111 protein-coding genes and 2 tRNA genes (1 of these 113 cut by a window edge) are annotated in these 111,948 nt (G+C 65.4%); 54 read left to right on the forward strand and 59 right to left on the reverse strand.

All coding sequences use genetic code 11. The annotated features are described in order from the left end of the window. From GGC65_RS14235 to rpmG, 6 genes are all read left to right on the forward strand, one after another. Positions 1-1,252: the 3' portion of an NAD+ synthase gene (locus GGC65_RS14235; protein WP_192647768.1), read on the forward strand. Its footprint begins 437 nt before the window's first position; 1,252 of the gene's 1,689 nt are visible here — the last part of the coding sequence; its start codon lies beyond the left edge, outside the window; it ends in the stop codon at positions 1,250-1,252. A 57-nt stretch (positions 1,253-1,309) separates the two neighbouring features. Continuing rightward, on the forward strand, positions 1,310-1,684 hold the full coding sequence (locus GGC65_RS14240; protein ID WP_192647769.1) for a DoxX family protein: 375 nt from the start codon (positions 1,310-1,312) through the stop codon (positions 1,682-1,684). Positions 1,685-1,688: 4 nt separating this feature from the next. Beyond that, positions 1,689-1,892, forward strand: coding sequence for a hypothetical protein (locus GGC65_RS14245; RefSeq protein WP_192647770.1), 204 nt, complete (start codon positions 1,689-1,691; stop codon positions 1,890-1,892). 33 nt (positions 1,893-1,925) lie between these two features. Next, complete coding sequence (gene gltX / locus GGC65_RS14250; protein WP_192647771.1) at positions 1,926-3,236, forward strand: glutamate--tRNA ligase; 1,311 nt, start codon at positions 1,926-1,928, stop codon at positions 3,234-3,236. A 133-nt stretch (positions 3,237-3,369) separates the two neighbouring features. Continuing rightward, a complete protein-coding gene (locus tag GGC65_RS14255; protein WP_192647772.1) occupies positions 3,370-4,107 on the forward strand; it encodes an energy transducer TonB in 738 nt (245 codons plus the stop codon). 216 nt (positions 4,108-4,323) lie between these two features. Then, positions 4,324-4,491 carry a 50S ribosomal protein L33 gene (rpmG, locus tag GGC65_RS14260; protein ID WP_037515700.1) on the forward strand — a complete coding sequence of 56 codons (168 nt, stop codon included), beginning with the start codon at positions 4,324-4,326 and terminating at the stop codon, positions 4,489-4,491. A gap of 137 nt (positions 4,492-4,628) precedes the next feature. Here rpmG and GGC65_RS14265 read toward each other — a convergent pair whose 3' ends face one another. Both GGC65_RS14265 and GGC65_RS14270 read right to left on the reverse strand, forming a co-directional pair. Then, positions 4,629-4,976, reverse strand: coding sequence for a hypothetical protein (locus GGC65_RS14265; RefSeq protein ID WP_192647773.1), 348 nt, complete (start codon positions 4,974-4,976; stop codon positions 4,629-4,631). 16 nt (positions 4,977-4,992) lie between these two features. Next, complete coding sequence (locus tag GGC65_RS14270) at positions 4,993-5,355, reverse strand: response regulator (protein WP_192647774.1); 363 nt, start codon at positions 5,353-5,355, stop codon at positions 4,993-4,995. Between the two features lie 89 nt (positions 5,356-5,444). Between GGC65_RS14270 and GGC65_RS14275 the strand changes: the two genes are divergently transcribed. From GGC65_RS14275 to GGC65_RS14290, 4 genes are read left to right on the forward strand one after another with little or no spacing between them, the layout of a single operon-like run. Next, the gene (locus GGC65_RS14275) at positions 5,445-5,708 is read left to right on the forward strand and encodes a DUF3572 family protein (protein WP_192647775.1); all 264 of its coding nucleotides are present in this window, start codon (positions 5,445-5,447) and stop codon (positions 5,706-5,708) included. After that, positions 5,705-6,346, forward strand: coding sequence for an HAD family hydrolase (locus GGC65_RS14280; RefSeq protein WP_192647776.1), 642 nt, complete (start codon positions 5,705-5,707; stop codon positions 6,344-6,346). The genes GGC65_RS14275 and GGC65_RS14280 overlap by 4 nt, the downstream gene beginning before the upstream one ends. 15 nt (positions 6,347-6,361) lie before the next feature. After that, a complete protein-coding gene (locus tag GGC65_RS14285) occupies positions 6,362-6,826 on the forward strand; it encodes a RidA family protein (RefSeq protein WP_192647777.1) in 465 nt (154 codons plus the stop codon). Positions 6,827-6,829: 3 nt separating this feature from the next. Continuing rightward, positions 6,830-7,981 (forward strand): GNAT family N-acetyltransferase, encoded by a 1,152-nt coding sequence (locus tag GGC65_RS14290; RefSeq protein ID WP_192647778.1) that lies wholly within the window; start codon positions 6,830-6,832, stop codon positions 7,979-7,981. Here GGC65_RS14290 and GGC65_RS14295 read toward each other — a convergent pair. Both GGC65_RS14295 and panC read right to left on the reverse strand, forming a co-directional pair. Then, complete coding sequence (locus GGC65_RS14295) at positions 7,978-8,292, reverse strand: sel1 repeat family protein (protein ID WP_037515851.1); 315 nt, start codon at positions 8,290-8,292, stop codon at positions 7,978-7,980. The genes GGC65_RS14290 and GGC65_RS14295 overlap by 4 nt on opposite strands. A gap of 139 nt (positions 8,293-8,431) precedes the next feature. Beyond that, complete coding sequence (gene panC / locus GGC65_RS14300; protein WP_192647779.1) at positions 8,432-9,271, reverse strand: pantoate--beta-alanine ligase; 840 nt, start codon at positions 9,269-9,271, stop codon at positions 8,432-8,434. A gap of 86 nt (positions 9,272-9,357) precedes the next feature. On the opposite strand from panC, the gene GGC65_RS14305 reads away from it, so the two are divergent. From GGC65_RS14305 to GGC65_RS14330, 6 genes are all read left to right on the forward strand, one after another. Further along, positions 9,358-10,167, forward strand: a complete 810-nt coding sequence (locus GGC65_RS14305; RefSeq protein WP_192647780.1) for a division plane positioning ATPase MipZ — start codon at positions 9,358-9,360, stop codon at positions 10,165-10,167. A 28-nt stretch (positions 10,168-10,195) separates the two neighbouring features. Then, a complete protein-coding gene (pgmG, locus tag GGC65_RS14310; protein WP_192647781.1) occupies positions 10,196-11,590 on the forward strand; it encodes a phosphoglucomutase/phosphomannomutase PgmG in 1,395 nt (464 codons plus the stop codon). 121 nt (positions 11,591-11,711) lie between these two features. Beyond that, a complete protein-coding gene (gene lptB / locus GGC65_RS14315) occupies positions 11,712-12,527 on the forward strand; it encodes an LPS export ABC transporter ATP-binding protein (protein WP_192647782.1) in 816 nt (271 codons plus the stop codon). A gap of 14 nt (positions 12,528-12,541) precedes the next feature. Then, entirely contained in the window at positions 12,542-14,008 is a 1,467-nt protein-coding gene (gene rpoN, locus GGC65_RS14320; RefSeq protein ID WP_192647783.1) for an RNA polymerase factor sigma-54, read from the forward strand. A gap of 186 nt (positions 14,009-14,194) precedes the next feature. Further along, positions 14,195-14,320: a type B 50S ribosomal protein L36 gene (gene ykgO, locus GGC65_RS14325; protein ID WP_003046794.1), complete on the forward strand. Its 126-nt coding sequence runs from the start codon at positions 14,195-14,197 to the stop codon at positions 14,318-14,320. Positions 14,321-14,417: 97 nt separating this feature from the next. Further along, positions 14,418-15,029 (forward strand): HAD family hydrolase, encoded by a 612-nt coding sequence (locus tag GGC65_RS14330; protein WP_192647784.1) that lies wholly within the window; start codon positions 14,418-14,420, stop codon positions 15,027-15,029. Here GGC65_RS14330 and GGC65_RS14335 read toward each other — a convergent pair. Beyond that, positions 15,014-15,568 carry a hypothetical protein gene (locus tag GGC65_RS14335; protein ID WP_192647785.1) on the reverse strand — a complete coding sequence of 185 codons (555 nt, stop codon included), beginning with the start codon at positions 15,566-15,568 and terminating at the stop codon, positions 15,014-15,016. The two genes, GGC65_RS14330 and GGC65_RS14335, sit on opposite strands and share 16 nt — an antisense overlap. A 38-nt stretch (positions 15,569-15,606) precedes the next feature. Continuing rightward, positions 15,607-17,769 (reverse strand): S9 family peptidase, encoded by a 2,163-nt coding sequence (locus GGC65_RS14340; protein ID WP_225940820.1) that lies wholly within the window; start codon positions 17,767-17,769, stop codon positions 15,607-15,609. A 68-nt stretch (positions 17,770-17,837) separates the two neighbouring features. Between GGC65_RS14340 and GGC65_RS14345 the strand changes: the two genes are divergently transcribed. The 5 genes from GGC65_RS14345 (at position 17,838) to GGC65_RS14365 (ending at position 22,496) form a co-directional block, all read left to right on the forward strand. Continuing rightward, positions 17,838-19,664 carry an aminopeptidase P family protein gene (locus tag GGC65_RS14345; RefSeq protein WP_192647786.1) on the forward strand — a complete coding sequence of 609 codons (1,827 nt, stop codon included), beginning with the start codon at positions 17,838-17,840 and terminating at the stop codon, positions 19,662-19,664. A gap of 7 nt (positions 19,665-19,671) precedes the next feature. After that, a complete protein-coding gene (locus GGC65_RS14350; protein WP_192647787.1) occupies positions 19,672-20,133 on the forward strand; it encodes an acyl-CoA thioesterase in 462 nt (153 codons plus the stop codon). A 297-nt stretch (positions 20,134-20,430) separates the two neighbouring features. Further along, positions 20,431-20,892 (forward strand): hypothetical protein, encoded by a 462-nt coding sequence (locus GGC65_RS14355; protein ID WP_225940821.1) that lies wholly within the window; start codon positions 20,431-20,433, stop codon positions 20,890-20,892. 34 nt (positions 20,893-20,926) lie between these two features. Continuing rightward, positions 20,927-21,871 (forward strand): bifunctional diaminohydroxyphosphoribosylaminopyrimidine deaminase/5-amino-6-(5-phosphoribosylamino)uracil reductase RibD, encoded by a 945-nt coding sequence (ribD, locus tag GGC65_RS14360; RefSeq protein WP_192649540.1) that lies wholly within the window; start codon positions 20,927-20,929, stop codon positions 21,869-21,871. Between the two features lie 7 nt (positions 21,872-21,878). Continuing rightward, a complete protein-coding gene (locus tag GGC65_RS14365) occupies positions 21,879-22,496 on the forward strand; it encodes a riboflavin synthase (protein ID WP_192647789.1) in 618 nt (205 codons plus the stop codon). Here the strand turns inward: GGC65_RS14365 and GGC65_RS14370 are convergent. From GGC65_RS14370 to GGC65_RS14395, 6 genes are read right to left on the reverse strand one after another with little or no spacing between them, the layout of a single operon-like run. After that, on the reverse strand, positions 22,493-22,960 hold the full coding sequence (locus tag GGC65_RS14370) for an MmcB family DNA repair protein (RefSeq protein ID WP_192647790.1): 468 nt from the start codon (positions 22,958-22,960) through the stop codon (positions 22,493-22,495). The two genes, GGC65_RS14365 and GGC65_RS14370, sit on opposite strands and share 4 nt — an antisense overlap. A gap of 17 nt (positions 22,961-22,977) precedes the next feature. Further along, entirely contained in the window at positions 22,978-23,532 is a 555-nt protein-coding gene (gene ssb, locus GGC65_RS14375) for a single-stranded DNA-binding protein (RefSeq protein ID WP_192647791.1), read from the reverse strand. A 34-nt stretch (positions 23,533-23,566) separates the two neighbouring features. Next, positions 23,567-25,426 (reverse strand): ferrous iron transporter B, encoded by a 1,860-nt coding sequence (gene feoB / locus GGC65_RS14380; protein WP_192647792.1) that lies wholly within the window; start codon positions 25,424-25,426, stop codon positions 23,567-23,569. Beyond that, a complete protein-coding gene (locus GGC65_RS14385; protein ID WP_192647793.1) occupies positions 25,423-25,668 on the reverse strand; it encodes a FeoA family protein in 246 nt (81 codons plus the stop codon). Before GGC65_RS14385 ends, feoB begins: the two co-directional genes overlap by 4 nt. 54 nt (positions 25,669-25,722) lie before the next feature. Continuing rightward, positions 25,723-26,388 (reverse strand): COQ9 family protein, encoded by a 666-nt coding sequence (locus tag GGC65_RS14390; protein ID WP_192647794.1) that lies wholly within the window; start codon positions 26,386-26,388, stop codon positions 25,723-25,725. 5 nt (positions 26,389-26,393) lie between these two features. After that, a complete protein-coding gene (locus tag GGC65_RS14395; RefSeq protein WP_225940822.1) occupies positions 26,394-27,305 on the reverse strand; it encodes a DMT family transporter in 912 nt (303 codons plus the stop codon). A gap of 113 nt (positions 27,306-27,418) precedes the next feature. Here GGC65_RS14395 and GGC65_RS14400 point away from each other — a divergent pair, with 113 nt between their 5' ends. Beyond that, a complete protein-coding gene (locus GGC65_RS14400; RefSeq protein WP_192647795.1) occupies positions 27,419-28,504 on the forward strand; it encodes an alkene reductase in 1,086 nt (361 codons plus the stop codon). Between the two features lie 45 nt (positions 28,505-28,549). Here GGC65_RS14400 and GGC65_RS14405 read toward each other — a convergent pair whose 3' ends face one another. From GGC65_RS14405 to GGC65_RS14420, 4 genes are read right to left on the reverse strand one after another with little or no spacing between them, the layout of a single operon-like run. After that, positions 28,550-29,173, reverse strand: a complete 624-nt coding sequence (locus GGC65_RS14405; RefSeq protein WP_192647796.1) for a hypothetical protein — start codon at positions 29,171-29,173, stop codon at positions 28,550-28,552. Continuing rightward, positions 29,166-29,591, reverse strand: coding sequence for a 6,7-dimethyl-8-ribityllumazine synthase (gene ribH / locus GGC65_RS14410; RefSeq protein ID WP_192647797.1), 426 nt, complete (start codon positions 29,589-29,591; stop codon positions 29,166-29,168). Before ribH ends, GGC65_RS14405 begins: the two co-directional genes overlap by 8 nt. Continuing rightward, entirely contained in the window at positions 29,591-30,865 is a 1,275-nt protein-coding gene (gene ribB, locus GGC65_RS14415) for a 3,4-dihydroxy-2-butanone-4-phosphate synthase (RefSeq protein WP_192647798.1), read from the reverse strand. Before ribB ends, ribH begins: the two co-directional genes overlap by 1 nt. A gap of 57 nt (positions 30,866-30,922) precedes the next feature. Then, on the reverse strand, positions 30,923-31,543 hold the full coding sequence (locus GGC65_RS14420; protein WP_192647799.1) for an ankyrin repeat domain-containing protein: 621 nt from the start codon (positions 31,541-31,543) through the stop codon (positions 30,923-30,925). Positions 31,544-31,630: 87 nt separating this feature from the next. On the opposite strand from GGC65_RS14420, the gene GGC65_RS14425 reads away from it, so the two are divergent. The 3 genes from GGC65_RS14425 to GGC65_RS14435 are packed head-to-tail and all read left to right on the forward strand — an operon-like array spanning position 31,631 to position 33,436. Beyond that, positions 31,631-32,275: an SCO family protein gene (locus GGC65_RS14425; protein ID WP_192647800.1), complete on the forward strand. Its 645-nt coding sequence runs from the start codon at positions 31,631-31,633 to the stop codon at positions 32,273-32,275. Continuing rightward, positions 32,263-32,724, forward strand: coding sequence for a YcgN family cysteine cluster protein (locus GGC65_RS14430; protein WP_225940823.1), 462 nt, complete (start codon positions 32,263-32,265; stop codon positions 32,722-32,724). Before GGC65_RS14425 ends, GGC65_RS14430 begins: the two co-directional genes overlap by 13 nt. Next, positions 32,705-33,436 (forward strand): M48 family metallopeptidase, encoded by a 732-nt coding sequence (locus GGC65_RS14435; RefSeq protein WP_225940824.1) that lies wholly within the window; start codon positions 32,705-32,707, stop codon positions 33,434-33,436. Before GGC65_RS14430 ends, GGC65_RS14435 begins: the two co-directional genes overlap by 20 nt. Here GGC65_RS14435 and GGC65_RS14440 read toward each other — a convergent pair whose 3' ends face one another. The 5 genes from GGC65_RS14440 to GGC65_RS14460 all read right to left on the reverse strand — a co-directional run bounded on the left by GGC65_RS14440 (position 33,437) and on the right by GGC65_RS14460 (position 38,723). After that, positions 33,437-35,542 carry a PBP1A family penicillin-binding protein gene (locus tag GGC65_RS14440; protein ID WP_318780234.1) on the reverse strand — a complete coding sequence of 702 codons (2,106 nt, stop codon included), beginning with the start codon at positions 35,540-35,542 and terminating at the stop codon, positions 33,437-33,439. Positions 35,543-35,691: 149 nt separating this feature from the next. Continuing rightward, positions 35,692-35,808 carry a peptide-methionine (R)-S-oxide reductase gene (locus tag GGC65_RS23775; RefSeq protein WP_192649543.1) on the reverse strand — a complete coding sequence of 39 codons (117 nt, stop codon included), beginning with the start codon at positions 35,806-35,808 and terminating at the stop codon, positions 35,692-35,694. Between the two features lie 16 nt (positions 35,809-35,824). Continuing rightward, entirely contained in the window at positions 35,825-36,922 is a 1,098-nt protein-coding gene (locus GGC65_RS14450) for an NAD(P)/FAD-dependent oxidoreductase (RefSeq protein WP_318780170.1), read from the reverse strand. Beyond that, positions 36,919-37,584 carry a methyltransferase domain-containing protein gene (locus tag GGC65_RS14455; RefSeq protein WP_192649544.1) on the reverse strand — a complete coding sequence of 222 codons (666 nt, stop codon included), beginning with the start codon at positions 37,582-37,584 and terminating at the stop codon, positions 36,919-36,921. The genes GGC65_RS14450 and GGC65_RS14455 overlap by 4 nt, the downstream gene beginning before the upstream one ends. A gap of 44 nt (positions 37,585-37,628) precedes the next feature. Continuing rightward, complete coding sequence (locus tag GGC65_RS14460) at positions 37,629-38,723, reverse strand: type III polyketide synthase (RefSeq protein ID WP_192647804.1); 1,095 nt, start codon at positions 38,721-38,723, stop codon at positions 37,629-37,631. An 86-nt stretch (positions 38,724-38,809) separates the two neighbouring features. Between GGC65_RS14460 and GGC65_RS14465 the strand changes: the two genes are divergently transcribed. After that, positions 38,810-39,322, forward strand: coding sequence for a DUF4402 domain-containing protein (locus GGC65_RS14465; protein WP_192647805.1), 513 nt, complete (start codon positions 38,810-38,812; stop codon positions 39,320-39,322). A 21-nt stretch (positions 39,323-39,343) separates the two neighbouring features. Here the strand turns inward: GGC65_RS14465 and GGC65_RS14470 are convergent, their stop codons facing one another. Then, complete coding sequence (locus GGC65_RS14470) at positions 39,344-40,006, reverse strand: YggS family pyridoxal phosphate-dependent enzyme (protein WP_192647806.1); 663 nt, start codon at positions 40,004-40,006, stop codon at positions 39,344-39,346. Between the two features lie 57 nt (positions 40,007-40,063). On the opposite strand from GGC65_RS14470, the gene GGC65_RS14475 reads away from it, so the two are divergent. Next, entirely contained in the window at positions 40,064-40,678 is a 615-nt protein-coding gene (locus GGC65_RS14475) for a thiamine phosphate synthase (protein WP_192647807.1), read from the forward strand. Here GGC65_RS14475 and GGC65_RS14480 read toward each other — a convergent pair. Then, positions 40,651-41,277 (reverse strand): hypothetical protein, encoded by a 627-nt coding sequence (locus GGC65_RS14480; protein ID WP_225940826.1) that lies wholly within the window; start codon positions 41,275-41,277, stop codon positions 40,651-40,653. The two genes, GGC65_RS14475 and GGC65_RS14480, sit on opposite strands and share 28 nt — an antisense overlap. Before the next feature lie 364 nt (positions 41,278-41,641). Between GGC65_RS14480 and GGC65_RS14485 the strand changes: the two genes are divergently transcribed. Genes GGC65_RS14485 through holA form a run of 4 tightly spaced genes read left to right on the forward strand, consistent with a single transcriptional unit; the run spans position 41,642 to position 46,283 of the window. Then, positions 41,642-42,115 (forward strand): DUF3576 domain-containing protein, encoded by a 474-nt coding sequence (locus GGC65_RS14485; protein WP_192647809.1) that lies wholly within the window; start codon positions 41,642-41,644, stop codon positions 42,113-42,115. Positions 42,116-42,169: 54 nt separating this feature from the next. Next, positions 42,170-44,719, forward strand: coding sequence for a leucine--tRNA ligase (leuS, locus tag GGC65_RS14490; protein WP_192647810.1), 2,550 nt, complete (start codon positions 42,170-42,172; stop codon positions 44,717-44,719). Next, positions 44,719-45,255: an LPS assembly lipoprotein LptE gene (lptE, locus tag GGC65_RS14495; protein ID WP_192647811.1), complete on the forward strand. Its 537-nt coding sequence runs from the start codon at positions 44,719-44,721 to the stop codon at positions 45,253-45,255. The genes leuS and lptE overlap by 1 nt, the downstream gene beginning before the upstream one ends. Next, complete coding sequence (holA, locus tag GGC65_RS14500; RefSeq protein ID WP_192647812.1) at positions 45,252-46,283, forward strand: DNA polymerase III subunit delta; 1,032 nt, start codon at positions 45,252-45,254, stop codon at positions 46,281-46,283. The genes lptE and holA overlap by 4 nt, the downstream gene beginning before the upstream one ends. 113 nt (positions 46,284-46,396) lie before the next feature. On the opposite strand, the gene GGC65_RS14505 is transcribed toward holA, so the two are convergent. The 8 genes from GGC65_RS14505 to GGC65_RS14540 all read right to left on the reverse strand — a co-directional run bounded on the left by GGC65_RS14505 (position 46,397) and on the right by GGC65_RS14540 (position 58,182). Beyond that, positions 46,397-49,120 carry a TonB-dependent receptor gene (locus GGC65_RS14505; protein ID WP_192647813.1) on the reverse strand — a complete coding sequence of 908 codons (2,724 nt, stop codon included), beginning with the start codon at positions 49,118-49,120 and terminating at the stop codon, positions 46,397-46,399. A gap of 243 nt (positions 49,121-49,363) precedes the next feature. Further along, positions 49,364-52,168: a TonB-dependent receptor gene (locus GGC65_RS14510; protein WP_192647814.1), complete on the reverse strand. Its 2,805-nt coding sequence runs from the start codon at positions 52,166-52,168 to the stop codon at positions 49,364-49,366. A 152-nt stretch (positions 52,169-52,320) separates the two neighbouring features. After that, positions 52,321-53,043, reverse strand: coding sequence for a ligase-associated DNA damage response endonuclease PdeM (gene pdeM / locus GGC65_RS14515; RefSeq protein ID WP_192647815.1), 723 nt, complete (start codon positions 53,041-53,043; stop codon positions 52,321-52,323). A 40-nt stretch (positions 53,044-53,083) separates the two neighbouring features. Continuing rightward, the gene (locus tag GGC65_RS14520; protein WP_192647816.1) at positions 53,084-54,112 is read right to left on the reverse strand and encodes an aspartyl protease family protein; all 1,029 of its coding nucleotides are present in this window, start codon (positions 54,110-54,112) and stop codon (positions 53,084-53,086) included. A gap of 69 nt (positions 54,113-54,181) precedes the next feature. Then, the gene (locus tag GGC65_RS14525) at positions 54,182-56,593 is read right to left on the reverse strand and encodes a ligase-associated DNA damage response DEXH box helicase (protein WP_192647817.1); all 2,412 of its coding nucleotides are present in this window, start codon (positions 56,591-56,593) and stop codon (positions 54,182-54,184) included. Positions 56,594-56,909: 316 nt separating this feature from the next. After that, positions 56,910-57,377, reverse strand: a complete 468-nt coding sequence (locus GGC65_RS14530) for an SRPBCC domain-containing protein (RefSeq protein WP_192647818.1) — start codon at positions 57,375-57,377, stop codon at positions 56,910-56,912. Beyond that, positions 57,374-57,712: an ArsR/SmtB family transcription factor gene (locus tag GGC65_RS14535; protein ID WP_192647819.1), complete on the reverse strand. Its 339-nt coding sequence runs from the start codon at positions 57,710-57,712 to the stop codon at positions 57,374-57,376. Before GGC65_RS14535 ends, GGC65_RS14530 begins: the two co-directional genes overlap by 4 nt. After that, positions 57,709-58,182, reverse strand: a complete 474-nt coding sequence (locus GGC65_RS14540; RefSeq protein ID WP_192647820.1) for a VOC family protein — start codon at positions 58,180-58,182, stop codon at positions 57,709-57,711. The genes GGC65_RS14535 and GGC65_RS14540 overlap by 4 nt, the downstream gene beginning before the upstream one ends. A 136-nt stretch (positions 58,183-58,318) precedes the next feature. On the opposite strand from GGC65_RS14540, the gene GGC65_RS14545 reads away from it, so the two are divergent. After that, complete coding sequence (locus tag GGC65_RS14545; RefSeq protein WP_225941172.1) at positions 58,319-59,212, forward strand: glutaminase; 894 nt, start codon at positions 58,319-58,321, stop codon at positions 59,210-59,212. Positions 59,213-59,215: 3 nt separating this feature from the next. Here the strand turns inward: GGC65_RS14545 and GGC65_RS14550 are convergent, their stop codons facing one another. Further along, the gene (locus GGC65_RS14550) at positions 59,216-59,632 is read right to left on the reverse strand and encodes a septal ring lytic transglycosylase RlpA family protein (protein ID WP_192647822.1); all 417 of its coding nucleotides are present in this window, start codon (positions 59,630-59,632) and stop codon (positions 59,216-59,218) included. Between the two features lie 133 nt (positions 59,633-59,765). Next, on the reverse strand, positions 59,766-62,312 hold the full coding sequence (gene gyrB / locus GGC65_RS14555; protein WP_192647823.1) for a DNA topoisomerase (ATP-hydrolyzing) subunit B: 2,547 nt from the start codon (positions 62,310-62,312) through the stop codon (positions 59,766-59,768). A gap of 107 nt (positions 62,313-62,419) precedes the next feature. Here gyrB and GGC65_RS14560 point away from each other — a divergent pair, with 107 nt between their 5' ends. Then, on the forward strand, positions 62,420-62,854 hold the full coding sequence (locus GGC65_RS14560) for a hypothetical protein (RefSeq protein WP_192647824.1): 435 nt from the start codon (positions 62,420-62,422) through the stop codon (positions 62,852-62,854). A gap of 515 nt (positions 62,855-63,369) precedes the next feature. Then, the gene (locus GGC65_RS14565) at positions 63,370-63,804 is read left to right on the forward strand and encodes a hypothetical protein (RefSeq protein WP_192647825.1); all 435 of its coding nucleotides are present in this window, start codon (positions 63,370-63,372) and stop codon (positions 63,802-63,804) included. Between the two features lie 54 nt (positions 63,805-63,858). Here GGC65_RS14565 and GGC65_RS14570 read toward each other — a convergent pair whose 3' ends face one another. From GGC65_RS14570 to GGC65_RS14605, 8 genes are all read right to left on the reverse strand, one after another. After that, positions 63,859-64,365 carry a hypothetical protein gene (locus GGC65_RS14570; protein WP_225940827.1) on the reverse strand — a complete coding sequence of 169 codons (507 nt, stop codon included), beginning with the start codon at positions 64,363-64,365 and terminating at the stop codon, positions 63,859-63,861. 2 nt (positions 64,366-64,367) lie between these two features. Beyond that, entirely contained in the window at positions 64,368-65,054 is a 687-nt protein-coding gene (locus GGC65_RS14575) for a nitroreductase family protein (RefSeq protein WP_192647826.1), read from the reverse strand. Next, the gene (locus GGC65_RS14580; protein WP_192647827.1) at positions 65,041-65,910 is read right to left on the reverse strand and encodes an RDD family protein; all 870 of its coding nucleotides are present in this window, start codon (positions 65,908-65,910) and stop codon (positions 65,041-65,043) included. The genes GGC65_RS14575 and GGC65_RS14580 overlap by 14 nt, the downstream gene beginning before the upstream one ends. After that, positions 65,907-66,923, reverse strand: a complete 1,017-nt coding sequence (locus GGC65_RS14585; RefSeq protein ID WP_192649546.1) for a stage II sporulation protein M — start codon at positions 66,921-66,923, stop codon at positions 65,907-65,909. Before GGC65_RS14585 ends, GGC65_RS14580 begins: the two co-directional genes overlap by 4 nt. A gap of 23 nt (positions 66,924-66,946) precedes the next feature. Next, a complete protein-coding gene (locus GGC65_RS14590) occupies positions 66,947-68,263 on the reverse strand; it encodes a DUF58 domain-containing protein (RefSeq protein WP_192647828.1) in 1,317 nt (438 codons plus the stop codon). Further along, complete coding sequence (locus GGC65_RS14595; RefSeq protein ID WP_225941174.1) at positions 68,260-69,129, reverse strand: AAA family ATPase; 870 nt, start codon at positions 69,127-69,129, stop codon at positions 68,260-68,262. Before GGC65_RS14595 ends, GGC65_RS14590 begins: the two co-directional genes overlap by 4 nt. A gap of 97 nt (positions 69,130-69,226) precedes the next feature. After that, positions 69,227-70,462 carry a DUF4350 domain-containing protein gene (locus GGC65_RS14600; RefSeq protein WP_192647830.1) on the reverse strand — a complete coding sequence of 412 codons (1,236 nt, stop codon included), beginning with the start codon at positions 70,460-70,462 and terminating at the stop codon, positions 69,227-69,229. Beyond that, the gene (locus GGC65_RS14605; RefSeq protein WP_192647831.1) at positions 70,459-71,166 is read right to left on the reverse strand and encodes a DUF4129 domain-containing protein; all 708 of its coding nucleotides are present in this window, start codon (positions 71,164-71,166) and stop codon (positions 70,459-70,461) included. The genes GGC65_RS14600 and GGC65_RS14605 overlap by 4 nt, the downstream gene beginning before the upstream one ends. Positions 71,167-71,298: 132 nt before the next feature. On the opposite strand from GGC65_RS14605, the gene GGC65_RS14610 reads away from it, so the two are divergent. Both GGC65_RS14610 and GGC65_RS14615 read left to right on the forward strand, forming a co-directional pair. Then, positions 71,299-73,500 carry a thiamine pyrophosphate-dependent enzyme gene (locus tag GGC65_RS14610; RefSeq protein ID WP_192647832.1) on the forward strand — a complete coding sequence of 734 codons (2,202 nt, stop codon included), beginning with the start codon at positions 71,299-71,301 and terminating at the stop codon, positions 73,498-73,500. Then, a complete protein-coding gene (locus GGC65_RS14615) occupies positions 73,497-74,549 on the forward strand; it encodes an ACP S-malonyltransferase (protein ID WP_192647833.1) in 1,053 nt (350 codons plus the stop codon). Before GGC65_RS14610 ends, GGC65_RS14615 begins: the two co-directional genes overlap by 4 nt. A gap of 168 nt (positions 74,550-74,717) precedes the next feature. Here the strand turns inward: GGC65_RS14615 and GGC65_RS14620 are convergent, their stop codons facing one another. Continuing rightward, positions 74,718-75,416, reverse strand: coding sequence for a response regulator transcription factor (locus GGC65_RS14620; protein ID WP_192647834.1), 699 nt, complete (start codon positions 75,414-75,416; stop codon positions 74,718-74,720). Positions 75,417-75,505: 89 nt separating this feature from the next. Continuing rightward, positions 75,506-77,443: an alpha/beta hydrolase family protein gene (locus GGC65_RS14625; protein WP_192647835.1), complete on the reverse strand. Its 1,938-nt coding sequence runs from the start codon at positions 77,441-77,443 to the stop codon at positions 75,506-75,508. 465 nt (positions 77,444-77,908) lie between these two features. Here GGC65_RS14625 and GGC65_RS14630 point away from each other — a divergent pair, with 465 nt between their 5' ends. Then, on the forward strand, positions 77,909-80,113 hold the full coding sequence (locus GGC65_RS14630) for a type I secretion system permease/ATPase (RefSeq protein ID WP_192647836.1): 2,205 nt from the start codon (positions 77,909-77,911) through the stop codon (positions 80,111-80,113). Next, entirely contained in the window at positions 80,110-81,582 is a 1,473-nt protein-coding gene (locus GGC65_RS14635; RefSeq protein WP_192647837.1) for an HlyD family type I secretion periplasmic adaptor subunit, read from the forward strand. The genes GGC65_RS14630 and GGC65_RS14635 overlap by 4 nt, the downstream gene beginning before the upstream one ends. A 9-nt stretch (positions 81,583-81,591) precedes the next feature. Here GGC65_RS14635 and GGC65_RS14640 read toward each other — a convergent pair. From GGC65_RS14640 to GGC65_RS14660, 6 genes are all read right to left on the reverse strand, one after another. Continuing rightward, positions 81,592-81,666 (reverse strand) — tRNA-Glu (locus GGC65_RS14640). 50 nt (positions 81,667-81,716) lie between these two features. Continuing rightward, positions 81,717-81,792: transfer RNA gene (locus tag GGC65_RS14645), tRNA-Glu, on the reverse strand. Between the two features lie 93 nt (positions 81,793-81,885). Continuing rightward, positions 81,886-83,652, reverse strand: a complete 1,767-nt coding sequence (gene recJ / locus GGC65_RS14650) for a single-stranded-DNA-specific exonuclease RecJ (protein ID WP_192647838.1) — start codon at positions 83,650-83,652, stop codon at positions 81,886-81,888. Next, positions 83,649-85,163, reverse strand: a complete 1,515-nt coding sequence (locus GGC65_RS14655) for a PH domain-containing protein (RefSeq protein ID WP_225940828.1) — start codon at positions 85,161-85,163, stop codon at positions 83,649-83,651. The genes recJ and GGC65_RS14655 overlap by 4 nt, the downstream gene beginning before the upstream one ends. Next, on the reverse strand, positions 85,160-85,690 hold the full coding sequence (locus GGC65_RS23420) for a PH domain-containing protein (protein WP_225940829.1): 531 nt from the start codon (positions 85,688-85,690) through the stop codon (positions 85,160-85,162). Before GGC65_RS23420 ends, GGC65_RS14655 begins: the two co-directional genes overlap by 4 nt. Before the next feature lie 25 nt (positions 85,691-85,715). After that, positions 85,716-87,677, reverse strand: coding sequence for an alkyl/aryl-sulfatase (locus tag GGC65_RS14660; protein WP_192647839.1), 1,962 nt, complete (start codon positions 87,675-87,677; stop codon positions 85,716-85,718). Positions 87,678-87,742: 65 nt separating this feature from the next. Here GGC65_RS14660 and GGC65_RS14665 point away from each other — a divergent pair, with 65 nt between their 5' ends. After that, positions 87,743-88,228, forward strand: coding sequence for a flavodoxin family protein (locus tag GGC65_RS14665; RefSeq protein WP_192647840.1), 486 nt, complete (start codon positions 87,743-87,745; stop codon positions 88,226-88,228). A 4-nt stretch (positions 88,229-88,232) separates the two neighbouring features. On the opposite strand, the gene GGC65_RS14670 is transcribed toward GGC65_RS14665, so the two are convergent. Then, a complete protein-coding gene (locus GGC65_RS14670) occupies positions 88,233-88,985 on the reverse strand; it encodes a hypothetical protein (protein ID WP_192647841.1) in 753 nt (250 codons plus the stop codon). 61 nt (positions 88,986-89,046) lie between these two features. Further along, complete coding sequence (gene glpX / locus GGC65_RS14675) at positions 89,047-90,018, reverse strand: class II fructose-bisphosphatase (RefSeq protein WP_192647842.1); 972 nt, start codon at positions 90,016-90,018, stop codon at positions 89,047-89,049. A 136-nt stretch (positions 90,019-90,154) separates the two neighbouring features. On the opposite strand from glpX, the gene GGC65_RS14680 reads away from it, so the two are divergent. After that, positions 90,155-90,556: a hypothetical protein gene (locus tag GGC65_RS14680; RefSeq protein WP_225940830.1), complete on the forward strand. Its 402-nt coding sequence runs from the start codon at positions 90,155-90,157 to the stop codon at positions 90,554-90,556. On the opposite strand, the gene GGC65_RS14685 is transcribed toward GGC65_RS14680, so the two are convergent. The 3 genes from GGC65_RS14685 to GGC65_RS14695 all read right to left on the reverse strand — a co-directional run bounded on the left by GGC65_RS14685 (position 90,553) and on the right by GGC65_RS14695 (position 93,674). Then, positions 90,553-91,383 carry a hypothetical protein gene (locus GGC65_RS14685; RefSeq protein WP_192647844.1) on the reverse strand — a complete coding sequence of 277 codons (831 nt, stop codon included), beginning with the start codon at positions 91,381-91,383 and terminating at the stop codon, positions 90,553-90,555. The two genes, GGC65_RS14680 and GGC65_RS14685, sit on opposite strands and share 4 nt — an antisense overlap. A 56-nt stretch (positions 91,384-91,439) precedes the next feature. Beyond that, the gene (locus tag GGC65_RS14690) at positions 91,440-92,759 is read right to left on the reverse strand and encodes a homoserine dehydrogenase (protein WP_192647845.1); all 1,320 of its coding nucleotides are present in this window, start codon (positions 92,757-92,759) and stop codon (positions 91,440-91,442) included. 108 nt (positions 92,760-92,867) lie between these two features. Continuing rightward, positions 92,868-93,674 (reverse strand): hypothetical protein, encoded by an 807-nt coding sequence (locus GGC65_RS14695; RefSeq protein ID WP_225940831.1) that lies wholly within the window; start codon positions 93,672-93,674, stop codon positions 92,868-92,870. A gap of 342 nt (positions 93,675-94,016) precedes the next feature. On the opposite strand from GGC65_RS14695, the gene GGC65_RS14700 reads away from it, so the two are divergent. The 7 genes from GGC65_RS14700 to GGC65_RS14730 all read left to right on the forward strand — a co-directional run bounded on the left by GGC65_RS14700 (position 94,017) and on the right by GGC65_RS14730 (position 100,058). Continuing rightward, entirely contained in the window at positions 94,017-94,673 is a 657-nt protein-coding gene (locus GGC65_RS14700) for an energy transducer TonB (protein WP_192647847.1), read from the forward strand. Positions 94,674-94,731: 58 nt separating this feature from the next. Beyond that, entirely contained in the window at positions 94,732-95,544 is an 813-nt protein-coding gene (locus GGC65_RS14705) for a MotA/TolQ/ExbB proton channel family protein (RefSeq protein ID WP_192647848.1), read from the forward strand. Between the two features lie 127 nt (positions 95,545-95,671). Then, positions 95,672-96,193 carry an ExbD/TolR family protein gene (locus GGC65_RS14710; protein WP_192647849.1) on the forward strand — a complete coding sequence of 174 codons (522 nt, stop codon included), beginning with the start codon at positions 95,672-95,674 and terminating at the stop codon, positions 96,191-96,193. Between the two features lie 35 nt (positions 96,194-96,228). Further along, a complete protein-coding gene (locus tag GGC65_RS14715; RefSeq protein WP_192647850.1) occupies positions 96,229-96,654 on the forward strand; it encodes an ExbD/TolR family protein in 426 nt (141 codons plus the stop codon). Positions 96,655-96,890: 236 nt separating this feature from the next. Next, on the forward strand, positions 96,891-98,861 hold the full coding sequence (locus GGC65_RS14720) for a TonB-dependent receptor (protein WP_318780171.1): 1,971 nt from the start codon (positions 96,891-96,893) through the stop codon (positions 98,859-98,861). A gap of 54 nt (positions 98,862-98,915) precedes the next feature. After that, positions 98,916-99,311, forward strand: coding sequence for a MerR family transcriptional regulator (locus GGC65_RS14725; protein WP_192647851.1), 396 nt, complete (start codon positions 98,916-98,918; stop codon positions 99,309-99,311). A gap of 174 nt (positions 99,312-99,485) precedes the next feature. Then, positions 99,486-100,058, forward strand: coding sequence for a superoxide dismutase family protein (locus tag GGC65_RS14730; protein WP_225940832.1), 573 nt, complete (start codon positions 99,486-99,488; stop codon positions 100,056-100,058). A gap of 92 nt (positions 100,059-100,150) precedes the next feature. Here the strand turns inward: GGC65_RS14730 and GGC65_RS14735 are convergent, their stop codons facing one another. Further along, positions 100,151-101,737, reverse strand: a complete 1,587-nt coding sequence (locus GGC65_RS14735; RefSeq protein ID WP_192647852.1) for a spinster family MFS transporter — start codon at positions 101,735-101,737, stop codon at positions 100,151-100,153. A gap of 107 nt (positions 101,738-101,844) precedes the next feature. On the opposite strand from GGC65_RS14735, the gene GGC65_RS14740 reads away from it, so the two are divergent. Continuing rightward, positions 101,845-102,336 (forward strand): low molecular weight protein-tyrosine-phosphatase, encoded by a 492-nt coding sequence (locus GGC65_RS14740; RefSeq protein ID WP_192647853.1) that lies wholly within the window; start codon positions 101,845-101,847, stop codon positions 102,334-102,336. Here GGC65_RS14740 and thpR read toward each other — a convergent pair. Next, complete coding sequence (thpR, locus tag GGC65_RS14745) at positions 102,243-102,860, reverse strand: RNA 2',3'-cyclic phosphodiesterase (RefSeq protein WP_192649550.1); 618 nt, start codon at positions 102,858-102,860, stop codon at positions 102,243-102,245. The two genes, GGC65_RS14740 and thpR, sit on opposite strands and share 94 nt — an antisense overlap. A 168-nt stretch (positions 102,861-103,028) precedes the next feature. Between thpR and GGC65_RS14750 the strand changes: the two genes are divergently transcribed. After that, complete coding sequence (locus GGC65_RS14750) at positions 103,029-103,757, forward strand: Bax inhibitor-1/YccA family protein (protein WP_062175970.1); 729 nt, start codon at positions 103,029-103,031, stop codon at positions 103,755-103,757. Positions 103,758-103,829: 72 nt separating this feature from the next. Continuing rightward, the gene (locus GGC65_RS14755; RefSeq protein ID WP_192647854.1) at positions 103,830-104,720 is read left to right on the forward strand and encodes a DUF2785 domain-containing protein; all 891 of its coding nucleotides are present in this window, start codon (positions 103,830-103,832) and stop codon (positions 104,718-104,720) included. On the opposite strand, the gene GGC65_RS14760 is transcribed toward GGC65_RS14755, so the two are convergent. Further along, positions 104,717-105,358 (reverse strand): glutathione S-transferase family protein, encoded by a 642-nt coding sequence (locus GGC65_RS14760; protein ID WP_192647855.1) that lies wholly within the window; start codon positions 105,356-105,358, stop codon positions 104,717-104,719. The two genes, GGC65_RS14755 and GGC65_RS14760, sit on opposite strands and share 4 nt — an antisense overlap. Positions 105,359-105,461: 103 nt before the next feature. On the opposite strand from GGC65_RS14760, the gene GGC65_RS14765 reads away from it, so the two are divergent. Beyond that, the gene (locus GGC65_RS14765) at positions 105,462-106,223 is read left to right on the forward strand and encodes a competence/damage-inducible protein A (RefSeq protein WP_192647856.1); all 762 of its coding nucleotides are present in this window, start codon (positions 105,462-105,464) and stop codon (positions 106,221-106,223) included. Here GGC65_RS14765 and GGC65_RS14770 read toward each other — a convergent pair. Continuing rightward, on the reverse strand, positions 106,196-107,431 hold the full coding sequence (locus GGC65_RS14770) for an MFS transporter (RefSeq protein ID WP_192647857.1): 1,236 nt from the start codon (positions 107,429-107,431) through the stop codon (positions 106,196-106,198). The two genes, GGC65_RS14765 and GGC65_RS14770, sit on opposite strands and share 28 nt — an antisense overlap. Before the next feature lie 60 nt (positions 107,432-107,491). Between GGC65_RS14770 and GGC65_RS14775 the strand changes: the two genes are divergently transcribed. From GGC65_RS14775 to GGC65_RS14785, 3 genes are all read left to right on the forward strand, one after another. Further along, on the forward strand, positions 107,492-108,280 hold the full coding sequence (locus GGC65_RS14775) for a transglutaminase-like domain-containing protein (RefSeq protein ID WP_192647858.1): 789 nt from the start codon (positions 107,492-107,494) through the stop codon (positions 108,278-108,280). A 591-nt stretch (positions 108,281-108,871) separates the two neighbouring features. After that, a complete protein-coding gene (locus GGC65_RS14780; protein WP_058455934.1) occupies positions 108,872-109,207 on the forward strand; it encodes a hypothetical protein in 336 nt (111 codons plus the stop codon). Positions 109,208-109,509: 302 nt separating this feature from the next. Further along, positions 109,510-111,270: a recombinase family protein gene (locus GGC65_RS14785; RefSeq protein WP_318780172.1), complete on the forward strand. Its 1,761-nt coding sequence runs from the start codon at positions 109,510-109,512 to the stop codon at positions 111,268-111,270. A 57-nt stretch (positions 111,271-111,327) separates the two neighbouring features. Here GGC65_RS14785 and GGC65_RS14790 read toward each other — a convergent pair whose 3' ends face one another. After that, on the reverse strand, positions 111,328-111,786 hold the full coding sequence (locus tag GGC65_RS14790; protein WP_192647859.1) for an Arm DNA-binding domain-containing protein: 459 nt from the start codon (positions 111,784-111,786) through the stop codon (positions 111,328-111,330). Positions 111,787-111,948: the final 162 nt, after the last annotated feature.

The raw sequence follows: 111,948 nt of genomic DNA on the forward strand, positions 1-111,948 counted from the left end.
GAAGCTGGGCCTGCCGATCTGCGAGGATGGCTGGTTGCCGAAGGTTTGCCGGCATCTGGCGGAGCAGGGCGCCGAGCTGCTGATTTCGGTCAACGGCAGCCCCTATGAGATCGACAAGGACGAGCGGCGTCTGACGCAGGTGTTCGCGAGCCGCGTTGCCGAAACCTCACTGCCGGTCCTTTTCCTCAACCGCATCGGCGGGCAGGACGAGATCGTCTTCGACGGCTGCTCGTTCGTGCTCAACGGCGACGGGACGACCGCGCACCGGCTGATCGACTGGAAGCCCGAGGAGCGGGTGACGCGCTGGACGAAGGGCGCCCCAAATGTCGAGGGGGGCGGCTGGACGTGCGAGGCGGGCGCGATCGCCGAATGGGAGGCGCATCCGGCGGACATTTATAGCGCGATGATCGTTTCCTTACGCGACTATGTCGAGCGCAACCGCTTCCCCGGCGTCGTGCTCGGGCTGTCGGGCGGGATCGATTCGGCGATCTGCGCCGCGATCGCCGCCGACGCGCTGGGGCCGGACAAGGTCTGGTGCGTGATGCTGCCGAGCCGTTTCACCAGCCAGTCGAGCCTCGACGATGCCGCGGGCTGCGCGGCGATGATCGGGTGCCGGCTCGACACGATCCCGATCGTGCCCGCTGTCGAGGCGTTCGACCAGATGCTCGCGGGCAGCTTTGCCGACAAAGACGTCGACATCACCGAGGAGAATGTCCAGTCGCGCATCCGCGGCGTGACGCTGATGGCGCTCAGCAACAAATTCGGGCCGATGCTGCTGACGACGGGCAACAAGAGCGAGATGAGCGTCGGCTATGCGACGATCTATGGCGACATGGCGGGCGGCTATAACCCGCTGAAGGATGCCTATAAAATGACGGTGTTTGCCGTCGCGAAGTGGCGCAATGAGAATGTGCCGCGATTGTCGCGCAACCCGGTGGCGCCGGTGATGCCCGATACGATCATTACCAAGCCGCCGAGCGCCGAACTGCGCCCCGACCAGAAGGACGAGGACAGCCTGCCGCCCTACGCCGAGCTCGACCGCATGCTCCACATGCTCGTCGAGGAGGAGGCGAGCGTCGACGACGTCGTCGCACGATATGGCTTCGACCGCGATGCGGTGGTGCGGATCGAGCGGCTGCTGATGCTTGCCGAATATAAGCGCCGTCAGGCGCCGCCGGGGGTCAAGCTGTCGACGCGCAATTTCGGACGCGACCGGCGCTATCCGATCACGCATGGGTTCCGGACGGGATAGGGGGAGAGGCGGATGGGTCTGTTGGGTCGAAAGGCGCCGCCGGAAAGGGCGGGGCAGGTGCTCGATATCTTGCGCGTCACCGTCGCGCTGCTCATCCTGATCCACGGCGTGTACCGGCTCGCGGCGGGCCTCGTTGCACCGTTTGGTCTCTGGCTGGACGGCCTTGGCTTTCCCTTCGGTTATGGCTGGGCGATGGCGGTGACGCTGTACGAACTCGTCGGCCCGGCGCTGATGCTGGCGCGCCGCTGGACGAGCCTCGCCGCGCTCGGCCATGCTTTCATCCTGACGCTCGGCATGATCCTCGTCCACCTGCCCGCGGGCTGGTTCGTCGTCGGCGGCGGACGCAACGGGATGGAATATAGCGTCCTGTTGATCGTTTCGCTGCTCGCGATCGCTTGGGCCTATTGGCCGCCGCGGCGCGGGCCGGGCTGACCGCGTGGCGAACTGGCTCACCGGGATCGGCTATGTGCTGTCGATCGTCAGCGTGGCGTTGCTCGCGTGGGTCGCGTGGCCCGCGCCCGAAGAGGATCGCGCGCTGGTGGGCGCGGTGATCGCGGGGGCCGCGCTGTCGGTCGTCGGCATGGCGCTGCGCTGGGCCGCGCACATCGTCCAGAACCGCAGGATTGCCGAAGACGACTGACGGCAGCGGAATATGCGGTTATAGGCGCGCGTCATGACCGTCGTTACCCGTTTCGCTCCGTCGCCGACCGGCACCCTGCATGTCGGCAATGTCCGCACCGCGCTCCACAATTGGCTGTGGGCGCGGAAGCATGGCGGGCGCTTCCTGCTGCGCATCGACGACACCGATCTCGAACGGTCGAAAGAGGAATATGTCGATGGCATCCGCGCCGACCTCGCCTGGCTCGGGTTCGACATCGACGGCGAGGAGCGCCAGTCGGCGCGATTCGCGCTCTATGAGGCCGAGTTCGAAAAGCTGAAGGCGGCGGGGCGCGTCTACGCCTGTTACGAGACGCCCGAAGAACTCGATATTCGCCGCAAGATATTGCTCTCGCGCGGGCTGCCGCCGGTTTATGAGCGCAAGCCCGCCGATGCGCCGGTCCCCGAGGGCGTCGCGCCGCACTGGCGCTTTCGCCTCGATCATGACGCCGCGATCGAGTGGGTCGACATGGTCCGCGGGCCGCAGCATTTCGAACCGAAGACGATGTCCGACCCGGTGGTTCGCCGCGCCGACGGCAGCTGGCTCTATCTGCTGCCGAGCGTGATCGACGATATCGCGATGGGGATCACGCATGTCGTGCGCGGCGAGGACCATGTGTCGAACACCGCTTCGCAGATCCAGATGTTCGAAGCGCTTGGCGCGGCGCCGCCGGCCTTTGCGCATGAGGCTCTGCTCGTCGGGACCGAGGGCAAATTGTCGAAGCGGCTGGGTTCGCTCGGAATGGCCAGCCTGCGCGACGAGGGCATCGAACCGATCGCGCTCGTCGCATTGCTCGCGCGGCTCGGGACGAGCGATCCGGTCGAGCCGGTGACGCACGTCGCCCCGCTGATCGAAAGCATCGATTTCGCGCGTTTCGGCCGCGCCCCGGCGCGTTTTGACGAGGCCGAGCTCGCGCTGCTCAACCAGAAGATATTGCACCACACCGATCACGGGGCGGTTGCGGACCGCCTGCCCGCTGCGATCGGCGAAGCGCGCTGGCATGCGATTCGACCGAACCTGATGACGGTGACCGAGGCAGCCGAGTGGGTGCCGGTGTTCGACGGGCCTTTCATCGCTCCCGCGGTTGAAGAGGCCGACCGCGCAGTGCTCGCAGCGGCGGCGGCCGCGGCGCCCGGCGTCGATTGGGCCGCCGATCCCTGGCACGCGCTGACCAGCGCCGTGAAAGAGACAACGGGGGCGAAGGGCCGTGCGCTGTTCCTGCCGCTGCGCCGCGCGCTGACGGGGCGCGACCATGGGCCTGACATGGCCGAACTGCTGCCGCTGATCGACAAGGATCAGGCGGTGGCACGGCTTTCCGCCACTTAACGAGCCGTTGTGAGCTTGCTTACTGATTCGCTTGACATGAGACGTAATGTTATAATATCACGTCAGTCTGACCTGGCCGATAGCAGCGGTCGGAACGCGGCGGGGCCGGGTCATCGAGGCAAGGAGAGAGGCCATGACCCTGATACCCCTGATTTCGGCTATCGTAGCCGCGCCCGAGGCGACCATCGCGCCGGCCGGATCGGCGGCGCCGCTGTCCCGCACCAGCTATGGAAGCGATAATCGTCACCACCCGGTCGCGGCGCTGTTTGCGGTGGGGCTGCCCGCCGCGTTGGTTGTCGCCGTCGCGCTGTCGCCGATGATCGTTCAGACGATTCCCGAATCCGAACCACAGGTCTGGAAGCCGATCACGCTTGAGAAGCCCAAGCCCCCCGAACCGCAACCCGATGCCAAACCACAGGACCAGCCGACGAAAACCGTGATCGCAGCGACCAAGTCGCCCCTGCCGCCGGTCAGTCAGGATCCGCCTGTCGGCCGTACCGACGAGCCCTATATCCTGCCGGCAGGCACCGGCACGGGAATGACCGTGCCCCAAATCATCGATCCGCCCGTGCAGCCCCCCAAGCTGGTGCTCGCGCGGCTCGACGAGCGTTATGCGGGTCTCTTCCAGCCCGATTATCCGGCGCGCGCGCAGCGCGAAGGAATCGAGGGCGTCGCGGTCGTCCGTGTGCTGATCGGCACGGACGGACGGGTGAAGGCGGTCGAGCTTGTCAGCGCCGACGATCCGGCATTTTTCGAGGCGACGAAACGGCGGGCGCTGACCAAGTGGCGCTTCAAGGCGGCGACGCGCGGTGGGGTGCCCGAGGAAAGCTGGAAGGAAATGCGCGTCCGCTTCGAGATCAAGAACGCCTAGGGCATAACCCGACCCCTCCCGGACGGGCGGCCGATGTGCCGCCCGTCCTTCCTTTTGCTTGACAGAAAGGCCGAATCCCGCCAAAGGCGCCCGGATATTGAAGGGCGGCGCGGCGTCGCGCGGCCCTTTCATGTTTTTCACACCACGTCGGGGCCCTAGTCCCGCCGCATCCTTCGGACCTCCGGTGGATGTGCAGTTATTTCGAGGAACAGGGCCATGGCCAAGCCGACGACCGTCAAGATCAAGCTGGTGAGCACCGCCGACACGGGCTTTTTCTATGTCACGAAAAAGAACCCGCGCACGATGACCGAGAAGATGTCGGTGCGTAAGTACGATCCGCGTGTCCGCAAGCACGTCGAGTTCAAGGAAGCCAAGATCAAGTGATGCATTTCCCCGTGCGCTGAAAGCGCGTGGGACGGAAATGCGTCATCCCGGCGAAGGCTGGGATCCCGAAGGGCGGCGATTGCGCCGCCCTTTTTGCGTGCGCGTCTCAGGCTTGCCTTTCATTCCGGGCATGGACGTCAAAAATCGTTTTTCTCCATAGGAAGAATCGGATTGCGGCGTCGCCTTCGCCAGAATCCGATGCATAGACTGCCGAGCACCAGCGCAGGCGCCGACCAATAAAGAGCGAAGAGCGACCAAGCGTAGCCGTCGCCACCGAGCAATTGGAGGCTATGACCCAATTTGGTGTAAAGGCAGCGCCTATGGCATTGAAAGCCATAGGCCTCGGGCCAACCGATTTTACCGGAAAGCCACGTTTCGATTCCCACGAAGGCGAAGATCAGGACGATCGTGCCCACGGCGATGGCCCAGAAGCGGGCCGCTCCAATTGCGGCGTGCATTGATCGCAATTCCGAAAAGCTGCTCAAGCGCTTTCGCCGATCGTCAAGCAAACGCCCCGACGCTCTCGATAAACTTGATCACGGAAATCGGCTTCGAGACATAGGCTTCGGCACCCGCCGCCTTGATCTGCTCCTCGTCGCCCTTCCCCGCATAGGCGGTGACCGCCATGATCGGTACCGCGCGCAAGGTCAGGTCGGCCTTCATCTGGCCGATCAGTTCGAGTCCGCTGACATGCGGCAACTGGATATCCATGATGATCAGGTCGGGCGACACCTCGTGCGCCTTCGCCAGCGCCTCGCGGCCGTCGCGCACGGGATGCGCACTATATCCGTGGGCGTTGAGCAGATCGCAGAACAGGCGCAGGTTAAGCTCATTATCTTCAACGACCAGGATGGTCTTGCCCATGTTGCTTGTCTTCCCCACCTTGCATCCGCGCACCGTTTAGGCGAATCGGCCGCACGACACAATTGCATCGCGATGAAGGGACTTACGACTTGAAGGACGGCGATGCCGCGCTGGCGCTTCAGGCGCTCGGCTGGATCTTGAGCGACGAACCGCGCGCCGAAAGGCTGCTCGGCCTGACCGGGCTCGCGCCCGACGAACTGCGCGCTTCGCTCGGCGAGCAGGCGACGCTTGCGGCGATCCTGTCGTTCCTCACGGGCCATGAAAACGACCTTGTCGCCTGCGCCGATGCGTTGCAGGTGCCGCCTGCCAGCATCGCCGCCGCGGCGCAGAGACTCGAAGGAACCACCGCATGAACCGACCGCTCGTCATAACCGATTGCGACGAGGTGCTGATGCACATGGTCGTGCCCTTCGCCGAATGGGTCGACGCCGAACATGGTGTGATTTTCCGCATCGAGGATGCGAGCTTCGCCAATGCGCTGAAGCGCAAGGAATGCGGCACGCCGCTCGAAGCGGCCGAGGTATGGCCGTTGCTCGACGGCTTTTTCCGCAAGGAAATGACGCGGCAATATCCGATCGCCGGCGCGCTCGCGGCGATGGCGGCGATTGGCGCCGAGGCCGATATCGTCGTGCTGACCAATGTCGGCCCCGAGCACCAGCAGGCACGGATCGAGCAACTCGCGCTCCACGATTTTCACGCGCCCGTCATTGGTAGCCGCGGCGGCAAGGGCGAGCCGGTGCGTCGCCTGATCGAAGAATATCAACCGTCGGTCGCGGTGTTCATCGACGATCTGGCCGGTCATCATCAATCGGTCGCGCATGAGGCGCCCGACGTGTGGCGGTTGCATCTCGTCGGCGAGCCCGCGATCGCGGACAAGATTGCGCCGTCGCCCTTTGCCCATGCGCGAATCGACGATTGGAAAGAGGCGCAGCGCTGGATATTGGCGCGCCTTGCCGAAAACATCCCCGCCCCGGCCCCCGAACCGGTCTAATCAAGGAAACGCCCCATGGATATCGCCGCCAAAATCGCCGAACTCGGCCTCGAACTTCCCAAGCCCGCCGCGCCGGTCGCTGCCTATGTGCCCGTCGTTGAACATGGCGGCCTGCTCTATGTGAGCGGCCAGCTGCCGTTCCGTGACGGACAGGTCGTGACCGGCCGCCTTGGCGAAGACGTCGATGTTGCGGGCGGACAGGATGCCGCACAGCGCGTTGCGCTGATGCTCGTCGCACAGATCGGACAGGCGCTCGGCGGCGACTGGTCGCGCATCGAGCGCGTCGTCAAGCTCGGCGTGTTCGTCAACAGCACCCCCGACTTCACCGATCAGGCGAAGGTCGCCAATGGCGCGTCGGAGCTGTTCGAAACACTGTTCGGCGAAGCGGGCCGTCACGCGCGCGCCGCGGTCGGCGTCGCGGTGCTGCCGCTTGGCGCGGCGGTCGAGGCCGACGCGATCGTCGCGGTGCGCCCGGCGTAAGCCATGGCCGAGGCCGACCCGCCGGCACGCACGATATCGCTCGGTAGCGGCGTCGCCGCGACCGACGCGGCGGCGTGGGACGCGCTTCACGATGGCGGCAATCCGTTCGTCGGCCACGCCTTCCTGTCGCTGCTCGAAGAATCGGGTAGCGTCGGGGCGGGCACCGGCTGGCAGGCTGCGCCGTTGCTGGTCGAGGATGCGGGCGGCGCGCTCGTCGCCGCCGCGCCCGCATACCTCAAGTCGCACAGCCAGGGCGAATATGTCTTCGACCATGCCTGGGCCGATGCGTGGGCGCGCGCGGGGGGCGACTATTATCCCAAGCTGCAGATCGCGGCGCCGTTCACGCCGGTACCGGGGCCGCGCTTGCTCTCGAATGATGGAGGTGACGCACAGCTGTTGCTCCGCGCCGCCGAAGCGGTGGTACGGCAGAATCAGCTGTCGTCGGCGCACGCAACCTTCGTTGCGCCCGATCAGATGCCCTTGTTCGAGGAAGCAGGCTGGCTCGTCCGCCGCGATATCCAGTTTCATTTCGCGAATGCAGGCTATCGCAGCTTCGACGATTTCCTCGCCACGCTGACTTCGGCGAAGCGCAAACAGCTTCGCAAGGAGCGCGCGCGCGCGGTCGAGGGGCTGCGGATCGACGAACTGACCGGCGATGCGATCCGTCCCGAGCATTGGGACGCGATGTGGCTTTTCTATCAGGACACCGGCGCGCGCAAATGGGGACATCCGTACCTCACGCGCGAGGCCTTCGACCTGATGGGCGATAGGATGGCGGAGCAGATCATCCTGCTGATCGCCTATGACGGCGAAGAACGACCGGTAGCGGGCGCGCTGCATTTCCTCGGCGCCGACACTTTATACGGCCGTTATTGGGGGTGCCAGATGGACATCCCCTATCTGCATTTCGAACTCTGCTATTACCGCGCGATCGACATTGCGATCGAGCGCGGGCTGGCCCGCGTCGAGGCCGGCGCGCAGGGCGGGCACAAGCTCGCGCGCGGCTATGGCCCCGTCGCGACCTGGTCGGCACATTTCATCGCCGATCCGGGATTTCGCCGCGCCGTTGCCGACTATCTCGAGCAGGAACGGCAGGCGGAGGCTGTAGAGATGGAATGGCTCGAAGGGCACACGCCCTTCAAGTGGAAGGGTTAGGCCGCGAAGCGGCGTGCGGCGGGACGGCGCGCCGTCTCGTCGAGCCAGGCGCGCGCCTGGCGCTGCGCTTCGGCAATTTCATCGCGCGACATTTCGTCGGACAGGTCAGCGCGGCATTGCTGGCCTTCGATATTGCCGCCGAGTGCTGCCAGGTTGAACCATTTATGCGCCTGGATCAGGTCGACATCGACCCCGCCGGTGCCGGTAGAAAAAGCGATACCGAGATCGAAATAGGCGTTGGCGTCGCCGCGTGCGGCGTCGAGCAGACGGCTCTCGATCAGATATTGGGCAGACTTCAGACTATTCGCCATGATAACCCCCTTTGCCTCCACCCCACATGGAGACCTCGGGGCCAAATTTGCGACTTATGGTCAACAAAGCGTTAACGATGATCCGAATTTTTGTGGATATCGTCAAAAGTCGGCGAAAATTGGCGGGTTTCGACGTTAACTAACCGACCGGCAAATTATCGATCAGCCGTGTTTTACCGATCCGCGCCGCCGCAAGCAGGCGTGCGGGCTTCCGGAAAGCGCTCAATCTTTCCAGACTGTCAGCGTCGGCGAGCGCGACATAATCGACGCTGTCGAACCCGCCCTTGACGATCGCCGCCTCGGCCTTGGCGAGTGCCTCGGCAACATCGGCGCCTCCCGCGATCGCTTTTGCCGCCGCCTTCAATGTCGCGGGAAAGACGGTCGCAGCGACGCGCTGATCCTTCGACAAATAGGCGTTGCGCGACGACAGCGCGAGACCGTCGGTGTCGCGCGCGATCGGCGCGCCCAAAATGTCGATACCGAAATCGAGGTCGCGCGCCATGCGGCGGATGATCGCGAGCTGCTGCCAGTCCTTCTCGCCAAAGATCGCGACGTCGGGCCGCACCTGGTTGAACAATTTGGCGACGACGGTCGCAACCCCGTCGAAATGGCCGGGGCGCGCCGCGCCGCAGTAATCGGCGCCAAGCTCGGCGACCTCGATATGCGTGCTGTGTCCGCCGGGGTACATCGTCGCGACGTCGGGCGCCCAGAGCAGCCCCGTGCCTTCCTGCGCGAGCATCGCGGCGTCGCGTGCCTCGTCGCGGGGATAGGCGGCGAAATCCTCATTGGGGCCGAACTGGGTCGGATTGACGAAGATCGACACGACGGCATGGTCGGCGACACGCCTTGCCATGCGGACGAGTGAGATATGGCCGTCGTGTAGCGCGCCCATCGTCGGCACGAGTGCGACGCTCTTGCCGCCCTGCTTTAGTGCCGTAACGGCACGGTGCAGCATTGCGATGTCACGGATGATTTGCACGCCCGGTCGCCCTTCGATATTGGCGCGACTATATCACTTCGCGCGCTGGCCGCCCATGCCGCGCAAACAGGAAAATCGCAACGCTCATGACGAAGCCCGCACCGCACCGCATCATCTTCGCCAATGAAAAGGGTGGGACGGGCAAATCGACCTGCGCCGTGCATTTCGCGGTCGCGCTGGCGAGCCAGGGCTGGCGCGTCGCGGGCATCGATCTCGATCCGCGCCAGCGCACCTTTCACCGCTATCTCGAGAACCGCGAACAGACCGCGAAGCGCCGCGAGGTCACGTTGCCGACGCCGCGCTTCGAGGTCTTCACCGGTTCGACGATCGAGGAACTCGACGAGCAGGTCGCGCGGCTGTCCGAAGATGCCGATTATATCATCGCCGACACGCCGGGGCGCGACGATGTCTTCGCGCGGCACCTCGCAACGAGCGCCGACACGCTGGTCACACCGATCAACGACAGCTTCATCGACTTTGACCTCATCGGCCAGGTCGATCCCGAAACCTTTCAGGTCACCCGCCCCAGCTTCTACTCCGAACTGATCTGGGACACGCGCAAGGCGCGCGCGAAGACCGACGGGCGGACGATCGACTGGATCATCCTGCGCAACCGCCTCCAGCATGTCGACGCCCACAATATGCGCCGCGTCGGCGAGGCGCTGACCCAGCTGTCACGCCGCGTCGGCTTCCGCGTCATCCCCGGGCTCGGCGAGCGCGTCATCTATCGCGAGCTTTTCCCGGCTGGCCTCACCCTGCTCGACAAGGCGCATCTCGGCGGCATGGGAATCGGCCACGTCGTCGCGCGGCAGGAACTCCGCGAGGCGATGGGTGGACTGAACCTGCCGGCGCGCGAAAGATTGCATCCGGACGGGGATCTGTTCGCCGCCGCCTGACCCTTCTCTCTCCCCAAGAGGTTCAAAAATGACGCATAATTTCCATCCAACGATGCTGCGTGAATATGATATCCGCGGCGTCGTCGGCGAGACGCTGTCGGACAAGGACGCCTATGCTATCGGCCGCAGCTTCGCGACATTGGTCCGCCGCGCGGGCGGCAAGCGCGTTGCCGTGGGCTATGACGGCCGCCTGTCGTCGCCCATGCTCGCCGAGGCGCTGATCACCGGGATCAACGCCGCGGGCGTCGATGCGCTCAACGTCGGGCTCGGGCCGACGCCGATGCTCTATTATGCCGCGTCAACCGAGGATGTGGACGGCGGCATACAGATAACCGGCAGCCACAATCCCCCCGACTATAACGGCTTCAAATTTGTAATGCAGGGGCGCCCTTTCTACGGCGCCGATATCCTCGGGATCGGCAAAATGGCCGCCGCGGGTGACTGGGAGTCCGTCGATGTGGGGGGCGAAGGCACGTCTGAGAGCATCGATATCGTCGACGCCTATGTCGATCGGCTGGTCGAAGGGTTCGCGGGCGGCGCCTTCCGTATCGGCTGGGATGCCGGCAACGGGGCCGCGGGCACCGTCATCGAGAAGCTGACTGCGCGCCTTCCGGGTGAGCATCACCTGCTGTTTACCGACATCGACGGCCATTTTCCGAACCACCATCCCGATCCGACCGAGGAGAAGAATCTCGCAGACCTGCGCAAGCTCGTCGCGGAGAAGAGCCTCGATTTCGGCGTCGCTTTCGATGGAGACGGCGACCGCATCGGCGCGATCGACGGCGAGGGCCGCGTGATCTGGGGCGACCAGTTGCTGCAAATCTATGCCGCCGCGGTGCTAAAGGACCTGCCCGGCGCGACTGTCATCGCCGACGTGAAGGCGAGCCAGGCGCTGTTCGACCGCGTCGCCGAACTCGGCGGCCAGCCGCTCATGTGGAAGACCGGCCACAGCCTGATCAAGGCGAAAATGAAGGAAACCGGCAGCCCGCTCGCGGGCGAGATGAGCGGGCATATCTTCTTCGCCGACCGCTATTATGGCTATGACGATGCGCCCTATGCGGCGATCCGCCTGATCGAGGCGGCGACGAAGCTCGGGCAGAGCGTCACGCAGCTTCGCGGCAACATGGCGCCGATGGTCAACACCCCCGAAATGCGTTTCCAGGTCGACGAGACCCGCAAATTCGCCATTGTGGACGAAGTCCTCGACCGCCTCGCGACGTCGGGCGCGAAAGTCGACCGCACCGACGGCGCGCGCGTGCTCACCGACGACGGCTGGTGGCTGCTCCGCGCCTCGAACACGCAGGACGTGCTCGTCGCGCGCGCCGAGGCAAAGGACGAGGCGGCGCTGGCGCGCCTGCTCGCCGCGATCGACGAACAGCTCGCGCTGTCGGGGATCGTCCGCGGGCCGCAGGCGGCACACTAGTCTCTTCTCTCCCCTCCCTTTCAGGGGAGGGGAGAGGCCCTGCAAAAATCTTGCCAGATTGACGTTCGCCGCGTCGCTGGGGTAACGCGCTCGTGGGGCTAGAACTGGAACCGACCGACCTATGACCGACGACGAATCCAACGCGGGCACGCTGACCGAGGGTGATCATGGCGTCACCGAGCACAGGGCGCATGTCCGCGAGGATGCCGCGACGGGCAATGGTCTGGCGGTCATCTCGATCGCCAAAAGCTATGACAAGCGCGTCGTGCTCTCGGATGTCTCGCTGTCGGTCGGCAAGGGCGAGGTCGTCGGCCTGCTCGGCCCGAACGGTGCCGGCAAGACGACCTGTTTCTATTCGATTATGGGGCTGGTGAAGCCTGACGCCGGGCGCATCATGCTCGATGGCGCCGACATCACCGCGCTGCCGATGTATCGCCGCGCGATCCTCGGTCTCGGTTACCTGCCGCAGGAAACCTCAATCTTTCGCGGGATGACGGTCGAACAGAATATCGGCGCGGTGCTCGAACTCAGCGAGCCCGACAAGGTGTCGCGTGAGCGGCGCATGGAAGAATTGCTCGACGAATTCGGTCTCACGCGCCTCCGTGATTCGGCGGCGATGGCGCTGTCGGGCGGCGAACGGCGCCGCGCCGAAATCGCGCGCGCGCTCGCGGCGAACCCGTCGATCATGCTGCTCGACGAACCTTTTGCGGGCATCGACCCCCTGTCGATCAGCGACATCCGTGATCTCGTCGCGGACCTCAAGACGCGCGGGATCGGCGTGTTGATCACCGACCATAATGTGCGCGAGACGCTCGACCTCGTCGACCGTGCCTGCATCATCTACGACGGCAAGGTGCTGCTTGCCGGCTCGCCCGAAGAGCTCGTCGCCGACCCCGAGGTGCGCCGCCTCTATCTCGGCGAGGGCTTCTCTTTGTGATCGACTAGCCGCCGATGGCGTTGGGTCCGCGCCTCGATCTCCGCCAGTCGCAATCGCTGGTGATGACGCCGCAGCTGCAGCAAGCGATCAAGCTGCTGGCGTTGTCGAACCTCGAACTCGAAGCCTATCTGGCCGAAGCGCTCGAAGGCAATCCGCTGCTCGATACCGCCTCGGCGGACAGTGACGGCAGCGCGGGAGATCCCGAATTCACACCGGGTAACGAGGCGCCGACAGCCGAAGCCGCCTCGCTCGACGCCGATCAGGCGCTCGCGGCGGACGGTGGGAGCGCGAACGATCTCGATGTCGACTTCGCCGCCGACAGCTTCCATCACGACAGCACGAGCGACAATGTGGGGCTGTCGGGATCGGGCGAGGATATCGATTTCGACAGCTTCGCCGAGCATGAGGGTACGCTCCACGACCATCTGCTCGCGCAGGTCGGCGAGCGCTTCAGCGGCATCGAGGCGATCGTCGCGGGTCAGCTCGTCGCGCTCATCGACGAGGCGGGATATCTGCGCGCCGATCTTGCCGAACTCGCCGCGCAACTGGGCGTCCCGCTCGCGCTGATCGAAGAGGTGCTCGCTGGAATCCAGTGCTTCGACCCGTCGGGCGTTGGTGGGCGCGACCTTGCCGAATGCATCGCGATCCAGGCGCGCGAAGCCGATCGTTATGATCCCGCGATGGCCACGATGATTGCGCATCTCGATCTCGTCGCCAAGGGTGCGTTCCCGCAGCTGAAACGCATCTGCGGCGTCGACGACGAGGATCTGGCCGACATGATTCGCGAACTGCGCGGTTATGACCCGCGGCCAGGGCTGAGATTCGGGGGCGAAGGCGCGCCCGCGGTCGTGCCCGATCTCTATATCCGCCAGACCGCGAAGGGATGGGCGGTCGAGATCAACAGCGGCACCTTGCCGCGACTGCTCGTCAACCGCCGCTACTATACCGAACTCGCGCAAGGCGCGGCGGCGAAGAGCAAGGCTTGGCTGTCCGAGCAGCTCGCGGGCGCCAACTGGCTCGTCCGCGCGCTCGACCAGCGCCAGCGCACGATCGTCAAGGTCGCGAGCGCGATCGTGAAGCAGCAGGAAGGCTTTTTTCTCCACGGCGTCGCGCACATGCGCCCGCTGACCCTGCGCCAGGTCGCCGAGGAAATCGGCATGCACGAATCGACCGTCAGCCGTGTGACCAGCAACAAATATCTCAGCTGCGCGCGCGGACTGTTCGAGCTCAAATATTTCTTCTCGTCAGGCATTTCGGCGACCGAGGGCGACGGCGCGGTGTCCGCCGAGGCGGTGAAGAGCCGGATCAAGGCGATGATCGAGGGCGAGGACGCCAAGGCGATTCTCTCCGACGAGACGATCGCGCAGAAACTCTCGGCCGAAGGGCACGACATTGCGCGGCGCACGGTGGTCAAATATCGCGAGGCGATGGGTTATGGCTCGTCGGTGCAGCGGCGGCGGCAAAAGGCGCTGGCGGGTTAGGATATTCTCCTGATTCCGTTCGTGTCGAGCGAAGTCGAGACACCCGCCATGCCGAGGGGCATCTCGACTTCGCTCGATGCGAGCGGAAATATGGGGATTTGGTGCGGAGAGCCGGTTGACTTTTCGGCCTTATCCCCATAGTTGCGCCGCTTCGCGTAGCAACGCCAAGATTTACGGACAGAGATCATGAAGATTCGCAACAGCCTGAAGTCGCTGAAGGACCGCCACCGGGATAACCGCGTTATCCGCCGCCGTGGCCGCACCTATGTGATCAACAAGACCAACCGCCGCTTCAAGGCGCGCCAGGGCTAATGCCCCTGCGCGGGGTGATTTCGCCCCGTTTGCTTTTGATGAACAGCGTTACGCCGTCGGAGCCTTCCGGCGGCGCTTTCGCGTGTCTGGAGCAGTTATGATTCGCCGTAGCGTGATCTTCGACGTCGGCCGCGTCCTCTTCGACTGGGACCTGCGCTATCTGTTCACCAAGCTGATCGCCGAGAAGGACGAGCTCGAATGGTTCGTGACGCACGTCGTCACGCCCGAGTGGCATTTCCAGCACGATGCGGGCCGCCCGCTCGCCGAGATGCTTCCCGAGCTGAAGGCCGAGTTTCCCGATCATGCGTTGCTGATCGACGCCTATGCGACGCGCTTTAACGAGACGATCCCGGGGCCGATGCCCGGCAGCCTCGAACTGGTCGAGCGACTCGATGCGGCGGGCGTGCCGCTCTTCGCGATCACCAATTTCGGCCATGAATTCTGGGAAGCTTTCCGCCCGACCCAGCCGGTCTTCGACCGCTTCAGCGATATAGTCGTGTCGGGGACCGAGAAATTGATGAAGCCCGACCCCGTGATCTACCATCTCGCCATCGAGCGATTCGGCATCGACCCGGCGGGGGCGCTTTTCATCGACGACAATGCGGCCAATGTCGAAGGCGCCGAATCGGTTGGTATTGCGGGGCACCATTTTGTCGATGCGGCAACGCTGGAGCACGAGTTGGTGGCGCGGGGTTATCTGTCTACTTGACGTAGATGCCGATCGATCTGGCTCGTCAATTTGAAGCCGACATAATCATTTTTTCGCGTTGAGCGGCGATAGTAGACATTCCAATAGCTGGAAACGCGTTGCTTCATCAGAAACCAGTAAGCTGGATTATCTCTCAGAAACCGAATGATTGGATCGGGAACCGATTCGCCGAACGCACCAGCGATGTCATCCAAGATCTCGACCAAATATTCGCCGATCAGGGCCACAATGAATGGTGCAGCCCAAGGCTGAATTTCCCGCAAGAGGTCACGGACCGCGCGCTGTCGTTCAAACCCGTCGCTACTGCGTGATCGCAGGCATCGCACCATCAAGCGAATATCGCCGCGCAATGCTTCATCGGTGTGATTGTTACGAAAACGCAGTCGCGCGGGAATTCGAATTGTCTCGCCACCGAGTGAGACTTCAAACTGCTCAGTCCATTGACTAGCCTGAAGTTGAACAGAGCCATAGATTGCGGCTTCAGTCGCGAACATATGTAGCGACTGAGGAAATGCTTCGCAGAGCAAGTCGGCGCTCAAGCTGGTATGCATTTCTCCCATAGTGCCAGGCTGGCGGCCTATTTCTCAACTCCCAGCTGCGTCAGCACGAACGCGAATTCCTCGGCATCTTCGCGCAGCGCGCCCCAGCGGCCCGACTTGCCCGCATGCCCCGCGCCCATGTTGGTGCGGAGCAGCAAGGTCGCGTCATTAGTGCGCGTCGCGCGGAGCTTGGCGACCCATTTGGCGGGTTCCCAATAGGTCACGCGCGGGTCGTTGAGCCCCGCCGACACGAGCATCGGCGGATAGGCCTTCGCCGTCACATTGTCGTAGGGGCTGTAGCTCAGCATGTAATCGAATGCCGCCTTGTCGGTGATCGGATTGCCCCATTCGGGCCATTCGCCGGGGGTCAGCGGCAGCGTCTCGTCGACCATCGTGTTGATCACATCGACGAAGGGCACGCCGGCGAGTACCGCACCCCATAGCTCGGGCGCCTGATTATAGACGGCTCCCATCACCTGCCCGCCCGCCGAGCGGCCCTCGATCGAGATCTTGCCCGCGCTCGTATATTTGGCGGCGATCAGCCCCTTGGCGACGTCGATGAAGTCGTTGAACGTGTTCTTGCGCTCGGTCGTCTTGCCCGCGAGATACCAGGCGCGGCCGAGGTCGTCGCCGCCGCGCACATGCGCAATGGCATAGATCATGCCGCGATCGACGAGGCTGAGCCGCGTCGTCGAAAAGCCCGGCGGGACGCGGTAGCCATAGCTGCCATAGACATAGAGGTGCATCGGCGCGCTGCCATCGCGCGGCGTGCCTTTCTTGTAGACGAGCGACACCGGAACCGGCGTCCCGTCGCGCGACGGCATGTTTACCAATTCGGTTATATAATCATTGTGATTATAACCGGACGGAATTTCCTGCACCTTCAGCGTCTCGAGCTTCGCGCTTGCGAGATCATAGTCGAACACCGTGTCGGGGGTGACCATCGATTCATAGTCGAGGCGCAGCTTGTCCTGATGATATTCGGGATTGTCGCCGAGCCCCGCCACATAGGTCGCCTCGGGGAATTTGATCCGACCGGGGGTCCGCGGCGTGTCATATTTGCGGATATCGACCTGATCGACGCCCTTCTCACGCGATTCGAGCACGAAATAGTCGCGGAAGATCGAGAGGCCGGTGATGTAATTCGTGTCCGATCCGGGGATCAAGGTCTTCCACGTCCCGGGCGCCTTGATGTCGGCGGTGGCGATGCGGAAATTGGGATGTTCGTCGTTGGTGTAGACGTAGAGCGTGCCGTTCCGCTCATCGACGCTGTACTCGCGCCCCTTCTTGCGCGCCGAGACGAGCTGCATCTTCGCCTCGGGATTGTCGGCGGGGAGCAGATAGACTTCGCTCGTCTCGTTATCGCCCGTCGCGATCACGATATAATTGTCGGCAGCGGTCTTGCCGATCCCGACGCCGAAGCCGATGTCGGCCTCCTTGTAGAGCAACTTGTCCTCGGCGACGGGGGTACCGAGCTTGTGCAGCCGGACATTGTCGGTGCGCCAATTCTCGTTCGCGAGGCCATAGAGGATCGCGTCATTGCCCGAGGTCCAGACGAGCGACGAGAGCGTGCCGGGAATCGTGTCGGGCAGCAGTTCGCCCGTTTCGAGGTTGCGGATGCGCGCCTCGAATCGCTCGGAGCCATTGTCGTCGAACGAATAGGCCATCAGCTTGCCGTTCGGGCTGACCGACAGTTCGGCGAGGCGGAAATAATCCTTGCCCGCGGCCATCGCGACCTCATCGAGGATCAGCTGGGTATCACCGCCCGCGACAGGTTTCCGGTACCATTTCTTGTACTCGGCGCCTTCCTCATATTCGACCCAGTAAACCCAGTCGCCGTCCTTCTGCGGCACGCTCGAATCGGCTTCCTTGATCCGGCCCTTCATTTCCTGAAACAGCGTCTCGACGAGCTCGGCGTGGGGCTTCATCGCGGCGTCGAAATAGGCGTTCTCGGCCTTCACATAGTCGAGCACATCCTTGTCATCGATCGTCGGATAACTCTCGTCCTTCAGCCAGTGATAGGGGTCGGACAGCGTCTTGCCGTGCAGCGTCATCTCGTGCGGTCGCTTTTCCGCGACGGGAGCGGCGGGCAGGGCAGGGGTCGGGCTGGTCAATGCGGCGTCTTTCTCTTTGGCGAACAGGGGCGGCGATGCGACAAGCGGGGTGGCAATTGCTGCCAGAAACATCCAAATAGCGCGCATCGAAAAATCCCCCGCGGTGTCGCCCCGATTGGGCGGGATTGCCGCGATGTAGGAATAAGGAACGCGTCATGTCCAGCCCCGTCCACGCAGAACGCCTCGCCCGCGTCCGCGCCACCCTCGCCGCGCGCGGCCTCGACGGCTTTGTCGTGCCGATCAGCGACGAGCATATGAGCGAATATGTCGGTGCCTATGCCCAGCGCATGGCGTGGCTGACGGGCTTCGGCGGCTCGGCCGGGACCGCGGCGGTGCTGCCGGCGAAGGCTGCGGTGTTCGTCGACGGGCGCTATACGGTGCAGGTGCGCGATCAGGTCGATGGCGCGCTGTTCGACTATGTCGGTGTGCCGCAGTCGAGCGTCGCCGAATGGCTCGGCGCCAATGTCAGCGCGGGGCAGAAGGTCGGCTACGACCCCTGGCTGCACAGCATCGACTGGGCGCGCGGCTTGGAAAAGGCGCTGGCAGCGAAGGGCGCGAGCCTCGTGGCGGTCGACACCAACCCGCTCGACGCCGCGTGGGACGATCAGCCGGCGCCGAGCGACGCGGTGGTGACGGTCCACGATGCCGCGCTTGCAGGCCAAAGCGCGGTCGAGAAACGCGAGATCATCGCCGACTGGCTGAAGGCCAAGGGTCTCGATACGACGGTGATGACCGCGCTCGATTCGATCGCCTGGACCTTCAACATTCGTGGGACTGACGTCAGCCACACCCCGGTCGGCCTCGCCTTCGCGCTGCTCCACGCCGATGCGACCGCAGACCTGTTTATCGCGCCCGAAAAGATCACCGACGCGGTGCGCGCGCACCTCGGCAACAGCGTCCGCATCCATGATCGCACCGCGTTCGAGGCGGCGCTTGCCGACCTTGCGGGCAGACAAGTTGCGGTCGATCCCGACCGTGCTGTCGCGGCGATCTTCACCGCGCTCGAGGCTGCGGGCGCGAAGATCGAACGCCACCGCGACCCGGCGGTGCTGCCCAAGGCGATCAAGAATGACACTGAGCTCAATGGCACGCGCGTCGCGCACGTCCGCGACGGTGTCGCGGTCGCACGTTTCCTCAAATGGATGGAAGAAGTCGCGCCGCAGGGCGGGCTCGACGAACTCGGCGCTGCGGCGAAGCTCCGCGAATTCCGGGACGAAAATGGCGCGCTTCGCGACCTTTCGTTCGACACCATCTCGGCCGCGGGCCCCAATGGCGCGCTCCCGCATTACAAGGTCGACGAGACGACCAACCGCGCGATCGAGACGGGCACGCTCTATCTCGTCGACTCGGGCGGCCAATATGACGATGGCACGACCGATATCACGCGCACGATCGCGATCGGCGCGCCTACCGCCGAGATGCGCCGCCGCTTCACGCAGGTCTTGAAGGGCCATATCGCGCTCGCGGTCGCGCGCTTCCCCAAGGGGACGCGCGGCAGCCAGCTCGACATCCTCGCGCGGCAATATCTGTGGGCCGACGGGGTCGATTATGCGCATGGCACCGGGCACGGCGTCGGCACCTATCTCGCGGTGCATGAGGGGCCGCAGCGCATCGCCAAGCCCGCAGGCGGACAGGCGGGGACCGAGGAGCCGCTGCACGCGGGCATGATCCTCTCGAACGAGCCCGGCTATTACAAGGCCGGCGCCTTCGGTATCCGGATCGAGAATCTCGTCGTCGTCACGCCGCAACGCATCGCGGGCGCCGAAGAGGATATGCTGGGGTTCGAGACGATCACCTTCGCGCCGATCGCGCAGAACCTCGTCGACGTCGCGCTGCTATCCCCCGCCGAGGCCGACTGGCTCGACGCTTATCATGCCGAGGTGCTGGCAAAGCTCGGCGCGGGGATGGAAGGCGAGGAGCGCAAATGGCTCGAAGCCGCCTGCGGGCCGCTCGACCGTACCCCCGCTGCGCTTGCCGCCTGAGGCCCCGATGACCGACCATCGCAGCGCCGTGCCGCTCGCCGATTTCCGCGTACAGGAACGCGTCCGCGTGCGCTTCAACGAGATCGACGGGCAGAATATCGTCTTCAATGCCAATTATCTGGTCTATGCCGATATCGGGGTGACCGAATATTTTCGCGCGCTCGGGGAGGGGCAGCCCGGCCCCTATTTTCACCAATATGGTACAGACATTCGCGAGACGCATTGCGAGATCGACTATCACGCACCCGCGCGACTCGACGAGCTGATCACGATCGCGGCACGCATCAGCCGTTTCGGGCGGGCGAGTTTCACGCTTCATTGCGGAATTTTCCGTGGGAATGAACGGCTCACGGATATCGAGATCAACTACGCCCACCTCGATACCGACAGCGGGAAACCCACGCCGCTTCCGGGCAGTTTCATCGCCGAAGTGCGGCGATTCGAATCGCGGACGCCGACTCAGGAGTGATTCGCGGACTTGCCGATTCGAACCGGATTGTATTTCTCGACCAAAGAAGTCAGCTTTTCTCGGCAAAAAGGCAAAAAAAGGGCCACCCGAAGGTGGCCCGTGAAAGTTTTGGGAGAGGATGCCTAAAAGGCAAGTGTGATATTGCAGTGCACAATGAATGTTGCAACTGCGAAAAGAACATCTGCTGTTGCATTTTTTGCAATCGAGAACGTTATCAGCGACCATTTGACGCAATCGCCCGCCATTCCGCTCCCCCTCGCAAAATGACGCGACATCGCCTAAATTGGGCTGATGGGAATGTTCAACAAAATGGATGTCGGCGGCGGCCTGTCCGATTTCTGGGCCTATGTCCGCGAACCGCGCCCGCACCGTTGGGCGATCTGGGGCGTCGCGCTGGCGCTGACCTGGCTCATTTTCACCGGGGTCGAGAAATATCTGATCCCTTATGAAAAGCCCAAGGAACAGATCATCTATTTCGAGAATTGGACCGCGAACCGCAGCGCGGCCGATATCCGCGCCGACTGGGTGGCACGCGCCAAGGAAACGACGCTGCACAACGCCCAGAAGCGCGCCGAATATCAGCGTTTCGCCGACAGCCTCGGCATCGAATATGATTCGACCGAGGCCGACAAGGTGACGCGCGAAACGCTGGGCGAAGAGGCGGCCGCGGCGGCAAAGAAGAAGCCCGAGCCCGTGCAGCTTCGCTCGACGCTCGCCGAACGCGCGGCGCGCGGCGCGCAGCCCAAAGCCGCCGACTGACCGGATGCAGCGAGGCCCCGCCGATGCCGACTGGATGGCGGCCGCCGTCGCCCTGTCGCGGCGTGGCCGCCCGGCGTCGGCGCCCAATCCCAATGTCGGCTGCCTGATCGTCAAGCAGGGCAGGGTGATCGCGCGCGGCTGGACGCAATCGGGCGGGCGCCCGCATGCCGAGGCGGTGGCGCTGACGGCGGCGGGTGACGCGGCGCGCGGCGCGACCGCTTATGTCACGCTCGAACCCTGCGCGCACACGAGCCCGCGCGGGCCGGCGTGCAGCGACCTGCTGATCGCTGCGGGGGTCGCGCGCGTGGTGATCGCGGCGCAGGACCCTGACGCCCGGACTGACGGCAAGGGCATCGCGCGGTTGCAGGCGGCGGGCGTCGAGGTCGTCTTCAATATGCTTCCCGCCGAAGCGCGCGCCGCGATGGCACCCTGGTGGACGCGCCGGGCCGACGGACGGCCGTTCGTGACGCTCAAGCTCGCGACCTCGCTCGACGGCTGCATCGCGCGCGCCGACGGATCGAGCCGCTGGATCACCGGCGACCGCGCCCGTGCGCACGGGCATCTTGAACGCGCCAGCCATCAGGCGATCCTCGTCGGACGCGGAACGCTCGCGGCCGATGCGCCGCAACTCGACGTGCGGCTACCGGGGCTCGAGGACCGCAGCCCGAAAAGGCTGCTGCTCACCAGTGGCGAAGCGCCCGATGGCTGGATCGCCGTCGCCTCTCCGCAAGCGATCGATGACGTCGATTCGGTCCTCGTCGAGGGCGGTGCGGGCGCCGCATCGGCCTTCCTCGCCGCCGATCGCGTCGACCGGCTCTTGCTCTATCGCGCGCCGATCCTGATCGGTGGCGGCAAACCCGCGCTGGGCGACATCGGGCTGACCGATCTGGCCGACGCACACGGACGCTGGCGCCTTTCCGACAGCCGCGTGCTTGGCAGCGACCGGCTCGACGTCTACGAGCGCGTCAGAGAAGGATAACCATCCCATGTTCACCGGCATTATCACCGACATCGGCACCGTTCGTTCGCGCGAAGATCGCGGCGACACGCGGCTCGTCATCGCCACCGCCTATGATACCGATACGATCGATCTCGGTGCGTCGATCGCCTGTTCGGGGGCGTGCCTCACCGTCGTCGACAAGGGCGCCGATGGCGAAGGCCACTGGTTCGCGATCGATGCCAGCGCCGAAACGCTCGCGCGCACCGCGCCGGGGATGTGGGACCAAGGGCGTCGTCTCAACCTCGAGCGCGCGCTCAAGATCGGCGACGAACTTGGCGGGCATATCGTCACCGGCCATGTCGACGATATCGGCCGCATCGTGTCGGTCGAGCCGGTCGGCGACAGCGTCACCGTCACCGTTGCCGCCCCCGCGTCGCTCGCCCCGCATATTGCCGCGAAGGGCTCGGTCACCGTCGACGGGGTCTCGCTGACGGTCAACGAGGTGACCGACCAGCCGAACGGCGACGCGCATTTCACGCTCAACATCATCCCGCACACCCAGGAAATGACGACGCTGAACGAGGCCGCCGCGAACCGTCCGGTCAATCTCGAGATCGATATCCTCGCGCGTTATCTGGCGCGGATGCAGGCGCGCGGCGCCTAGCCCTCCAGCCAGCTTGCGGCCAGCTCAGGATCGGCCGCGAGCATCGATCGCCGCATCGCGAGCCGCCCGATCCGCAGCAATTCGGCCTTGCGGCGTGCGGGTGCGAGGTTGCAGCTTGCCGCCTCGCGTACGACCGCCGCGCCATAGCGGTCGGCGACGATCAGCCCCGATGTCTCGCGGCGATAGCCCTCGGTTTCGAGGATCGCGGGGTCGAGCCCCGACGCGAGCGCCCAATAGAATCGGTCGCACCAGTCGCAATAGTCGGGCCATTTGCCGTCGCCGTGCAGGTCGGCGCGGCTGACCTTGATCTCGACGATGGTGATATTGCCCTTGGCGTCGATCGCGGTGAGGTCGGTGCGCCGCCCGTTCGGCAGCGGAACCTCCGGAATCGCGACCAACCCCGCCTGCGCGAACAGGCGGCACACCCCGCGCGCGACGTCCGCGGCGGCGATCGGGTCGGTCATCGCTTAAAAACCCGTCCTCAGAACGGAACGTCGTCGTCCAGATCGTCGTCGAACGGTGGGCGTCCGCCGCCCGAGCTGCCGCCGCCGCCCTGGTTCCAGCCGCCGCCCGAGCCACCGCCCGAACCGCCACCCTGATCCCAGCCACCGCCGGAGCCGCCACCCGACGAACCGCCGCCCTGCGCCCAGCTGTCGCCGCCGCGCGAGCCGCCACCGCCGCCCGGCGCGCCGTCGAGCATGGTCAGCGTGCCGCCCATGCCCGCGATCACGATCTCGGTCGTATATTTGTCGTTGCCGTCGCGGTCCTGCCATTTGCGGGTGCGCAGCGAGCCCTCGATATAAACCTTCGAGCCCTTTTTCAGATAGCGCTCGACGACGCCGATCAGGCCTTCGCCGTTGATCACGACCTGATGCCACTCGGTGCGCTCCTTGCGCTCGCCCGTCATCCGGTCCTTCCACTGCTCGGACGTCGCGATGCGGAGATTCGCGACTTTGCCGCCGTTCTGGAACGACTTGATTTCGGGGTCGGCACCGAGGTTGCCGATGAGAATTACCTTGTTGACGCTGCCAGCCATCCGCCGCTCCGCTCCGCTCTTTAAGTTGGGAGGATCAGCCGAGTCCGAAGGCGACGGCCGTCCAGTAAGTGATACCAGCAGCGGCATAGGCGAGCAGGAACAAATAGCCAACCATGAACATGGGCCATTTCCACCCATTGGTCTCGCGCTTGGTGATCGCGATCGTCGAAATGCACTGCGGCGCAAAGACGAACCAGGCGAGGAAGGCGAGCGCGGTGGCGATGCTCCAGCGGCCGGCGATCCGGTCACCGAGCGCCTCGGCCATCGCGTCCTCGTCGCCCTCGGCGTCGATCGCATTCGCGGTCGCCATCGCTGACACCGCGACCTCGCGCGCCGCCATCGCGGGGATCAGCGCGAGCGCGATGTCGTGGTTGAAGCCGATCGGCTTGACGACAACCTCGAGCGCGCTCGCGATGCGGCCGCCGGCGCTATATTCGACCTGGCTCTGGCCCGCGGGCGCTTGCGGAAAGGTCAGCAGCAGCCACAGGACCACCGTCGTCGCGGCGATGATCGTCCCGGCGCGGCGGAGGAAGATCCACGCGCGCTGCCACAGCGCGATCGCGATGTCGTTGAGCCGCGGCCATTGATAGCGCGGCATTTCCATCATGAAGCCCGTGGCGTTGCCCTTGGTCACCGATCGCCGCAGCACGAAGGCGACGAGCAGCGCGCCGACGATGCCGCTGATGAACAGGCCGAACAGCACGAGTCCCTGCAGCCCGATCGGCGTCCCACCGACCTTTTGCGCCGGGATGAAGGCGCCGATGATCAGCGTATAAACGGGCATGCGCGCCGAGCAGGTCATCAGCGGTGCGATCAGGATCGTCGTCAGCCGGTCCTTTTCGTCGGGGATCGAGCGCGTCGCCATGATACCGGGGACGGCGCAGGCGAAGCTTGAGAGCAGCGGGATGAAACCGCGCCCCGACAGTCCGACTTTGCCCATCAGCCCGTCCATCAGGAAGGCGGCGCGCGTCATATAGCCCGACGCCTCGAGCAGCAGGATGAAGAGGAAGAGGATCAGGATCTGCGGCAGGAAGACGACGACCGCGCCGACCCCCGCGAGCAGCCCTTCGACAACGAGTCCGCGCAGAAAATTGTCGGGGAAGGTGCCGACGACCCACGTCTGAACCACACCGATTACGCCTTCGAGCGCGTCGGCGAACGGCGTCGCCCACGAAAAGACCGCCTGGAACATCACAAACATTAGCGCGACAAGGAGAATGAGCCCGCCGACCGGGTGGAGCACGATATTGTCGACGCGCTGGGTCCAGCGGCGCACCGGCGTTTCGTCGACCGTTGCAACGCGCGCAATCGCGCGGGCGCGCTGATGGAGCGAGGCGTCGCTCTGCGGCGCGGCGAACGCGGCTCGCGGCTGGTGCGACTGGATCGCGCCGTCGACCGCGGCGAGCAATTCGATAAGCCCGCGCTTGCGCACCGCGACCGTCGGGACGACGGGCACGCCCAGCTCTTTCGACAGCCGTTCGGCGTCGAGCGTCAGCCCGTCGCGTTCCGCGAGGTCGAGCATGTTGAGCGCGACGACGGTCGGCAGGCCGAGCGCGAGAAGTTCGAGCGCGAAGCAGAGATGATTGTCGAGGTTCGCTGCGTCGAGCACGATGATCAGCGCATCGGGCCGCGTCTCGCCAGCCTGCTTGCCGAGGATCACGTCGCGCGTCACCGCCTCGTCGAGGCTCGCAGGGGTGAGGCTGTAGGTGCCGGGCAGGTCGATCAGCGACAGTGGGCGGCCGTCGACAAAGCTCGCATGCCCCGCCTTCCGCTCGACGGTGACGCCGGGATAGTTGGCGATCTTTTGTCGCGCGCCGGTCAGCGCATTGAACAGGCTCGATTTGCCGGCGTTGGGATTGCCGACGAGGGCGATGGAGGGAATCGCGGCGGTCATGCCGGCTCGACCTCGATCGCTGCGGCCTGGCTGCTGCGGATGATGACCTTCATCCGCCCGATCGTCAGCGCCAGCGGATCGCGCGAAAAAATGCTGCCGCGGTGATGCGGGACGACTTCGCATCCCTCCATCAAGCCGAATTCGCGCAGGCGGCGTCCTTCGTCGTCGGACATGGCATTCCAGTCGATACGGGCGATCCGCACCGCCACTCCGAGTGGCGATTTGTCGAGCAAAGCAGTCATTTGCGAGCGATTATCAATAACAATCGCTTTACGCCAGTCCTTTATCGAAACCGGTCAACGCCCCGGATAGCGTAGCCGCCCGACGAAGCGCGCCAGGCTGGGCCGTTCGATGCTGCGTGCGGCGCGGCGATGCTTCCAGCTTTCGAATCGCATCACCTGATCGATGCGGCGCGCGAGGAAGGCGCGTGTGTCGGCTAAGCCTTCGCTTTCGTCATTCAGGAACACGGCCATCGTTGAGCCATAGACGGCGCCGAGGATCGCGCGCTTGCTGTAATGATTATAGTCGGTCGCGGTATCGCCCGCGAGCCGCCACATATGATCGGCGGCGCGCCAGCCGAGCTTCGCGGCGTGCGGGGCGTTGGTTGGCAGCGCCAGCAAAGCGAGCGCACGCCGCAGCGATTCGCGGTTCGGCGCAAGCAAGTCGATGCGCGTCTCGACCAGCGTCGTGATGCGCTCGCGGATTTTCAGCGCGGCGAGCTTTTCGGCGGGCCAGCGCAGTTCCATCGCCGCGTCCACATCGGCGAACCAGGCGTCGACCATGTCGCGGCCGCCGCCGGGAAAGGCGAGACGCGCGACGTCGGGGTCGACGCCGACGCGCGCCGCGGCGTCATCGAGCGCGGCATCGCCGAAGCCGTCGAACGCCGCCGACGCCGCGATCAGCGGCGCGAGCGCGGCGCGAATCTCGTCTAGGGTCGGGTCGGCGGGAAGGATCGAAGCCATAGGCTTCAGATAGGCCGCGCTGTGCGGTTCGGCAACCGGATCAGCACTAGCGCGGCACCGACCATCATCCCGCCGAAAATATCGATCGCCGACAGCGTCTCGCCAAAGCCGATCCAGCCGGTCAGCGCCGCGACCGCGGGCTGGATCAGCAGGGTGAGCCCGATCACCAGCGGCGAGAAGCGCGGCAGCGACCAGATCATCAGCCCCTGCCCGACGATCTGGCTGGTCAGCGCGAGCAGGATCAGCGGCGTCCAGTTCTGCGGCATTACCGTTTCGCCGAGCGCGAGCGCGGTGCCGAGCAGGATCGGCACGCACACCGCCGATGCGATGGCGAGAGCGCTCCACGGCGCGAGCGTGTCGCGCACACGCTGCATCAGGATGACATAGAAGGTGTAGAGGACTCCGGCGAGCAGGCTCAAGAGATCGCCGACAAGATAGTCGGGCGACAGCTCATAGCTTTGCCCCATCAGCAAGGCCGATCCGGCGAAGGCGAGGATGATCGCCGCCGCCTGCCATCCGCGCGGCATTTCGCGGGTCAGGAAAATGCCCCAGATGACGAGCAGCAGGCTGGCGCAATTGCCGAACAGCGTCGCATTGGCGACCTTGGTCTGCAGGATGCCGAGATGCCACGCGGCGAGGTCGAGCGCGAAGAAGATGCCCGCGGCGGCGGCGATCAGCACCGCCGGGCGCGGCGGCATCCGCCCGCCCGTCTCCCGCCACGCGAAGACCAGCAGCAGGGGCAGCGCGAGCGTCATCCGCCAGAAGGCCGATGCGGTCGGGCCGGTGTCGGCCATGCGCACAAGCATTGCGCCGAGCGACAGCGCGATATTGCCGCCGATCAGCGCGGCAAAGGCCCAGCGGCCGGGTCCCGTGCCGGCCGCCTCTACGTCGTCGATACTGTCCATCTTCGCTGTCATTTAGATTTTCTTTTGCTACGTACCATTGTGCCGGCACCGCTGCGTCCATAGCTTCGCGGGCCATAGCGGCGACCGATGGGGCCGTCGCGAAGAAAGTGAAACGTGGAGGAACCATGGCCGTATCACTATTCGATCCGATTAAATTGGGCGCGATCGACGCCCCGAACCGCATCATCATGGCGCCGCTGACGCGCGGCCGCGCCGGACCGGGCTTCGTGCCCAATGAACTCGCACGCGACTATTATCGCCAACGCGCCTCGGCGGGGCTCATCATCTCCGAAGCCACCGGCATTTCGCAGGAAGGCCTTGGTTGGCCGAGCGCGCCGGGCCTGTGGACCGACGCGCAGGTCGAGGGCTGGAAGCCGGTGACCGACGCGGTCCACGCCGCCGGCGGGCGCATCGTCGCGCAGCTCTGGCATATGGGCCGGCTCGTCCATTCGGTGTTCAACGATGGCAAGCAGCCGGTTTCGGCGTCGGCGACGACGGGCACCGGGCGCGCGCATACGCCGGTCGGCCGCCTCGATCTGGAAGAAGCGCGCCCGCTGCGCCTCGACGAGATTCCGCGCGTCATCGCCGATTATGTGAAGGCGGCCGAAAATGCGAAGAAGGCCGGCTTCGACGGCGTCCAGCTGCACGGCGCCAACGGCTATCTGATCGACCAGTTCCTGCGTGACGGGTCGAATCTGCGCGACGATGATTATGGCGGTTCGGTCGAAAACCGCATCCGCCTGCTACGCGAAGTCACCGAAGCCTTGATCGGTGTCTGGGGCAAGGACCGCGTCGCGGTGCGCCTGTCGCCGAACGGTGAGACGCAGGGCGTCAACGACAGCGCCCCCGAAAAGCTGTTCCCCGCCGCCGCCGCGGCGCTCGATGCGCTCGGCATCGCCTTCCTCGAATTGCGCGAGCCGGGTCCCGAGGGCACTTTTGGGCGCACTGACGTGCCCAAGCAGTCGCCAGCAATCCGAGCCGCCTTCAAGGGTCCGCTGATCCTCAACAGCGACTATGATGTCGCGCTGGCCGAAGCGGCGCTTGAGAATGGCTCTGCCGATGCGATCGCCTTTGGGCGTCCGTTCATCGGCAATCCCGACCTCGTCGAGCGGATCCAGAACGGCGCCGAATGGGCGGCGGACAATCCGCAGACCTGGTATTCGCCGGGTGCTGAGGGTTATACCGACTATCCCGCGCTGCAAACGGCGTAAGGTAGGTAAGGAATCGATGATCCGGGCGGCTCCGCGCCGTCCGGATCATCCTTTTTCGGCGAGCGCCTTGTCGATGATCCCGGCGCCGATCGGCCCGAGAAAATTGCCGCCGAAACGGAACAGCACGAAAGCCCCGGCGAAGAGCAGCAAGGGCTCGATAAAGCCGGCAACGATCACGGCGATGACAAGCGCAAAGAACAGCGTGACGAAGCCGCTGCTCAATTTTTGCTGACCCTTGGGGCCCAGCTCGATTGTGCGTGGTCCCTTTGCATCCCACCATTTGGCGGTGACGATCATCTTGCGGCCACCGGCTTGCGGCTGGGGTGCAGGTCGCTGCGGGATGCGGGCAGGTTGCGGTTGAACCGTCGCCTTTGCCTGCTGGCTCCACGGCTGTTTCCGGTTCATTTCGGCGACCGCCGCGGCCATCCGGTCATTCGGCGGACGCGGTGGCTCGCGCTGCGGTGCCGGTTCCGTTCGTGCGGCCGGCGCGGGTTCGGGCGCCGCCTGACGCGCCGCTGGCCGGATCGGTTCGATGCCCATCTTGCGATCGTGCAAGTCCATCCGCTCGGCCGCACTCAGTGGCGTCTGCCCGGTTTCCCTGTCGATGACCACCAGCCGCCCGCCGCGCTCGACGACGGAAAAACGGCTGGGGGGCGGGCGATCAACCAATGCCGAATTGTTCCTTCAGGGCCAGCATGGCAATCGCGGCCTTTGCCGCTTCGCCGCCCTTATCCTTGCGCGTCTTGTCGGCGCGCGCAAGCGCCTGTTCTTCATTCTCGACCGTCAGGATGCCGTTGCCGATGGCAAGACCGTCGAGCGTCAGCGCCATGATGCCGCGCGCGCTCTCGTTCGACACGACCTCGAAATGATAGGTCTCGCCGCGGATCACGACACCAAGCCCGACATAAGCGTCGAAACGCCCGGTGTCGGCGCCTAGCGAAATCGCTGCGGGGACTTCGAGCGCTCCCGGGACGGTCACGGTTTCATGGCTGTGCCCGTCGGCCTCGAGCGCGCTGCGCACGCCGTCGAGCAGCATGTCGTTGAGGTGGCTATAGAAACGGGCTTCGACGATCAGGACATGCGCCATCAGGCTTCTCCGGGAATGGGGCGTTCGCCGACGACCGACAGGCCATAGCCTTCGAGGCCGACGATATTGCTGTGGGTCGGGGTGAGCAATTCCATCGCATGGACGCCAAGGTCGGCGAGGATCTGGGCGCCGATCCCGTAAGTGCGAAGGTCCATGCCGCCGCTCGGTGTCGGGGTCGCCTCGGCATCGGCCGATCCCGGGAGCGGACGCATCAGCATCACGATGACGCCCGAACCCGCTTCGCCGATCGCGTCCATCGAGCGCTGCAGGCGGCGCTTCTTCGGCCCCGGACGGCCCATGATATCGTCGAAGATCGACACCGGATGCATGCGGACCAAAGTCACGCCCTCGGGGTCGACCGGTCCCTTTTGCAGCACCAGATTGACGCTGCCGTCGATCTTGTTGCGATAGGATTTGAGCCGCCAGTCGCCGCCATAATCCGATTCGAACGGATCGTCGGCGACGCATTCGACCAGCCGGTCGCTGCGATTGCGGTAAGCGATCAGATCGGCGATCGTCCCGATCTTAAGCCCGTGGCGCCGCGCAAAGGGAACCAGGTCGTCGAGGCGCGCCATCGTGCCGTCGTCGTTCATGATCTCGCAGATCACCCCTGACGGGTTGAGCCCGGCGAGGCGCGCGATGTCGACCGACGCCTCGGTATGGCCGGCGCGCACGAGCACGCCGCCGTCGCGCGCGATCAGTGGGAAAATATGGCCGGGGGTGACGATATCGTCGCGGCTCTTGCCGGCATCGATCGCCACCGCGACGGTGCGCGCGCGGTCGCCCGCCGAAATGCCCGTGGTGACGCCTTCGCGCGCCTCGATCGAGGTGGTGAAGGCGGTTTCGTGCCGCGTGCCGTTCTGGCGGCTCATCAGTTCGAGCCCGAGCGTGTCGACGCGTGACTTGGTGAGCGTCAGGCAGATCAGTCCGCGGCCGTGCGTCGCCATGAAGTTGATCGCGTCGGGGGTCGCCATCTGCGCGGGGATGACCAGGTCGCCCTCATTCTCGCGATCCTCGTCGTCGACGAGGATGAACATGCGGCCGTTGCGCGCCTCGGCAATGATCTCTTCGGGGCTCGCCATCGGCGACAGGTCGCTGCCGTTTGCGAGCCAGTTCTCGAGCTTGCGCAGCGTCTCGGCAGTGGGGTTCCAGCCAGGCGAGTCGAGGTCGCGCAGGCTGTTGGCGTGAAGACCCGCGGCACGGGCGAGGCCCGAGCGGGACATTGCCCCGTCGTCGACGATGGCGCGGATGCGATCGATGAGCTGTGTAGACATGAACGCCATGTCTCACATCATAATGTGATTGTCAATCCATATGTCACATTCTACTGATTAGTTCGGTCCGAATGTCGGCCCGAGGTCGCGAACCGGGCCGTCGGGCTTGGCGTCCAGCAATGCAACGATCTGACCCGTGCGGTCGTCGCGCTTGGCATAGGCGCGCGCCGACATGCCCGCGACATGGTCGGCCTTGTCCGGATTGGCGCCGCGCTTCACGAGCAAGCGCACCATCGCGACATTCTTTGACTGCACCGCCAGAATCAGTGCGGTTTCGCCACGCCGGTTGGTCTGATCAACAGGCGCCTTTTCGTTGAGCAGCACGTCGGCGCCGTCGGTGAAATTGATCAGCGCGGCGTGCATCAGCGGGGTAACCCCCTGGCGATCGCCGATCGACGGATCGGCGTCCTTGCCAAGCAGGAAGCGCAGCCAGCTGATATCGCGGCGCTTGGTGACGATGATCAGCGCCGTCTGCCCATTGTCGGGATTGCGCGTGTTGATGAACGACGGGTCATCCTTCAGCGCCTCGGTTGCCTTGGTCCCGTCGCGGCTTTCGACCGCCTGCAAAAAGGCGTAGCCGCCGCGGAACTGTGCCTGAGCGGGGCTGAGCATAAGGCCCGTCGCTGCAACCATGAGGGCGAGGAAAGAGGCGAGGCGGAATTCCGCGCGTCGGAACATGTCTGGGCGATCCCTGGGGCAATTTGTCCGCCGCTGGCGCGACGACAATGGTTGATTTTCCGCGGCTAGCCGACCAAGGCTGGCCAAATGATGAATATCGCAAATATGGGACAAAGGCTCGTCCGCGCAAGCCTGATGATTGCTTTCGGCGCTGCGCTCGCGGGTTGCAGCGGCGGCGGCGACGCGCCGGCAGCGAAGCCGCCGCTAGAAGGTGCGCGCATCGGCGGCCCCTTCACGCTCACCGATCAGAACGGCAAGACCGTCCGCGACACCGATTTTGCGGGCAAATATCGTCTCGTCTATTTCGGCTACAGCTTCTGCCCCGACATCTGTCCGGTCGACCTGCAAAAACTGATGCGCGGGCTGTCGCAGTTCGAAAAGGCCGATGCCGCGCGCGGCGCCAAGGTCGCGCCGCTGTTCATCACCGTCGATCCGGCGCGCGATACGCCCGAGGCGCTCAAACCCTTCGTCGCGCGCTATCATCCGCGGCTGCTCGGCCTCACCGGCACCCCCGAACAGATCGCCGCGGTCGCGAAAGCCTATGTCGTCACCTACAACAAGGTCCCGGGTTCGGCGCCCGACCGCTACCTGATGGCGCACAGCCAACTCGCCTTCCTGATGGATCCCGCGGGAAAGCCCGTCGCGCTGCTGCCGCTCGACGATCCGTCGTCCAATATCGACGAAGGCGCGCCCGCGGCGGTCGCCGCCGAGCTGGCGAAATGGGTCAAGTGATGGCGGCGGGGGCGACATCGAAGCGCCCCTTCTGGGAAGCGCCGCTTGCCTCTCTCGACGCGGGCCAATGGGAAGCCCTGTGCGATGGCTGCGGCAAATGTTGCCTGCACAAGCTAGAGGATGAGGACACGGGCCGCATCTATCCGACCAATGTCGCGTGCCGCCTGCTCGACCTCACCACCGCGCGCTGCGGCGATTACAAGCACCGTCGCCGCCACGTCCCCGACTGCCTGACGCTGACCAAGGCCAAGGTCGCCGACATCGAATGGCTACCGCAGACCTGCGCTTATCGCCTGCGCGCCGAAGGCGAGCCACTGCCCGACTGGCATTATCTGGTTTGCGGCGACCGCGATGCGGTGCACCGCGCGGGCGAATCGATCGTCGGCTGGACCGTCGGCGAGGATATGGCCGGACCCTTGGAAAATCATCTTGTCGAACGCGTCGTCTGACTTCGCGCCCGAGGGGCCGCACATCTGGGTCGGCGACGAAGTCTGGCCGGTGCGCGTGGTGCGCCATGCCCAATCGCGGCGCTATCGCCTCGTTTTCGACGGCGCGCGCGGCGAACTCCGGCTGACGGTTCCGCGCCGCACCAACGAGCGCGCGGCGCTCAAATGGGCCAGCGAACAGCAGGCGTGGCTGGTCGAGCAGGTCGGCAAGGCGGCGCTGCCGGTGATCGTCGGTCCGGGTGCATCGGTTCCGTTCCGCGGTATCGACCGCCATATCGACTGGACTGCGACCGCCCCGCGCGCGATCCGGCTCGACGGCGACAGGCTCCACGTCGGCGGCCCGGTCGAAACGGTCGGCCGGCGTATCGAACGCTGGCTCAAAGGCCAGGCTCTCGACCTCATGGAGCGCGAAAGCCGCGAGATCGCAGGTGCGGTGGGCCTATCGGTCGGCCGCGTCGGTGTCGGCGATCCGCGCAGCCGATGGGGCAGCTGCACGCATGACGGCGACCTCCGCTACAGCTGGCGGCTCGTGATGGCGCCCGACCATGTCCGCCGCGCGACCGTCGCGCACGAAGTCGCGCACCTCCGGCATATGGACCATGGCCCCGCCTTTCACGCGCTCGTCGACGAACTGCACGACGGCGACGTCGCCGCAGCGCGCGGCTGGCTGCGCCGCGAGGGACGCTCGCTCCACCGCTACCGCTTCGCTGCCTGATTAATCGTTCGCGCTATCCGAAGGCGGTCGCGGCTGCTGCGATGGCCGGGTTGCGGATGGCGGTGCCTTGGGGACCGTAATGATCTTCGGCTGGCCGCCATTTTTTGGCGCCGCGCCATTGTCTCCCGGGGCGCGCCGGCCGGTCTGCTCCTCGATCCATTGCTGGTCGAGCACCGGCCCATCCTCGGTCGGTGGCGGCGTCGGTCCCGTGGTTTCGGGTGGGCGGCTGTCATAGGGCAGCTCGATCGGCATGCCATTCTCGTCGACGAAGCCTTCTTCACCGGGCTCGCCCATATAGGCCTCGCCTTCGTCCTCGAGCTGCCATTCGGGCAGCACGACTTCGGTGTCGAACTGTTCGACCGGGCGCCGCGCGACCGCGACGCGCATATAATCGGCAAAGGCCTTGGCGGGTGCGCGGCCGCCCTGCAGCCCGCCGACGGGCTTCGCATCGTCGCGGCCCATCCAGACGCCCGTCGTGATCCCGCTCGAAAAGCCGAGGAACCAGCCGTCCTTGTTGCTCGACGTCGTCCCGGTCTTGCCCGCGACGGGGCGACCGATCTGCGCCGCCTTGCCCGTTCCGGTGTTGACGGCGGTCTGGAGCAAATCGGTGATGCCCGCCGCGACCCAATGGTCGACCAAAGTGTTCCCGCGTTCGGCGGGGCGCTGGTACAGCAATTCGCCGCTCGCTGTCGTCACCTTGGTGATGCCATAGGGCTGCACCGACACGCCGCCGCGCGACACGGCCGCAAAGGCGGCGGTCATGTCGATCACACGGACTTCGGCGCTGCCGAGAACCATCGAGGGATGCGTGTTGACCGGCGTCGTGATCCCGAACCGCCGCGCCATATTGGCCACCGCCGAAAAGCCGACTTCGTCGCCGAGCTTCGCCGCGACGGTGTTGACCGAATAAGCAAAGGCGCTGCGCAGGTCCATCGTGCCCGAAAAACGCCCCGACGAGTTGCGCGGCGACCAGCCGTTGATCGTTACCGGTTCGTCGACGACCTGGTCGCTGACCTTATAACCCGCCTCGAGCGCCGCCATATAAACGAACAGCTTCCACGCCGATCCCGGCTGACGCAGCGCCTGCGTCGCGCGGTTATAGTTCGACGTCACATAATCCTTGCCGCCGACCATTGCACGCACCGCGCCGTCGCGATCGAGCGAGACCAGCGCGCCCTGCACGCCCTTCGGCGTATCGGCCTGGATTGCCGCAGTCGCGGCGCGCTGCATGCCAAGGTCGATCGTGGTGTAAACGTCGAGCGCCTCGCTGCCCTCGTCGATCAGCATGTCGAGCTGTGGTAGCGCCCAGTCGCTGAAATAGCGTGCGCTGTTCTGCCCCGTTTCCTTCGCGAGCTGGACATTGGCGGGCTCGGCGCTGTCGGCCTGTGCCTGTGTGATGACCCCGGCGTCGACCATGACGTCGAGCACGACGCCTGCGCGGCCCAACGCTGCCTGTGCATCGGCGGTTGGTGAATAGCGCGACGGCGCTTTGACCAGCCCCGCGACCACGGCGGCTTCGGACAACGACATTTGGGTCGCGCTATGGCCGAAAAAGCTGTTCGACGCGGCGTCGATGCCATAGCTGCCACCGCCGAAATAGACCTTGTTCAGATAGAGTTCGAGGATCTCGTCCTTCGAGAATTTCCATTCGAGCGCGAGCGCGAGGATCATCTCGCGTGCCTTGCGCTTGAAATCATAGCTGTTCGACAGGAAGATATTGCGCGCGAGCTGCTGCGTGATCGTCGACGCGCCCTGCAGGCGCCGGCCGCTGCCGCGATTCTGCAGCGCGACCGCCGCCGCGCGTGCCATGCCGACGGGGTCGAGCCCCGGGTGATAGCGAAAGCGGCGGTCCTCGACCGCGACCATCGCGTCCTGCATCACCTGCGGCGTTTCGCGCAGCGTCAGCCAGCGGCCGTAGTTGGGACCGAGCGACAGGAAGACCGTGCCGTCGGCGGCGCGGACGCGGATCGTCTGCCCCGCCGGCGATTTTTTGAGCTCCTCGAAGCTCGGCATGCGCTGCACCGCGATGCCGACCGCCACTGCCAGCGCGACGAGCCCGACGACCGCGAGGCCGAGGCCCCAGCGAAAGATCCGGCGCACCCACACGCGCCAACGCGGCGGCTCGCCACCGGGCGTGCCGCTGCGCTTGCTGGACGATGGCGATTTATTCGACGAAGCCTGCTGTCTTTCACGGCGCAAAGCCGGTGTTCCTTCCCTCACTGCGCCCCTGATGCGTCAGTCCGGGAAGGAGGTTTTCAGTCCTTGCCGGTTGACGCCTCATCCTGCCCGCGACCTTCGAAGTCAAGCGCCGCGCTGTTGATGCAATAACGCGGCCCCGTCGGTCCGGGGTCATCGGGGAAGGCATGGCTGATCGCAAGCGAGGAGCGGTCAGGACGGGTCGATCCGCGTCGCCTGCGACATCATTTGCACCATCGACGGAAAAATGGACGCCGCGCCGGTCAACAATCCGGCGCTGCGCCGATTTTCGCCCATCCGCCAGACGAGATTGGCGAGCGCGAAGGGGCGCGTCATTCGCGCCGCGAGCCGTTGCTGAAAGGCGGGTGCCGCCACCCCGCCTCCGTGACGCCACGCCGCCACCGCCGCATCGGCGCTCGCCAGCGCAAGGCCCATGCCCTCGCCAGCGAGACTCGGGATCACCCCCGCCTGATCGCCGAGCCGGAACAGTCCCGGCGCGGTCTCGCGCGTGCGCCAGCCATAGGGGACATGCCCGATCGCATCGACGTTGCGCGACCAGTCGGCATGCGCCAGCCGCGCGCCGAGATGCGGCAGCGCGTCGCCCAGCGCGCGAAGCAGCATCGAAGGATCGCCGTCCGCTTCGTCGAGCCGCGATTTATGGACCGCAAGACAGAGATTGCCGCTGCCATCCTCCTGCCGCACCATCCCGGCATAACCGCGATCGAAGAGATGCAGCTCGACCGCGTCGCCGACCAGCCGACCGAGCGCCGGATGCGGCGGAAGCCGCAATCGCAGCCCCATTACGGGATCGGCGCACTGCCACGGGGCGGGCTCGCGCGGAAAGCCGCGAAAGCCGTGCTTGCCCGCGGCGAGGAAGATGGCTTGCGCCGTCAGCACTTGGCCATCGCGTGTCTGCACCGTACCGTCTTCGAGCGTCGTTGCGTGAACGCCGCGCTCGAAACCGGCGCCTGCCGCCACGGCTACGGCTTGCAGCACGCTATCGAGCCTGCGGCGCGACACCCCCATCGCTTCGCCGGGTAGCGCCGTCTCGCTCTGCCGCTGGCCCGCGAACAAACGTACGCAGCGCACCGCCTGCCCGTCGAGCGCCGCGCGATCGATCCCGAGTGCGTCCAGCCGCTGCAATGTCTGCCAGCTCAGAAAGCCGCCGCAGAGCGCATCGCCCGTTTCGCGCGCGCGTTCGAGCAGCAGCGCCTTCGCGCCCGCGCGCGCCAGTCCGATCGCCGCGGCCGACCCGGCGGGGCCGGCGCCGACGACGATCGCATCGGTCACCGGATATGCTCGACGCAGAGGCGATAGGGGAAGCTGCGGAAGATGCGGCAGTCGCCCGCCGTATCGGGCAACGCGTCGGCCAGCATCGCTTGCCATTCGGCGCGGCGAAAGCTGCGTCCGACCGAAAGCTGGCCGTCGCGCCGCACGATCGGGTCGGCCCACGCCAGCGTCGCCAGCAAGGGGAAGCCGGCGAAGGGCAGGCGCTGGCGGTGGAGGTCGTTGACCAGCCAGCCGCGCGCCGCCTCGCCTTCCATAAAGTGCAGGAATTCCGTGCGCTGCCTTGGCGTCATATGATGGGTGACGAGGCTGGAGAGGATGATGTCCCACCCCTGCCCCGCGAGCGCACGGTAATCGCCGGTGATCAGCCGTGCGCGCGCACCGAGCCGCATAGCCGCCACCGCCTCGCTCTTGCGATTGAGGTCGACGCCGACGAGGTCGAGCGCGACCCCGCGCTTGTCGCCCCAGCGCGCGATCCGCGCGAGCATGTCGCCCGCGCCGAAGCCCACATCGAGAACGCGCCACGGACGATCGCCGACGCCCCGTGCGCGCACCCGGTCGAGAAAGCCGAGCGTCGGACGCGGCGCCATTGTTAGGCCATTCACCCGCGACAGGTCGGCGAGGACGCGGGCATAGCGTTCGGGCGAAAGCTCGGCGGCGTCCATTTCCTCGTCGCGGTCGATCGGCACACGAAGGCTGGCGAAGGGGTTCACCCCTGACGACCGGGGGCGGCAAAGCGGATCGCTTCGGCAGCGAGCCCGGGCCCGAAGGCGATCGCAATCCCCTCGCCCGTCGCGCCGCGCGCCATCATGTCGGCGAGCACGAACAATATCGTCGCCGACGACATATTGCCGAAGCGCGCAAGCACTGCGCGGCTGTCGGCCAAGGCCTCGGGCGGTACTTCCAACGCATGTTCGACCGCATCGAGCACCGAGCGGCCGCCGGCATGGACCGCGAGCAAAGGCGGTGTGCCGCCATCGCCGAACAGCTCGCGCTGGACGGCCGGATCGGCGAGCGTTTCGCGGAGCCGTCCGGGCACCTCGCCCGACAGCGTCATCTCGAAACCCTTGTCGCCGATGTCCCAGCGGATCAGCTCCTCGCTGTCGCCCAGCGCGAGGCTGCGCCCTTCACCCAGTTCAAGTCCGTGCGCCGCCGCCGAAACGATCCCCGCCGCCGCGCCGTCGCTGAACTGGAGCATCGCGAGCAAGGGCTCAGGCTCGTCGGCGAGGCTGAGGTGGAGTGTCGACAGCTCGACGCTGACCACCAGCACCACGGCGTCGGGTTCGGATCGCACGATATGCCGCGCGGTGCGCAGCGCGGTGACCCCGGCATAGCAGCCCATAAAGCCGATCAGCACGCGCTCGACGGTCGGTGCAAGCCCCAGCCGCCGCGCCAGGATCTGGTCGATCCCGGGCGCAACGAAGCCGGTGCAGCTCGCGACGACGATATGCGTGACGCGCGCCGGATCGAGCGCATCGCCGAGGTTCGCAATCGCCTGCATCGCAAGCTCGGGCGCGTGCTGCGCATAAGCCGCCATCCGCGCCGAGGTCGGCGGCAGGTCGGGGACGTCGTAAAACCCGCCCGCCTCGACCGGCGATCCCCCATTTTCCGTCGGCGGCAGCACCGACCAGCGATGGTTGATCCCCGACCGCGCGGTCATCCGCGTGAAGATCGCGCGCACGCGATCGTCGGTCAGTCGCGGCGTCGCCCAGTCGATAAAGGATTGATGGATATCGTGCCCCGGCACCGCGGTGGCGAGGGCGTTGAGCCGGGGGGACGGCGGGGGTGTGGTCATCGCGCACATGTGGCCGAAAAGCGGGAAACTGGCCAGCGATTAGCGCTGCGCCGGCTTTACCGCAGCTTAACCATGTTGGCGCTATCCTGGTGGGCGTGAAATTGCGTCTTTTCCTTGGTTTTTTGCTCGCGTTCGGCGGCGCGCCCTCCGCGGGCGCGCAATGCCTGCTCTGTGCGCAGGACAAGGTGGCGGGCACGACGGCGCGCAAGACCGAGGTGCCGCTGCGCGTTGATGTCGAAACCCAGCTCGACATGGGCCGCGTCGCGGTCGGCGCAATGGGCGGCGAGGTCGAGCTCGATCCCGCCTCGGGCGTTCGCCGCGTGCGCGGCGACGTCGTCGATCTCGGCGGGTTTGCGCTGACCGGCACCGTCACCGTGCGCGGCGAACCCGGCGCCGAAGTCCGCGTGATCCTGCCTGCCAGCGTTGATCTCGAAAGCGGCCACGGCCGCACTGCGCGTGTCACCGGCCTCGTGACCGACCTGTCGGCCGCACCGCGTCTAGGCGCCGACGGGCGGCTTCAGTTCCGCTTCGGCGGCCGCCTCCAAATCGCCGGCCTCGACGACGGCGACTATCGCGGGCGAATCCCGGTGACGGTCGAATATCAATAGAGTGACTGTCCGCCTGCGGCGCTAGTCGCGTGCACCGAACAACGCAGTCCCGACGCGCACATGCGTCGCGCCCAGCATCACCGCCGTCTCATAGTCGCCGCTCATCCCCATCGAGCGCAGCGGGAGGCCGTGGCGTTCGGCGAGTTCGTCGAGCAGCGCGAAAAAGGGCGCGGGTTCGATATCGGCCGGCGGGATCGCCATCAGCCCGTCGATCGTCAACCCGGCGTCCTTCGCTTCCGCCAGCAGCGCGGGCAGGTCGCGGGTCGCGCAGCCGCCCTTTTGCTCCTCGTCGCCGATATTGACCTGGACGAACAATTGCGGCTGCTTGCCTGCCTTTTGGCAAGCCTTGGCAATCGCCTGCACCAGCGAGCTGCGATCGATCGAATGGATTGTATCGAACAGTGCCACGGCTTCCTCGGCCTTGTTCGATTGCAGCTGGCCGATCAGGTGCAGCACGACATCGGGCGCCTCGGCGCGCAGCTCGGGCCATTTCGCCGCCGCTTCCTGCACCCGATTCTCGCCGAAATGGCGCTGGCCCGCAGCGATCAGCGGGCGGACGGCGTCGGCGTCATGCGTCTTCGACACCGCGATCAAACAGATATCCTCCACCTTCCGCTGTGCGCGCTTCGCCGCACTCGCGATATGGGCCTGCACCTCGGCCAGCCGGTCTGCTGCTTCGCTCATCGTCTCATTTCCATCCCGCGCGTTGCGCGCGCTCGCGACGCGCCTATAGAAAGGGCGATGACCGGGCGCCACCCCCTGCCGAACGCATGGCTGTTCAGCGACGAGCGGATCGCGGCGGACATCGCCAAACTTGCCGCTTCGCTTCCGCCCGGTAGCGGCATCGTCCTCCGCCACGACAGCCTGCCACAGGGGGCGCGGTGGCGGCTGCTTCGGAGCCTGATGCGCTTCGCGCGCGTACGCGGCTTAACTGTGGTGCTCGCTGGATCCCCAGCAACGGCGCGCCGCTGGGGTGCTCACGGCGTCCATCTTCGCCAGCACGACATAAAGCGGGCAGGGCAGGCGCATCGGCTCGGCCTGTTGCTGACGATGCCCGTCCATGACGCGCGCGAGGCGCGCCGTGCGCGTCGGACCGGGCCACATGGTGTCTTCATCTCGCCGCTCCATCCGACGCGTTCGCATCCCGACGCTGCTGCGCTTGGGCGCGCCGCATGGCTACGGCTCGCGCGTCTGTCGTGCGCGCAACCGATCGCGCTCGGTGGGATGACGGCGGCGCGCGCCCGCGCGCTAACCCGCGCGAGCGGACGAAAGTCCGGTTGGGCAGCGATTGATGCTTGGGAGAAACAGGCGACGAAGCGCCGGAGTCGTCAGAAGCGGAACGCGGTTCCGATATAGACTGCCTGGCTGTCGCGGCGCGTATCGGTCAGCGGTTCGACGCGGTCGTCGCTCTTGTACCGGACGCCTGCGGTGACGTCGATATTCTTGGTCAGGCGATAGCTGCTGACGACATCGACGGCCGACGCTTCGCCGGGAGCTGTGACGCGATCGGTTGCCCCGCTCGGGTCGCTTGGGCGGTTGACCATACGCGTGGCGAAGCGCGACTTCTTCTCGTCCTGTTCCGGGGCCTTCGCGACCGGCAGGTTGCGAAGGTCGGTGCCGCGCGGCAGCGCCGGCGTGACGAATTTCTCGAAGCCCACCGATGCGCCCAGATTATAGGCGACGGGGGTGATGGCGATCGGCGCGGTCCGGCCCGCGGCCAGCGCGGAAGTGCGCGCGGCGCTCGATGCGTCGTCGCGAGCGCGAATCACGACGGTGATCGCACGGTTCTTGCGATTGTCGTCGGTCAGCGCGGGGGTGAAGCTGAAGCTGCCGCGCTGTTCGGCCGACATCTTGTTGTAGCGCGCGATCAGCCGCTCATCGCCCGATGCCGGGGTAAACTGGCCAAGCAAGGTTTCCGAAAGCGTCGTGTCGCGGATGCGGTCGCTGTTCGACATCGCGGCAAGGGCTGGCGGAAGCGCAAGCGAAACCACCGCCAAAGCGGTGAGGCTTCCCTTCCAAAAATGTCGCGACGTCCGCGCCATTGCTCTGCGACTCCAACCCCAATCGGATTCTTCAAATAGGACTCCCTGCGCAACATTGCCAGTGAATCCAGCCAAATTGTTGCAACGATTCCGATTTTCACCCGAATTGTTGCCCGATCAGCACAGTGCGTTTCGAATCTGACCAGAATCTGAACGGCCGACTCGCAGAAATTGCCGCGCTTGCAGGGTGGCGGCAAGGGCGATAGAGACGCTGGCAATTCCGTTGCGCGCGGCCGATTTCGACGTCGGACGGGCTTCAAGAGATAAGGTGTACCGCATGTCCCAGCTTTCCGTCCCTGCCCGGTTTGGCGCCACGCTCGGTCGCCGTCCGGCCGCGCTCGCGTTGCTCGGGCTCGCGGTGCTTGGCCTTTCGGCGTGCGCGAACAAGGAACGGCCGCGCGCCGACCTCGCCGCCAGCCAGGTGACGACGATCGGCGTGAACAGCTATTTGTGGCGCGCCTCGCTCGATGCGCTGTCGTTCATGCCGCTGCTGCAGGCCGATTCGTCGGGCGGTGTCGTGATCACCGACTGGTATGCGAACCCGGCGAATCCGGGCGAGCGGATGAAGGTCACCGTGTCGATCCTCGACCGCGACCTGCGCGCCGACGCGCTGCGCATCGCGGCCTCGCGCCAGGTGTCACAGGGCGGCACCTGGGTCGATGCGCCGGTCCAGGCCGCGACGGTTCAGAAGCTCGAGGAAATCATCCTCACCCGCGCCCGCGACCTGCGTCGCAGCGCCATCAGGGACTAACCCGGCGGCGCGCCTCTCGCGCCCGCCCAGACAGACTAACGGGGTAACCGACGAATGACCCGCGAACCGCGCTTTGGCGCCCTCGCCGCCGACGCCCGCTGGCAAAAGGCGTGGGAGGCGGCGAACAGCTTTGCCACGACCGATACGGCCGACAAGCCGAAGGCCTATATCCTCGAGATGTTCCCCTATCCTTCGGGGCGGATCCACATGGGGCATGTCCGCAACTATGCGATGGGCGACGTCCTCGCGCGCTTCAAGCGCATGACCGGGCACGACGTGCTCCACCCGATGGGCTGGGACGCGTTCGGTATGCCCGCCGAAAATGCCGCGATGGAAAAGGGCGTCCACCCCGGCGGCTGGACGCGCGACAATATCGCCGCGATGCGCGGCCAGCTGAAGCGTCTCGGCCTCGCGATCGACTGGAGCCGCGAACTCGCGACGTGCGAGCCCGACTATTACGGGCAGGAGCAGGCCTTATTCCTCGACCTGTTCGCCGCAGGCCTCGTCACGCGCAAGCACAGCTACGTCAACTGGGACCCCGTCGACATGACCGTGCTCGCGAACGAGCAGGTGATCGACGGCCTCGGCTGGCGCTCGGGCGCGCTCGTCGAAAAGAAGAAATTGTCGCAGTGGTTTTTGAAGATCACCGACTTCGCCGACGAACTGCTCGAAGGGTTGGGCAGCCTCGAAAGCTGGCCCGACAAGGTTCGGCTGATGCAGGAAAACTGGATCGGCAAGTCGCAGGGGCTGGAGTTCAGCTTCAAACTGGCGGGCGGCGCGCCCGGTTTCGACGTCTTCACGACGCGCCCCGACACGCTGTATGGCGCGAGCTTCGCCGCGATCTCGCCCGACCATCCGCTGGCCGAGAAGCTCGCGAAGGATTCGCCCGAACTCGCCGCGTTCATCGAGGAATGCCGCCGTCAGGGCACCGCCGCCGAGCAGATCGACACCGCCGAAAAGATGGGCTTCGACACCGGCATCGCGGTCGAGCATCCGCTCGATCCGGACTGGCACCTGCCCGTCTGGGTCGTGAATTATGTGCTGATGGACTATGGCACCGGCGCGATCTTCGGCTGCCCGGCGCACGATCAGCGCGACCTCGATTTCGCCCATAAATATGGGCTGCAGGTCCACCGCGTGATCGCCGACGGCGACGAAACCGCCCAGCATTTCACCGGGACCGAGGCCTACACGGGCCCCGGCAAGCTGGTGAACAGCCATTTCCTCGACGGCATGACGATCGACGAGGCGAAAGCCGCCGTCATCGCGCGGTCGGAGCATGAGGGCTGGGGCAAGGGCACCACCGTGTGGCGCCTCCGCGACTGGGGCGTCTCGCGCCAGCGTTATTGGGGCACGCCGATCCCGTTCATCCATTGCGATGCATGCGGCACCGTGCCGGTTCCCAAGAACCAGCTCCCGGTGATCTTGCCCGAGGATGTCGATTTCTCGGTCCCCGGCAATCCGCTCGACCGCCATCCGACGTGGAAGCATGTCGCCTGCCCGACCTGCGGCGGCGAAGCGGTGCGTGAGACCGACACGCTCGACACATTCGTCGATTCGTCGTGGTATTTCCTGCGCTTTGCCAGCTCGCCGTCGGACAAGCCCTTCGATCCCGACGTGATCCGCCGCTGGCTGCCCGTCGACCAATATATCGGCGGCATCGAGCATGCGATTCTCCACCTGCTCTATGCGCGTTTCTGGACGCGCGCGTTGAACAAGATGGGGATGATCGACATCAAGGAGCCCTTCGCGAGCCTGTTCACGCAGGGCATGGTGACGCACGAAACCTACAGTCGCGTGCAGGGCGAAGGCCTGCCGCCGCTCTATTTCACGCCCGACGAAATCGAGCGCAAACCCGATGGCGCGATGCTGATTGCCGACGGCTATTCGGTCGACATCGGCCGCGTGATCAAGATGTCGAAGTCGAAGAAGAATGTCGTCGATCCTGACTTCATCCTCGACCAATATGGCGCCGACGCCGCGCGCTGGTTCATGCTGTCCGACAGCCCGCCCGAGCGCGACCTGCCGTGGAGCGAAGCGGGCATCGAAGGCGCGTGGCGCTTCGTCCAGCGCCTGTGGCGCCTGTTCGGCGACACCGAGAATGTCGGCGACGGCGGAGAGGACAAGGCGCTCGCGCGCAAGCTGCACCAGGCGATCGCCGGCGTCGCCGCCGATATCGAATCGCTCGGTTTCAACAAGGCGGTGGCGAAGATCCACGCGCTGGCGAACGAGATCGAGAAAGCGAAACCCTCGGCGACGCGCGCCGAGGCATGCCGGACGCTGATCCTGCTCGTCGCGCCGATGATGCCGCACCTTGCCGAGGAAGCCTGGTCGGCGCTGCCGACAAGCCAGCGCACGACCGCTATGATCGCGGATGCCGCATGGCCTGCCGCCGATCCGGCACTGCTCGTCGATGATGAGGTGACAATCGCGATCCAGATGGCGGGTAAGCTGCGCGATACGATGACGATCGCCAAGGGCCTCGACAAGCATGCGACCGAAGCCGCGGCGCTCGCGCGCCCGCGTATCGTCGAACTGCTCGCCGGCGCCGCGCCGAAGAAGGTGATTGTGGTCCCCGACCGTTTGGTGAATATCGTTCCCTGATGCGAACCCTGCTCACCTCCTCGCTTGTCGCCGCTTCGCTGATGCTCGGCGGCTGCGGGCTGCGTCCTCTGTACGCAAATGGCAGCAAGGGGGCGGTGGCGCAGATCCTCGCCGACGTCGATGTCGCGGCGATCGAGGGGCATAGCGGTTGGCTCGTCCGCAACGCGTTGCGCGACCGGCTGCAGGCGACGCAGGGCGGCGAGGGCGCGGGCAAGCGCCTCCGCCTCGATGTCCGGCTTGAGGATTCGATCACCGGTTTCGGCGTGCGCGCCGATGATGCGGTGACGCGCGAACGCCGCACGCTGCGCGCACGCTATCAGCTTGTGAATGCTGCGAGCGGCGAAGTGCTGCTCGACGCGACGGCCTTTTCCGATGCGGGCATCGACGTCGTGGGCAGCGAATATGCGACGATCGCCGCCGAATCCTCGGCGCTTGAGCGGCTCTCTTCGGCGGTCGCCGACCAGATCGTCGCGCGGCTCGCGGTCTATGCGAACCGCGGCGGCGGACAAGCGGCTACCGCGCCCGCCGGGCAATGAAGACGGTCAAGCCGAACGAACTCGAACGCCTGTCGCGCCTCGACCCCGCGGTTCGTTTCGCACTCCTCACCGGCCCCGACGAAGCGACGATGGAAGCCGTCGCGAGCCATTTGCTCGCCCTCGCGGGCAAGGATGCCGAACGGCTCGACCTAACAGGCACGCAGCTGTCGCAAGACCCGTCGCTGCTCGCCGCCGAAGCTGCGTCTATGTCGCTTTTTTCATCGGCGCGCGTGATCAAGGTCGAACTGTCGGGTAGCGGCGACGACGGCCTTGCGGCGGTCGAAGCGCTGCTCGCTGCCGAAACCGCGATCAATCCGGTCATCGCGACGGGTGCGTCGGTCACCGCCAAGTCGAAGCTCGTCAAGCTCGTCGAGGGCTCGGATCACGCTGTCGCCGCGATCTGCTACCAGCCCGACCGCCGCGCGCTTGTCGGCATTGCAATGGCGGCGGGGCAGGAACAGGGGCTGCGGCTCGCCAATGCCGAGGCGCAATTGCTCGTCGACCTCGTCTCGGGCGATCAGGCGTTGATGCGGCGCGAGATCGAGAAGATGGCGCTCTACCTCGACGCCGGATCGGATCGGCAGCGACAGGTTACCGCAGCCGATATCGCGGCACTCGGCGCCGCGACACACGAGGAAGATGTGAGCGAGTGCATCAACGTCGCGCTCGGCGGCAAGGTGCGCGAATTGCCCGACATGCTCGCGACCGCTGCGGCGGTCGGCGTCGCAGAGATCCGGATCATCCGCGCGCTCGCGATCCGCGCGATGGCGCTCGCGCGCCTCCGCGCCGAGGTCGACGGCGGTGCGCACCCCGCGACCGTCGTGTCGGCGCGCACGAGCGGCATCTTCTGGAAGGAGCGCGACGCGGTGACCGCGCAGCTCCACATCTGGGATTCGGTGCGCATCGCGCGGCTGATGAGCCGCCTGCTCGACTGCGAACGCGCGCTGAAGGCGTCGGGCACCGCAGGCGGCGTGTTGTTCCGTAAGCTGATGACCGACATTGCGCATCAGGCGGCGCGGGCGCGCTAGGTTGCTGGCGACCGAAACCGGCTATCACCAAAGGAAAGGGCCTGACGCGACAGTGCCCGGCCGCGGCAGGCCCTCCCGACACCCTCCCCGATGCGGGGAGGGGGAGAGAGTGATCAGAACTGCCCGCGCAACGTCACACCATAGGTGCGGGGTTCGCCGGGAAAGCCGACGAACAATTTGTTCGCGGTGCCGGGATGCCCGCTCGCGGCGGGCGTCGCGACGGCGCGGAACGATCCCGACCCCTGCAGCGGCATGTCGGCGCCGATCTGATAATATTGCTTGTTGAACAGATTTTGCCCCCACAGCTCGATGCCCCAGCGGCGATCACGTCCGAACAGCCCGATACGGCCGTTGAATACCGCGAAGGCATCCTGTTCCTTCTCGATGTCGAGGTTTGAGCCGGTGTTGGTGTCGCTCTGCATGCGCGTATCGAGATAGATAAGCGCGCTCATCCCCGACGAGCCGATTGGCGGCGTCCAACTGATCCCCGCAGTCGCCACATATTTGGCGGCGTTCGACACCCCGCGTCCGGGCAGCTGGAACAGCACCGGCGATAGCGGACGTCCGCCCGTGCCCACCAGATTGCGGCGATAGAGGGTGTCGACATAGGTGAGCCCCATATTGACCGACACATAGCGCGCGGGGCGCAGGAAGGTCTCGATCTCGAAGCCCTTGGCGACGACCCCCGGCTTCAGCCGGTCGGATGCGCAGGCCCCCGTCGTCGCATTATTGTCGGTCGGACCGGTCCCCAGATCGTCCTTGCACGCCTGGATATTGGTGACTTCGAAATTCACGCCGTTGAAGGTGTTCAGCTGATAATTGCTATATTCCTGCCAAAAAGCGGCGAGGTTGACGTCGATCCCGGGGCCGTCCCATTTGACCCCGAGCTCATAGGCGTCGACCTTTTCGCTCGCGAATTGCAGGTCGCTCGCCTCGGGCCGCCCGTTGCCCGGCGTGTTCGCGGGCCGCGCGAGCGCGGTGGTGCAGGCAGCATTCTGCGCCGCCGACCCTGCCGTCGTGCTGCACGGCCGGTCGAGCGCCGAATAGTCGAGATTGAAGCCGCCCGCCTTATAGCCCTTCGACGCGGATGCGTAGACGAGCCATTCGGGCGCGGGTTTCCAGCTCAAAACCGCCGTGCCCGTCCATTGCCCCTCGCTGAACTTTGTCCCCGGCGCGCCCTTGACGATGTCGGGCGCGGTGCCGTTGATCACGCAGGCGAGGCTCGCGAGCGCCTGGAAGGGCGAGTTGACGATCGCCGGGCAGAGCGTGTTGGTGAAATTGGCATCGCCCGTCAGCGTCTTCTTCTCATGCGTGTAACGCGCGCCTACGGTCAGCGTCAGCGCATCTTCGATAATGTCGAAGCTGTTGTGGGTGAACAGCGCATAATTGGTGCTGCGCTGGTGAAAGGTCGACCCGTTGTTGCCGGTGCCGTTCAGCCGCGCCGCACCGAGCAAGGCCGCAAAACCCTGAAAACCGGGGAAGCTTGCGGCAGGAAGGTTCGAGCAGGTCGCCGAGGCGGGATTGACGTTGGCCGGCGACAAGGTCGCGGCGGCAATGCAGTTGGCGAAACGTTCGTAATTGGCGCCATAAACGATGTCGTCGTCGACATCGAGTTTCTCGTTCGCATAATAGCCGCCGACCAGCCAGTCGAGCCGGCCGTCGAACGCTTCGCCCTGCAAGCGCAGTTCCTGCGTGAACAGCCGGAAGCGGCGATCAAGGTCGGTACGGCGTAAAATGTCGAGCGCGCTGAAATCTGCGTCCTGTCCCTGTGCGTTCTTATAGTCGCGATAGGCGGTGATCGACGTCAGCGTGCCGAGGCCCAAGTCCCAGTCGAGTTCGCCCGACACCCCCCAATCCTTGGTGTCGGAGCGGTAGGTAACCCCCGGTGTCGTCGACTGGCGGCGCACGAAGCTCTCGCCCGTCGGCGGAACTTGGTGGTTGGAGCCGAGCAGTTGGAGCAGCGGCAGCAATGTGTTCGGCGATGCCACCGGGAAGCCGTCGGCGCCGCGCGTCAGGTTGCGCACGGGGTTCAGCAGCACCCCGCCGCAACAATTCTCCTCGCGCTTGCTGTAATCGGCGATCAGGCGGAAACTCATCGTCTCGCTCGGCTCGAACATCAACTGGCCCTTGACCAGCCAGCGGTCGCGGTCGTTGATGTCGGGCTCGCCCGCCGTGACATTCTCGATAAAGCCGTCGCGTTTCTGCCAGACGCCGTCGAGCCGCACCGCGGCCTTGTCGCCGAGCGGCGCGTTGAGCATGCCGTCGACGCGCCAATAATCATAATTGCCGTAAGATACCGAACCCTTGCCTGCGAAGGTCCCGAGTTCGGGCCCCTTGGTGACAATGTTGATCAGCCCCGCGGTCGAGTTGCGGCCGAACAAGGTACCTTGCGGCCCGCGCAGCACCTCGACGCGCTCGATATCGCCGAGTTCGGACAGGCCGACGCCGGTGCGGCTGCGATAGACGCCGTCGATGAACAGGCCGACCGAGGATTCGAGGCCCGGGTTCTCGCCGACCGTACCGATGCCGCGAATGCGCGCCGAAAAATTGACCTCGCTCGTCGCGCCGGACACCAGCAGCGACGGGGCGACCTGCCCCAGCGCGCGGACGTCGGTCGCGCCCGTCTTTTCGAGCGTGTCGCCGGTGACGGCCGAGACCGCGATCGGCACGTCGGACAGCGCTTCGCTGCGGCGTGTCGCGGTGACGATGATCGTGCTGTCGTCGGTTTCGGCACCGGCCTCCTGCGCCGTGGCAGGCGTCGCCAACAGGCCCAGGACAAGCGACAGACCGGCGGCGCTGGTGCGCAGGCTGGCAGCACGGCAGGAACGGTTTTTCATCGGAAATGGCCCTCCTCTCACAAGATTTATCGATGTGGGGAGGGCAGTCTTTTCTGTTGTTGCGCGAGCGTAACATGAGTGGGCGGCGGCAAGCCAGTGCGCGGCACATGCCGTAACGTCATTGCGCCGCAGGCGCGGCTTTTGTGCCACAGCTGTCAGATGTGACGGGTTGACGTGGCTGGCCAAAAGAAAAGGGGGCAAGGCCACTGGCCCCGCCCCCGGTAGTCCCAAATATGCTATGGTTTAGAACTTGCCGCGCAGGGTCACGCCATAGGTCCGCGGTTCGGCGAGGAACTGCGAGAAAATCTGGCGACCGCCCGGATATTGCGGGTCGGCAAAAGCGGTCGTCGCCGACGTGCCGCCTTCCTGGAAGGGCGAGTTGAACGCGACCTGGGCATATTGCTTATTGAAGATATTCTGGCCCCAGAATTCGATGCCCCATTTCTCGTCGGGGCCGCGAATGCCGATACGTGCGTTGAACAGCGCATAGCCATTCTGTTCCTTTTGCGGGAACAGGTCCGACCCGGTGTTGTAATCGCTGGTCATGCGGCCATCGATATAGACGAGGCCGGTCAGGCCGCTGCTGCCGATATCGGGGGTCCAGGCGACGCTGCCGGTCGCGACCAGTTCGGGCGCGTTCGACAGATTGTTGCCCGGCAACAGGCGCAGCGCCTGGTCGAGCGGGGCCCCCGAATTGTTCCCCACCAACTGGCCGCGATATTTCGTGCTGGCATAGGTCAGGCCCGCCGTCATGCGGAAGCTGCGCGCCGGGACGAGCGAAGCTTCGAGTTCGAAGCCTTCCGAGCGGACGCCGTGGCTGACGTCGTCGCTGGGGCAGGCGCCGGTGGTCGCCGCCGCGGCATTGAAGTTCGGCGCGCCGGTGAACTTGCTCTGGTCGCGATCGCCGCCGTTCAGGTCGCTGTCGCACCCGTTGATATTCTGGACCAGAAACACCGTGCCGTTGAACGTGTTGAGCTGGAAGCTCGAGAAATCCGACCGGAAGAGCGTCAGGCCGAGGCCGAACGGACCGGTCGAATATTTGGCCCCGATTTCATAGCTGTCGACCTTTTCGGGGTCGAACTGCAGCGCGCCGACCAACGCCTGCGCTCCGCCCGGCGTCGCCGCGAAGGGCAGGATCGGCGATTTCAGCGCCGAGCGGTCGAGGTTGAACCCGCCCGCCTTGTAACCGCGCGAATAGCTCGCATAGACCATCAGGTCGTCGACCGGCTTGTACGACAGGATCGCGGTGCCGGTCCATTCGTCCTCGCTGCGCTTGTCGTTGATCGACACATTGTTGAGCTCGGCGGTCGAATTGCCCTGACAGCCCAGCCCGATCAGGCCGCCGGCAACAGCGCGGATCGTGGCATTCGGGCTCTGCAGATCGTCGAGCAACCGGCCCTGGATCACCTGACAGGCCGTGTTGTCGTTGGTGAAAGTCGCCGAGAACTTCTTCTTGTCGTTCGTGTAACGGACGCCGAAGGTGAAATCGAGCTTGTCGGTGATGTGGAAGATATTGTGCGTGAACAGCGCCCAGTTCTTGCCATTCTGACGATAGACGTCGTTGATGCTGCCCTTGTCGCTGATCCCGTCGAGCGCCGTCAGGCTCGCGACGATGTCGGGGCCCGAAGCGCCGAAGGCGCCGAGCAGCGTTGCCGGGCCCACGCCCGGAATGATGCACGACGGGTTGGTCGGCGAATAGAGGCCGGAGAGCGCCGTGCCAGTGATCAGGCGGCAGGCGGCGAAGCGGCCATATTGTGTGCCGAAACGAAGATTGTCGCGGACGCGCAGCTTTTCGTTGGCGTAGAAGCCGCCGACGAGCCAGTCGAGCTTGCCGTCGAACGCTTCACCCTGCAGCCGCAGTTCCTGCGTGAAGGTGTGGAACTGGCGATAGGCATCGGCGTCGGGGGCACGATAAAGGATATCGACCGTGCCATAATCGACGTCGCCTGCCTGACCCGACCGATATTCGCGATACGCGGTGATTGAGGTGAGCGTCGCGCCGCCGAAGTCATAGTCGATCTGGCCCGAGAAGCCGTAATCCTTGGTCTTGCCCGCGAAGCTGCGCCCGGGTGAGACCGAAATGTCGCGGCTATAGCCCTGATTGAAGGCGCCGACCGACTGGCCGAGGTCGCGCAACACGTTGATGATGTTGTTCGACGTCGCGGTCGCGCCCGCGCCGACGGCCGTCGGCGTGTTGAGATTGCCGATATATTGGTTGACTGACGGCCCGACATAGGTCGCCGCGCAGCATTCCTCGTTGCGATAGGTATAGTCGGCGATCAGGCGCACCGACAGCGCGTCGGTCGGCTCGAACAGCAATTGCCCGCGCAGGAAATAACGGTCGCGGTTGTTGATGTCGCGGTCGTTCGCCGTGTCGTTGTAGAAACCGTCGCGCTTGACCCACACGCCGTCGAGGCGCGCGGCGATCGTGTCGGTGATCGGGCCGGTGACACTGCCGCCGAGGCGCCAATAATCATAGTTGCCATAGGTGACTTCACCCGTGGCGCCGAAGTTGAAATCGGGCTTTTTCGAATAAATGCTGATCAGGCCCGCCGAAGAGTTGCGGCCGCCGAGCGTGCCCTGCGGGCCGCGCTGGACTTCGATGCGGTCGATTTCGCCCAGCTCGTTGAGGCCGATACCCGAACGCGAGCGATAGACGCCGTCGATGAAGACCGGGACCGAGCTTTCGAGGCCGGGGTTGTCGCCGACGGTGCCGATGCCGCGAATACGCGCCGAGCCGTTCGCTTCCGAGCCGGTCGACGAGACGAGTAGCGACGGCGCGACCTGGTTCAGCTGGCGGATGTCGTTCGCGCCGCTGTTCTGCAGCGTTTCGGCGCTGACCGCCGAGATGGCGACCGGCACGTCGGACAGAAGCTGGGCGCGGCCCTGCGCGGTCACGATGATCGGGGTGTTATCGCTGTCGTCGGTCGCGGTGTCGGCGGGCGCATCTTGCGCGAAGGCCGGTACCGATACCGCAGCGATGGCAAGCGATACGCCGAGCGCGCTGGTGCGCATGAATCGGGCAGCACGAAGGGAAGATGATTTCATATCGGGCACTCCTCTCAACATTTATTTATTTTTGTTGCGGGCGGAGCATAACTCAATTGCGCGGCCGATCCAGCCGGAGGCACGTATTACCGTCGTTTTTGGCTGGGTGATGCTTTTTGGCCACAGCCGGAAAAGCGCCTATTCGGCGGGGCTTAGCGTCGGCCGGCGGCGACTGCGCGGCTTGCCGTAGCGTCATCGGCCGGCCGGCCGGGGCAGGGGAAGCGAAGATGTCGGCCGCGCGCGACGAGCATCGCTTCATAGGAACCGGAAAAATTTGCGGCGATTACGGGGTCTTCGGCTGCCAATCCCCCGGTGAGCGCGCCGAATGCCGGGAGGATCAAGCGGCGTGCATCGCCCGCGAAGCAGGGGCGCGACACATGTCGTCCGCGAATGTTGAGCCGCAGCTTCGGATGAAAATGCCCCGAAATTTCGGGGCGTGTTTCCCGGGCAAGGCTCTGGTGGCGAAAGACGATGCCGTCGACGACCAGCTCGTCGGCGACCTCGCCGCCCCAGGCGCCGCCGGTCAGCCCGTCGTGATTGCCGGCGATCCACAGCAGCTTGGCCGACGCGGCCTGTCCGTTCAGGCGTTCGGCCACCGCAGGCACGATCCGCTCCGCCGCGTCGCGGTCGTGAAAACTGTCGCCGAGGCACCAGATTGCGCGCGCGCCGGTTTCGGCCGCGAGCGCCGCGAGCCGGTCGAGCGTGTCGTGGCTGTCATAGGGCGGCAAGGGCTGGCCGAGCGCCGCATACCAACTTGCTTTCTCGAGGTGCAGGTCGGCGACGATCAGCGCGCCGTGGCGCGGCCAGAACAGCGCTCGGTCCGCCAGCATGTGGAATTGCTGGCCCGCAAAATCGAAATTGACGGCGGCGGACATCCGCCCGCTATGGCGGCGCGGCTCGCCCGCCGCAAGCGTCCTAACCCCGCGGCGCCATATTCGCGGCGAAGCGCAACTTGGGCATATGGCTGACTTCGTCGGGCAGGTCGAACACGACGCGCTTGTTCGGGAAATCGATCTCGACCCGGTCGAACAGCGCGAGGCTGTCCATGCCGAGCAGCAACGCGGGGCGTTCGTGGAGGCCAAGTGCGCGGAACGCTTGGCCGTCGGCAAAGGCCACGGGCAGGTCGTTGACGTCCATGCCGTTGATGACGATGCGCTTGATCGCGCTGCGCAGCGCGGGGACGTCTTCGCCGGTCACGGCCGCGAGCGTCGTCGGGACGAACGGAAGGCGGTTGGCGCGCTTGCCCGCGACCAGCCGCTGCAACGCCATATTGCCGACGCTCGTCTGCGCGCCGGTGTCGACGATCACGTCGATTCGCTTGCCGTTCAGCCGCGCGTCGGACAGGATCAACCGCCCCGCCGAATTGCGCGCGGTGACGACGATTGCGTCATCGTCCCTGATCAGCGGCGTCGCGCGGCGCCGCGTTTCCAGAATCTGCATCGTCTCCTTGCGGAAATCGATCAGGACGCGGCGCTCTTCGAGCATGTCGACCCCGATCAGCCCCGCCGCGCCGATATGTCGGCCGAAAAAGGCGGGCGCATCGACGGCGGCGAGGTGCAGCTTTTGCATCTGGAGCGCCGCGACACGGTAGCTCGGCACCATCGTCGAGCCGCCGATCGTTGCCAGCCTGAGCTTTTCGCCCTGCACCAGTCCCAGTCGCTCGGCGAGCTCGCGCGCGATGACCGTGCGCTCGGCGCCGGTGTCGACAAGGAAGGAAAAGGGACCTTTCCCGCCGACCATCACCTTCACCGACATGCGCCGCGATGCATCGAGATCGAAGGGCTCGATAAAGGGAACGAGCGTAACCGGCGGGGCGACGGTCTCGCCGGGCGGGGTGGAGGCTGCAGGAACAGGCGGATCGGCCGGAGCCGGCGTCGCCCCGATCAAGGCCGGGGCGGCGAGCAGCAGCGCCAAAAGGACGGACCGCTTCGAAGCATGGGTCATCGCTGGCATCCTCTGTATATCTTGGCGCAATCTACGCCTCATCGGGCGTCGCAGCAAGCGAAACGCCGGTCACTCGTCGAGGTGCATCGCCTGTTCGGCGAGAGTATCGGCCAATTCGCCGAGTAGCATGTCGTCGAGATCCGAGGCGGCGACGTTTTCGCGCCCGATCAACACCAGCACCGGGATGGCGAGCGGGCTGATGCGCGGTAGGGATTGGTGCACCATCGTTCCGGCGGCGCGATCGAGCAGGTCGCCGAGCCGCGCGACGTCGGTCAGCCGCTCGCGCGCGTCGGCCCAGGCCGCCTCGAGCAACAGATGATCGGGCTCATATTTGCGCAGCACGTCGAAAATCAGGTCGGTCGAAAAGGTCACCTGCTTGCCCGTCTTGCGCTTGCCGGGGTGCTGACGCTCGATCAGCCCCCCGATCACCGCGACCTCACGAAAGGCGCGCTTCAAAAGGTGCGAATTCTCGACCCATTCGACGAACTCGTCCGACAATATCTCGGCGTCGAACAGCGTTTCGGGATTGGTGACGGGCTTGAGCGACCAGATCGCCAGCGCATAGTCGGACGCGACGAAGCCCAGCGGCTGCATCCCCGCACGCTCCATACGCTTGGTGATCAGCATGCCGAGCGACTGGTGCGCGTTCCATCCCTCGAAGGGATATGCGACGAGATAATGATGGCCTTCGTGCGGGAAAGTCTCGACCAGCAGCTCGCCGGGGCGCGGCAGCACCGACCGCAACTGCTGCATTTCCAGCCAGAAGCGCACATCCTCGGGAAAACGCTGCCAGCTTTCCGGATCGGCGAGGAAACCGCGCACGCGGTCGGCGAGCCGCGTCGTCAGCGCCATGCGCGCGCCGACATAGGATGGGATGCGCGCGGGGCGCGTTGTCGCGCGCACGATCAGGTCGGTGTCGCGGATGCTTTCGACCTCGAGGCTGAGCCCCGCGAAGGCAAAGGTGTCGCCCGTCACCAATGTGCTCGCGAAATATTCCTCGACCGTGCCGAGCCGCCGCCCGTTCTTGAAGCGCACGTCGAGTGTCGGGGCATCGACGATGATCCCCGCGTTCAGCCGGTGCTGCGCCGCGAACTTCGGATGCGCGATCCGCCATCCACCCTGCCCGTCGGGGGCGAGACGGCGGAAGCGGTCATAGCTTTTGAGCGCATAGCCGCCGTCGCGCACGAACCCGAGCAGTCGGGCAAAGGTCTCGGCGTCGATCCATTGGTAGGGCGCGGCGCTGCGGATTTCCGCAAGCAGGGCCTCCTCGCGGAACGGCGCCGCGCAGGCGAGCGCCATCACATGCTGCGCGAGCACGTCGAGCGCGCCGGGGCGGAAGCGGTCGGCGTCGCGCTCGCCCGCATCGACGGCGTCAAGCGCCGCCTGCGCCTCCAGATATTCGAAGCGGTTGCCCGGCACGATCAGCGCCTTGCTCGGCTCGTCGAGCCGGTGGTTCGCGCGCCCGATCCGCTGGAGCAGCCGCGACGATCCCTTGGGCGCGCCCATCTGGATCACGCAATCGACATCGCCCCAGTCGAGCCCGAGGTCGAGGCTCGATGTGGCGACAAGCGCGCGCAGCCGCCCTTCGGCCATCGCCGCTTCGGCGCGTTGGCGCGCCTCGCGGTCGAGGCTGCCGTGGTGGATCGCGATCGGCAGGCCGAGATCGTTGACCTTCCACAGCTCCTGAAAGATCAACTCGGCAAGCCCGCGCGTGTTGCAGAAGATGATCGTCGTGCGGTTCGCCGCGACCACCTCCATCACCTGATGCACGGCATAGCGCCCCGAATGCCCCGCCCAGGGTACCGCGCCTTCGGGCAGCAAAATCTCGATATCGGGATCGGCGCCCGCCTCGCCCTCGACCAATGTCACCGCGCGCGCATCGGCGTCGGGCGCGAGCCAGCCGGCATATTGCACCGGATCGGCGATGGTCGCCGACAGCCCGACGCGGCGCAGCGCCGGCGCGATCGCCTGCAGCCGCGCCATCGCGAGGCTCAGCAAATCGCCGCGCTTGCCCGGTGCAAATGCGTGAATTTCATCGATCACCACGGTTTTGAGGTCGGCGAACATCGTGAAGCTGTCGGGGTAGGACAGCAATAGCGACAGCGATTCGGGCGTGGTCAGCAAGATGTTCGGCGGCCGGCTCCGCTGCCGCGCCTTCTTGTCCGAACTGGTATCGCCGCTGCGGCTCTCGACGCTGATGTCGAGCCCCATCTCGGCGATCGGGCCGAGGAGGTTGCGCTCGACGTCGGCCGCGAGCGCCTTCAGCGGCGACACATAGAGCGTGTGCAACCGGTCCGAAGGGTATTCGGCGAGATCGACAAGGCTCGGCAGGAACCCGGAGAGCGTCTTGCCCGCGCCCGTTGCCGCGACGAGCAAGGCATGTTCGCCGCGCTGCCCCGCCGCCAGCATATCGGCCTGATGCCGCCTGAGACGCCACCCGCGCGCGGCGAACCAGTCGGCAAAGGGGGCGGGGAGGGACATACAGTCAATTTGGGGCGCGGGCGGTGCGCACGCAATGTTTCTCTGATCGTCGGCTTTCGACCGGAAGCTGACCTATCCTGCATCGTCACCCCGGACTTGATCCGGGGTCCCGCTTGAGATCGAAGGCAATGGATGCGTCAAAAAGCGGGATCCCGGATCAAGTCCGGGATGACGTAGGGAGAGGAGCAGCCAATAGAGTTGTGAACCCCGGCGAAAGCCGGGGCCTAGTTGCGCCGTAGGGAGATGGGCCCCGGCCTTCGCCGGGGTTCACATATGAGCAGCGGACGTCCGCTCTCCACCCCAAACTGGCCTTCCTTCAAAGCCCCGCCGCCATCCCCTTCAGCAACCCTCGCCAATGCTCTCCCAGCCGCCGCTGGAACAGCATCAATTCGAAGCCGTGCCGCGCAACATGTTTCTGCGGGATGGCATCCCAGCCGCGATGCTCGACCGTCACGCGCGTCTCGGCGCCCACCGCCTCGAAACGCACATCGACCTCGGTCGTCTGTTCGGGCTTGAAGCTCGGTAGCCGCCATCCGAATGCCAGTCGCTCGCCGGGAAGCCAGTGGCGAACGGGTCCGATCTCCCACTCCTTGCCGTCGTCGAAGCGCGTGACGAGGCGGCCGTCAGGCCCAGCGGGATCGAAACGCAGCAGCCCGTCGCCTTTTCGCGAAAACTGGAAAAGCGGGTGGCTTTTCCACCATGTGCCGATGTCGCGTGTGAAGGCGGTGAAGGCCACGTCGGGCGTTGCCGCGACGCGGAGCGCAACGATCGCCGCCGCGCTCATTCCTCGCCCTCGACGCCGCTCTCGACATGGGCCTTGAACGCGGCAAGCTGGTGCATCCACAGCGCCTCGGTCTCGGCGAGCCATCGCTTCAGACCGTCGGTTGCGCCGTCCCTGAGGCTATAGATGCGCACGCGCGCATCGAACGCCGGGTGCCCGTCCTCGACCAGCCCGCCTTCCTTGAGCGCGCGCAGGTGGCGGCTCATCGCCGGCGGCGCGAGCCCGAGTGCGCCCGCCAGCTCGCCCGCGCTGCGCGGCCGCTCACCCAGCAGCTCGACCGCGCGCCGCCGGACCGGATCGGCGAGCGCGGCGAGCGTGCGGTCGACCGCGGCGCTCAATCGTCGAGCCGCGTCTTGGTCGTGAAACCGCCCTCGGCGTCCCATTCGTCCGACGTCTTTTCCGCGACCGTCACGCCAAAGGTCCAGATATGCCCTTCGGAATCCTTCGCGCGGTAGGTGCGGTCGCCGTAGAATTGCGTTTCGGGTTCGGCGATGATGTCGGCGCCCGCTGCGCGCGCCCTCTCGCAATGCGCGTCGATATCCTCGCCCTGGCCCAGCTGGACATGCACCGTTTGCGTATTCTTTCCGCCGAGGTTCGCGGGGCTGCGGTGATCGTCGGACCATTCATTGCCGATCATGATCGACGAATGGCCATATTCCATCTCGCTGTGCGCGAGATTGCCGTCGGCATCGAGCAGCACGAAGGTCGGTTCGAACCCGAAAGCTTCCTCCAGCCAGCGGAACGCGGCTTTGGCATCCTTGTAGCAGACGGCGCTCGAAAGCCCTTTGGAACGCGGGTGGTCGGCCATGTCTCGTCTCCCGATTCGGCTATATGATTTCTTCTGCATAGAATATTTCTAGAAAAATGAAAATACATGCTTTGCGCGGCGATTATGCTAGGCGGAGCCGATGACCGACAATCTCGGAAGCCATATCGAAGAAGCGATGAAGCTCGCCGCGGCGCATCTCGGCCAGGGGCGCGTCGCCGACTATATTCCCGCGCTCGCCAACGTCGACCCGAACAAGCTCGGCTTCGCGCTCGCGCTCCCCGATGGCACCGTCCACACCTCGGGCGATGCCGACGAGCCCTTCTCGATCCAGTCGGTGTCGAAGGTCTTCACGCTGGCGCTGGCGCTTCGCCGCGTCGGTAGTTCTTTGTGGGACAGCGTGGGGCGCGAGCCGTCGGGCAGCGCGTTCAACTCGATCGTCCAGCTCGAAAGCGAGCAGGGCATCCCGCGCAATCCGCTGATCAACGCGGGGGCGATCGCGACGACCGACCGGCTGATCGACGGGCGCAGCGGCGATGCGACCATCGACGAGATTGTCGACTTCATGCGCGCCCGCGCCGGCGACGACAGCGTCGGGATCGATTTCGACGTCGCTTTCTCTGAATCCGAAACCGGGGCGCGCAACCGCAGTCTTGCGCATTTCATGGACGCCTTCGGCAATCTGACGCATCCTGTCGAGTCGGTCGTCGGCGTCTATTTCCGTCAGTGCGCGATCGCCATGTCGTGCCGCCAGCTTGCGCGTGCGGGGCTGTTCCTTGCGATGGAGGGCCGCGACCTGCTCAGCGGCGAGCAACTGATCGAACCGCACCGCGCGCGGCGTATCAACGCGATCATGATGCTCTGCGGCCACTACGACAATTCGGGCGAATTCGCCTTCCGCGTCGGCCTGCCGGGCAAGAGCGGGGTAGGCGGCGGCATTCTCTGCATTGCGCCGGGGCAGGGATCGATCGCGGTCTGGTCGCCCGCACTCAACGACGCGGGAACGTCATTGGCGGGTGCGGTCGCGCTCGAACATTTTGCCTATGCGGCGGGGTGGTCGGTGTTCGACTGATCCTCAGTCGTTGTCGAGCAGCGCCAGCTTCACGCGCGCGGTGCCGCTGCGGTGCATGCCGATTTCGCGCGCCGCGGCCTGGCTGACGTCGATCACGCGGCCGCGCGAGAAGGGGCCGCGGTCGTTGATGCGGACGACCACGCTGTCGCCGTTCGACGTGTTGGTGACGCGCACCATGCTGCCGAAGGGCAGGGTGCGGTGCGCCGCGGTGAGCTGGCCGGGGTCGAAACGTTCGCCGCTTGCGGTGCGATTGCCGGCAAGCTCGTTGCCGTAATAGCTCGCCATTCCGCCGTCGATTTCGGTTTCATCGTCGGTCGGCTGGACGATCTCGGCGATCGGATTGTCGGTGACTTCGACTTCCTGCGCCGTGGCTGAGGCCGTCAGCAAAAGCGGAAGCAGCATGGCTGAAAAGGCCCGCATGACATCATCCCCTTGTCAGAGGAGGCGCCAAAAGCAGCGGCGGCCTGCCAAAACAAGCCGCCGCGCGTTAAACGGAACAATATTTGCGTCCGGATGTGCGATTTTGACCGTTTTAACCGATCAATAACCATATTTATACGTCCAGATTCGCCACCGAAAGCGCGTTCGTCTGAATGAAGTCGCGCCGCGGTTCGACCTCGTCGCCCATCAGTCGTTCGAAGATTTCGTGCGCCACATCGGCCTGTTCGGCCTCGACACGCAGCAGCGAACGGTTGGCGGGGTCGAGCGTGGTTTCCCAAAGCTGTTCGGCATTCATCTCGCCCAGCCCCTTGTAGCGGCTGATCGCGAGACCCTTGCGGCTGTGCGCGAAGATCGCCTCGAGCAGTTCGGACGGGCGCGTGACCGGGTTGGCCTTCGCGTTCGTCGTCGCGGGCACATCGCCCTCTTCGCCGTCGGCCGTCTCGGCTTCGACTTCGGCCGCCGCGCCCGTGGCTTTCACCAGCCGGCCCGGACGCGCATAGGTGTCGGCCTGTTCGGCGGCGAGCTTGTGCATCCGGCGCGCCTCCTGGCTGGCGAGGAAGCCGGCGTCGATCGCATGATGGTCGCTGACCCCGCGCCAGCGGCGTTCGAGCGTGTAGCCGCCGCCCTCGACCGCTTCGACGGTCCATACCGCCTCGGCGCCGCCGGTCAGCGCGCGTTCGGCGGCGTTGAGCCAGGTTGCGGCGGTCGCGGCGGCACTGTGGCGGCCCGCCGTGTCGAGATCGGGATCGAGCGCGCCGGTCAGCGCCAGCGCCTCGACGAGCCCGTGATTGAGGTTGCGCGGCACGTAGCGCATCAGTGCGCGCAGGCGCCGGCCATGGTCGATCAACCCGCGCAGGTCGGCACCCGAGCGCGCGCCGCCCGCGGTTTCGAGCAGCAGCGCGTCGATCCCGGCGTCGACGAGATAATTTTCGAGCGCGGTATCGTCCTTCAGATAAACCTCGCTCCGCCCCTTCGCGACTTTGTAGAGCGGCGGCTGGGCGATGTAGAGATGCCCCGCCTCGATGATCTCGGGCATCTGGCGATAGAAGAAGGTGAGCAGAAGCGTGCGGATATGTGCGCCGTCGACGTCGGCGTCGGTCATGATCACGATCTTGTGATAGCGCAGCTTTTCGAGGTTGAACTCGTCGCGGATGCCGGTGCCGAGCGCCTGGATCAGCGTGCCGACTTCCTTCGACGAAATGATGCGGTCGAAGCGCGCGCGCTCGACGTTCAGGATCTTGCCCTTCAGCGGCAGGATCGCCTGCACATGCCGGTCGCGGCCCTGCTTCGCGCTGCCGCCTGCCGAGTCACCCTCGACGAGGAAGAGTTCGCATTTGCTGGGGTCGCGTTCCTGACAGTCGGCGAGCTTGCCGGGCAGGCTCGCAATGTCCATCGCGCCCTTGCGCCGCGTCAGCTCGCGCGCCTTCTTCGCGGCTTCGCGCGCCGCGGCGGCATCGATCACCTTCTGGATCACCGCCTTGGCATTGGCGGGATTTTCCTCGAGCCATTCGGTCATCCGGTCGGCCATCAGGCTTTCGAGCGGCTGGCGGACTTCGGAGCTGACCAGCTTGTCCTTGGTCTGCGACGAAAACTTCGGATCGGGCAGCTTGACCGAGACGATCGCGGTCAGCCCTTCGCGCATATCTTCGCCGGTCAGCGACACCTTTTCCTTCTTCAGCATCCCCGACTTTTCGCCATAGCCGTTGAGCGTGCGCGTCAGCGCGGCGCGGAAGGCCGCAAGGTGTGTGCCGCCGTCGCGCTGCGGGATATTGTTCGTGAAACAGAGGACATTTTCGTAATAGCTGTCGTTCCACTCGAGCGCGACGTCGATGCCGATGCCGTCGCGTTCGCTGCTGATCGCGATCGGATCGGGCAGCAGCGCATTCTTGTTGCGGTCGAGATATTTGACGAACGCCGCGATCCCGCCCTCGTAAAACAGGTCATGGCTTTCATGCTCGGCATGGCGCGCGTCGACGAGCTTGATGCGGACGCCCGAATTGAGGAAGGCAAGCTCGCGGTACCGATGCTCGAGCTTCTCGAAATCGAATTCGGTGACATTCTTGAACGTCTCGGTCGAGGCCATGAAGGTCACGCGCGTGCCCTTCTTGCCTGCGGGCGCGGGGCCGTTGACCTTCAGCGGTGCGACCGAATCGCCATGTTCGAAGCGCATCCAATGCTCTTCGCCGTCGCGCCAGATCGTGAGTTCGAGCCATTCGGACAGGGCGTTGACAACCGAGACGCCGACACCGTGGAGGCCGCCCGACACCTTGTACGCATTGTCGTCGCTGGTGTTCTCGAACTTCCCGCCGGCGTGGAGCTGGGTCATGATGACCTCGGCCGCCGAAATGCCTTCTTCGGCATGGATGCCGGTCGGGATACCGCGGCCATTGTCCTCGACGCTGACCGATCCGTCGCTGTTGAGCGTGATCAGGACAAGGTCGCAATGCCCCGCGAGCGCTTCGTCGATCGCATTGTCCGACACTTCGAACACCATGTGATGCAGGCCCGATCCGTCGTCGGTGTCGCCGATGTACATGCCCGGCCGTTTGCGCACCGCGTCGAGGCCCTTGAGAACCTTGATCGAATCGGCGCCATAGGCGTTGGTGTTGGGCTGATTGGCGGGCGCGACCGGCGCCGTATTTTCTGGGGTGTCCGTCATATCGATTATATAGGGTCGAAGGGCGCAAAACCCAAGCGAAAATGCGGCTCTTGGTCCTGTGGCGACGAGCGTTGCGCGGGGACGCCGTGGCGGCTAGTTTCGGGGGCATGAAACATCGTCTCTTCATCCCCGCTGCCGCCCTTCTGACTGCCTCGCTCGCTGCGTGCAGCCAGCCGACCCCGCCCGCCGAAAACGCGCCCGCCGTTGCGGGCGAGCCGCTCGCGACGCGCGCGGTGATGATCGGCACCGAGGGGCCGAGCCTGCCCGCCTGTTCGAGCATCAGCCGCGTCAAGGCGGGCGGAACCGACGTCTATTGGGCGCCGAACGAGACGCGCGCAGTCAAGGCAAAGCTCGCGGGCGGCGCGAATGTGTCGCTGTGCGAAGCGGCCGAGAACGACGCCTGGTTCGGTGTGGTTTTTGCTGCGCCCGGAACCGATCCCGACATGTGCGGCGTCGGCAAGTCGGTGCAGAACGCCCGCGAATATCAGGGTCCGTGCCGCTGGGGCTGGATCAAGGGCGGAACGGTTCAGCTGGGCGGCTAAAGCCGCAAAAGCACCGCATGCGCCTGTTCGATTTATGTCCTTGGTGGTCTTAAGGCGACAAAGGATACGGACAAGCGCGCCGAAACTGTCTCCTTTGTCGCTTTAGCGGCATGCCGGATATTGCTCGCGCGTAGGTGAAGGTCTCGACGATCCAAAGAGCCAGCGTAGAGGCTGGCACGGCCGAATAATGTAGGAAAGCATTCTTTCTTTCGTCTTGAAACGACCGGTAGGGGACACTCCCTTTTATCGTCACCCCGGACTTGATCCGGGGTCCCGCTTGATATCTACGCCGGTCGATACAAAAAAAGCGGGATCCCGGGTCAAGCCCGGGATGACGAAGGGGTGTTGGACGATGACAGCTCACCACCCCGAAGCGGCCAATCGGTTTCGATCTAGATGCAACGGCAGCAAATCGACCGATTGCGGACATCAATCTTATCTGTAAATCTCGCGTAATGCGGACAATTTGCTTCACTGTTTCCGTTCTCACCCTTCTTTCGACGGAGGCGGGTGCAATGAAACTGCCCGCTCCAAATTGCGCTAGCGCCATCCGATACTGGAATGAGGCGGTCGATTGTCAGATTAGCGAAGCAGTTGAGCCCCTGACTTGGACCGATGGTTTCTCCAAACACCCCACCAGACCACGCCACAATTGGAACGGGGTAAAATTGAACGGACCGTGCCCAAAATATAGCACCACTGCGCGAGAGTGGCGGATATACAATGTCATTGAAAACCGACAAATCGTCAGGGTAAAAGAGATTGTTCGTCGCGTCGATATGGATGGCCGATACACCGGCGAGTATACGGTTGCAAAAGCTCGATACGTTTGTGAGCGCCGTCGAGGCCAATGGCGTATTTTTTCCAAGGAAGTGGAATCGGCGACCGACGGCATAAACGCGGTTGCGGCAGGCCAGTATCAAGCTGACAAAGCTAAAGGACGCCATTGACAGCGTCCATTTAACGCATCGCGTCCGCTTCCTACCCCAAGGCCGACATCCCGACTATCGGCAATCCTCGATCACGCGTCCGATTTCGGATTGGACCGGCAGCGTCAGCGCGCCGCCGCTCGGCGTTTCGAGTGCGAAGCGGCCGCGGCTGAAGGCGATGCGGTCGAGGCGGGGGTCGCGGTTGGTCAGGTTCGCGCTGCCGTCGTCGAAGCGGATCTGGTCGGTCCCCGCGCTGGTGCGCAGGCTGACGTTGCCCGCGAGCGTCGAGGTCATCCGGATGCCGCCGCCGCTGCACGTCAGGCTGAGCAGCGGGTTCGCGCTGCCCGTCGGAACGAACGCCGCCGTGCGGCTGCCCGCGTCATAGCGCCATGCGCCAGCGTTGACCGCGCGGTCTTCCCAGCCCGCAACTGGGGTCGGGAGCGGCGTCGGCGTTGGCGCGGGAGCGATCGGGCGCGGCGCGGGGGGCGGGGCTTCGGGCTGCGGAATCGCCGCGCAGCCCGCGACGACGAGCATCAACGCGCCCGCGATGCCATAGCGAATACCCGGCTGCCTGCTGATCATCGTCAAAATCCCTGCCAATCAATCACGTCTTCGAGCGGTACGCGCGGCACCGGCCACTGGTTCACCGCCGCTGCGGTGTCGGCATAGCCGATCGCGAGCCCGGTGAACAAAATCTGCCCGTCGTCGAGGCCGAGCGTGCGGCGGATCGTCGCGCCATACATCGCCCAGCATTCCTGCGGGCAGCTCGCAAGGCCATGTTCGACGAGCAGCAGCATCACCGATTGCAGCCACATGCCCATGTCCGACCATTGCGGTGGCCCCATGATGCGCGAGCAATGGAGGAAAAGCATCACGGGTGCGCCGAAACCCCGGTAATTGTCCATGAACTGAGCGAGGCGGCCGCGCTTGTCCTCGCGCGGGATGCCGAGCGAAGCGTACAGCGCCTCGCCGACGCCGAAGCGGCGCGCTTCCCAAGGCTCGGTCAGCCCCTTGGGATAGATATCATATTCGGGCTCATAACCCTCGCGCCCCATTGCGGTCCGCGCGGCGACGGCGTCCTTCACCGCCTGCCACCGCTCGCCGGTCACCAGCGTCGCTTGCCACGGCTGGAGATTGCCGCCCGACGGCGCACGCTGCGCCGCCGCAAATACCTCTTTCAACAGCGCCGGATCGACCGGCTGGCCGGTGAAGGCGCGCACCGAACGGCGGGCATGCAGGGCTTGGGTGACGCTCGTGTCAGTCGCTGGCATATTTATCCTCTCGCCGCTTGCCGAACAGCAATTTGCGTTCGAGCCGGGCCTTCAACTGGCGGTAGTAGGAAAGCAGGAAGACGTCATCCTCTTCGGCGACGGGCCGCCCGATCTTGGCGCGGATCGCGTCGGCGACCTCGCGCATCGCGCGCGGATCGTTGCCGCGAAGCACGCGCTCGAGTTCCTGCAGCTCGAAAATGCCATAGACCGCGAGTTCGCTTTCGCTGAACGCCATTGTCTCGCCCGCGCTGCTCGTCGCGATATCGGCGTCGAGCTTCGCGCGCTGCGCCATCACGACCCAGGTGCCCGCGATCAGGTCGCCCATCCGCATCCGGTCGCGGTTGAACAGCAGGAACAGGCTGAGCGTCAGCGACCATAAGATGCCTGCGGCCACCGTCCACCCCGACACCATATCCTCGGACGCGCCGACCCCCAGCATCATCAGCGGCAGGAACAGTTCGAGCTCGCGGATCAGGTTGCGCGCGACGACCGCATCGGCGGTCAGCCGCCCCCCGTCGCGTGCGACGACGCGGATGCCCATGATCCTTTTTCCCGGCGTCGCCGCGCGCGACCCCAGTTCGAAGCCGACGAACCAGAAGGTGCGGAGTATGAAGGCGCCGAGCATCCACACGACGACCGTGACATCCGATTGCGAGGCAAGCCCGATCCACAGCATGACGAGTGAAAACAGGAACAGCGCGAGCACGATCAGCATCAGGTCGACCAGCAGCGCGCCGAAGCGCAGCCCCGAACTCGCGATCTTGAGCTCGAGATCGACCCCCTCGGGCGTGATGAACTGGCGGATCTTCTTCGCCCGCGCGGCGCGCGACTTGGCGTTGGCGGCGGCGGCGGTCATGTCACATCCTCGCGGCGCGGGATGTAATAATAGCCGAGCCAGAAGAGCAGCATCAACGACCCGATCGCATAGCGCAGCACCGTGTCGGTGATCAGCTGGCGCCCGAATCCCTCGAGCAGTCCTGCGGCGAACAGCATGATGATGACGCCCACCATCACCTTGCCCGCGGTGCGTCCAGCGTCCGATGCTGCCTGCAACCGCCCGCGCGCGCCCGGAAAGACGACCGCGGCGCCGATGCGCAGCCCAGCGGCGCCCGACAACGCCGCGGCGAACAGCTCGGTCGTGCCGTGGATGAAGAGCCAGCCGCCGAAATCATATCCGAGGCCCTTGCCCGCAAAGACCGCCATCATCGCGCCGAGCCCGATCCCCTGATAATATTCGAGCATCATCGTCGGCACGCCGAAGGCAAAGCCCAGTGCAAAGGACAGGATCGAGACGCGGCTGTTGTGCGTGAACAAATAGGTCGCGAAGATATGCAGCCCGCTCTCGCTTTCGCTCTCGTTCGCCGCCTTGCCATGGCCTAGCGTCGACTGGAGATATTCGGCGGTCGCGCGCGGGTCGCGCCCGCCCGACATCTCTTCGTCGACGAAGTTGAAATACCATTCGGGGTTATTCGATACGAGCGAGTAGCTGGTGATCGCGCCGAGCAGGATGATCAGCGATATGATCACCGTTTCCTTCCACACCGATCGGATCGCGGCGGGCCAGTCGTAGAGGAAGAAACGGCGAAGGCGGTTCCATCGGCTTTCGCGCACGCCGTAAACGAGGAAATAGCCGCGGATCGACAGCGCCTCGAGATGGTCGAGCAGTGCCTTGTCGAGGCTCGTCGCGCGCGCGATCGACAGCGACGACAGGGTGGCGCGATAGAGCAGGGGCAGTTGCAGCAGCTCGTCGCTGGTCAGCGCCGCGGCGCCCTTCTTTTCGAGCTTGGTGAGCAGCAGGTCGAACGCGATCCAGTCGGCCTCGCGCTCGGCGCGAAAGCGGCTCGTCGAAAAGCTGGGGGCGTCGATCATACGCGCGGGGGCGGCCGGGGGAATCACAGGCTGCCCTGCCTTTTGATACCGAGATAGGCCTCGACCGCGCTCGCGCCCATTGCGTCGGCGGGTACTTCGAGGACGTCGGCACCCAGCCGCTGGAGCCGCGCGATGACGAGCTGCCGGTCGCGGAGCATCGCCGCGGCGACGTTGGCGCGCGTGACGTCAGCGCCGCTTTCGGGGCGGCGGCGCTCCTCGGCTTCGACCTCCTCGTCCTTGATCACGACGAACAGTAGGCGGTGCTTCTTCACCAGCCGTCCGGCGGCGCGGATCATCAGGTCGGCGCTCGTCGCGTCGGTGAATTCGGTGAACAGGATGATCAGCGAGCGGCGGTTGAGCTGCGCGCTCAGCGTGGTGAGCGCGAGCGTGAAATTGCTCTCGACATGCGCATAGTCGATCAGGCTCGCCGCGCGCTGGAGCGCGGGGAAATCCTGCGTGTGCATATAGGCGGGGGTCAGCGTCTGCGGCTTGGCGGCGAAGGAGAAGAAGCTGATCCGGTCGTTGAGTTTCAGGCCGACATAGGCGAGCAGCAGCGCCGCCGAGACCGCGCGGTCGACGCGCGGCATGCCGCCGACGGGCTCGGCCATCGTCCGCCCGCTGTCGATCGCGAGCACGACGCGGTTGTCGCGTTCGACGCGATATTCCTTTGCGAGCAATTTGACGTGGCGCGCCGAGGCGTTCCAGTCGATCGCGCGCCGGTCCATCCCCGGCTGATATTCGGCGAGCGCCTCATATTCGGTGCCCTCGCCGCGGAACCTCTGCTGGCGAAGGCCGAACCAGCTATTGCGCTGGAACAGCCGGCTGCCTTCATCGGTAACCGCGCGCAGGCTAGGAACGACATGGATTGCGCCGTCGATCGCAAATTTGCGCTGTTTCCAGACGAGGCCGAGGGGGCCGGCCCAGCGGATCCACAGCGCCTCGACCAGCGCCTGTCCGCGCCGCGATGCAGTGAGCGAAAGCGTGCGGACGAGGGCGTCGCCCGTGCTCGTTCGGCGCATGTCGTCTGCCAGTCGGCCACCCCCGGCAAGCCGTTCGTCGAGTGCGAGCGCGAGTTCGGCGCGCGGCGGCACCGCCCGCCCGCTCGCACTGAGCGACAGGTCGAAGGGATCGCCGACGCCGACCTGATGCGGAAAGCGCGCGTCGAGCGACAGGTGGCGGGGGTTGGCGCCCGCGATGGTGTCGAGGATCAGGCAGGCGATAATCACGCCGATCCACCCGGGCGCGGCGAGCCACAGCTCGGGCCGGACCAGCCCGAGCGCGAGCGCCATCGGGGCGCCCGCGAGCAGCAAATAGATCGCGCGGCGGGTCGGGTAGATCACCGCGGGACTTCCTCGCGTTCGAGCAGCGCTGCGACGACCTGTTCGACGTTGCGGCCCTCGATCTCAGCTGCGGCCGACAGGATGACGCGATGGCGCAGCACGCCCGCGGCGAGGCGCTGGACATCGTCGGGGATCACATAGTCGCGTCCGTCGAGCGCCGCCGCCGCGCACGCCGCGCGCGCAAGCAACGTCGCGGCGCGCGGGCTCGCGCCGCATTCAAGGTCAGCGCTCTCGCGCGTTGCGCGGACAAGGCGGACGATATAGTCGACGATCTCGTCGGCGAGGCGGACGGTCGCGATCGTGTCGATCGCCGCCTCGATCGTCTTGGCATCGGCCACTTGGGTGACGCCGAAATCGCCGACCGCGGGGCTTTTGAAGCGTCCGCCATGGTCGGCGACGATACGCCGTTCTTCGTCGGCGGCGGGATAGTCGACGACGAGCTTGAACAGGAAGCGGTCGAGCTGCGCCTCGGGAAGCGGATAGACACCCTGCTGCTCGATCGGATTCTGCGTCGCGAGGACGGTGAAGCGCGGGCTCATGACATGCGCCTCGCCATTGATCGTGACGCGGCGTTCCTGCATCGCCTCGAGCAACGCCGCCTGCGTCTTGGGCGGCGTGCGGTTGATTTCGTCGGCGAGCAGCAATTCGGTAAAGATCGGCCCCTTGGTCAGCGTGAAGCTCGACGTCTGGAAGTTGAACAGGTTCGATCCCAATATGTCGCCGGGCATAAGGTCCGGCGTGAACTGGATACGCCCGAAATCGAGCCCCGTCGCGCGGGCAAAGGCCTGTGCAAGCAGTGTCTTCGCCGTCCCCGGCGGGCCTTCGAGCAGCACATGCCCGCCGGCGAGCAGCGCGATCGTCACCATGCGGGTGAGCGGCCCCTGCCCGAACACGATCTTGGCGACCTCGCCTTCGATCGCGGCACCAAGCGCCTGGACGCTCTCAACGCTTTTGGCGACGGGATTAGCTGTCACGGAGTAAATCCTTCCTGATGTCGTGCAGCGCCTGCGCGTCTGCCAGAAACTCATGGGTGTTGCGCGCGAGCGGCAGGCGCCGCGCGAGCGAGGAGAAAAGGTCGCTGCCGCCGCGCAGATGCTTGTCGATCCAGCGGTCGGTCGCCTCGTCGTCGAGCCCGCCGGGGGCGTGCAGCCGCCGCGCGATCGCGCTGCGTTGGCTTTTCACAAAGGCGTCGGCGCCGTCGAGTTCGCGGCGCGCCTGCCGGATCAGGTCGGCGCTGTTCGCGATCAGCGCCGCCTTCGACACCGGGATCGCGCGGCCGAGTTTCAGCGCCGGACCAAAACGCACCCACGCCTGCCACAGCGCGAGCAGTCCGGCAGCGATCAGGCAGAGCGTGATCCCGATGAAGGGCGGGACAAAGGCGAAGCGCAGCAACGAGCGCTGCCCGCCGAAACCGTTGAGCGTGAGGTCAAAGGCGAGGCCATCGGCATTGGCATCCTCGGCAATCGCATCGACCAGCCTTGCCGCCGTCACCGCCTTGTCACGCGTCGAAAAGGCCAGATTGTTGATGAGGTCGGGGTCGGACAGGACATAAAGATCACGGTCGCGCGCGCGCGCCAGTATCGCGCTGCCGTCCGCCGCGGTGATCAGCGGGTCGAGGCCGTCGCCGCTGATCGTGTGGAGCTGCGCCGGGTCGATCAGCCGTATGTCGTGCCCACCGACCCGGCCGCGCGCATTTTTATTGGCCCATTTGGCGCGGCCGATCCGGACTTTGCCGAAATATTCCTCGGGCAGCAGCCGCGCCGGGGGCAGGACGGCGATACCGCCGCTGACCCAGCCGGGCTTCGGCGCCTGACCGGGCATGCCGCCCGCCGCCCATTTGGGCAGCACGACCAGCACCGGCGCGTCGCCCTGTGCCGCGAACAGCTCCTTCATCTCGTCGGACCGCGTGCGCGCGGTCGGGGTCAGGATGGTGAGCTGGGTATAATCGTCATATTGGGTCGGTTCGACCCGCCGCCGCAATTCGACATGGCCGCCGGCACGCTCGACAAGGTCGACGATGCCGGCATAGCCCGGCGCCGCCTTCGACAGCGCATGGCCGCCGCCATCATTGCCGCTGCTGATCTGCGGCCCGAGCGCGATCAGCGCCCACAGCGCGACGAAAGCGACGATGCCGATGATCACAACGCCGGCGATCAGGCGCGGGTTGAAGCCGTCGTTGGCCGCCGCCGCGCCGCTCATGCGCGCGCCCAATTCTTCGGCACGGTCATCTCGGCATAGGCGCCGCGACACGTCTGCCACGCGCCCGCGTCGATCGACCGCCCGCCGAACAGGCTGATCTCGACCGCGCGCGCGATACGGCTGAATGCATCGCGCGCGACCGCAGGCAGCCCTTCTGCCTCGGCGAGATCGCGCGACGTCATCGCGGGTTTGACCAGCCCCGGACGGCGGCCCTCGATATCCTCGACGCTGCGATAGAGGAGAAGGTGGACCGCTTCGGCATAGCGGCCCTCGGCGGCGAGCGCGTCGGCCTCGGCGAGCAGCGCGCGCGCCGCGCCGGCCTCGGCCTGTCCAATGTGATCGGCTTCGTCGTCGCGTGCCTTGCGGCCGAAGCGCAGATTGTCGACCCACTGCGCAAAGGCCGGAACGAAATGATAGAGGAGGACCAGCGCCAGCGCCGCGACCGCGATCCACATCAGCGGCTTGGCGGCGGGAGCGCTCCACTCGAAAAAATTGCCGATCCCGTTGAAGAGCGATTTCAGCCACTCGGGTGTAGGTGGTGGCGGGGGTGGCGGCGGCGGAAAGGCGGTCTGGATCTCGCCGCCCGCGATCGTCTGGCTATAGCCGGGATCGACAAGTTCGGGATCGAGCAGCCAGCCCTCATATCCCTGGGGGCTCGACGCGTCGGCCGCGGCCGATGTCTGGGCGATCCACAAGGATATCATGTTGAAATATTGGTCCCGCCCCGGTCGATCATCGCGTTAAGTGGTAGCGCGAGCCTCATCGGGAAGGCAAGACAAGCTTGCGCGCAAAACTGCCCCGTTCTAGCGCGCGAAGAGTTTTGACGGAGGACCAAGGTGGACGCGGCGCAGGCGGTACATGAAAAATTCCTTGCGGCGCTGGCCGAAGGACGACTGCCCGATCGCGCCGACGCGCCCGATCCGGCGATGGCCGGCCTGTCGCGCGCAGAGGCGACCGACATCTTCCTGTCGCAGCTCACCAGTCGTCAGATGGACCGATTGTCGCGCCACCTGCAGGCGCGCGGCGAGGGCTTCTATACGATCGGATCGTCGGGGCATGAGGGGAATGCCGCGGTCGCCGCAGCGCTGCGCGTCACCGACATGGCGTTCCTCCACTATCGCTCGAATGCGTTCCAGCTCCATCGGTCGCGCCAGCTTCCGGGCGGGACGCCGACTTGGGACATGCTGCTGAGCTTCGCGGCGTCGAGCGAAGACCCGATCTCGGGCGGCCGGCACAAGGTGATCGGGTCGAAGCCGCTCAATATTCCGCCGCAAACCTCGACGATCGCCTCGCATCTGCCGAAGGCCGTTGGTGCCGCCTTCTCGATCGGTATCGCGCGTCGCCTCGGCATGACCGGGCTGCCACTCCCCGAGGATGCCGTTGTTTTGACCAGCTTCGGCGACGCCTCGGCGAACCATTCGACCGCGCAGGGCGCGTTCAACACCGCGGGCTGGGCGGCGTTTCAGGGGTCACCGATGCCGCTTATCTTCCTCTGCGAAGACAATGGCATCGGCATTTCGACGCGCACTCCGACGGGGTGGATCGAGGCACAGTTCCGTCACCGCGCGGGGCTGCATTATATCAAATGCGACGGGACCGATCTGGTGTCGGCCTATGCCGGCGCCGCCGAAGCGGCCGACTATGCGCGCCGGTACCGCAAGCCCGTCTTCCTCCATATGGCGACTGTGCGGCTTTATGGTCACGCGGGCTCGGACGTGCAGGGCGCCTATTTGCCCAAGGCGCTGATCGAGGCCGACGAGGCGCGCGACCCGTTGCTCGCCGGCGCGGCGCTGATGGCGGAGCATGGCTGGATGTCGCCCGCCGAAATCGCCGAAACCTATGAAGATATCGGTGCGACCCTGGCGCGGCAGGCCGAGGCGGCGATCCAGCGGCCGAAGATCACGACGCCCGCGCATGTGATGGACAGCCTGATCCCGCCGAAGCGCGAGGTGGCGCGCCCCAACACCCCGACCGACGAGGATCGCAAGGCGATGTTCGGCAGCGACGCCGGCGCCATGGACAAGCCACAGCATATGGCGCGGCTCTTGAGCTGGGCGCTCGCCGACCTGATGCTCGCGTACAAGGAAATCGTCGTCGCGGGCGAGGATGTCGGGCCAAAGGGCGGCGTCTACAACGTCACCGCCAAGCTCCATCAGCGCTTCGGTTCGGCGCGCGTCGTGAACACGCTACTCGACGAACAGGCGATCCTCGGGCTCGCGATCGGCATGGCGCATAACGGCTTTCTGCCGATGCCCGAAATCCAGTTCCTCGCCTATGTCCACAATGCCGAGGACCAGATCCGCGGCGAGGCGGCGACATTGAGCTTCTTCTCGGACGGGCAATATACCAACCCGATGGTGCTCCGCATCGCGGGTCTCGGCTATCAAAAGGGCTTCGGCGGGCATTTCCACAACGATAACAGCCTCGCCGTCTTTCGCGACATTCCGGGCGTCATCCTCGCGGTGCCGTCGAATGGGCGCGATGCGGTCGCGATGCTCCGCGAATGCGTGCGGCTCGCGCGCGAGGAACAGCGCGTCGTCGTCTTCGTCGAGCCGATCGCGCTCTACATGACCCGCGACCTGCACGAAGAGGGCGATGGCCTGTGGACGAGCGTCTATGAAGCCCCCGGCGACGGCGCACCGATCCACTTCGGCGACGTTGGGGTGCATGGCAATGGCACCGACCTCGCGATCGTCACCTATGGCAACGGCTATTACTACTCACGGCAGGCCGAAAAATTGCTCGCCGCCGATGGCGTCAAAGCGCGCGTCATCGACCTGCGCTGGCTCGGCCCGGTCGACGAGGACAAGCTCGTCGCCGCGGTGGGCGATGCGGGGCGCATCCTGATCGTCGACGAATGCCGCATCACCGGATCGCAGAGCGAGGCGCTGATGGCGACCTTCGTCGAGCGCACGCCGGACAAGAAATTGAAGCGCATCGCCGCCGACGACAGCTTCATCCCGCTAGGCAAAGCCGCGACGCTGACCTTGCCGAGCCGCGATTCGATCTATGCCGCCGCGAAGGAGCTTCTGGCATGAGCGCGCGCAAGACCGCGCTCGTCGTGGCGCCGGGCCGCGGTACCTATGGCAAGGGCGAGCTTGGCAGCATCGCGCGGCTGCACGGCGCGCGCTTCGGCGACCTCATCGCCAATTTCGACGCCCAGCGCCGCGAGCGCGGCCAGCCGACGGTGAGCGAACTCGACGGCGCCGACCGCTTCAGCGTCGCGACGCACATGCGCGGCGATGTCGCGGCGCCGCTGATCTACGCCGCGACCGCGCTCGACTTTCTCAGCATCGATCGCGACGCCTATGACATCGTCGCGGTCGCCGGCAATTCGATGGGCTGGTATAGCGCGCTCGCGCTCGGCGGCGCGGTGTCGGTCGAGGATGGTTTCCGCATCAGCAATGCGATGGGGCTCAACAGCCAGACGCACGGGCCCGGCGGGCAGATCTTGCTGCAGGTTGTCGATGAGGATTGGCGCGCCGTCCCCGGCCTCCGCGAAAGCCTGCTAGCACTCGTCGCCGATATCGGCTCGCGCCCCGGCCACGCGCTGGCGCTCTCGATCGATCTTGCCGGCATGCTCGTGCTCGCGGGCAATGAGGAGGGCCTCGCCGCCCTGCTTGCCGAAGCGCCGCCGACCCCCGGGCGCGACCCGCTCCGTCTCGCGGGCCACGGGCCGTTCCACACCCCGCTGATGTTCGGCAGTTCGGACAAGGCGATGGCCGAATTGCCGCACTCGCTGTTCCATCGCCCGGCGCTGCCGCTGATCGACGGGCGCGGCCATATCTGGCGCCGCCATGCGAGCGATCCGGCGATGATGTGGGATTATACGTTCGGCCATCAGATCCTTGCGCCCTATGATTTCGCGCTTTCGGTGCAGGTCGCGGTGAAGGAATATGCCCCCGACGTCATCATCCTGCCCGGACCCGGCGACACGCTTGGCGGCGCGATCGCGCAATCGCTGATCGGCATTGGTTGGCAGGGTATTTCGAGCAAGGGCGATTTCGCGGCGCGGCAGGCGGCCGACCCGATCCTGCTGTCGATGGGCCGCGCCGAACAACGCGCGCGCGTGACCGGACAAGAATAAGGCCGGCAGAGGAGGGATTTCCTCGGCCGGCCGTTTGTTGCACGGGATCAGGTGGGGTTGATCCCATGCGAATGAACGGCAGCGCCCGTGGGGACCAACTCATGGGCGGTGCACCGTTCATTTCCCTTATAGGCGCTACGCGCGGCTTTCGGCCGGGTTCCACCGCGATCATACACCAAAACGGACCGAATCGATCGGTGCGGCGCGCGCGAACTCGGCGATGAACTGCAACCGCAGCAGTTCGGCGACATTTCCGGCGCCCGCCCGGCGCATGATGTTGGCGCGATGAACCTCGACCGTGCGCGGGCTGAGTTCCAGCTGCCGCGCAATCGCCTTGTTGCCAAGGCCCGCGGCGATGGCGTCCAAAATGTCGCGCTCGCGCGGGGTCAGTGCCGCCAGCCGCGTTTCGGCTTCGCGGTGCCGGTCGAGCACACCCTGCCGTGCGCGCCAGTCGGCCAGTGCCGCATCGATCGTGCGGCGGACGAGGCGCGGGTCGAGCGGCGCGGGTAACAGATCCTGCGCCCCGCCGCGCAGGATCGCACGCGATTCGGCGATACTCAGCTGTTCGGCGGCGACGAAGGCGGCGGTCCCGCCGCGCCCCGCGATATGGTCGAGCAGCGCCGCGCCATCGGTCGCGCCCGGCTGCCGCCAGTGAAAGAGCAGGATTGCGCAGGAATCGCTGCCTTCGGCCTCGATCCACGCATCGGCGCTGGCAAAGCTGCGGACGATGCGTTCGGATCCCGCCGCAAGCACGCGGAAACACGCCGCCCGCTCGGTCGGGTCGGGCAGGATCAAATGGATATGGCCCCCGTTTTCGGTCACCCGGCCATGCTGCCCGCGAAGCGCGTTCGCGGACAGCATGGACATATCGGCGGCGGCGCCATTTCGGAGGGCGGTCCGACCCCTCGCCCGCAAATCCGTCGGCGGCGGCGGATCGGTGAGCCGCCGCGCGCGCGTCAGTCGGCGGGGTTATGCTTTGCGAGGAAGGTTTCGATCGAGGTCAGCAAGGTCATGCGATCGGCCTGACGCGTGAAATAATGGTCGGCAAGCGGGACCGAGACGAACTCGACCGTCTTGCCGGCCTTCGTCATCGCCGCATACATGCGCGCCGACTGGCCATGATCGACCGTGACGTCCTTCTTGCCGTGGATCAGCAGCAGCGGGGCCTTGATCCGGGCGATCGCATTGATCGGCGACACGGCGGCAAAATCGGGAGTCATCCGCTGCCATTGGCCGCGATAGAGGCGCTCGCGCATCAACCCGCCGAAATCATTGACCTCGCGGCGCAAATTGGCGACGCCGTTGACCGAAATCGCGCAGCGATAGAGGTCGGGATCCTTGACGGTTCCCCACATCGCGGCATAGCCGCCGTACGAGCCGCCGACGATGCAGACGCGTTTCGGGTCGGCGATCCCCTCCTTCACCGCCCAATGCACGCCGTCGCTAACATCGTCCTGCATCGCGAAGCCGAGCTGCCCCTGGCCCGCCTTTTCGAACGCCGCGCCATAGCCGGTCGAGCCGCGAAAATTGGGCTGGAGCACCGCATAGCCGCGCTCGGCAAGGAACTGCGCCCAATAGTCATAGGTCAGTTCGTCATGCCCCCAAGGTCCGCCGTGGGGCATGACGATGAAGGGCAGGTTCTTGTCGCGCCGGCCGCGCGGCATCGTCAACACGCCCTCGATCTCCAGCCCGTCGCGCGCCTTGTACCGGACCATCCGCCCGCGCGACAGGCGCTTGCCGCCGATCGTGTCGTTCATCGCCGCGAGCTTGACGAGGTCGCCGGTCGCGGCATCGAAATAGAAGAGCAGGCCCGGATTGTCGGGGGTGCTGAAGCGGACGAGCATCTTGCTTTGATCGGCGCTGATACTCTCGATTCGCACGGCTGATTGCGGCGATGCCTCTTCGAGCGTCTTTTGATGCGCCGCCATCGCCGGATCGAGCCAGCGCAGCGGGGTGTCGCGGTCACTCGTCCGGACCCCGAGCAGCTTCGCCCCGTTCGACGCCATCAAAACGCTTTCGACATCGACGCCGTCGGCGGCATAGACTGTCCGCACGGGCTTGCCGGTCGGAATGTCGACTTCGACGACCGCCGACCGTCCGCCTTCGCTTTCGGTGATGACGAAACCATTGTTGCTGCCGGGCACGAAGTGGAAGGGCACCGTCAGTTCTTCTTCGTCGCCGAGCTTCGCGCTGTCGATGACGCGCAACGATCCCTCGCCGTTCGATCGGAACAACAGGGTCGATTGGGTGCTTGCATCGCGATAGCCGATGCCGAAGCGAACCTGGCCGAGATGATCGGCGCCCCAATCGAAGATGTTTGCACGCGGCCTTTCTGCGATCCGCTTGCGTCCGGTCGCCACATCGACGCGATAGACCGTCGGCCAGAAATCGGCCTGATTGCTATAGATCGAGTTTTGCGCGGCAATGAGGATTTCGGTCCCGCCGTCGGCCGGAATCCATAATATGTCGGACGCATTCTGCCCGCCGCTGTCCCACAGCAGCTTGGTGATCTTGCCCGTGCCGCGATGGATGCCGATCGCGCGCGAAATATACCAGCGATCGCCCTCGACGGGCATCAGCGCATATAGGCCGACGATGATATTGTCGTTTCCGACCCAGCGGATCCACGCGACCTGCGTCTGGTCGGGAACCGCGACGATGACGGGCTTCGACCGGTCGCCGCGCACGGGCATCATCAGGATACGCTGCTCGCCTCCGACCCCGAACAGCCCCGCGATATGCGTGCCGTCGGGCGACAGGTCGACATCTTCGACGAAAGGAAGCTCGGCAAAGGCGCTGGTCGGCAGCTGGGTAAAAGCCGGCGCGACGGGGGGCGATTTGGAATCCTCCGCGGCCAGCGCGCCCCAAGGCCCAAGCAGCGCCGCCGCTGCCAACAGACAGACACCCCACGGCGCGCGTGTCCTGCCCCGCTTCCGCTCGCTCCCAATCCGCAACGCATCCTCCCCCCGAAAGATCGACAGTATATCGTCGGCGGTTACTTTCCCCAAGTCGTTGAAAAAATCAAATATTACTGATCGCACGGCCCGCCGGTCGATTTCGGTTATTGGAACGGCCAGTATTTCCGTGGTGAAAGCTATCCGTCGCTTGTCGCTGTGGCCGGCTTTGCCGCGCGGCGGCGCGGCGCCGCCAGTTTAGATTAGATTCCATCTAGCCGCTGCCGCGCTTGGCGGATATTCAGAGCCAAGCTAATAGCCGGGGGTTCCATGAAAACATTGAAACTGTACCGCAGTCTAGATGGTGGAATCAGCCCGAACGACTGGTTTTGAGTGGCGCGGTTCCTGTTGCCCGTCCCCCACGCGATCGCCGTCGATTGATAGGATTGCGAGGGTCGCAAACGAATGTCCGGTTTTTCGATAAAGGATGAGGCCGCGCCTACCGGCTCCCCCGCCGATGCCGGCGTGGCTGCCGCGCCGGCATTGAGCCCGTCGCTCGCCTGCTTCGTGCTGCTGGCCAAATTTCTCGGCACGGCGGCGGACCCCAGCCAGATCATCCACGATCGGGGTCGCGGCGACGATCCATGGACGGTCGAGGACCTTGTGCGGCTGGCGAAGCGGCTCGCGCTGATCGCCCGGATCCGTACCGCGCCGATCGGCGACCTGCCCAAGCTTCCGCTCCCCGCGCTCGCCGAATGCCGCGACGGTAGCAGCGTCATCCTGCTCAAGATCGAGGACGCGAGCCTCACGCCGCGTTATCTTGTCCAGCGCGGCGATGCCGAGCGGCCTGAAATCTGGACCGCCGAAGCGGCCGCGCAGAATTTTTCGGGGCGGCTGCTGCTGCTGACCTCGCGTGAAGCGATGGCGGGCGAGAAGCGGCCCTTCGACATCGCTTGGTTCATTCCCGCGCTGGTAAAATATCGCAAACCGTTGCGCGACGTGCTGATCGGCTCCTTCTTCCTTCAGCTGATGGGGCTCGTCTCGCCGATCTTTTTCCAGCTCGTGATCGACAAGGTGCTCGTCCACCAATCCATGACGACGCTCGACGTGCTGGCCTTCGGTCTTACCGTTATCCTGCTGTTCGAAACGCTCATGTCGGGGCTGCGCAACTGGCTGTTCGCGCACACGACGAACCGCGTCGACAGCGAACTGTCGTCGAAGATGTTCCGCCACCTGCTCAACCTGCCGCTTGGTTATTTCGAGGCGCGGCGCGTCGGTGACAGCATCGCCCGCGTGCGCGAACTCGAAAGCATCCGTGAATTTCTGACATCGAATGCCGTTACGGTGGTGATCGACCTGTTTTTCACCATCGTCTTCTTTGCGGTAATGTTCGTCTATTCGCCGTTCCTGACGATGATCGTGCTGCTCTCGATCCCCTGCTATATCCTGATATCGGTCGTCATCTCGCCGCCGCTCCGCGCGCTGCTCGAAGAGAAATTCCGCCGTGGGGCGGAGAATCAGTCGTTCCTCGTCGAAAGCGTGACCGGCATCGGCACGCTGAAATCGATGGCGGTCGAACCGCAGATGCGCGACCGCTGGGAGAAGCTGTTTTCGGGCTACACCAACACCGGATTCGACGTCGCAAAGCTCGCCAATCTCGGCAGCCATCTGATCCAGGTCGTCTCGAAGCTGACGACGGTCGCGATCCTCTATTTCGGCGCGAAGGCGGTGATCGCGGGCGATCTGTCGGTGGGGTCGCTCGTCGCGTTCAACATGCTGTCGGGACGCGTCGCGGCGCCGGTGCTGCGCCTGTCGCAGCTGTGGCAGGATTTCCAGCAGGTGCGCATTTCGGTGGATCGCCTCGCCGATGTGCTCAACACGCCCGCCGAGCCCGAATATAATCCGAACCGCGCCAGCCTGCCGCCGATCGCGGGGCATGTGAGCTTCGACAAGGTGCGCTTTCGCTATCGTCCCGATGCGCCCGAGGCGCTGCGCGGGGTCAGCCTCGACATGGCGGCGGGCGAGATGATCGGCATCGTCGGCCCGTCGGGGTCGGGTAAGTCGACGCTGACCAAGCTCGTCCAGCGCCTCTATGTCCCCGAACAGGGCCGCGTGCTCGTCGATGGCGTCGACCTCGCGCTCGTCGATCCGCCGTGGCTACGCCGCCAGATCGGTGTCGTGCTCCAGGAAAATATCCTGTTCAACCGCACGGTGCGCGAGAATATTGCGCTCGGCGATCCGACGCTGCCGATGACCGCGGTGATCGCGGCGGCAGAGCTCGCGGGCGCCCATGAGTTCATCCTCGCGATGAACCACGGCTATGATACGGTCCTCGACGAACGCGGCGGCAATCTGTCGGGCGGCCAGCGCCAGCGTATCGCGATCGCGCGCGCGCTCGTGAACGATCCGCGCATCCTGATCCTCGACGAAGCGACCTCGGCGCTCGATGCCGAGAGCGAGGAGATCATCCAGACGAACCTTGCGAGCATCGCCAAGGGACGCACCGTGATCATCATCGCGCACCGGCTGTCGGCGGTCCGCCAGTGCGACCGCATCGTCACCGTCGAAGCCGGCGAAGTGACCGAGGAAGGAACGCATGAGGAGCTGCTGCGTGCGCGGGGCCGTTATGCCCAGCTTTATGCCAAGCAGATGGGAGTGACCCAGCCATGAGCCTTGGCGAACGTTTTGCGACCCGCTTTCCGGCGATCGCCCGGCATGTCGCGATTTTCAGGGCGAGTTGGCGGATGCAGGATGCGGCCGAGGCGAACGCGCGGCCGCGGACCGACCATGAATTCCTGCCCGCCGCGCTCGAGATCATGGAAAAGCCGCCGAGCCCGGGGTGGCGCTGGCTGATGCTGTCGCTCGCCGGCCTGTTCACGATCGGGCTCATCTGGTCGTTCGTCGGCAAGGTCGACGTCATCGCGACCGCGACCGGCAAGGTCGTGCCGTCGGGCAATGTGAAGGTGATCCAGCCGATCGAGATCGGCTATGTGCGCGCGATCCATGTGAAGAACGGCCAGCATGTGAACGCCGGTGACCTGCTCGTCGAGCTCGATCCGACGCTCGCCGGCGCCGACGCGGCACAGGCGTCGAGCAATCTGCTGACCTCGGAAGTGGTCGCGGCGCGCAACGCGGCCTTGCTCGGACATCTCGGCGGCGGCAAGGGGGCCTTTGCGGCGCCGGCGGGGACGAGCGCCGAAGTTGTCCGCACCCAGCAGCAATATGTCCGCAGCGCCATCGCCGAATATGAAGGCGAACGCGCCAGCCTCGTCCAGCAGCGCGCCGAACGCAGTGCCGAGCTCGCCGGATCGCTGGCCGAGATCGCCAAGCTCGAACGTACGCTGCCGCTCGTCGACCAGCAGCTCGCGGCACGGCAGGAACTGTCCGAGAAGGGCTATTTCTCGAAGATCCGTCTGCTCGAATATGAGCAGCTCAAGGTCGAGCATGAACAGAATATCGAGGTCCAGCGCGCGCAGGCGGCGCAGGCGCGCGCCGCAATCGGCAATATCGACGCGCAGCTGATGCGGCTGCGCGGCAGCTTCGGCAAGCTTGCGGTCGCCGAGCTGTCCGAAAGCCAGGAGAAATCGGGGCTGGCGCGCGAGGAAGTCACCAAATCGGCGCGGCGCGCGGCGTTCCAGCAACTCCGCGCGCCGGTGTCGGGCACGGTGCAGCAGCTGGTCCTCAATACGATCGGCGGGGTCGTCCAGCCCGCGCAGCCGCTGATGATTATCGTCCCCGACGATGCCGAGGCGGTCGTCGAGGCGCATATCCTCAACCGCGACATCGGCTTCATCCGCGAGGGGCAGGCGGTGCGCGTCAAGCTCGAGGCGTTCCCGTTCACCGATTACGGGATCGTCCCCGGCACCGTCGAGAGCATCAGCCGCGATGCGATCGACATGCCCGCGCAGGGCGGCGAGGCGAAGGGCGAACGGCCGAGCGGCCCGCCGCCACCGCAGGGCCTCGTCTATTCGGCGCGCATCCGGCTCGCGCAGCGGACGATCCGCGTCGGGAGCCGCGACCAGCGCATCGGTCCGGGGCTCGCGGTACAGGCGGAGATCAAGACGGGCGAGCGGCGGATCATCCAGTATCTGCTGTCGCCGATCGCGCAAATGGCCGACGAAGCGGGGCGCGAGCGCTAGCCCGCCTGCTGGTGACCCCTACGGGAATCGAACCCGTGTTTCAGCCGTGAGAGGGCCGCGTCCTGACCGCTAGACGAAGGGGCCGTGTGGGTCGGAAATTTGCGGAAAAGGGAGCCGACCGCTCCCGGAACCGATGGTGACCCCTACGGGACTCGAACCCGTGTTTTCGCCGTGAAAGGGCGACGTCCTAGACCGCTAGACGAAGGGGCCGTCTGATCGGTGAAGCGGCGCCTTAGACGGGCCTTCCGGAACGGTCAAGCGGACCTGCGCAAAAATATTGCGCCGCGGCGGATCGGCCAACTGCTAATCGGCCCAGGCGGCATCCTCCAAATGGAGTTCGGCGGCCGGCCGGCTGCCCCAATCGTCGCGTTTTGCACGGCCCGCGAGCCATAATTTACGCCCGCGCGCGTGCAGCAGCGCCTGTCCCAATTCGCTCTCGGCGCTGCGAAACGCGACCGCCTTGAACCGTGCGCCGTCGTCGCCCGACACGATCAGGCGGACATGGTCGGTGCCGACGATCCCCGATTCGACGATCCGCACCGGGCCGGTCGCAACGCGCGGTGCGGGCCAGCCGGCGCCATAGGGGCCCGCGCTCTCGATCGCGTCGCACCAGAGCGGGTTGATACCGCGCGGCGCGAGCACCGCGTCGATCAGCAGCGACTTGTCGCCGCTTGCGCGCTCGACATCGGTGGCGAGCCGGTCGTTGAGGTACGCGCCGAGCGCGTCGACCTTGTCGGCGGCAACGGTGAGGCCGGCGGCCATCGCATGCCCGCCGCCCGCGACGAGCAGGCCGGTTTCTTTTGCGGCGAGGATTGCGGCGCCGAGGTCGACGCCATTGATCGAGCGCCCCGATCCCTTGCCGACGCCATCCTCGTCGACCGCGATGACGATTGCGGGGCGGTGTAACCGCTCCTTGAGGCGCCCCGCGACGATCCCGATCACCCCCGGGTGCCAGCCCTGTCCGGCGACGATCGCGACGGGGGCGTTGCCGCACGCCGCGCTCGCCTCGATCGCCTGGTCGAGCACCGCCGCTTCGATCGCGCGCCGCTCTTCGTTCAGCCGGTTGAGTTCGACGGCGATATCGGCCGCCTCCTGCGGGTCGCTCGTGGTGAGCAGGCGCACGCCAAGGTCGGACTTGCCGACGCGGCCGCCGGCATTGATCCGCGGCCCCAGCGCAAAGCCCATGTCGCTCGCGCTCGGCGGCTTGGTGAGCCGCGCCGCGTCCATCAGCGCCGCCAGCCCGGTGTTGCCGCGCCGCGCCATCACCTTCAGCCCTTGCGTCACGAGCGCGCGGTTGAAGCCGGTGAGCCCCGCGACGTCCGCGACCGTGCCGAGCGCGACCAGATCGAGCAGGTCGATCAGCGCGGGCTCGTCGCGCGTCGCGAAGAAACCGCGCGCACGCAGTGTGCGCAGCAGCGCGGCGCCGAGCAGGAAGGCGACCCCGACCGCGGCAAGATTGCCGTGGATGGCCGCATCGGGTTCCTCATCGAGCCGGTTCGGGTTCACCAGCGCCAGCGCGTCGGGCAGGGTGGTCGCGCACTGGTGATGGTCGACGACGATCACCTCGACCCCCGCCGCCTTGGCTTCGGCGATCGCATCGAACGCCTGCGCGCCGCAATCGACGGTCACGACCAGCTTCGATCCCGCCTCGCCGATCTTGACCAGCGCCGCGCCCGACGGGCCGTATCCTTCCATCAGCCGGTCGGGGATATACGCCCCCGCAGGCAGCCCCAGCCCGCGCAGCAGCCGCACGAGCAAGGCGGCCGAGGTCGCGCCGTCGACGTCATAATCGCCGAAGATCGTCACCGCCTCCCTGCGCTCGACCGCATCGGCGAGCCGCGCGGCGGCGGCGTCCATGTCGCGGAACAGCGACGGGTCGGGCATGAAACCGCGCAAGGTCGGCGTGCGCTGGCGGTCGAGGTCGTCGCGCGCCACCCCGCGCGCGAGCAGCAATTGCGTGACCAGGTCGTCGGGCGCGAGATTTTCGGACGCCATGTCGGCGCTCGCGCGGCGCCAATGCCACGGCTGGCCCTTGATCGAGTGCGTAATCCCGAGTGCCGTCTCGCTCATGACCGCGCCCTCGCGGCGAGGATGCGGGTACGAAGGTCCTGCGCGGCGGCGAGCGGGATCGCGGGAATCTCGTGCGTTGCGAGCGAACTACCGCCGGGCACGCCGAACACCAAAGTCGCGAGGCCGAGCGGGCGCAGGATGAAATCGCTCTTGAGGTCGACGCTCTGCACCGACGCGTGCGGCAGCAAGGTCATCTTGGGTTTCCACGCCCCGCGCCGGATCGCGACCTGTTCGCCAAGGTCGGCCCAGCGATGGAAGCGCGCCGCCCAGAAGGCGATGAGCGCGATCAACGGCGCCGCGACCAGCCCGAGCCAGCCGACCGCATTGCCCAGATAGAGCGCGACCCCGCCGCCGATCGTCGCGCACACAGCGCCGATGATCGGCCCGAGCGCGACGATGCGGTGACTATGCTGCCACGCTTGGCCGGCGCCGGGGCGCCTTATGGCGACCTCGGCGAGCACCGGGTCGATCTCGCCCAGCTTGGCGAAGGGTACGACCTGATGGTCGCGTTCCTTCTCGCCGTCGCTGGCGAGGCTCTGCAGGCGCAGTTCGTGCCAGCCGAAGCGCTGGCGCAGCCAGCCGGTGACGAGGATCGCCGCCTGCACGCGCTTCACCGGCACCGCGACGTCGGTGCGCGTCGTGAGCCCGCGGGTACGGCGCAGCGTGCGGGGCTCGCGCGTCAGCCGGAAATCCCAGTTCGCGAAAAACATCGTCGCGATCCCGCTCGCGAATCCGATCAGCAGCAGCGACAGCGCCGCACCGACCCCCGCAATCCAGCGATGCGCGAGCAACCACTGGTCGAGCCCGTAATCCTCGGCGATATCGATCCAGTCCATCGGGTTGAAGACGTTGAAATCGAACGGCAACAGTCCGTCGAAAAACTGCATGCCTGCACCGACGACGGCTAGCGCGGCGAGCGAGAAGTTGAACAGGCCGGCGATCAGCAACTGGCGCGGCGTCATCGCGAACAGCAGCCGGTCCTCAGTTGCGGGAGGCGCCTCGGGCGCATCGGCGGTTGCAACGGGTGCCGGCACCTCGCCGCTGCGATGCGCGCGGATCGTCGTGCGCAGCGCCTGCGCCGAACCCAGCGCGATCGCGTCGAGGCTCGCGTCATTCTCCTTGCCGCCCGCGCCCGTTTCGAACCCGACCTTGGCGATGCCGAGCGCGCGCGAGACGAGCCCCTGTTCGATACTGACGTCCTGGATGCGGTCGAAGGGGATGGTGCGGTGCTGGCGGGAAAAGACGCCGCTTTCGATCACCACCTCGTCGTCGCCGACGAGGAAGCGGAAGCGCAGCCACTGGAACCACGCAGCCGCCAGCGAGATGAGCAGAAAGGCGCCGATCGCGGGGACGATCCACAGCCAATTGCCCGTAAAGCCGAGGGCGGCGACCGCGGGAAGGAACTGCAACGACCGCGGCCCCAGCTTGACGACCGCCAGCGCCAGCGTTGCGGGGTGCAGCCGCTGCCAGTCGGGTTCGGCTTCGGTCGTCATGGCGACGGCGTCGCTCATGCGAAATCGGTCTGGATATGGCGGCGGATCGTCTCGCGCATCGCGGCGGCAAGGTCGCTGTGCAGCCCCGGCAGCGTCACCGTGCTGTTGTGCGTGCCCGACGTGTGGACGATCAGGTGCGACAGCCCGAACCAGCGTTCGATGGGCCCCTGCCCGACGTCGATGTGCTGGACGCGCACAAAGGGAACGATCGTGTCGGTGCGGAACAGCCAGCCGCGCGCGACGCGGAGCTGCCCCTCGCCGATCTTGTAGCCCCAGCGCGACACGCGCCGCGACGGGAAGGAGACGATCACCACGATCGCGATCAGCCACGCCGCCGCGGTGATCAGCCCGTACGGCCCCTCGATTTGCCGGATCAGCAGCGCGTCGAACACGCTCGCGCCAATCGCGAGCGGGATCAGGTTGAGCGCGGTGGCGACGCGCAAAACCTGCGCATAGGCGGGCGCGACCGGGTCGAGCCCCTCGGCGGCATTGAGCGCATCGGGGGCGAAGGGATCGGTCGGGGCCGCGGCAGGGATGTCGGTCATGTTCCTCCGTTAGTCGTTCGGGCCATCAGGGCACAACCACATTGAAGCGCGGGTCGACGGGCGGGTGCAGCGCGAACCACGACAGGAACGCCATGCGGTCGCCGTCGATCCTGATCGCGCCCGACTGGATCAGCGCGGGGAATTGCGCGCGGCCCATCATCGCCTCGTCGAGGATCGTGCGGTCGATCGTCACCGTCGCGGTCGGCGCGGCGTCGGTCACGCCATAGCGCGGGAATTCGACCCCGCCTCCGACGACCACCGCGACCGTCTCCTTGCTGTCGGGCAGCACGAACTGGAACGTCCCTTTGATGGCGCTCCCCTTCGCGGCATCGAACCGCGTCGCGAGCGCATCGAAAAACACCGCGGTCGGGATCGCGCTCACAAAGCTGCGGCTCTGCCCGTTGCCGGTCGACGCCTCGACGGCATTGCCGCGCAGGCTCGCCGCACCGGCGAGATAATAGTTTCGCCAGGCACCCGATTCGGCCTGATAGCCCATCTGGTCGTACGCCGACGCCAGCGCCGCGCGCGCCTCCTTATTGTCCGGCTGCGCAAAGACGAGCTTGTTGAGCAGCTCGGCCGCCCAGCGATAATCGCCCGCCTTCAGCGCCTCGCGCCCCGCCGCGAGCAGCTTGTCGGCCCCGCCCGCGAGCGCAACATATTTGGGCGCCGATTGTTCGGGCGGCAGCGGGTTGAAGTTGGCGGGATTGCCGTCCCACCAGCCGAAATAGCGCTGATACACCGCCTTCATGTCGTGGTTGAGCGTGCCATAATAGCCGCGCGTCGAAAAATCCCGGCCCTGCACCGGTGCCTCGGCGGTCTGGTCGGCGAGCTCGTGCAGGGTCGCGCCGCGGTTCGCGAGGAACAGCGTGCGGTCGTGGACGTAACGATAGGCATCGCGCTGGTTCGCCAGCAGCGACGACACTTCGCCCGAGCCCCATGTCGGCCAATGGTGCGACGCCATCGCGACCTCGGCGATGCCGCCCCATTTCAGCAGCATCGCGTCGATCACCTTCGACCAGTGCAGCGCGTCGCGCACCTGCGCCCCGCGAAGGGTCAGAACATTGTGCAGCGTGTGCGTAACGACCTCGGTCGTGTGCAAAGCCTTGTAAGCGGGGATGTAGAAGACGAACTCCGACGGCGCCTCGGTGCTTCCCGCGTCGAGGAAGTCGAACGCCAGCCCGTCGATCGTCAGCGTCCCGCCCTTTTCGCCGACGGTCTCGGTCGGCTCCATATAGCCAACGGTGCCCGACGACAGCTTCGGCCCCAGCCCGGTGTCGACCTGCCCCTTTTCGCCCGGCGGCAGGATCGCACCGAACATATAGAGCGCGCGGCGCCCCATCGCACCGCCCGCCAGCACATTCTCCGACGTCGCTTCTTCCGAAAAGCCGTGCGGCGCGATGATGCGGATTTTCTGCGCCCTGACCTGTTCGGGGGTGACGATGCCGCCGACGCCGCCGAAATGGTCGCTATGGCTGTGCGAAAAGATCACCGCCCTGATCGGCAACTTGCCCGCCTTCGCCTCGACCGTATCGGTGAACAGTTTCCAGCTTGCCGCCGCGGCTTCCTCCGACAGCAGCGGGTCGACGATGATCCAGCCCGACTTGCCGCGGATGATCGTCATTACCGAAATATCGTAGCCGCGGACCTGCCAGATCTTGCCCGGAACGACCTCGAACAACCCGTGCACCGCGTCGAGCCGCGCCTGCCGCCACAGCGACGGGTTCACCGTATCGGGCGCCTCGGCCTTGCTCAGGAACTCGTAGGGGCGCCGGTCCCAAACCGTTTTGCCATTCGCGTCGAGAATGACCCCACCCGGAATTTCGGCGAGCTTGCCGCGCATCACATTGGCTTCGTCGCGTGGATCGTTCAGCGGCAGGCGCCCCGCGATCTCGGCCTGTGCGGTCCGCGTCTGGTCGCTCGCGGCGTCCTGCGCGGTCGCGGCTAAGGGCAGGCTGCTCGCGAGCAGCAGGGCGGTCAGTCGGCGCATGTCATATCTCCCCCATTTGTCGGGGCAGCTTGCGCCGCGTGCCGGGGCTTGGCAAGCATCGGCGCATGACCGACGCGCCGCACCTGCTGATCGCCTGGCACAGCCGTACCGGCGGCAGCGAAGCGCTCGCGCGGGCGGCCGCCGAAGGCGCGCAAACCGCGGCGCTCGTCGCGGTGGCGGATGTAACGCCGGAGATGCTGCTGGCTGCGGGCGGCTATCTTTTCGTCGGCCCCGAAAATCTCGCCGCGCTCTCGGGCGCGATGAAGGAGATGTTCGACCGCTGTTACTACCCCTGTCTCGGCAAGCTCGAAGGGCGCCCCTATGCGACGATCATCTGCGCGGGGTCGGACGGCGAGAACGCCCAGCGCCAGCTCGACCGCATCGCCACCGGCTGGCGGTTGAAGCGCGTCGCCGATCCCATCATCGTGAACACCGCTGCGCAGACCCCCGAAGCGATCCTTGCGCCGAAGATGATTGCCCCCAACCGTCTTGCCGAAGCGCACGACCTTGGCGCCGCGCTGGCCGAGGGCCTCGCCGCCGGAATCTTCTGACGCCTCAGCCATCGGCCGCCGGGCACCCGCGCCAATGATCGGCAAGCGTCGCCTTCCACGCCGCTTCGCCATAATGGGTGCGGATCAGCCGGAGGCGGAAATCGCGATACTCGCTATGGTTGGCCAGCGGCAGCCGCACCTCGAGCAGCACCCCTGATCGCGCATCGAACCACATCGTCCCGCGCCCCGCCGCGCCCGACGCGCGATAGCGGATCGCTGGCCCGCCGAAATGGCGCACCCGCGCGCCGCCTTTCAGAAACATCCGCCCGCGATTGCTGAAATCGAACCCGTCGCCGCGGCTCAGGATCAGCGGCAGGTCAAACGAGAAATCCGCCAGCGCCCCCACCGCCTTGGGCGGATGCGCGGCCATATCGGCGAAGTCGAAATCATAGATGCGCCACGGCGGCCGTGCCGCGATCTCGAAACTCGGCGGCGCGTCGGCCGACCCGATCCGCGCGGCCAGCTTCGTGCCGTCGCCGCTCGCCGTGAGCCAGGCGAACGGTTGCTGCCGCAAATCGCGCGTCAGCCGTCCACCGACCAGCGCGGTCGCCTGCCCCGTCGCGGGATCGAGGGCCGCCGTCACATAAGCCGCGTTGGTGCAACGCGACTTTTCCTTCATCACCGCGACGCGGTCCGGCGCCTCGACAAAGACATGGATATCCTCGGCCTCGCTGCCGTCGCCGTTGGTGCGGCGATAATGATGCAACGGACGCATGTCCGGCCCGGCGAGGCTCGCGGCGATCAGCAGGCTCAACATCACGGGCTCCCAACTGTATTATGAAATTAATACAGTTGGGACAGGTCCGTCAACCCGGTGGTCAGTGCGCGCGATGCTCGCCCTTAACCCAGCGCACGGTGCCCGACGAGGCGCGCATCACGACCGTTTCGGTCGTCATCATGCCGTCGCGGCGGCGCTTGACGCCGCGCAGCAGCGATCCGTCGGTGACGCCGGTCGCGGCGAAGATGACATCGCCGCTGGCGAGGTCCTCGAGGTCATAGACGCGGTCGAGATCGTCGATGCCCCATTTTTTCGCGCGCAGCCGTTCGTCGTCGTTGCGGAACAGCAGGCGGCCCTTGAACTGGCCGCCGACGCAGCGCAGCGCCGCCGCGGCAAGCACGCCCTCGGGGGCGCCGCCCGATCCCATATAAATGTCGATATTAGTCTCGGGGTTGGTCGTCGCGATCACGCCTGCGACGTCGCCGTCGGGGATCAGCGCGACGCCGCAGCCGATCGCGCGCAACTCGCTGATGATCGTCTCGTGGCGCGGGCGGTCGAGCACACAGACGATAATCTGTTCGGGCTTGCAGCCCTTTTCGCGCGCGACGGCTTCGACATTCTGGCGCACGCTATTGTCGAAATTGACCACATTGGCCGAATAGCCGGGGCCAACCGCGAGCTTGTCCATATAGACGTCGGGGGCGTTGAGGAGGCATCCCTCTTCGGCGATCGCGAGCACCGCGAGCGCGTTGGGGCCCGCCTTCGCGGTGATCGTCGTGCCTTCCAGCGGGTCGACCGCGATGTCGATCTTGGGGCCTTTGCCGGGAGCCATCCCGACCTTCTCGCCGATATAGAGCATCGGCGCCTCGTCGCGTTCGCCTTCGCCGATGACGATCGTGCCGTCCATATAGAGCGTGTTGAACGCGGTGCGCATCGCCTCGACCGCGGCGGCATCGGCGGCCTTCTCGTCGCCACGTCCGATCAGCTTCGCGGCAGCGATCGCCGCGGCTTCGGTGACGCGCACCATTTCGAGTACGAGCACCCGGTCTAGGTTGCTGCCGGTATCCGTCATGTCTGCTGCTCTCCGTCTTTGGTCTTGCCTTGGCGCCCCGGTCGGGCATGGTGGGCGCCATATGGTCGCACGCCCCGCTTGTCGAGGATACTTCGCCCGATTCGGAGCCGCTCTCGCGACGGCCTGTGTCATTGGCATGACGGCGCCCTCGGCCGGCGCGCAGATGGTTGGGCCACCAGCACCCCCGCCCCCCAAGTCCAAAGCCGACGAGGCGGCCGCAAAGGCCAAGGAAATGGTCGACCCGATCAAGCGCTGCAAACCCGCCGACGACGGCTCGATCAATGTGTGTGGCACCGACACCGAACGCCATCGGCTGTCGCCCGAACTGCGCGCGATCGCGAACGAGGGCCGCGAGGCGCCGCCGAAACTGCCGCGCGCCGAGGCGAAGGCGATGAGCCTCGACAAGCTCCCCTATAGTTGGATGTCGCTCGGCGGCCGGGCGAAACCCGGCCCCGAATATAATGAGCAGTTCGAAGCCATGAAGCGCGCGACCGACCCCGAAACGGGCACCCCGGCGGCGCCCGAAGAGGAGCCCTAGGCAAAGACCTCGGCCACCGTCGCTGCGGGTGCGCTTGCGCGATAGAGGCCGGCCGGGATCAATATCTGGCCCAGGAAATAGAGCGCGAAGAGCAGGACCCAGCCGAGGCTCATCACCGTTTCGGCGAGCCCGCCGGGCGCGCTCGCGATGATCACCGCGCCGTGCGCGACCAGCAACCCCGCGCCGAGAATCCCGAAGACCGCGCCATATAGAAGGTAAAAGCCGAAGAGGCGCCATTGCGCCGTGCGTGTGCGCCGCCACGATTCGGCGAAAGCCGATACCGGCTCGAGCGTCCCGCGTTCGCCCATGATCGCTCCGGCCAGGCAAAATCTCGTACCGATCCACGATCCGGCGAGCGCCGTCAGCAAGCGATGCGCCTCGAACAAGGGCGTGCCATATATCTGGCCGAAGCCGTCGAGGCCGACCAGAAGCAGGATCGGAAGCGTGGTCAGAAGGCCGAATCCGATGCCGAGCAACAGGTTGGCGAGCAGATAGGCGAAGCCGGCAACCATCCCGTACATGATTTCCGAAATATAGCCCTCGCGCATTTCGGCGAGAATGCCGTTCCACGCCGCGAGCATCGCCCCCGCGACGATCGCGGCGACGATTCCGAGTAGATAGAGCGGTCCGGTGATCGAGCCGCCGACGCGATACGACCAGGGATCGGACAGGATCGCCATCGCCGTGCGCAAGCTGAAGATCGGTTCGCTCGACAGCAAAAGAAAAGGCACCACGACGCCCAGCAGGACATAGGCGGCCAACATATTGCGATGCTCGACAGCCAGCGCCCGCGCCTCGGCCAGCCCGCGTCCGATTGAAATATCCATGATGCCCCCGTTCCCCGACATCAGGCTTACCAGTGGGGCGGGCGATTACAAGCGGGTCAAAGCGCCAATATGGGCATATGCATCGGCGTGCCGACGACATGGTCCGACGCGGCGAGGGTCTCGAGTGCAGCGTGGATCGTGCTGGCCGGGCCCTCGTGGGTCACGAGCACGATCACGGCGCCGCTTTCGTCGTCGCTGCCGCGCTGGATCAGGCTCTCGATCGACACGCCGGCATCGCGCATCGCCGTCGCAATTTCGGCGAGCACGCCGATCCGGTCCTCGACGATCAGGCGCACATAATGTTTGCCGATACGCGCCCCCGCGTCGGCGACGGGCGCCGCGTCGAGCGAATCGACCGGCATCGCAAAGGCGGGCCCATATTCGTCGCGCGCGATGTCGATGATGTCGGCGACGATCGCCGACGCCGTCGGCCCCGCGCCCGCGCCGGCGCCTTCGAAGAAGAGGCGGCCGACGAAATTGCCTTCGGCGACGACGGCATTCAATGCGCCCGGCACGTAGGCGAGCGGATGGTCGGCGGGGACAAGGCACGGCTGGACGTGCTGATACAGCCCGTTTCCGTCGCGCTCGGCCATGCCGATCAGGCGGACGCGATGCCCCAGCGCCTCGGCCTCGCGAATGTCGGCGGCGATCAACCCGCGGATGCCGTCGGCGGTCACCGCGCCGATATCGAGCCGTGTCCCGAAGCAGAGCGCGGCGAGGATCGACAATTTATGCGCGGCGTCGATGCCGTCGACGTCGAAGGTCGGGTCCGCCTCGGCATAGCCTTCGGCCTGCGCGGCGGCGAGCGCATCGGCGAAGCTCGCGCCGTTCCGCTCCATCTGCGTCAGGATATAATTGCACGTGCCGTTGAGGATGCCATAGACGCGCGCGATCTCGTTCGCCGACGCGCCCTCGCGGATCGCCTTGATGACGGGAATCCCGCCCGCGACCGCGGCTTCATATTTTAGCGGTGTGTCTTTCTCTTCGGCGAGCCGCGCGAGATCCAGACCATGATGCGCAATCATCGCCTTGTTCGCGGTGACCAGCGCCTTGCCCGCGCCGAGCGTGTGGCGCGCCAGCGTCAGCGCCGGGCCGTCGGCGCCGCCGATCATCTCGACGACGACATCGACATCGTCGGCCGCGACCAGCGCATCCATATCGTCTTCCCAGCGATAGGGCGAAAGGTTGACGCCGCGATCCTTGTGGCGGTCGCGCGCGGACAGCGCGACGATCTCGATCGGCCGTCCGGCGCGGCGTGCGATCAGCTCGCGATTCGCCTCGAGCAGCCGCACCACCCCGCCACCGACGACGCCGATGCCGGCCAGCGCGACACGCAGCGGCGGACGGGGGGCGGTCGGGGCGGAATAGGGCGACATGCGGGGACTCCGATAAAGCGCGGAGCTGCGCCCCGCCGTTGCGAGCGCCCTATCGGCTTTTTGGACGGAAACAAGTCCGGCGCGCCTTAGGCGCGCCGAAGCAAATCTTTATCCCACCGGCTTGCGCGTACGCGTGCATTCGCCGAGCGCGCCGAGGATGACGCCATAGTCCGACGCCGCCTTGCGGCGATCCGCGGGCGCGGTGCCCGCGAGCTTGTTCAGCGGCAGCTGGCGCGGCAGCCCGCAGGCGAGCCGGTACCAGGCGAGCGTATTGCGCGCGGGTACGGCGGCCGACCCGTCGACGATCTCGCCGAACGCCGCGGCCCAGCGCCGCGATCCGTCGGCTGCGGTCAATATGGTCAGCGACACGGGTTCGCCGGTGCTGGTGTTGAGGAACAGCTGCGTCTCGCCCTCGCCGGGCAGCGTGCCGGGGACGTGGAAACCGTTGGCGATGCCGGTGATCGCGGGCGGGGCCCCCGGCTTGACGAGTTCGGTCAGCACCGCGCGCAGCTGCGCCTCGGTCGCCGGATCCCAGGGCAATTGCGCATCGGGCGCGATCAGCCGGATGCTGCCCGTGTTGCTGCTGCCCGCCGTCGCGCCGGCGACGGGGCGGGCGAACAGCAGGACGGGCTGTTTTTTCTTGAGCTTCGGCGGTTTGCCCTTCGCGTCGAGCGGCAGGTCGACGAGATAGGAGATTCGCGCCGCCAGCGGCCCTGCGCCGCGAATCAGGCTTACAACGTCGGACTCGACATAGAATCGGGCATAGCCCGCCGCGACTCCGGGCGCCTGCGCCGGTTTGAGCACCGCGGCCTTATATATACGTGCGTGGAGCGCGATCGGTGCGGCGCTCGCCAGATCGGCGATGTCGGCATAGCTATACGGACTGGCGGCAGGCGCCGGGGTCGGCGCCTGCATCGCCGAAACACTCGGGATTCCAATAGTTAAGGCAAGAATGCCGGCGATGGCAGCCGGGTGGGGGAGGCGCATGATCGATCCACTTTCCGTCATTTATGACACCGGTATCGGCGTTGAAATCCCCATCATGGGACAAGGCACATTAACCGCTGATAAAGGGTTTGCGAATGTGCCGCCACCGCGATAGGACGGGCCGCGAAGCGTCCGGCAAAAACATAACAAGCCGAACGTAGCGCCGTCGGGTCTCGCACAACGCATCGGAAATCATCCGGGCATTTGGCAACCGAACCCGTCGGCAGGGAATTGGTGTCAGGATGATCTAGCAAGGAGCGTCGTCCCTGAATGGCTTATGGTGATAATGTCGACCCTAAAAATAGGGTAGTGGCGATTGTCTTGGTTGGTCTGCTCACTGCGGTTCTAGGCTATGGCCTGGTTAACGGCTTGAATATCAGTATCGTCAAGAAACTCGCCGAAAAATTGGATGTGGTGGACGTTGAAGAGCCGCCGCCGCCGGAGGAGCCCCCGCCGCCGCCGCCGCCAGACAACAAGCTGCCGCCGCCGCCGCCGGTTGTGACGCCGCCGTCGCCGATTCCGCCGCCGGTAACGACCAATACGGTCCAGTCGGTGCCGAAGGCGCCGCCGACGCCGCCCCCGCCCGTCTATACGCCGCCGGCACCCCCGGCGCCGCCGCCGACGCCCGACCTCAGTGCCGCCGGTACGCCGAAGGGCAACCCGGGCCGCTGGGCGACGAACGACGACTATCCGGCCCGTGCGATGCGCGAAGAGCGTGAAGGCACCACCGGGTTCCGCGTCACCTATGGCGCCGATGGCCGTATCACTTCGTGTGACGTGACCGCGTCGAGCGGCCATGCCGATCTCGATGCCGAAACCTGCAAGCTTATCCAGCGCCGTGGCCGGTTCAACCCGGGCAAGGATCGCGCGGGTAACCCCGTGGGCGGCACGTACAGCAACCGTATCCGTTGGCAGATCCCGCGCTGATCGCGCGACCGGATCTGTGTTTCGAACTTATCGAATATTTTGAGAGGGATTTTCCAGTATGTTTAATCTGATCGCAAATGCCGCCGCTGCGGCAGCACCGGCCCACGACGCGGGGCTCAGCCTGATGCCCGCCGCGATGTGCGTGAAGGAAGAAGGCGCGAGCCCCTACGGTCTCGTTCCCGCGCTGTGCGAAGGCGGCATCGTCTCGCAGGTCACTTTCCTCGTCCTGCTGATCATGTTCGTCGGCACGCTCTACATCCTGTTCACCAAGCTGTTCGAACAGAACAAGGTGATGAACCAGGGCAAGGCCGTCGACGCCAACTTCTGGCGCGCTCCGACGCTCGCCGACGGCGCAGCGAAGCTCGAAAAGAACAGCGCGTACCGCCAGGTCGTCGAAGACGGTCTGCGCGCCAACGAAGAGCATAACAAGCTGACCGACCCCGTCGAAGCCCATGACTGGATGCACGGCACGCTCGAGCGTTCGCAGAACCACATCAACTCGAAGCTGAACTCGGGCCTCGCGTTCCTCGCGACCGTCGGTTCGACCGCTCCGTTCGTCGGTCTGTTCGGTACCGTTATCGGTATTCTTCGCGCTCTCGTGAAGATCGGTGCATCGGGTCAGGCGTCGATCGACACCGTCGCCGGTCCGGTCGGTGAAGCTCTGATCATGACCGCCATCGGTCTGATCGTCGCCGTTCCCGCGGTTCTCGCCTTCAACTGGCTCCAGAGCCGCAACAAGGCGATCGCCCGCCGTCTGTCGACCTTCTCGAACGACGTTCTCGGTTCGATCATGTCGAACGGCCAGGTGAAGCCGGCTTCGATCGGTCCGGCAAAGGCTGCTGCCCCGGCCGCGGCACCGAAGAAGGCCTAATCGGTCTTTTGGACCCCCGCCTTGTCGCCGTGTGGCGAAAGGCGGGGTCCGTTGGACGGGGAAGGCGGGCTCCAGGCACGCCGTCCCGATGTCCGTGACAGAAATTTTGTGACAGGATGCTAATCCTATGGCGATGAGTGTAGGCGACAAGGGGGGCGAAGACGCCCCGATGTCCGAAATCAACACGACTCCGCTCGTGGACATCATGCTTGTGTTGCTCATCATCTTCCTCATCACGGTTCCCGTGGTGTTGGAGACGGTGAACCTGAAGCTGCCCGACGTGGCGTTTGAGGTGACGACGACCAAGCCTGAGAATGTGCTGCTTTCGATCCGTTCGGCTGATACCGACGGCGACGGCGAGCCCAACCCCGAGAGCACGGCGTGTGAAGTATATTGGGGCCAGACCCCGGTCGATTCGAAGCAGTTGCTGGAACGTGGACAAAAGAAGCTCGAGCAGTTGCTCGAAGATATCGGCGGTCCGCAGAATATCACCGAGGAAAATTTCCCCGAAGTGCACATCCGCGGCGACGTCAACACGCCGTACCAGTGCATCGGTGGTGTGATCTACACCATGCAATATGCCGGCTTCCAGAAGATCGGGTTCATTTCGGAACCGGCTCCTGGCTCGGGCACGATGGGCCGCCTGTAAGGGCGCGCTCCGTTTAGGAACGAAGGAATAATCGCATGTCCATGGCAGTTGGAGATCGGGACGAAAATGAACCGATGATGGACATGAACACGACGCCGTTGATCGACGTCATGCTCGTGCTCCTCATCATGTTCATCATCACCATCCCGGTCCAGACCCACGCGGTGAAGATCGACCTGCCGGTTCCGACCGATGCGGCCAGCAACGTCGACCCGGAAAAGAACAAGGTGATGATCGATCCCGCCGGGACGATCACCTGGAACGGTTCGCCGGTCGATCTCGCCCAGCTGGCGCAGTATCTGGAACAGACCAAGGCGCTGCCGGTCGAACCCGAACTGCAGGTCCAGCCCGACCCCTATGCGCGCTATATCGTCGTCGACAATGTCATGGCGGTGATCAAGCGCAGCGGCGTCGGCAAGCTGGGCTTCGTCGGCAACGAGCAATACGCCCGCGTCTTCTGATCCTCGATCAGGGCCGTCAGGCAAAAATATGGGGCCGCGGAGCAATCCGCGGCCCTTTTTTTGTGCCCTGCCGCGGCCGGCGCCGCGGAGCTCATGACCACCTGCAGACCGTCCGCTCCCGCCCGGAAAATCCGCAAGGCAAACGGCGCTTGACCTTGTAGCCACTTCAACCTTTATGGCGCTACCGGTTGGCCGCCCGATGCGCGGCCGGAGAATATCCAGCCGGAGATAGCGAAGTGAAATCCCCGACCATTCTGCTCGTCGCCGCGACCGCAATGACGCCGGGCCCATTGTCCTGGTCGCCCGTTGCTCATGCGCAAGAGCAGCACGAAGACGAGGCCGAGGAAGGCGAGGAGGACATTGTCGTACAGGCGACCCGCTCGGGGCGCCGCGTGCAGGACGAGGCGATCCGCGTCGAAGTCATCGGCCGCGAGGAAATCGAAGAAAAATTGCTGATGACGCCGGGCAATGTCTCGATGCTCGTCGCCGAAACGCCTGGCGTGCGCGTGCAGGTCACCTCGCCCGCGCTCGGATCGTCGAACATCCGCATGCAGGGCATGTCGGGGCGATACACGCAGCTTCTCTCCGACGGCCTGCCGCTCTACGGCGGCCAGCCCTCGTCGATCGGCCTCCTCCAGATTCCGCCGACCGACCTCGGCCAGGTCGAGGTGATCAAGGGCTCGGCGTCGGCGCTTTACGGGCCCTCGGCGCTCGGCGGCGTCATCAACCTTGTGTCGCGCCGCCCCAAAGCCGATGCGGAATCCGAATTGCTGCTCAACGCGACGACCCGCGACGGACAGGATGTCACCGGCTATACATCTGCGCCGCTCGGCGCGAACTGGAGCTATTCGCTCACCGGCGGCTATCATCGCCAGACGCGCAAGGATCTCGACGATGACGGCTGGATCGACATGCCGGGTTTCGACCGCTGGACGGTCCGGCCGCGCCTTTTCTGGGAAGGCGATGAGGGCGCCACAGCTCTGATCACCGTTGGGGCGACGGAAGAGGACCGCCGCGGCGGCACGCTCGCTGGCCGCACCGCGCCCGATGGCCAAGCCTTCCCTTTGACGCAGGACAGCAGTCGCCTCGACGCCGGTCTCGTCGCTGAATTTCCGGTCGAAAATCTCGGCAAGCTTGGCGTGCGCGCATCGGCGATGACCCAGCGCCATCGCCAGCTCTTCGGCACCAGCGTCGAAACCGACAAGCAGCACACCTTCTTCGCCGAAACCTCGCTCGCCGGGGAAAGCGGGCCGACGAACTGGCTGGCGGGCGCAGCGTTTCAGGCCGACCTCTACCGCTCGCGCGCCTTCCCGGGCTTCGACTACAGCTATACTGTCCCCGGCCTGTTCGGACAGGTCGAACAGGAACTGACTGACGAACTGTTGCTCGCCGGCAGCGCACGCGTCGATTTTCACAGCGACTATGGCACGCGTTTCAGCCCGCGGCTCTCGGCGCTCTACCGCCCCGGTCCGTGGACGATCCGCGCCTCGCTCGGCAAAGGCTTCTATGCCCCTACGCCTTTCGTCGACGAGATCGAGGCGGCGGGCCTCTCGCGCCTCGAGCCGATCGGCACACTGAAGGCCGAGACTGCCAAGACCGCCTCGCTCGACTTTGGCTATGCCAAAGGACCGATCGAGGCGAGCTTCACCCTCTTCGCTTCCGACATCGACAACGCGGTACAATTGCAGGATGTCGACGCTGGCAGCGTTCGCCTCGTCAACGCCGCCGGCACCACGCGAACGCGGGGCGGCGAACTGATGCTACGCTATCGCTGGCAGGGTTTCTCGATCACCGGCAGCTATGTTTTCGTCGACGCCAGCGAATCCGACCCCGCCGGCACTGGCCGCCGCACCACGCCGCGCACCCCGCGCCACGCCGCGGGGCTCGTCGGGATGTGGGAAGAACATGGCAAGGGCCGCATCGGGATCGAGGCCTATTATACCGGCCGCCAGCAGCTCGACGATAATCCCTATCGCACGCGCAGCCGCCCCTATTTCGAACTTGGAGCGCTCGGCGAAATCGCCCTCGGCAAGATCAGCCTGTTCGTGAACGCCGAAAATATCCTGAACATCCGTCAGACCAAATATGACTCGCTGCTGCTGCCGCAACGCGCGCCCGAAGGAAGCTGGACGGTCGATGCCTGGGCGCCGACCGACGGCTTCGTCGTAAATGGCGGCATTCGGCTCAAATTCGGCGGTGCGCATTGAGCGCGCTGCTCGACGGAGCTATGCCGGCCTTGCAGAAACTATAGGGTTGGCATCATGCGCATCGGCGAGCTTGCACGTATCACCCAAACGAAGACGGAAACGATACGCTTTTACGAGAAGGAAGGCCTTCTGCCCGGCGCGACGCGGACGGCAGCCAATTATCGAACCTATGGCAAGGAGCATGGGCAGCGCCTGTCGTTCATCCGTCGGGCCCGGGACTTGGGCTTTCGCCTCGACGACGTCCGCGAACTCCTGACGCTTGCCGACGACCGGTCCCGCCCGTGCGGCGCGGTCGACAAGATCACGACGCGCCATCTGGAAGAAATCGATGCGAAGATCGCCGATCTCGGCAAGATGCGCGCCGAACTGAATCGTATGCTGACGACCTGTAAGCAAGGCACGATCGAGGATTGCCGGATCATCGAGACACTGGGGCCAGCCTCGGCCTGAGTGGGCCGGGACCGGTTGGCTTCTGGAAAGAAAAGCGGATCGAGTCCGCATCGCACTTCAAAACCTACTTATCCCCTTGGAACTGGCGGTGTTTGCGGGCATCACCGGCGAACCGGGATCGAAACGCGCCGTGACGACGTTCTGATTCCAGTCCGGATCAAAGGGAGCAGCAAGATGACGATGGGTTCGCACCGCAAATTTATCATGGCGCAAGGGGCCGTCGTGATCGGGGCGCTCGCGCTCGCCGGCTGCGCCGGGATGGGAAAGAAGTCGACGACGACGCTGCCCGCCGCCGACGCCTATGCCCAGCTTTACGATAACAAGGGCGCCGACCGCGGCCGCGCCGATATCTATCGTGACACCACGGGCCTGCGCATCGAGCTCGTCGCGCGTGGCTTTGCGCCGGGCACATACGGCATGCATGTCCATGCCGTCGGCCAGTGCAATGCGCCCGATTTCGCGAGCGCGGGTCCGCACTGGAACCCGACCGGCGTCCAGCACGGCCGCGACAATCCGATGGGGGCGCATCATGGCGACCTGCCCAACCTCGTGATCGAGCCCGACCAGATCGGCCGCGCGACGCTGCGCCTCGTCGGTTCGCGCTTCGAGGGTGATGGCGGCCTGCTCGACGCAGACGGCGCGGCCTTCGTAATCCATGCCGGGCCCGACGATTACAAGACCGACCCCAGCGGCAACAGCGGCGGCCGCGTCGCGTGCGGCGTGATCGTCAAAGAGGGCACGAAGTAAAACGGTTTCGGCTTCGTCGCTCGCCCAACGCGGGGTGACGGAGCGGCCTCGAACCTCGATTGAAAGATTTGCGCGGGCGTCTGGCTGAAAGGTCAGGCGCCCGCCGCGCGTTCGGCGATCGTCGCTTCGGCCTCCGGCACCGCGCGATAGGCGTAAAGCAGCAGGCCGAGCGCGATCGGCGCGACGCCGATCAGCGACAATATGCCGGTGCGCAGGTCGCCGACCGGCTTGCCGTCGACGATCGTGCCCGCGAGGTCCGAAATCTGCCCGACCATATAGGGGCCGAACGACAGACCGACGAGCGTGGTGCCGAGGAAGAAGGCGGCGGTTGCAGTCCCGCGCATCCGCGGCAGCACCAGATCCTGCGTCGTTGCCGCGGCGGCGCCGAGCGCGGCGGCGCCGAGCATCCCGGCGAGGAAGTTCATGACGTAAAAGAGCGTCGAATTCTCGGTCGTGTAGCCGACCCAGATCGGGATGATCGGCGCGACGACGCCGAAGATGATCATCAGGACGCGGCCCGCCGGATTCTTCGCGCGAAGATGATCGGCGAGCCGCCCGCCGAGGATCACGCCGACGAAACCGGCGACCGCGCCGTTCGCGCCGAGGATGAAGGCGAGTTCCTGCTTGGGCAGGCCGAGCACGATTTCGGCATAGGGCGCCGACCAGAAGGCGAGCGCATAAGCGGCGAGGCTGACAAGGCCGTAACCCAATGTCGTGCAGATGAACGCCGGGGTGCCCCAGATCAGCCGGAAGGTCGCGGGATCGTGCGCGCGGAGCGCGCTCGCCCACGAAAAGACCGCATAATAGCCGAGCGCGACCGCGGTCCACTGCGGGAAATTGCCCGTCAGGCGGATCATCCACCAGGCGAAGGCGGCGATCGCGGCGGCAAAGCCGATATTGATCGCCAGCGCCGCGGGGCCGCGCTTCGCGGCGCCCCACAAGGTCAGCGGCGGCACGATCATCGACAGATCCTTGCCGAACTCGCGAAAGGGGCTCGGCGCGCTCGGGCTCGCGACGCCGTCCATCGCGCCGCGCACGGGCTCGCGGAGCCTTGCGACCCAGAGCGCGAGGAGCAGCCCCGGGATGCCGACCGCGAGGAAGGCCGCCTGCCAGCCGACCAGTCCCATCGGTCCGCCGCCGGGATAGGCCTTGTTCCATGCCTCGACGATCATCGCGCCGATAAACAGCGACACGCCGCCGCCGAGGTAGAGCCCCGACGAATAGATGGCGAGCGCGGTCGCCTTTTGCCGCTTCGGGAAATAGTCGGAGATCAGCGAGTAAGCGGTCGGGCTCGCGGTCGCCTCGCCGACACCGACGCCCATGCGCGCGAAGGTCAGCGTCAGCTGGTTATAAGCGAAGCCCGAAGCCGCGGTCATCGCCGACCACAGCGTCAGGCCGATCGACAGCAATTTTACTCGGCTCCAATTATCGGCAAGGCGGCCGAGCGGGATACCGAACAAGGCATAGAAGACGGCGAAGGCCGCGCCGCCGAGGAACCCCATGTCGCCGTCGGTCAGGCCAAGGTCGGCCTTGATGTCGACTGCAAGGATGCTGATGATCTGCCGGTCGATGAAATTCAGGATATAGACGACGACGAGCACCGACAGGACGTACCAGCTGTATCCCGTAGCTTTCGGTTCGGACGCCGCCGGCGCACCGCTCATGTCGTCTTCCGCCATCTGGCAACCCTCTCCCTGACCCGTTATCTCTTATGCCTCATGGCTAGCAGAGCCGGACCAAGGCGCAAGTTGAAAGTCGGTTCAACTTTATGGAGAAGATAGGCGGCATGCGCGACGATCGAACAATTGCGAAGCCCGCGATCCTCTTCCTCTGCCTCGGCAACATCTGCCGCTCGCCGCTGGCGGAGGGCGCCGCCCGCGCCGCTTTCGCCAAGGCCGGCATCGACGCGACCATCGATTCGGCCGGCACCGGCGACTGGCATATCGGCCACGCCCCCGATGCCCGCGCACAGGCCGAAGCGCGCCGCCGAGGTGTCGATATTTCGTCGCTGCGTGGCCGCCAACTCCGCCGCAAGGATTTCTACGATTTCGACCTGATCCTCGCCGCCGACGCGACGAACCTGCGCGATGCGCGCGCGATCCGCCCGTCCGACGCCACCGCCGAACTCAGGCTGATGCTCGACCTGCTCCCCGGTCGCCGCGGCGAGGGCGTCACCGACCCCTATTATGGCGCGGACGACGGCTTTGCCGCGACGTGGGACGATGTCGACGCGGTCGCGGCCGCGCTCGTCGCCGAATTTTCGCCGTCGAGCGGATAACGCGCTACCGGATGATAACGCGAACCGCCATGTCCGAGTTCGCTTTCGTACAGCGTGACATGCCCGAATTCGAATGGCGGGCTGGCAAGATCGCTGTTCAGTGCCAGAAAGGGCGCGACCGGGCCCGATCCGCGATTGAGCCGCGCCAGCGTGACATGCGGAATGAAAGCGCGCGTCTCGGGCAGCACGCCGACGCGCGCGAGCAATTGGTCGACCTTGCGATGGAGCGCCGCCAGCGGCTCGTGCGGCTCGACTCCGGCCCAGACCATATGCGGTCGGCCCTGCCGTTCGAACAGGCCGACCCCCGCGATCCGTGCCGTCACCGCCGGCGCGTATAATGCGCCGAGCGCCGCAGCGATGTCCTCGGCCATATGGCGATCGACCTCGCCGATGAAGCGCAAGGTCAGGTGGAGTTGCTCGTCATTCTGCCAGCGTGCGCCCGAAATGCCGTGCATCGCCGCGAGCAACAGGTTGCGGATCGGGCGCGGCGGGCGCAGCGCGACGAACAGGCGGTGCGTGGACATGGCGGGCAGCATAGCGACGCTGACCGGAACCGCGATTCCTAACTGCATGACGAAGCAATCATGTTGCCGGAATATTGCTGATGTCCGGTTTCGCTTGAAACAAGAGGACAAACCCCCGATATTGCACCCTACGGCCGGTATGGGCTGGCCGGTGATGGAGTAAAGACAATGGCGAATTGGAACGACCCCAATATGGCGGCTTCCGGTTTTGGCGCCGGCGCGAACGCAATGGACCAGGCCGTCGATGCCGGCCTGCGGTCGTACATGCTGTCGGTTTACAACTATATGGGCTCGGGCGTGCTGCTGACCGGCATCGTCGCGATGCTGGCTTATAACAGCGGCTTTACCGCCTCGCTGATCGGCAGCCCGCTGATGTGGGTGGTGGCGCTCGCACCGCTGGCGTTCGTGCTGGTGCTGAGCTTTGGCATTAACAAGCTCTCGACCGGTGCCGCCCAGGCTTTGTTCTGGGTCTATGCGGCGGTGATGGGTCTGTCGATGTCGACGATCTTCCTCGCCTTTACGGCGTCGTCGATCGCCACGACCTTCTTCGCGACCGCCGCGGCCTTCCTCGGCCTCAGCCTTTACGGCTACACGACCAAGAAGGATCTGTCGGGCTTCGGCACTTTCCTGATCATGGGCGTGGTTGGTATCCTCGTCGCGATGCTGATCAACCTGTTCGTGCAGTCGAGCGCGCTCAGCCTCGCGATCAGCGTGATCGGCGTGCTGCTGTTCGCAGGTCTCACCGCCTATGACACGCAGAAGATCAAGAGCATGTATTTCTATGTCCGCGGGACCGACTTTGTCGGCAAGTCGGTGATCATGGGCGCGCTGACGCTCTATCTCGACTTCGTCAACATGTTCACCTTCCTGCTCAACCTTCTGGGCAGCCGCGACTAAGCGGACGGACACGAACGAAAAACGGAGCCCGGCGGAGCAATTCGCCGGGCTCTTTCTTTTTGGGGGATAGGGATGAAGCGGTTTGCGGTGCTGGCGTCGGTTGGTCTGATGCTGACGGTGCCGGCGGCGGGGGAGGGCAAGGACGTCTGTACCGTCGCGCGGCCTGTCGGCGAGTTGAAGAGCCATGCCGCATCCTTCTTCCCGAAAGCGAGCGATGCCGATCTCGATGCCCTCGCCGCCTGCCTCGGCGATCCCGATCCAGCAATGCGCGACGATTTTGCCTTCACCCTGTGGTCCGAAGGGCTGCGCGGCAAATATCTGACGCCCGTGCAGATGCGCTACACGCTCGGCCTGTTGACCAGGATGGTCGCGGCGCCCGACGATGCCGCGGGTTTTCGCCGTCCCTTCGCCGCGCTGACGCTTTCCGAGATCGCGCGCGCCGACCGCGTCGAGGCGTTTTTGACCGAGGCCGAACTCCACGCACTCACCGAAACGGCCGCAGCTTATCTGCGCGGCGTGCAAGATTATCGCGGTTTCATTGCCGGCGAGGGCTGGCGGCATGGCGTCGCGCATGGCGCCGATGTGATGCTGCAACTGGCGCTCAATCCGCGCCTGTCGCGCGCCGATGCCGACCTCATCCTCGGCGCCGTCGCGGCGCAGGTCGCGCCGCCCGGATCGCACGCCTATGTCCATGGCGAGGCGCGGCGGCTCGCGCGGCCCATCCTCTTCCTCGCCAAACGCACCGATATCGATGATGCGGCATGGGCGGCGTGGTTTCAGGCGCTTCATCCCGACAACGCGGCGCGTTGGCAGGCGCCCTATACCAGCGAAGCGGGCTTGGCGGCCGTCCACAACAGCAGCGCATTCGGCGATGCCATCTATGTCGCCGCGAGCGAATCGCAGGATGCGCAGGTCCGGCGGCTCGCGCCGCTCGCCGCCGGATTGTTGAAGGCGCTGCCCTAGGCGGGCGCGGTTCCCGCCGCCTGCATTTCGGCGATCAGGCCGTTGTCGATCTCCTTGGCGCGCTTGTACGCCGGGCGTTCGCGCAGTGGCGCGACATAGGCTTCGAACGCCGGGCGCGACGGGATCGTGCCGAATTGCAGCCCCCAGTCGATCTGGCTGCCGACATAGACGTCGGCGGCGCTGAAGCGGTCGCCCGCGACGAACGCCTTGCCCGCAACCGCGCTTTCGAGCGCGTCGAGCGCGGCGGGGAGCGAACCAAAGCCGGCCATGCGCTGTTGGTCGGCATCGGGCTCGACCCCGAAATGTTTGGCGGTGATCGCCTGTTCGACGGGCCCCGAGGTGAAGAAGAGCCAGCGATAATAATCGGCGCGGTCGGCGGGATCGGGCGCGAGGCCGGCTTCGGGGAAGGCATCAGCGAGATAGGCGCAGATCGCGGCGCATTCGGTGACGGCCTTGCCTTCGTGGACGATGGCAGGGACCTTGCCCATCGGGTTCACCGCAAGATAGGCGTCGTCCTTCATCGTCGTCCCATAATCGAGGATGCGCGGCTCATAGGGCGCGCCGACCTCTTCGAGCATCCAGCGAACGATCTGTCCGCGCGACATCGGGTTGGTATAGAAAATCAGGTCTTCGGCCATCGCGCTTCTCCCATATCGATTCGATTCGGGCTGGAACATAACAGGAACAATCTTCATGATCCATCGGGCTTGTTTTGTCATCGTTCCGGGCTAAGGCAAAGGCATGAGCGACGAACGCATATGGACCGCCGCCGTGCTGGTGATCGGCGACGAGATTCTTTCGGGCCGCACGCAGGACAAGAATGTGTCGCAGATCGCGACCTGGCTCGAAGTGCAGGGGATTCGCCTGCGCGAAGTGCGCATCGTCCCCGATGTTCAGGATGAAATCGTCGATGCGCTGAACGCGATCCGCGCGCGCTATGATTATGTCTTCACCACCGGCGGCATCGGGCCGACGCACGACGACATCACGGTCGACGCGGTGGCGAAGGCGCTTGGCGTCGGCGTCGTGATCCATCCGGCGGCGCGCGCGATCCTCGAACGCTATTATACCGCCCGCGGCGCCGAGCTGACCGAGGCGCGGCTGCGCATGGCGCGCGTTCCCGACGGCGCCGAGTTGATCCCCAACCGCATGTCGGGCGCGCCGGGGATCCGTATCGGCAACCTGTTCGTGATGGCGGGCGTGCCGCACATCACCGCAGGGATGCTCGACGCACTGACCGGCGAGCTCGAGGGCGGCGCGCCGCTCGTCGCGCATACGATCGGCGCCTGGGCGCCCGAAAGCGAGATCGCCGACCTGCTGCGGCAGGGCGAGAAGGATTATCCGGGCGTCGCGATCGGCAGCTACCCCTTCTTCCGCGAGGGCAAGACCGGCGCCAATTTCGTCATCCGTTCGACCGATGGCGAGCAGGTCGCGGCGTGCGTCGCGATGCTCACCGCCGGCTTCGAAGCGCTCGGCTATGCGGTGACCGACGGCGGTATCTGATCGCTCGCCTGCGCGCGGGGCAGGCGGCGGAGCATCAGGATCGCGAGCAGGCCAAATATTGCTGCGACGACAAAAGCCGCGCCCGGAAAATGCACCGCCGCGCCGTCCGCGGTGAAATAGGCCATCGTTCCGGTGAGCAATAATGGGGCAAAGAGCTGGCCGAGCCCCATCGCCATCGCCGAAATCCCCTGCACCTCGCCCTGCGTCTCTGCGGTCGCGCGGCGCGACATCATCGCCATCAGCGACGGCTGCACAGGAGCCTGCAAGGCGACGGGAATCAGCAGTAGGAAGGCGCCGATCGTCGAGGTGGTGAAGGCGTAGCCGACATAAACCGCCACCGCGACGAGGATGCCGAGCGTTGCCGCGTCGCGCTCGCCGAAGCGCGCGACCGCTGGCCCGACAACGAAAACTTGACCGAGTGCGATCATCACGCCGACCGCGGCGAGGCTTGCGCCGATCATGCCGGGCGTCCAGCCGAGCTGCGCGATGCAATAGAAGCTCCACGTCATCGGATAGACGAGGCTCGCGATCTGCCAGAGCACGAGCACTCCCGCGACGCCGTCCATGCCGGGCAGGGCACGCATCGTCTTCCACGCGCCGAGCGGGTTTGCGCGGCACCAGTCGAACGCGCGGCGGCGATCGGCGGGCAGCGTTTCGGGGAAAATGAAATAGCCGTAGAGCATGTTCGCGGCCGCGAGGATGGCGGCGGCGACAAAGGGCGCGCGCGGGCTGATCTCGCCGAGGAAGCCGCCGATTGCTGGCCCGGCGACGAAGCCGATGCCGAACGCCGCGCCGACGAAGCCGAAATTGCGCGCGCGCTCCTCGGGCGCAGTGATGTCGGCAATTGCGGCCTGCGCCGCCGCATAGCTGCCGCCGAAAATACCCGACAACGCCCGCGCGACGAACAGCCAGGGCAAGGTCTCGACAATCGTCAGCAGCGCATAATCGACCGCGAGCCCGCCAAGCGCGAGCAGCAGCACGCGCCGTCGCCCGAAATGGTCCGACAGATTGCCGAGCACGGGCGAGGCGAGGAAGGTTGCGACTGCCATGACAAGGCCGATCCACGCCCCGACCTCGATCGCGTGGGGCAGGTCGATCTTGCCGACCTCCATCACGAGCTGCGGCAGCACCGGCATGATGATGCCGAAACCGACCGCATCCATGAAGATGGTCGCGACGATGAACGGGATGGTACGCCCTGGTGTCACTTGTTCTTTTTCCCAACAGTCATTAGCGGCACCGATCCCCTTGCTATGCGTTGCCGATAGATGAAACTCGAAATCTCCGCCTCCCTGAATTACCGCCTGCCCGAACCGGTCGACCTGATGCTCCAGGTCGAGGCGGCGAACGGGCACGGCCAGCGGGTGCTCGATGCCTCGCTCGACCTCGGTACTCCGGAAAAAGTGTCGCGCGTTCCGACGGCGGACGGAATTTGCGACCCGATCTGGCTTCGCGCCGAAGGCCAGCTTCGTGCCGAATATCGGGCGCTGGTTGAAATCGAGCGGCCCGCCGTCGATTTCCGTACGTTGGCTGCCGTCCCGCTGCACCGCCTTCCCGCAGCAGCCGTCCCCTATCTGAACGAGTCGCGCTACTGCCCGTCGAACAAGTTCCACGCCTTCGTCGAGCGGCGCTTCGGCGAGCTCGAGGGCGGCGAGAAGATCGGCCGGATGCGCGACTGGATCGAAAGCCGTTTCACCTATGTCGCGGGCACCAGCACGTCGGAGACGGGCGCGCTGGACAGTTTTGTCGAGCGCCGCGGTGTGTGCCGCGACTATGCGCATGTCATGATCGCGCTCGCGCGCTCGGCGCACATCCCCGCGCGCATGGCCAGCGTCTATGCGCTCGGTGTGAAGCCGCAGGATTTCCACGCGGTCGCCGAGGTCTATCTGGATGGCGACTGGCACATGGTCGACGCGACCGGCATGACGCGTCCGACCGACTGCGCCCGCATCTGCGTCGGCCGCGACGCCGCGGACATCGCCTTCCTCACGGCTTACCGCGAGATAAGGTTGATCGAGCAATCGGTGAGAGTGGAGCGGGTGAAGGGAATCGAATAATCGCGAAAACCGAAGAGAAGCCTAGACATTCGGCCCGATGCTAATTTGGAGGCCCCCTGAAAAGCCCCCGTCAGTACTGGACTTAAAAGTCCGGAGGTTCGATTCCGGCCACGGAGTTTGCTGAGCATCTTCGGCCCGCAACTTCTCCTCTAATCGAAAAGATAACCCAGCGCTCTGAGAAGGCCAACGACAAACGAACCGGCAACTACACAGGTCGCGATCCAATATTCGATCGCGAGCGCCCTGTCCCGCCATTTCCTCGCTTGCTTTGCCATATGCCGACCATGACACGGCAAAATATTGTAGGAAACCGCCTTCTCGCTCTGACGTGCGAAATAGGAATTGGTGCCCGGCCCAGTCCCGAAAGGGAAAGGGAGCCCAGAACCGGGCACCCATCGCGCTAGCCTGACGGCTTGCGGCGAATTCCATCATTTGGCTTCTGATTCAATATCGCGCGGACGCATGGGTTGGTTGCAGAGGCTAAATAGGAGAACGACCGGATCGCGTGGTGGCGCAAAAATGGCGCTCCCATTTTTTTTCGGGCTGCGCTAATTTCTAACCACAGAACATCTGCAAACGGGGAGTCGCAGGATGCTTATCGCTTCAATTCTTTTGGCTGCAATGGCGCCAGCACCGGCTGGCAATGTCGACGCGACGCGAGCCGCCTTCACGAAATGCCTCCGCGAGCATCTCAAGAAGCAGCTTGAGGCCAAAGTGACGGAGGCGGAATTTGAACTTTCCGTGAAGTCGGCGTGCGATACAGAGCAATCGGCATTTAAGGCAGCCGTTACGGCGACCAATCGGGCGGGCGGCGATTCGCAAGCCGATGCCGAGGAAAATGCTCAGATGCAGATCGACGACTATCACGCGAACTTCACGGACAAGTTCAAGGATTACGCATCCACCAATACGATGCCGGGTGAATGAGAGTTTCGGAGGAAACGGCGCGTCAGTGACGTATTGCCGGCGCGCCTCCTTCGTCCATTAACAGTAACAGCTCACGAAGCTTAAAGCGCAAGCTGGCGAGCTCGAGCCCAACAGTAGCCTCGCGCCGCCCGGCGGCGATAAGCAGGTGACGCAAAAGTTCGTCCGAATGTCGCATCAGCGCGAGTAGGTGCGATCCACTAGGGGCGTGAGTTCCAGCGAGCCAATGTTTCACGCATCGCTCGCTGGCGCCCGTCCATCGCATCAGCGTTTTAACCCCCCGATGGGTCTCTCCGACTTCCTCCGTGAGCGCGGCTGAAACCAGTTCAGCGAAGGTGATGTCGGCCTGTCGTTGCGGTAAACTCTTGCCCGTTTTCGGCAACATCTTACCTCTCCTCGCCGTCTATACTCACCCCGCGTTGCGTCATCGACTCGTGGGGATCGCATACGGCCGGACCCTGCGAGCCATCCTCTTTAGATTTGGGGCTGGTGAAGTGGCAGAATGGTCCGATCAGTTCCGAAAAGAAGGCGAAACGCTGTCGCCGACGGTTCGCGCTGCCGAATATGTACGGATGTCGACCGATCACCAGCGTTACTCTACCGAGAATCAAGGTGAGGCAATCCGGCGGTACGCTGTGGCGCGCGGAATTGAGATCGTTAGGACCTACGCCGACGCCGGAAAGAGCGGATTGAGTATCGACGGCCGGGACGCCCTCAAAAAATTGATAGAGGATGTTCAGGCCGGGACAACCGATTTTACGATGGTTTTGGTCTATGATGTCAGTCGCTGGGGCCGGTTCCAGGATGCTGACGAGAGCGCCTATTACGAATACATCTGTAAGCGGGCAGGGATCGCCGTCGAATATTGCGCGGAGCAGTTCGACAATGACGGCAGCCCGGTCTCGACGATCGTAAAGGGCGTCAAGCGCGCCATGGCTGGCGAGTATAGTCGCGAGCTATCGGCGAAGGTTTTCGCCGGTCAAGGTAGGCTAATCGAAAAAGGGTTCCGCCAAGGCGGCGGCGCGGGTTTCGGGCTTCGGCGGACACTTGTCGACGAACAAGGTCACGTGAAGGCCGTGCTGAGGCGCGGAGAGCACAAAAGCATTCAAACCGATCGCGTTATTCTCACTCTCGGCCCAAGCGAGGAAGTGGAGGTCGTTCGCGATGTCTATCGGGCCTTCGTTCATGAAGGGCAAAGTGAGGCGCAAATCGCGGACAGGCTGAATCGCCGCGGAATCCGGACCGACCTCGATCGCCCTTGGACTCGGGGCACGGTTCACCAGGTGCTGATCAACGAGAAATATGTCGGCGACAATGTCTGGAACCGACAATCCTTCAAGCTCAAGAAGAAGCGCGTTCGAAACGATCCGGGCATCTGGATCCGGGCGGAGGGCGCCTTTGATGCGATCGTCGAGCGCGATTTATTCGAAGCTGCACGATCCATTATCGGGGCGCGCTCATTCCGTCTCAGCGACGAAGAAATGCTAGGCGCACTTCGCGATCTTTACGAACGCCGGGGACTACTCTCCGGCCTCATCATCGACGAATCCGACGGGATGGCCTCAAGCAGTGCTTATGGGTCAAGGTTCGGGAGCCTGCTGCAAGCCTACAGCTTAGTGGGTTATCGGCCAGACCACGACTACCGCTACATTGAGATCAACCGAGCCCTTCGACGTCTGCACCCCGATGTGGTGAAAAATGTTCTGGAGGGTCTGGTCGAGATGGGCAGTGTCGTCGGCCAAGACGAAAAAGGCGAGCGGCTTCTCGTCAACGGCGAGTTCAGCCTGTCCATAGTCATCGCCCGTTGCACGTCTACGCCGACGGGATTGCTGCGCTGGAAGCCTCGGTTCGACACCGCCCTTCTCCCGGACATCACGATCGTCGTCCGCATGGACCGGATGAACCGGAGGCCGCTCGATTATTATCTGTTTCCCCGCATCGATCTCGCGGCGCGACGGCTGCGGCTGGCCGAAGACAATGGACTGGGTCTCGATGCCTATCGGTTCGAGTGTCTCGATTATCTATACCATATCGCGGCTCCGGTGCCGCTGAGCGAGGTCGCATGAGCGACGTTTCACGCGCACAGCATATAGAGATGATCCCGTTATCACGGATCAATGTTCTCAACCCGCGCGGGCGCAACAAGCGCCAGCACCGAGAAATCGTCGACAATATCGAGGCGATCGGTTTGAAACGCGCAAAAGCCAGCGATGCTTTTCGAGTGTCGCGGGTGCGACACCTTCCTTCTCGCGCTTCGCTATCAACTCTTCGGCCACCGCCGCGAAGCTATTGCCTGCGCTGATGCTCGCAGCGATCCGAGCCTGCCGCTTGGCAGTGTTGGGATCGACGGCATGGGCGAGCTGCTTCTTGGCATCATCTCTTGCCGCTCGCGCTTCGGCGAGCGTAATCGCAGGATAGGCGCCGAGCGCCAGTTTACGCTCCACTCCATGAAGGCGATATTTGACGCGCCAAAGCTTGCTGCCAATCGGATTGACCAAAAGATAAAGGCCGCCCGAATCCGAGACCTTATAGGGCTTATCTCTTGGCTTCGCTTTGCGGATCGCGGTGTCGGTCAGCGCCATTTGGGGGCCTCGCAAATCGGGGGCTTTGGAAAGGCCCCCGGATATGCCCCCGAATCATCCAGCTACGTGCGATCATGGGCATTCACCGGAAGCCAGTGAATGCTCAAAAAACAGCGGATTTTCAGGTATTTTTCAACCATCAGCGGCTGCGCGTGGGCAGCA

This window comes from Sphingopyxis sp. OAS728, from assembly GCF_014873485.1.
GTDB lineage: Bacteria > Pseudomonadota > Alphaproteobacteria > Sphingomonadales > Sphingomonadaceae > Sphingopyxis.

Excerpts from the sequence above, each read along its gene's own strand:
- GGC65_RS14520 (WP_192647816.1), bottom strand. The coding sequence starts at position 54,112 with ATGACCCATGCTTCGAAGCGGTCCGTCCTTTTGGCGCTGCTGCTCGCC.
- GGC65_RS14350 (WP_192647787.1), top strand. The coding sequence starts at position 19,672 with ATGACCGACCATCGCAGCGCCGTGCCGCTCGCCGATTTCCGCGTACAG.
- GGC65_RS14510 (WP_192647814.1), bottom strand. The coding sequence starts at position 52,168 with ATGAAATCATCTTCCCTTCGTGCTGCCCGATTCATGCGCACCAGCGCG.
- GGC65_RS14395 (WP_225940822.1), bottom strand. The coding sequence starts at position 27,305 with ATGACAGCGAAGATGGACAGTATCGACGACGTAGAGGCGGCCGGCACG.
- GGC65_RS14680 (WP_225940830.1), top strand. The coding sequence starts at position 90,155 with ATGACGGCGCCCTCGGCCGGCGCGCAGATGGTTGGGCCACCAGCACCC.
- GGC65_RS14340 (WP_225940820.1), bottom strand. The coding sequence starts at position 17,769 with ATGCGCGCTATTTGGATGTTTCTGGCAGCAATTGCCACCCCGCTTGTC.
- GGC65_RS14400 (WP_192647795.1), top strand. The coding sequence starts at position 27,419 with ATGGCCGTATCACTATTCGATCCGATTAAATTGGGCGCGATCGACGCC.
- GGC65_RS14370 (WP_192647790.1), bottom strand. The coding sequence starts at position 22,960 with ATGACCGACCCGATCGCCGCCGCGGACGTCGCGCGCGGGGTGTGCCGC.
- GGC65_RS14765 (WP_192647856.1), top strand. The coding sequence starts at position 105,462 with ATGAGCGACGAACGCATATGGACCGCCGCCGTGCTGGTGATCGGCGAC.
- GGC65_RS14655 (WP_225940828.1), bottom strand. The coding sequence starts at position 85,163 with ATGAGCGACGCCGTCGCCATGACGACCGAAGCCGAACCCGACTGGCAG.
- GGC65_RS14715 (WP_192647850.1), top strand. The coding sequence starts at position 96,229 with ATGTCCATGGCAGTTGGAGATCGGGACGAAAATGAACCGATGATGGAC.
- GGC65_RS14505 (WP_192647813.1), bottom strand. The coding sequence starts at position 49,120 with ATGAAAAACCGTTCCTGCCGTGCTGCCAGCCTGCGCACCAGCGCCGCC.
- GGC65_RS14525 (WP_192647817.1), bottom strand. The coding sequence starts at position 56,593 with ATGTCCCTCCCCGCCCCCTTTGCCGACTGGTTCGCCGCGCGCGGGTGG.
- rpoN (WP_192647783.1), top strand. The coding sequence starts at position 12,542 with ATGGCGTTGGGTCCGCGCCTCGATCTCCGCCAGTCGCAATCGCTGGTG.
- GGC65_RS14690 (WP_192647845.1), bottom strand. The coding sequence starts at position 92,759 with ATGTCGCCCTATTCCGCCCCGACCGCCCCCCGTCCGCCGCTGCGTGTC.
- GGC65_RS14570 (WP_225940827.1), bottom strand. The coding sequence starts at position 64,365 with ATGATCAGCAGGCAGCCGGGTATTCGCTATGGCATCGCGGGCGCGTTG.
- GGC65_RS14780 (WP_058455934.1), top strand. The coding sequence starts at position 108,872 with ATGCTTATCGCTTCAATTCTTTTGGCTGCAATGGCGCCAGCACCGGCT.
- GGC65_RS14580 (WP_192647827.1), bottom strand. The coding sequence starts at position 65,910 with ATGACCGCCGCCGCCGCCAACGCCAAGTCGCGCGCCGCGCGGGCGAAG.
- GGC65_RS14480 (WP_225940826.1), bottom strand. The coding sequence starts at position 41,277 with ATGTCGAACAGCGACCGCATCCGCGACACGACGCTTTCGGAAACCTTG.
- GGC65_RS14305 (WP_192647780.1), top strand. The coding sequence starts at position 9,358 with ATGACGAAGCCCGCACCGCACCGCATCATCTTCGCCAATGAAAAGGGT.
- GGC65_RS14385 (WP_192647793.1), bottom strand. The coding sequence starts at position 25,668 with ATGACTGCTTTGCTCGACAAATCGCCACTCGGAGTGGCGGTGCGGATC.
- holA (WP_192647812.1), top strand. The coding sequence starts at position 45,252 with ATGAAGACGGTCAAGCCGAACGAACTCGAACGCCTGTCGCGCCTCGAC.
- recJ (WP_192647838.1), bottom strand. The coding sequence starts at position 83,652 with ATGAGCGAGACGGCACTCGGGATTACGCACTCGATCAAGGGCCAGCCG.
- GGC65_RS14670 (WP_192647841.1), bottom strand. The coding sequence starts at position 88,985 with ATGTTGAGCCTGCTGATCGCCGCGAGCCTCGCCGGGCCGGACATGCGT.
- lptE (WP_192647811.1), top strand. The coding sequence starts at position 44,719 with ATGCGAACCCTGCTCACCTCCTCGCTTGTCGCCGCTTCGCTGATGCTC.
- GGC65_RS14550 (WP_192647822.1), bottom strand. The coding sequence starts at position 59,632 with ATGCGGGCCTTTTCAGCCATGCTGCTTCCGCTTTTGCTGACGGCCTCA.
- GGC65_RS14285 (WP_192647777.1), top strand. The coding sequence starts at position 6,362 with ATGGATATCGCCGCCAAAATCGCCGAACTCGGCCTCGAACTTCCCAAG.
- ribD (WP_192649540.1), top strand. The coding sequence starts at position 20,927 with ATGGCGGCCGCCGTCGCCCTGTCGCGGCGTGGCCGCCCGGCGTCGGCG.
- GGC65_RS14355 (WP_225940821.1), top strand. The coding sequence starts at position 20,431 with ATGTTCAACAAAATGGATGTCGGCGGCGGCCTGTCCGATTTCTGGGCC.
- GGC65_RS14700 (WP_192647847.1), top strand. The coding sequence starts at position 94,017 with ATGGCTTATGGTGATAATGTCGACCCTAAAAATAGGGTAGTGGCGATT.
- GGC65_RS14695 (WP_225940831.1), bottom strand. The coding sequence starts at position 93,674 with ATGCAGGCGCCGACCCCGGCGCCTGCCGCCAGTCCGTATAGCTATGCC.
- leuS (WP_192647810.1), top strand. The coding sequence starts at position 42,170 with ATGACCCGCGAACCGCGCTTTGGCGCCCTCGCCGCCGACGCCCGCTGG.
- GGC65_RS14365 (WP_192647789.1), top strand. The coding sequence starts at position 21,879 with ATGTTCACCGGCATTATCACCGACATCGGCACCGTTCGTTCGCGCGAA.
- GGC65_RS14605 (WP_192647831.1), bottom strand. The coding sequence starts at position 71,166 with ATGATATCCTTGTGGATCGCCCAGACATCGGCCGCGGCCGACGCGTCG.
- GGC65_RS14565 (WP_192647825.1), top strand. The coding sequence starts at position 63,370 with ATGAAACTGCCCGCTCCAAATTGCGCTAGCGCCATCCGATACTGGAAT.
- GGC65_RS14740 (WP_192647853.1), top strand. The coding sequence starts at position 101,845 with ATGCGCGACGATCGAACAATTGCGAAGCCCGCGATCCTCTTCCTCTGC.
- GGC65_RS14705 (WP_192647848.1), top strand. The coding sequence starts at position 94,732 with ATGTTTAATCTGATCGCAAATGCCGCCGCTGCGGCAGCACCGGCCCAC.
- GGC65_RS14545 (WP_225941172.1), top strand. The coding sequence starts at position 58,319 with ATGAAGCTCGCCGCGGCGCATCTCGGCCAGGGGCGCGTCGCCGACTAT.
- GGC65_RS14290 (WP_192647778.1), top strand. The coding sequence starts at position 6,830 with ATGGCCGAGGCCGACCCGCCGGCACGCACGATATCGCTCGGTAGCGGC.
- lptB (WP_192647782.1), top strand. The coding sequence starts at position 11,712 with ATGACCGACGACGAATCCAACGCGGGCACGCTGACCGAGGGTGATCAT.
- GGC65_RS14485 (WP_192647809.1), top strand. The coding sequence starts at position 41,642 with ATGTCCCAGCTTTCCGTCCCTGCCCGGTTTGGCGCCACGCTCGGTCGC.
- GGC65_RS14425 (WP_192647800.1), top strand. The coding sequence starts at position 31,631 with ATGATGAATATCGCAAATATGGGACAAAGGCTCGTCCGCGCAAGCCTG.
- GGC65_RS14420 (WP_192647799.1), bottom strand. The coding sequence starts at position 31,543 with ATGTTCCGACGCGCGGAATTCCGCCTCGCCTCTTTCCTCGCCCTCATG.
- GGC65_RS14635 (WP_192647837.1), top strand. The coding sequence starts at position 80,110 with ATGAGCCTTGGCGAACGTTTTGCGACCCGCTTTCCGGCGATCGCCCGG.
- GGC65_RS14345 (WP_192647786.1), top strand. The coding sequence starts at position 17,838 with ATGTCCAGCCCCGTCCACGCAGAACGCCTCGCCCGCGTCCGCGCCACC.
- gyrB (WP_192647823.1), bottom strand. The coding sequence starts at position 62,312 with ATGACGGACACCCCAGAAAATACGGCGCCGGTCGCGCCCGCCAATCAG.
- GGC65_RS14595 (WP_225941174.1), bottom strand. The coding sequence starts at position 69,129 with ATGGTGACGATCGCGCTGCTCGCCGGCGGGCATGTGCTGCTCGAAGGC.
- GGC65_RS14735 (WP_192647852.1), bottom strand. The coding sequence starts at position 101,737 with ATGGCGGAAGACGACATGAGCGGTGCGCCGGCGGCGTCCGAACCGAAA.
- GGC65_RS14575 (WP_192647826.1), bottom strand. The coding sequence starts at position 65,054 with ATGCCAGCGACTGACACGAGCGTCACCCAAGCCCTGCATGCCCGCCGT.
- ykgO (WP_003046794.1), top strand. The coding sequence starts at position 14,195 with ATGAAGATTCGCAACAGCCTGAAGTCGCTGAAGGACCGCCACCGGGAT.
- GGC65_RS14730 (WP_225940832.1), top strand. The coding sequence starts at position 99,486 with ATGACGATGGGTTCGCACCGCAAATTTATCATGGCGCAAGGGGCCGTC.
- GGC65_RS14390 (WP_192647794.1), bottom strand. The coding sequence starts at position 26,388 with ATGGCTTCGATCCTTCCCGCCGACCCGACCCTAGACGAGATTCGCGCC.
- GGC65_RS14540 (WP_192647820.1), bottom strand. The coding sequence starts at position 58,182 with ATGGCCGACCACCCGCGTTCCAAAGGGCTTTCGAGCGCCGTCTGCTAC.
- GGC65_RS14530 (WP_192647818.1), bottom strand. The coding sequence starts at position 57,377 with ATGAGCGCGGCGGCGATCGTTGCGCTCCGCGTCGCGGCAACGCCCGAC.
- GGC65_RS14630 (WP_192647836.1), top strand. The coding sequence starts at position 77,909 with ATGTCCGGTTTTTCGATAAAGGATGAGGCCGCGCCTACCGGCTCCCCC.
- rpmG (WP_037515700.1), top strand. The coding sequence starts at position 4,324 with ATGGCCAAGCCGACGACCGTCAAGATCAAGCTGGTGAGCACCGCCGAC.
- GGC65_RS14620 (WP_192647834.1), bottom strand. The coding sequence starts at position 75,416 with ATGTCCATGCTGTCCGCGAACGCGCTTCGCGGGCAGCATGGCCGGGTG.
- GGC65_RS14455 (WP_192649544.1), bottom strand. The coding sequence starts at position 37,584 with ATGGACGCCGCCGAGCTTTCGCCCGAACGCTATGCCCGCGTCCTCGCC.
- GGC65_RS14660 (WP_192647839.1), bottom strand. The coding sequence starts at position 87,677 with ATGCGCCGACTGACCGCCCTGCTGCTCGCGAGCAGCCTGCCCTTAGCC.
- pdeM (WP_192647815.1), bottom strand. The coding sequence starts at position 53,043 with ATGTCCGCCGCCGTCAATTTCGATTTTGCGGGCCAGCAATTCCACATG.
- feoB (WP_192647792.1), bottom strand. The coding sequence starts at position 25,426 with ATGACCGCCGCGATTCCCTCCATCGCCCTCGTCGGCAATCCCAACGCC.
- GGC65_RS14755 (WP_192647854.1), top strand. The coding sequence starts at position 103,830 with ATGAAGCGGTTTGCGGTGCTGGCGTCGGTTGGTCTGATGCTGACGGTG.
- GGC65_RS14430 (WP_225940823.1), top strand. The coding sequence starts at position 32,263 with ATGGGTCAAGTGATGGCGGCGGGGGCGACATCGAAGCGCCCCTTCTGG.
- thpR (WP_192649550.1), bottom strand. The coding sequence starts at position 102,860 with ATGTCCACGCACCGCCTGTTCGTCGCGCTGCGCCCGCCGCGCCCGATC.
- GGC65_RS14685 (WP_192647844.1), bottom strand. The coding sequence starts at position 91,383 with ATGGATATTTCAATCGGACGCGGGCTGGCCGAGGCGCGGGCGCTGGCT.
- GGC65_RS14600 (WP_192647830.1), bottom strand. The coding sequence starts at position 70,462 with ATGAGCGGCGCGGCGGCGGCCAACGACGGCTTCAACCCGCGCCTGATC.
- gltX (WP_192647771.1), top strand. The coding sequence starts at position 1,926 with ATGACCGTCGTTACCCGTTTCGCTCCGTCGCCGACCGGCACCCTGCAT.
- GGC65_RS14560 (WP_192647824.1), top strand. The coding sequence starts at position 62,420 with ATGAAACATCGTCTCTTCATCCCCGCTGCCGCCCTTCTGACTGCCTCG.
- GGC65_RS14475 (WP_192647807.1), top strand. The coding sequence starts at position 40,064 with ATGACCGGGCGCCACCCCCTGCCGAACGCATGGCTGTTCAGCGACGAG.
- GGC65_RS23420 (WP_225940829.1), bottom strand. The coding sequence starts at position 85,690 with ATGACCGACATCCCTGCCGCGGCCCCGACCGATCCCTTCGCCCCCGAT.
- ribB (WP_192647798.1), bottom strand. The coding sequence starts at position 30,865 with ATGTCTACACAGCTCATCGATCGCATCCGCGCCATCGTCGACGACGGG.
- ssb (WP_192647791.1), bottom strand. The coding sequence starts at position 23,532 with ATGGCTGGCAGCGTCAACAAGGTAATTCTCATCGGCAACCTCGGTGCC.
- GGC65_RS14615 (WP_192647833.1), top strand. The coding sequence starts at position 73,497 with ATGAGCGCGCGCAAGACCGCGCTCGTCGTGGCGCCGGGCCGCGGTACC.
- glpX (WP_192647842.1), bottom strand. The coding sequence starts at position 90,018 with ATGACGGATACCGGCAGCAACCTAGACCGGGTGCTCGTACTCGAAATG.
- GGC65_RS14330 (WP_192647784.1), top strand. The coding sequence starts at position 14,418 with ATGATTCGCCGTAGCGTGATCTTCGACGTCGGCCGCGTCCTCTTCGAC.
- GGC65_RS14760 (WP_192647855.1), bottom strand. The coding sequence starts at position 105,358 with ATGGCCGAAGACCTGATTTTCTATACCAACCCGATGTCGCGCGGACAG.
- GGC65_RS14750 (WP_062175970.1), top strand. The coding sequence starts at position 103,029 with ATGGCGAATTGGAACGACCCCAATATGGCGGCTTCCGGTTTTGGCGCC.
- GGC65_RS14665 (WP_192647840.1), top strand. The coding sequence starts at position 87,743 with ATGACCGACGCGCCGCACCTGCTGATCGCCTGGCACAGCCGTACCGGC.
- GGC65_RS14790 (WP_192647859.1), bottom strand. The coding sequence starts at position 111,786 with ATGGCGCTGACCGACACCGCGATCCGCAAAGCGAAGCCAAGAGATAAG.
- GGC65_RS14470 (WP_192647806.1), bottom strand. The coding sequence starts at position 40,006 with ATGAGCGAAGCAGCAGACCGGCTGGCCGAGGTGCAGGCCCATATCGCG.
- ribH (WP_192647797.1), bottom strand. The coding sequence starts at position 29,591 with ATGGCGCATGTCCTGATCGTCGAAGCCCGTTTCTATAGCCACCTCAAC.
- GGC65_RS14295 (WP_037515851.1), bottom strand. The coding sequence starts at position 8,292 with ATGGCGAATAGTCTGAAGTCTGCCCAATATCTGATCGAGAGCCGTCTG.
- pgmG (WP_192647781.1), top strand. The coding sequence starts at position 10,196 with ATGACGCATAATTTCCATCCAACGATGCTGCGTGAATATGATATCCGC.
- GGC65_RS14775 (WP_192647858.1), top strand. The coding sequence starts at position 107,492 with ATGAAACTCGAAATCTCCGCCTCCCTGAATTACCGCCTGCCCGAACCG.
- GGC65_RS14280 (WP_192647776.1), top strand. The coding sequence starts at position 5,705 with ATGAACCGACCGCTCGTCATAACCGATTGCGACGAGGTGCTGATGCAC.
- GGC65_RS14460 (WP_192647804.1), bottom strand. The coding sequence starts at position 38,723 with ATGTGCGCGATGACCACACCCCCGCCGTCCCCCCGGCTCAACGCCCTC.
- GGC65_RS14585 (WP_192649546.1), bottom strand. The coding sequence starts at position 66,923 with ATGATCGACGCCCCCAGCTTTTCGACGAGCCGCTTTCGCGCCGAGCGC.
- GGC65_RS14725 (WP_192647851.1), top strand. The coding sequence starts at position 98,916 with ATGCGCATCGGCGAGCTTGCACGTATCACCCAAACGAAGACGGAAACG.
- GGC65_RS14710 (WP_192647849.1), top strand. The coding sequence starts at position 95,672 with ATGGCGATGAGTGTAGGCGACAAGGGGGGCGAAGACGCCCCGATGTCC.
- GGC65_RS14270 (WP_192647774.1), bottom strand. The coding sequence starts at position 5,355 with ATGGGCAAGACCATCCTGGTCGTTGAAGATAATGAGCTTAACCTGCGC.
- GGC65_RS14255 (WP_192647772.1), top strand. The coding sequence starts at position 3,370 with ATGACCCTGATACCCCTGATTTCGGCTATCGTAGCCGCGCCCGAGGCG.